Below are 115343 nucleotides of genomic sequence, written 5' to 3'. Positions count from 1 at the left end.
GTGTGGTACCCCGAGTCGGGCGGCGACAGGCTTTCGGCCGCAGAGGGTTTCACCAAGCACCTCGCCGAAACACTTGCGGTGCATGGGGCGCCGTTATTCATTCCGGCCGACAACACCACCGGATGGGCGTGGATTCCACTGCCATCTGCCGACGCCCCCGACGTGGTGGAGCAGATCCGCGCCTACGCCCAAGCCGCCAGCGACGAACCCTGGGTCGCGATCGGTGATCCGATGCCGGGCGTCCAGGGCTTCCGCCGGTCGCACCAGCAGGCGCTGGCCGCACACGGCCTGGCAGTCGCCTCCGGCTCGGCCCGGGTCAGCGCGGCGGGCGATCCGGGGCTGTCCGCCGCGGCACTGCTCGGCGGCGACAACCTGCCCGCCGCCCGGGCCTGGGTCGGCGAGGTGCTCGGCCCGTTGGCCTGCGCCACCGAGGCCGACGAGCGGCTGCGCGAAACCCTGCGGGTGTTCCTGCGGACCGGATCGAGCTTCAAGGCGGCCGGCGAGCAACTCCATTTCCACGTCAACACCGTGAAGTACCGGGTGCAGCGCGCGGTCGAGCGGCGCGGTCGCCCGATCGCCGACGATCGCCTGGACGTCGAGATCGCCCTGCTGCTGTGCCAGTGGTACGGCGCTGCGGTGTTGTCTTCGCAGGACGAATAGCCGGCCGAATTCCGGCCGCGCGGGACGAGCGGCGAGGCTGCGGCGCTACCTAACGTCAGGCACATCCGAAAACACGTGGTGTGACCAAGGCGAGGGATGAATGCGATGAGCACCGAGATGGCCAGCGAACCGAAGCTCTGGCAGGACAAGAAGCGTCACCTGTGGCTGTTGGGCCTGGTGGTGCCCACCATGCTGTTCTTGATGCTGCCGCTGGTCTGGGCGCTGAACCAAGCCGGCCTGCACACCGCGGCGCAACTGCCGTTGTACATCGGGCCGATCCTGCTCTACGTGCTGCTGCCGGCGCTGGACCTCTGGATCGGTGCCGACGGGCAGAACCCGCCGGACGAGGTGATGGCGGCGCTGGAGAACGACAAGTACTACCGCTACGCCACCTACGCCTACATCCCCTTCCAGTACGCCAGCGCCATCTTCGGCGCCTACCTGTTCACCGCCTCGGACCTGGGCTGGCTCGGCTTCGACGGGTCGCTGGGCGCCCTGGGCAAGATCGGGGTGGCGCTGACCACCGCGACCGTGGCCGGGGTCGGCATCAACACCGCCCACGAGCTGGGCCACAAGCGCGAGTCGCTGGAGCGGTGGCTGGCCAAGATCACCCTGGCCCAGGTCTGCTACGGCCACTTCTACGTCGAGCACAACCGCGGCCACCACGTCCGGGTGGCCACCCCCGAAGACCCGGCGTCGGCCCGCTTCGGTGAGACGTTCTGGGAGTTCCTGCCGCGCAGCACTTTCGGCGGCATCCGGTCTGCGTGGGAGCTGGAGGCCCAACGGGTGCGCCGGACCGGCAAGAGCCCGTGGAACCCGCGGACCTGGGCGGACAACGACGTGGTCAACGCGCTGGCGATGTCGGTGCTGTTCTGGGGCGTGCTGATCGCGGTGTTCGGCGTCGCGCTGCTGCCCTATGTGCTGATCAACGCCATCTACGGGTCGTCGCTGCTGGAGTCGGTGAACTACCTGGAGCACTACGGACTGGTGCGCCAGAAGCAGGCCAGCGGCCGCTACGAGCGCTGCACACCGCAGCACAGCTGGAACTCCGACCACATGGTCACCAACCTGTTCCTCTACCACCTGCAGCGGCACAGCGACCACCACGCCAACCCGACCCGGCGCTACCAGACGCTGCGCAGCTTCGACGACTCGCCGAACCTGCCGGCCGGCTACGGGGCGCTCATTGGGGTGACCTACTTCCCGACGGTGTGGCGCAAGCTGATGGACCACCGGGTGCTCGAGCACTACGCCGGTGACATCACCCGGGCCAACATCTCGCCGCGGCGCCGGGAGAAGATCCTGGCTCGCTACGGGGCGGTCGCCTGATGGCCGGGTACGGATGCCCGGGCTGCGGGTACGTATACGACGAGGCGGCCGGGGAACCCCGAGAGGGGTTTCCCGCCGGGACTCCCTGGCAGCAGATCCCCGACGACTGGACCTGCCCGGACTGTGCGGTACGCGAAAAGCTGGATTTCGAACCGATCGGAGTGAACTCATGAGCGACTACAAACTGTTCCGGTGCCTGCAGTGCGGCTTCGAGTACGACGAGGCGCTGGGTTGGCCGGAGGACGGCATCGAGCCCGGTACCCGCTGGGCCGACATCCCAGAAGACTGGAGCTGCCCGGACTGCGGTGCGGCCAAGGCCGACTTCGAGATGGTGGAAGTGGTCCGGCCATGAGCGGGGTGGTCATCGTCGGGGCCGGCCTGGCCGCGGTTCGCACCGCCGAACAGCTTCGACGCAACGGCTGTGGCGGCCCGATCACGATCGTCGGCGCCGAAGAGCACCCGCCGTATGACCGACCACCGCTGTCCAAGCAGATGCTGCGCGGCGAAGTCGACGACGTGGCTTTGAAGCCGGCCGAGTTCTACGAGGACAACGGGATCAGGTTGCGTCTCGGCTGCCCGGCAGTTGCCGTCGACGCCGCGGCGCACACCGTGACGCTGGCCGACGGTCAGGTGCTCGGCTACGACCACCTGGTGCTCGCCACCGGCCTGGTGCCCAACCGCATCGCGGCGTTCGGCGACCTGGACGGCATCTGTGTGCTGCGCTCGCTCGACGACTGCGTCGCGCTGCAGCACCGGGCTGCTGATGCGCGGCGCGCCGTGGTGATCGGCGCCGGCTTCATCGGCTGCGAGGTCGCGGCCAGCCTGCGCGGTCTGGGAGTGCAGGTGACGCTGGTGGAGCCGCAGCCCGCGCCGCTGGCCGGCGTGCTGGGTGAGCAGGCCGGGGCACTGATCGCCCGGCTGCACCACGATGAGGGCGTCGACGTGCGCACCGGTGTGACGGTGGAGGCCGTCTTGGGCATCGACGACGTCGAGTCGGTGACGCTGTCCGACGGGTCGGTCATCGAGGCCGACCTCGTGGTGGTCGGCGTCGGGTCGCGCCCGGCCATCGACTGGCTGACCGGCAGCGATGTCGAGGTGGCCGACGGCGTGGTCTGCGACGCGGTCGGGCGTACCAGCGCCCCGGATGTCTGGGCGATCGGCGATGTGGCGTCCTGGCGGGACGCCACCGGCGCGCAGATCCGCGTCGAGCACTGGAGCAATGTCGCCGATCAGGCCAAGATCCTGGTGGCGGCGATGCTGAACTCCGAAGCGGTGGTGAGTCCTGGCGTGCCCTACTTCTGGAGCGACCAGTACGACGTCAAGATCCAGTGCCTGGGCCGGCCCCGAGCCGGCGACACCGTGCACCTGGTCTCCGATGACGGCCGCCGGTTCCTGGCCTACTACGAGCGCGACGGGGTGCTGGTCGCCGTGGTGGGCGCGGGCGTCCCGGAGAAGGTGCGGACCGCCCGTGCCGGGATCGCCGCCGGTGTGGCGATCTGCGAGGTGCTGCAGCCGGTCTAGGGGCTTTAGGGTCGCCAGCCGCGAGACTGCAGGGCCGCGCGCACCCGGGTTGTCACGTCACGGGGATGGTCTTCATTGATCACCCGGATATTGATCCAGCCCACGGCTTCCAGCCGGCGCTGACGCTGGTGGTCCTTGACGTACTGCGGACGGTCGGTGCGGTGCTGATCCCCGTCGTACTCGGCGGCCACCCGGTACTTCTCCCAGCCCAGGTCGAGGTAGGCGAACGGCGCATAGCTGCGGTCGCACACCGGGATCTGGGTGGTCGGAGTCGGCAGCCCCGCATCGACGAGGAGTAGCCGCAGCCAGGTCTCCTTGGGTGAGGCGGCGCCGGCGTCGACGAGCGGCAGCACCGTGCGCAGCCGGCGTAGACCCCGTGCGCCTTTGTGATGCTTGGCGATCAACAGCACGTCCTCGGTACTGAACGGGGTGGCCCGGGCCAGGGCATCGAGCCGGGCGAGCGCCCTGCCGCGGGGCAGGTGGCGGGCCAGGTCGTAGGCGGTGCGGGCCGAGGTGGTGACCCGCAATCCCCCGGCGTGGGTGATCTCGTCGTCACGCAGCGTCTCGTCGCGCACGATCAGGCCGGTTTGCGGGCGGATATCGGTCGCGATGAGCTCGACAGCGATGTTGTGGTCGACCCATTGGGCGCCATGCAGGGCAGACGCCGCGACCCCGGCGATCACTCCTTTGCGCCCGGCACTTAACCAAGCCGCCATCGTGCGGTCACGCAGCGTAGGAGTCGCGTCTTTGCTCAGGTAGGTCCCGCGGTAGAGGCGGCGATACCAACGCTGCAATTCGTGGCGGGTCAGGCGGCCGTCGGCGATCGCCTCGCTGGCGACAAAGACCTCTCCCATGGCGAGATGGTGCCAGCCCTCACCGACACGTCACCGAGACCGACGTTTTGCAGGGAAAGTGCGAGTAGAGATCTGCAAAACGTCGATTTCGCGGCATTAGGGGCTAGGCCATGGCGCGGCGGCCGGTGAAGGCCCGGCCCAAGGTCAGCTCGTCGGCGAACTCCAGGTCACCGCCCATCGGCAAACCGGACGCCAAACGCGTCACGCTGAGTCCGGGAATGTCGCGCAGCACCCGCACGAGGTAGGTGGCGGTGGCCTCGCCCTCGGTGTTGGGGTCGGTGGCGATGATCACCTCGCTGACGTCAACCCCGTCAATCCGTTCCCCGACCCGATTCAGCAGCTCACGCACCCGCAGTTGCTCGGGGCCGATCCCCGACAAGGGATCCAGCGCCCCGCCGAGCACGTGGTAGCGGCCCCGGAACTCCCGGGTGCGTTCGATGGCCGCGACGTCCTTGGGCTCCTCGACGACGCAGATCTGGGCGAAGTCGCGGCGCGGATCCCCGCAGATCCGGCAGCGTTGCGCGTCGGCGACGTTTCCGCACACCTCACAGAACTGCACCCCGTCGCGGACCTTGGTGAGCACCGCGGTGAGCCGGTCGATCTCCGGCGGCTCCACCGACAGCAGGTGAAACGCGATCCGCTGGGCGCTCTTGGGGCCGATGCCCGGCAGCTTGCCCAGCTCGTCGATCAGGTCCTGAACCGGACCCTCGAACACCTAGGCTCCCGGCATGCCGAGCGCACCGCCCATGCCGCCGGCCAGCGGCGAGAGCCGCTGCTGGGCCAGCGTGTGCGCCTTCTTCGAGGCGTCGGCGAGCGCTCCCACGAGCAGGTCCTGCAGGGTCTCGATGTCCTCGGGGTCGACGACCTTGGGGTCGATGTGCACCGCGAGCACCTCGCCGCTGCCGTTGGAGGTGACCTTGACCAGGCCTCCACCGGCCTCGCCGTGCACCTCGGTGACGGCCAGCTCCTGCTGCGCCTGCAGCAGTCGCTGCTGCATCTGCTGAGCCTGGGCCAGCAGCGCCGACATGTCGGGCGGGCCTCCTGGTTGCATGACACTCCCCTTGCGTTGTCGTGTGCGTGGTCTCGACTGGGTTGCGGCTTGGTTTCAGCTGCGAGACCCGGTGCGTGTGAGATTTCCAGCGTAGTCGGCCCCGGCCTACCTTGGCGGCGTGCGCGTACCAGTTCTTGTCCGTGTCGGTATCGCGATCACCACCGGCCTGGTGGTGGCCGCCGCGATACCGAGCGCCCCGCTGTCCTTCGCCGCCCCCACCAACATCGCCGGCATGATCGTGTTCCTCGACCCCGGACACAGCGGCGGGGGCGACCCCGCCGCGCTGTCACGCCAGGTGCCCAACGGCCGGGGCGGCACCAAGAACTGCCAGACCAGCGGCACCGCGACCAATTCCGGCTACCCCGAGCACAGCTTCACCTGGGACACCACACTGCGGATCCGCCAAGCCCTCAACTCCGCCGGGGTCCGCACCGCGATGTCGCGGGGTGACGACAACGGGCCGGCCCCGTGCATCGACGCACGCGCCGCGGCGGCCAATGCGCTGCACCCCAATGCCATCGTGTCCATCCACGCCGACGGCGGGCAGCCCGCCGGCCGCGGATTCCACGTCAACTACTCCGCACCGCCACTGAACCCGGCCCAAGAGGGCCCGGCAGTACGGTTCGCCCAGATCATGCGCAGCCAGTTGCAGGCCGCGGGCATTCCCCCGGCCAACTACATCGGCACCGACGGCTTGAAAGGGCGGGCCGACCTGGCCGGGCTGAACCTGGCCGAATACCCGTCGATCCTGGTCGAGCTGGGCAACATGAAAAACGCCACCGATGCGGGCCTGATGGAGAGTCCGGCGGGCCGCCAGCGCTACGCGGATGCGGTGGCGCGCGGCATCGCCAGTTTCCTGAGTAGTCAGACTCAGCTGCCCTGACCCGCTGCGCGGTGCGTGCAGATCCGCCGATCCGCCGTTAGCGTGGGAGGTGATGTCCGTTCGGCCGGCCGATACACCGACATCCCACGCGCGGGGGGTGCAGCTCCTGCTGGACAGCTACCGGAACATCCCCGCCGACGAATCGGTCCGGTTGGCCAAGCCCACCTCCAACCTGTTTCGGGCGCGCGCGAAGCGCCAGGCACCCGGTCTGGACACCTCGGGCCTGGTCAGCGTCATCGCCGTCGACCCGGAGAACCGCACCGCCGACGTCGACGGCATGTGCACTTACGAGGATCTGGTCGCCGCCACCCTCCCGTACGGCCTGGCGCCGTTGGTGGTCCCGCAGCTCAAGACGATCACGGTGGGCGGCGCGGTCAGTGGCCTGGGAATCGAGTCGGCATCGTTCCGCAATGGGCTTCCGCACGAGTCGGTGCTGGAGATGGACGTGCTCACCGGCAGCGGCGAACTGCTGACGGTATCGCGCGACCGGCATGAAGACCTGTTTCATGCGTTTCCGAATTCCTATGGCACGCTGGGATATTCGACGCGACTGCGGATCGAGCTGGAAGCCGTCAAGCCGTTCGTCGCGTTGCGGCACATCCGATTCGATTCCCTCGACGAGCTGGTGTCGGCGATGGATCGCATCATCGACACCGGCGGGCTCGAGGGCGTTCCGGTGGATTACCTCGACGGGGTGGTGTTCAGCCCCCGGGAGAGCTACCTGTGTGTCGGTATCGCGACCGATTCTCCCGGTGCCGTCAGCGACTACACCGGCCAGCAGATCTACTACCGCTCGATCCGGCATGCGCACGGGATCAAAGACGACCGGCTGACCATCCACGATTACCTGTGGCGCTGGGACACCGACTGGTTCTGGTGCTCGCGCGCGTTCGGGGCACAGCGCCCCCTGGTGCGACGGTGGTGGCCGCGGCGCTACCGGCGCAGCAGTGTCTATTCGAAGCTGATCGCCTACGACCAGCGCTTCGCGATCGCCGACCGGATCGAGAAACGGAATCACCGCCCGCCACGTGAGCGCGTGGTGCAAGACATCGAAGTCCCGCTGGAGCACTGCCGGCAGTTCCTGGACTGGTTCTTCGCCCACGTGCCGATCGAGCCGGTGTGGTTATGCCCGCTGCGGCTGCGCGGTGACGAGGAGTGGCCGCTGTACCCGATCCGGTCCAACCGCACCTACGTCAACGTCGGGTTCTGGTCGTCGGTCCCGGCCGGAGCCACCGAGGGGGCCACCAATCGCCTGATCGAGGCCAAGGCGAGCGAGCTGAATGGCCACAAGTCGCTGTACTCCGACTCTTACTACACCGCCGCGGAGTTTGACGAGCTCTACGGCGGTGAAACCTATCGGCGGATCAAGAAGATTTACGACCCCGACTCGCGGCTACTGGACCTCTACGCCAAGGCGGTGCGACGACGATGACGATCGACAGCGCGCAGGTACGCACTCCGACCGGCAGGATGAGCCTGGCCCAGGTGCTGGAGACCCTGTCCACCGACGGACACCTGCCGCTGCGCTTCACCGCCTACGACGGCAGCAGCACCGGACCCGACGACGCGCCCCTGGGCCTGGACCTGCTGACCCCGCGCGGCACCACCTATCTGGCCACCGCTCCGGGCGACTTGGGGATGGCCCGCGCCTACATCGCCGGCGACCTGGGGCTGCACGGCGTGCACCCCGGGGATCCCTATCTGCTGCTCAAGGCCCTCGCCGACGAGCTGCACTTCAAGCGGCCCTCGCCGAGAGTGCTGGCCAACATCGTGCGCTCGATCGGGATCGAACATCTGGTGCCGATCGCCCCGCCACCCCAAGAGGCACTGCCCCGGTGGCGGCGGATCGCGGAAGGCTTACGGCACAGCAAGTCTCGGGATGCCGAGGCGATTCACCACCACTACGACGTGTCCAACGACTTCTACGAATGGGTGCTGGGGCCGTCGATGACCTACACCTGCGCGGTCTACCCGTCGCCGGATGCGACGCTGGAGCAGGCCCAGGAGAACAAGTACCGGCTGATCTTCGACAAGCTGCGGCTGCGCCCCGGCGACCTGCTGCTCGACGTGGGCTGCGGCTGGGGTGGCATGGTGCGCTACGCGGCGCGGCACGGGGTGCGCGCCATCGGTGCGACACTGTCGGCCGAGCAGGCCCAGTGGGCACAGCGCGCGATCGCCGACGCCGGCCTGGCCGACCGGGCCGAGGTGCGGCACTGCGATTACCGCGACGTCGGCGAATCCGGATTCGACGCGGTCTCCTCGATCGGGATGACCGAACACATCGGCGTGGCCAACTACCCCGCCTATTTCGAGTTCCTCAAGTCCAAGCTGCGGCCCGGCGGCCTCCTGCTCAACCACTGCATCACCCGGGCGGACAACAAATCCAGTGCGACCGCCGGCGATTTCATCGACCGCTACGTGTTCCCCGACGGGGAGCTGGCCGGATCAGGCCGCATCATCAGCGAGATCCAGGACGCCGGCCTGGAGGTGCTGCACACCGAGAACTTGCGCAACCACTACGAGCTGACGCTGCGCGATTGGTGTGCCAATCTGGTAGCGCGCTGGGACGACGCCGTCGCCGAAGTCGGGCTGGCCACCGCCAAGGTGTGGGGTCTGTACATGGCAGGTTCCCGGCTGGGCTTCGAGCACAACGTGATTCAGCTTCATCACGCGCTGGCGACCAACGGCGGCGACGGTGCCGGTCTGCCGCTGCGGCCGTGGTGGCGGGCCTAACGGCGGGCGAAGGCCGGGGCACGCTCGGGGCGCACCCCCACACCGACCAGGTAGGCCGGAATCGCCGAGAGCCAGGGCAACCTGGCGAACAACGTGCCCGCACTCGCCGGCGGGCTCAGGTTCTCGCCGCGCAGGATCGGGTTGAGCGCCCGGTGCGCCGCCCGCTGCACCGATTGGGTGACGACGGTGGGCAGCTCCCGACGTCGCTGTACGGCGGCCAGATCCCGGCGGGTCACCCGCCCTTGCCGTAGCGGCTCGGCCAGGATGGTCGCGGCGGCCACCGCATCCTGCACCGCCAGATTGATGCCCACACCACCCACCGGCGACATGGCATGCGCTGCGTCGCCGATGCACAGCAGCCCGTCAATACTCCAGTGCCGCAACCGATTCACCCGCACGTCAAGATGTTTGACGTCGTCCAGCGTCCGGAGCGCCTCCACCGAATCCGCGGCCTCGGGAATGAGCTCGACCACGTCGCGGCGGAACGCCTCGATACCGCGCGCCCGCTTGTCCGCGTCGGTGCCTTTGCGCCCCAGGTAGGCGACCTGGAAGTAACTGTCGCGCGGAATCATGATCGCGGCCCGGCCCGGCCCGAGCCGGGGCAACAGGGTGGGCTGGGCGGCGCGGTCGTTCGGCAGCCGGAACCACCACACATCGAAGTTCACCGGAAACTCGCGCGAGTGCAAGCCGGCCTCGTGCCGTGCGACAGACCAGCGCCCGTCACAGGCGACCGTGAGGTCGGCGCGCAGTTCACCGGTGCCGTCGGCGTCGCGGTAGCGCACTCCGGCCACCCGACCGTCTTCGTGCAGCAGCCCGGTGACCTCGGTCTGCATCCGCAAGCTGAACGTCGGCTCGGTCTGCGCGGACTCGGCGAGCAGGTTGAGCAGGTCCCACTGCGGCACCATCGCGACGTAGGGGTGCGGCTGGCGGCGCAACCGGCCGAAGTCGACCACCGTGACGTCGTGCCCGGCCACGTCCAGGCTGACCTGGTGGATCTCGCTGTGCGCCAGCGTCGTAAAGCGCTCCCAGAGCCCGAGCTCGTCGAGGAGTCGCAAGGTGGTGGGATGCACAGTGTCGCCACGGAAGTCACGCAGGAAGTCGGCGTGCTTCTCCAGCAGCGTCACCTGCACACCGGCCCGGGCCAGCAATAACCCGAGAACCATGCCTGCCGGTCCACCACCGACGATCGCGCAGGTGGTTGTTTCGGTCATCTCGCCCATTGCGGTGCAACGTTACGCGTGTTTGAGGTGGCGCCCGGGCGGTTATCCGCATCTCGACAAGGGGGGTTTCATCATGACGGCCAAAACACTCATCAGAAGCACGAACACCACCGCGAACGGCAAGCTGGGGCTGGCCGAGATTCTGGTGCTACTGGCCGGCGGGGGGCAGCCGCCGCTGAAGATCTCCGCCTACGACGGCAGCACTGCCGGCCCCGATGACGCAGAACTGGGAGTCGATCTGCTGAATCCGCGCGCCACCGCGTATCTGGCCACCTCACTGGGCCAACTCGGCATAGCCCGGGCCTACGTGTCGGGTGACCTGGAACTGCGTGGTGTCCATCCGGGAAATCCCTACGAGGTGCTCAACGCCATGGCGGACCTCGAGTTCAAGCACCCGTCGCCGCGCGATATGGCCAACATCGTCCGCTCCATCGGACTGAGGAATCTCAAGCCGATCGCGCCGCCTCCGGAGGAGGCGCCACCCAAATGGCGACGCACCGCCAGCGGGCTGCGGCACAGCAAGTCTCGGGACGCGGACGCGATTCATCACCACTACGACGTGTCGAACACCTTCTACGAGTGGGTGCTGGGCCCGTCGATGACCTACACCTGTGCGATCTACCCGACCGCCGACGCGACGCTGGAAGAAGCCCAGGAGAACAAATACCGGCTGATCTTCGACAAGCTGCGCCTCAAGCCCGGAGATCGCCTGCTTGACGTCGGCTGCGGCTGGGGCGGCATGGTGCGCTACGCCGCGCGCCGCGGGGTGCACGCGCTCGGAGCCACCCTGGCGGCCGAGCAGGTCGCCTGGGCGCAGCAGGCGATCGCCGATGAAGGGCTCTCCGAGTTCGCCGAAGTCCGGCACTGCGACTACCGGGACGTGCGGGAGACCGAGTTCGACGCCGTCTCGTCGATCGGAATGACTGAGCACATCGGGGTGAAGAACTACCCGTCCTACTTCCGTTTCCTCAAATCGAAACTGCGCACCGGTGGTCTGCTGCTCAACCACTGCATCACAACGGCGGACAATTCGATCTACAAGGGCGATCCATTCACCGACCGATACGTCTTCCCCGACGGGGAGATCACCGGCGTGGGAACCATCACCGCCGAGATCCAGCAGACCGGTCTCGAGGTCCTGCACGAGGAGGACTTCCGGCTCCACTACGCCAAGACGCTGCGCGGCTGGTGCCAGAACCTGGTGGACCACTGGGACGAGGCCGTCGCCGAAGTCGGCCTGGGCCGCGCCAAGGTGTGGGGTCTGTACATGGCGGCGGCGGTAATCGGCTTCGAGCGCAACCAATGTCAGTTACACCACGTGCTGGCCGGCAACGTCGACAAGCAGGGTGGCGATGGGGGCCTGCCGCTGCGGCCCTGGTGGACCCCCTAGAAAAACCAGCCTTCAGTCGCCTCTGATCGGGCGGGCGCCCAGCTCGTTCTGCAACAACTCCAGGGCCACTTCTTCGGGGTCGCGGCGGGGTGGGGCGTCAGAACCGGCGTCCACAGCAGCCTCGGCCAGCATGGCCTCCTCGTCGGCACGCCGCGCCGATTCCACATCGACGGCAGCGGGCGCAGCCGAGGGGCCCGCTTCCGGGGCGGGTCCGCCGGCCTCGCAGCGCACCCGCCAGTTCACCCCGAGGGCATCCTTGAGCGCCTCGACGATGACGTCGGCGTTGCGTTGCTCCGAAAGCCGCCGGGCCAGCGGGGCCGACTCGTGACTGAGCACCAGGGTGTTGCCGTCCACGGTGCGCACCGTGGCGCCGGCCAGCATCACCTCGGTGGTGCGGCTGCGCTGACGAACCTTGTCGCGCACCGTGGTCCACATCGCGCGCACGGCGGCGGCATCGGGCTCGCCCGGGGTCACCGCCGCAGCGGGTGCGGGCGGCGCCGGCGGCACGGGTTCAGGCTCGGGTTGCGGCGTCGGCGCCGGCACGGGTGGCGCAGCGAGCTCGGGTTCGGGCACTGCCACCGCGGGTGCCGGCACCGGCTCGGGAGTGGGGGCCGCGGCGGGCACCGGCGCAGGCTCGGGCGCGGGCGCGGGCTCAGCTGCCCGGGCAGAGCGGCGGGTGAACTGCTTGCCGGCTGACGCGGCGGGTGCCGCTGGGGCGGCTGCTGGGACGGCAGCGGCCGGAGCCGGCGAGCTCGCGGTGGGAGCGGCGCCGGTTCGCGCGGGCGCCGACGGGATCGACATGTCGAGCCGGCCCTCAATGCGCTCAATCCGTTGCAGCAGTGCGGCTTCGGTGTCGGCGGCCGAGGGCAACAGCAGCCGGGCGCACACCACCTCCAGCAGCAGCCGCGGCGCGGTAGCACCACGCATCTCACCGAGGCCGGCATGCACCACCTCGGCATAGCGGGCCAGGGTGGCCGGACCCAGCCGGGCGGCCTGGTCATGCATCCGCTCCAGCATGTCCTCCGGCGCGTCGACCACACCCTTGGCGACCGCGTCCGGGACCGCCTGCAGCACGATCAGGTCCCGGAACCGCTCCAGCAGGTCGATGGCGAACCGGCGCGGGTCATGGCCGGCGTCGACGACTGCCTCGACCGCACCGAACAGCGATGCGGCGTCCCCAGCTGCCAGGGCGTCGACCGCCTCATCGATCAGGGCAACATCGGTGGCCCCCAACAGGCCCAGCGCCCGCTGATAGTGGACGTGGTCAATGCCGGTGTCGTCCTTCTCCGAGCCGGCCAGCAACTGGTCGAGCACCGAGAGGGTGTCGCGCGGCGAGCCGCCACCTGCCCGGATCACCAGCGGATAGACCGCGTCGTCGACGGCGACATGCTCCTGCTCGCAGATCCGGCCGATCAACTCCCGCATGGTCCGCGGGGCAAGCAGGCGGAACGGATAGTGGTGGGTGCGCGACCGGATGGTCGGCAGCACCTTCTCCGGCTCGGTGGTGGCGAACACGAAGATCAGGTGGTCGGGCGGCTCCTCGACGATCTTGAGCAGCGCGTTGAAGCCCGCGGTGGTCACCATGTGCGCCTCGTCGATGATGAAGATCCGGTAGCGCGACTGGGCGGGGGCGTAGAAGGCGCGATCGCGCAGATCGCGGGTGTCGTCGACGCCGCCGTGACTGGCCGCGTCGAGTTCGACGACGTCGATGCTGCCCGGACCGTTGGGGGCCAATGCCACGCACGAGTCGCACGTTCCGCACGGCGTCGGGGTGGGCCCCTGCGCACAGTTCAGCGACCTGGCCAGGATGCGCGCCGACGACGTCTTGCCGCAGCCGCGTGGCCCGGAGAACAGGTAGGCGTGGTTGATCCGGTTCGCCGACAAGGCGGTGCACAGGGGTTCGGTGACGTGCTCCTGCCCCACCACTTCGGCGAAGGTTGCCGGTCGGTATTTGCGGTAGAGCGCCACGCAAGGGAGGTTACTTGCTCGGCCCGACGACGGTGCAGGCCCGCCAGGACAAGCGCTACGGCTTCGGGCGCAGATACCCCAGCGTGTTCCACATCGGGCTGAAGTCACGCTGGTTGAGCGTGACGAACAACCGGCCGCCGGCGTTCTGGTCGGCGGTCTGATAGCTCAGCAGCGGGCCGTGGCCGCGGACGTCGGTGACGACCGCGGCGTGCCCGTGCTCACTGACGTAACCGCCGGGGTCGTAGACCACGATGTCGCCGACCCGCGGCTCGTTCAGGCCGCCGTCGAACGGCACCTGGTCGAAGTACCGGCTCAGGCCGTTGGTGGGGAAATGGTGGTAGAGGTCGGAGACGTTGCCGCTGGGATCGGTGTTGCGCCACCAGCCCAGCGACTGAATGTAGTGCTCGACGAGCGGGTAGCACTGGCCGTCGCCGTAGACCACCGGATTGCCCAGTGCGGCCTCGGCGGCGTCGTGCCGGAAGAGGTCGAGCTCCTCAGCCGCCCTGGGCGGCAAGGCCTCGACTTGCTCGGGCGCGGCAGCTGGAGCCGGCACCGGCTTCGGGTCGACGGGCGGACCCGGCAGTGCGAACGCTGCCGGTACCGGGCCCAGCACCACGAAAGCTGCCGCCACCACCGCGCAGCCCCAGACTCTGGACATCTCAGCCCAGCAGCTGCTCGGCAGCGGCCAGCAGCGCACAGGTGGCCAGTCCGTCGACGGCGTCGCGCAGGTCCTCGGTGGACGGGAACGACGGGGCGATCCGGATGTTCTTGTCCTCGGGGTCCTTGCGGTACGGGAACGACGCACCGGCCTCGGTGACCGCGATGCCGGCGTCCTTGGCCAGCGCGACGGTGCGACGCGCGGTACCCGGCCAGACATCCAGGCTGATGAAGTAGCCGCCCTTGGGGTCGGTCCACGACGCGATCTTGGAGTCCCCGAGGCGACGCTCCAGGATTTCGGCGGCCAGCTCGAACTTGGGCGCCAAGATCTCCTGATGACGGCGCATGTGCAGCCGCACCCCGTCGGCGTCGCCGAAGAACCGCAGGTGACGCAGCTGGTTGACCTTGTCCGGGCCGATCGAGCGCTTCCCGGCGTACTGCAGGTACCAGGCGATGTTGCCCAGCGAGCCGCCGAAGAAGCTGACACCCGCACCGGCGAAGGTGATCTTCGAGGTCGAGGCGAACACGTACGGCCGGTTCGGATTGCCCGCGGCCGCGGCCAGCCCCAGCACGTCGATCTGGTGGGGGAACTCGGTGGTCAGGGTGTGCACCGCGTAGGCGTTGTCCCAGAACAGCCGGAAGTCGGGAGCGGCGGTCTTCATCTGCACCAGCCGGCGCACGGTCTCCCAGGAGTAGGTGATGCCGGTCGGGTTGCCGAACACCGGCACGGTCCACATGCCCTTGATGGCCGGGTCGGCGGCGACGAGCTCTTCGATCAGGTCGACGTCCGGACCGTCCTCGCGCATCGGGACACCGATCATCTCGATGCCCAGGGTCTCGGTGATCGCGAAGTGCCGGTCATAGCCGGGCACCGGGCACAGGAACTTGACGGCCGGCTCCTGGCTCCAGGGCCGCGGTGAGTCCACGCCGCCGTGCAGCATCGAGTAGACGACGACGTCGTGCATGAACTCGAGGCTGGCGTTGTTGCCGGCGATCAGGTTGGGCACCGCGATGCCGAGGAGCTCCCCGAAGATGGACCGCAGCTCGGGCAGACCGTGCAGGCCGCCGTAGTTGCGGGTGTCGGTGCCGTCGTCGGCGCGGTAGTCGTCGGGGCCGGGCAGGGCCAGCAGGCCGTTGGCCAGGTCGAGCTGCTCGGGCGCCGGCTTGCCGCGGGTCAGGTCCAGTGACAGTTTCTTGGCCTGCAGCTCGGCGTAGTCCCGCTGGTAGCGCTCATATTGCGCGGTCAGGTCGGCACGGTTGAGGGTATGCAGCGACACGACGACCCTTTCAAGTCCCTTATCAAGCGCGATCCGCCGGCGAAGGCCCGACATATAAGGGGACCCCGCGCACCCGCCAGAGCCCATTGACCCTTGCTGCCTTCCGGCCCTGGGGGAGTTCACAGGATGGACGCCGCGCGGGGTCCAGGGGCAAGTCTAGCGGTCCAGCAGAGCGCGGCGACGCGGGGCGGGAACCCGACTGGAAGAGCAGTGCGCAGGCCCGCCGAGGGACTCAGTTACCATTGCCGACGGAGGATTCGCCTAGTGGCCTATGGCGCTCGCCTGGAACGCGGGTTGGGTTAATAGCCCTCAGGGGTTCAAATCCCCTATCCTCCGCACCCGATTCAGGTGCGGCCGGACCGAAAGATCGAGGTCCGGTCGCACCTGAATCACTAGCTGACGAGCATGGGAGGTGGCGTGAGTCGTACCGTCGCCACGATTTGGCACGCGTCGCTCTCGACCCTCGCCGCCATTCTGTATTTCCTCTTTGTCCTGCCGCGATGGTGGGAGCTGACCGGCTTCAGTCCGCATGTGCTGGGCACCGTGATGCGAGTCATCCTCGGACTGCTGGTCGGGGCAACGGCCCTGCCGGTGGCGGCGGTCTTGAAGCAGGCCCGCAAGCCCGAGTACGGCACCCCGCAGCTGGCGCTGTCGCTGTTGACCGGCTCGATCGTGGCGCACCTGGTGGCCGGAGCGTTGATCGCGGGCACCGCGGTCAGCGAGATCTGGTTGTCGCTGGACAGCTTCGGAATGTGGCTGTTCGGGATTTACGGGGCCGCGGCCGCGATCGCCCTGTTGGGAATCGGCGCGTTCTACCTGGCGTTCGTCGCCGAGATGCCGCCACCGCCGCCCAAACCGATCAAGCCCAAGGCCGAAAAGCAGCCCAAGAAAGAGCGCCGGCGGGGCAAGAAGTCCGGCGACGCGAAGGCCGAAGACTCCGAGGCCGACGACGACGAGGACACTGACGAGGCCGACGACGACGTGGCCGACGAGGACGCTGACGAGGCGCCGGACGCTGACGACGCCGAGACCGAAGCCGACGACGAAGCCGAGTCGGCGGGCGAGGACGCGGACGAGCCGGCATCGACCGACGAGAACAAGCTGCGCCCCACCGGCAAGCGCCGGGCGAAAAAGAGCCAGTAGCCCAACCCGGCCCGACTACCCTGTGCGCTATGGCCGAGAACCTCGGTGCTTTCGCGGATGCGGCGCGCGCGCGTGAAGACCTGCTGGCGAACCGGCTGGCGGCATCGGTAGCGGCCGACAAAGAGCTCCAGTCGGTCCTGCAGCAGGCCGTGCGGCACAGCGTGAGTTCGCGGCAACGCCTCGACGCCATCGAGGCCGAGATCCGCGAATCGGCAGCCAGCTGGCCGGGCCTGGACACCCCCACCGGTTCCCGCCAATTCCAGCGATTCCTGACCGCCAAGACTCGCGAGATCCACCGGGTGGTCTCCGAGGCCGCCGCCGACAGTCGGCAGCGGGCTCAGCTGGTGCAGACCCTGACCAACCACTACAAGCTGGGCGGCGGCGAGGACGGGCAGGACCCACATATCCGGCTGGTGGACAACACGATTCCCGCCGACGGCCAGCAGCCGCACGACCCCACCATCGCCGGCGTGGGCAGCCCGCCCATGCCGGAGAAGCAGGACGGTGCACCGTATGACCTGGGGGCGACCATCCCGGGCACCGGCATCGTCATCACCGGCGATCCGGAGAGCGGCCACCCCCGCATACACATCCCCGGCAAGCCCGACATCGACAACCCGTTCCCTGTCGACGACGGTTTCCGGGCACTGCCGACCGGCACCGCCGTCGGCCCCGACGGTCAGCAATACGCGTTCTACAGTGTGCGGCCCTACGGACTCGGCACCTCACCGGACAACTACATCGCGCCGGAGTCGCGGGTACAGAATCTGGCCGACCCGGCAACGGATTTGGGACCGCTGCTGGGCACCCCGCTCGGTTCGGACACCAAGGTGGGCATCTCCCAGGCCAGCGGCGTCTACGACCCGGCATCCGGAACCATGGTCATCGTCGGGAACGTCGGCCAGGACGGTCAGCGCGCCCTGTGGCAGTCGGCCCCGGTCGTCGCCGGTGATCCGCCGAACGCCTGGATGAACAGCCTGCACGAGGTCGGTACCTTCAACAACCTCGGTCCCGGCAACCGGGAGAACCAGATCGTGTCTCTGCCCCAGGGCGGGTATCTGTTGACCAGCGCAAGCGACGACCATCAGGTCATGGGCGTGGCCGCGGGTACCCCCCAGGGCCTGCTCCAGGCTCCCGCACAGGACCTCACCGGCCCCGGATTCATACCGAGCCCCGGCAACCAGCCGGCCGTGCCGTATGGGCCGAGCATCGTCAACGTCGAGACGCTTCCCAACGGGCAAGAGCAGGTGACCATGCGGGTCAGCACGTGGCCGACACCGGAGGGCTGGCCGGTCGGGCCAGATGCCCCACCACCGCCCTATCACCCGCGGACCTACACGACCACCTTCAACATCGACCCGTAGCGCAGCCGGGGCCTTGGCAGCGTCAGAACGCCGAACTGCCCGACGGGCTCAGCACGAACCCGTGATGCCCCAGCGAGGTGTCCAGGCAGGCGACGAGCTGGTCGGTGCCCACTGCGCAGGTGACATTGCCGTAGGTCAGCTTCTGCCCTACGCCCAGGAAGGCCCCGTTGGAGAATTGGCGGCCGCACCCGGTCGATTCGCGGTTCAGCCGCAGGCCCGCCGCGCCCTGGGAGCGCACCGTCCCGATCACACAACCGCCCGCCACCGGGGCGCCCGAGCCGAGCGGCGCGTTGGCCAGGCCCGGCATGTCGCCGTCGCACATGATGGCCTGCGATGATCCCGCCGGCGGATCGATGGCGTCGAATTGGCAGGCGACGTTGTAGGGCGTGGAAAAATTCACCCAGCGCCCCGGCCCCTTCGGGCCCGTCGAGATGTAGTTGTCCACCGGGGCGGCGGTGAAGTCGTCAAAGTTGGGGAACCCCGCAGGTTGAGCACCCGCAGGAGATCCCGGAGCCCCGAGGAGCAAGCCGCCCGCCGCGCCGGCGACGAGCAGAACCCGCATGACTCGACGGATGGAACCGCTCATCGCCTCTCCTGTTACGGCTTGGGGGCCCAGTCCCACACCGACATGTCGTCGCGCGGGTACTGGCTGCAGGCCTCGGTCGACTTGGCGACGACGCCCTTGTTGTTGAAGAAGATCTTGGCGTGGTTGGGCCACGACACCGTCACCGGGTCGGCGAAGTTGGTCGCCAGTTCCTCGGAGTAGGCCCGGCGCTGCTCGGGGTTCAGCGAGAAGAACCAGTGCATCTTGTCGATGGCAGCCTGCTGCACCTGCACCGGCTTGTTGTGCATGTCGATCATGTAGCGCTCGTAGTAGATCGGCGACAGGTCACGACTGGCGGCCAGCATCTGCTCGGCGCTGCATTCGGTGCGGATCACCCGGCGTGGGATCGGGAAGTCGTCGGTCGCGTCGGCGGAGGCGGTGGCGGGCAACAGCACCGCGGCCGCTGCTGCACTTACCGCGGCAGCAGTCACGACGATGCCCCGCAGAAACGGGCGGTGCGTACGCATGGAGTCCACTGTAGCCATTCCCCCGGTCCTTTCACTCTGTCAGTTTTCGGACGCCGAACCCGACGGTGAGACCACTGAGTCGGGTGAAGCAGGTGAGGCGAATGCGCCAGCAAATGGCCGCTCAGCCATTCGAACTCAGTAAGCAATGCTACATAACTTTAGTCATGCTACCTAATTGGTTTTCTGGCCCCTGAGCATGCAATCGCTCACATCCGGCTACCGGTTGTGGGCCAGCTCCTGGGTGTCATCCCCCCGCGCGAGCGCGGCGGCTTCTCGGTGCCGGGCGGCTTTCCCGCCGACGTGCGGCAACACGTTGATCGGCCACCAGAACCAGCGCCCCAGCAGCGCCGCGATCGAGGGCGTCATGAACGATCGCACGATCAACGTGTCGAACATCAGGCCCAGCCCGATCGTGGTGCCGATCTGCCCGATGATGCGCAGGTCACTGACCGCCATCGACGTCATGGTGAAGGCAAACACCAGTCCGGCCGACGTCACCACCTTCCCGGTGCCGCCCATCGCCCGGATGATGCCGGTATGCAGCCCGGCGTGGATCTCCTCCTTGAACCGGGCTACCAGTAGCAGGTTGTAGTCGGAGCCCACCGCCAGCAGGATGATCACGCTCATCACCAGCACCAGCCAGTGCAGCTGCATGCCGATGAGGTACTGCCAGAACAGCACCGACAGCCCGAACGACGCGCCCAAGGACAGCGCCACGGTGCCGACGATCACCAGCGCGGCGATCAGGGCACGGGTGATCAGCAGCATGATGATGAAAATCAGGCACAACGAGGCGATTCCGGCGATCAACAGGTCATAGTTGGAGCCGTCGTGCATGTCCTTGAACAGCGACGCCGTGCCGCCGAGATAGATCTTGGCGTCTTCGAGCGGTGTGCCCTTGAGCGCCTCTTCGGCCGCGGTGCGGATCTTGTCGATGTGCGAAATACCTTCGGCCGTAGCCGGATTGCCGCGGTGCGAAATCATCATCCGGACGGCCTTGCCATCCGGAGAGATGAACATGTTCATCGCCCGCTTGAAGTCCGGGTTCTCGAACACCTCGGGCGGCAGGTAGAACGAATCGTCGTTCTTGGACTCGTCGAACGCCTTGCCCATCGCGGTGGCGTTGTCGCTCATCTCGTCCATCTGGGCGAAGATGCCGGACATGGTGCTGTGCATCGTCAGCATCATGGTCCGCATGGTCTCCATGGTGTCGATCATCGGCGGGAACGTGGTCAGCATCTGCGGCATGAGGGCGTCCATGTCAGCCATGTGCGCGATCATCTTGTCCATGCTCTCGCTCATCGGATCAACGCTGTCGACCATGTCGAACGCCGAGCGCAGCGAGAAGCAGATCGGGATGTCGTAGCAGTGCGGTTCCCAGTAGAAGTAATTGCGGATCGGCCGCCAGAAGTCTTCGAAATCGGCGATGTGGTCCCGGATCTCGTAGATCTGGGCCTGTAGGTCGTCCATGTCGACGACCATCGCGTGAGTGGTGGCGGCGAGTTGGCCCATGTAGCCCAGCATCTGGCGCATGGTGGCGATGGTCTGCTCCATGGCCTCGGCCTGGGTCAGCATGTCGTCCATGCGCTTCTTCTGGAACTGCATGGTCTGCAGCTGGCCGGCGTTCTGCATGCTGATCTGGAACGGGATCGAGGTGTGCTCCAGCGGGGTGCCCTGCGGGCGGGTGATCGCCTGCACCCGGGAGATCCCGACGACCTTGAACACCGACTTGGCCAGCTTGTCGATGATCAGGAAGTCCGACGGGTTACGCATGTCGTGATCGGACTCGATCAGCAGCACCTCGGGCATCATCCGGGACTGCGAGAAGTGCCGGTCCGCCGCGTTGAAGCCCTCATTGGCGGGGATGTCGGACGGAATGTATTTCCGGTCGTCATAGGCGGGTTGATATCCCGGCAGCGTCAGCAGGCCTACCGCCGCGACCGCCAGCGAGGCGACCAGAACCGGGCCGGGCCAGCGGACGATCACCGTGGCCACCCGCCGCCAGCCGCGGGTGCTGGTGGCGCGCTTGGGGTCGAACAGGCCGAACCGGCTACCGACGGTGATGAGCGCCGGGCCCAGCGTCAACGCCGCGGTGACCGAGATGAGCATGCCTACCGCGCACGGGATGCCCAGCGTGACGAAGTAGGGCATCCGAGTGAAGTGCAGGCAGAACACCGCCCCGGCGATGGTCAGGCCCGAGCCCAGGATGACGTGTGCGACGCCTTCAAAGGCCGTGTAGTACGCCGATTCCCGGTCTTCGCCGGCTTGACGGGCCTCGTGATAGCGGCCGATCAGGAAGATCGCGTAGTCGGTGCCGGCGGCGATCGCCAGCGAGACCAGCAGGTTGACGGCGAATGTCGTCAACCCGACCCAGTGGTGGTGGCCCATGAACGCCACCACGCCGCTGGCGGCGTTCAGTTCCATGTAGACCATGCCCAGCAGCAGCGCCACCGTGATGACCGACCGGTAGACGAGCAACAGCATGGTCAGGATCACCAAAATGGTGACCACCATCATCTTGAACATCGACTTGTCGCCGGCATGGTTCATGTCGGCGGCCAGTGCCGCGGTGCCGGTGACGTAGACGGTCAGCCCCGGCGGTGTCTGGACCGAGTCGACGATCTCGCGGACCGAGGCGATGGAGTCGTTCGCCGCCGCCTGGCCGATATTGCCCACCAGGTTCAACTGCACGTACGTGGCTCTGCCGTCGGCACTTTGGGCGCCGACGGCGGTCATCGGGTCGCCCCAGAAGTCCTGCACATGCTGGACGTGCGCGGTGTCGGCCTTGAGCTTCTCGACCACTTCGGCGTAGTACTCGTGCTCGGCGTCGCCCAGTTCGTGGTCGGCTTCGAGCACGATCATCGCGGTGCTGTCGGAGTCCGACTCCTTGAAGACCTTGCCCATCTCCGTCATGGCCTGCATGGAGGGGGCGTCTTTCGGACTCGCCGAAACGGCGTTCTGCTTGCCGACTTCTTCCAGCGGCGGAACGGTGGCGACCAGTACCGCGATCAGCGCCAACCACGCCAAGATGATCGGTATGGCGAACCGGCGGATGGTCCGTGCGATGAACGGTCGCTCCGGCTGTTCGCCGGCGCGAGGCGTGTTGGGCTGGCTCATGCCGCCTTCAGCAGGCAGAACGTGTAGGCGTTGACCTCGTTGGAGATCCGCTCGGCCTTCACTTCGCCGTCCACGATGATGCGGCAGCCGATGCTGTTGCTATTGCCTTGAGCCATGATGCTTCCCACCACCGCGGGGAGGGTGGTGACGATTTCGAGCTGCCACGGCAGGGTGACGTCCTGGACGCGTTGCGGTTCGGAGTTGACGTCGAAGTAGCTGATGTCGGCCACCGTCCCTGGCGGACCGAAGATTTCGTAGGTCAACCGCTTGGGGTTGAACGGTTTGGTCTCGTCGTTCTGGCCGTCTGAATAGGAGGGGCGCTTCTCAGAGCCGAACAGGCCGTGGATACGCGTCACGGTGAATGCGGCAACACAGACCACTGCCACTATGACGAGGGGTATCCACACCCGGCTCAATACCTTGAAAATCGAAGTCCCCTCACACCAGGAAGCTTTGGATACCCTAACCCACATCAACGTGCGTAAACGCACGCTACAGCACTCCCATGGAGGCCTGCAACGCACATCGTGTGCGTTATCCTCTCGCTGTGCGTCAGGTCTCCTTCAAACGCGCCCGCAGTGACGCGAACAAGCGTCAGCGGGCTGATGCGTTGATGGAGGCGGCGCGTTCGGTGGCCTCGGAGAACGGTGTCGCGTCGGTGACGCTGACGGCGGTGGCGAGCCGGGCCGGGGTGCACCACTCGGCGGTACGGCGTTACTTCAGCTCGCACAAAGAGGTGCTGCTGCGGCTAGCCGCCGAGAGCTGGGAAGGCTGGTCAGACACCGTTTGCACCGCACTGCGTCAGCCCGAAACGATGTCGCCGGACCGGGTGGCCGCCACCCTGGCCAGCGGATTAGCCGCGGACCCGTTGTTCTGCGACATGCTGGCCAACCTGCACTTGCACCTCGACCATGAAGTAGACGCCGAGCGGGTGATCGAGATCCGACGAAAGATCACCGCGGCGGGGCTGACCATGGCCGACGCTCTCCTGCAGGCGCTCCCCCGACTGGGCAAGCAGGGTGCCTTCGACCTGTTGTTGGCGTCCTATTCGCTGGCGGCGCCGCTGTGGCAGGTCGCGCACCCACCGACGAAGCTGGCCGACGCTTATGCCGCCGAGCGGCAGGTGCCACCGGAGTGGAACCTGGACTTCACCACCGCGTTGACCCGACTGCTCACCGCCACCTGCATCGGGCTGTTGGCGTCCCCCAACTGACTCAGTCGGATTTCTCCCGGCTGGGCTGTACCCGCTTGGGCTCACCCGGCATCTTCGGGTAGTTCGGCGGGTAGGGCATGTCCCCCAGTCCGCGGGCTTCGTCGGCGGCCACCATCTCGAGCAACGGCTCGAGGGATTGTTCGAGGTCGTCGATGGCGTTCCACGGGTCACCGCGCCGCGCGATCAACTCCGGCACCGTGCCGATGGTGTAGTCGTCCGGATCGGCACCGTCGGCCAGTTCGTCCCACGTCAGCGGGGTGGACACGGTGGCGATCGGCGTGGCCCGTACCGAATAGGCCGACGCCATGGTGCGGTCGCGGGCGTTCTGGTTGAAGTCGACGAAGATCCGCGCGCCGCGTTCTTCCTTCCACCACGAGGCGGTGACCGCCTCCGGTGCACGCCGCTCGATCTCGCGGGCCAGCGCGATACCGGCCCGGCGGACCTCGATGAAGTCCCAGTCGGTCTTGATCCGCAGATAAACGTGCAGGCCGCGGCCGCCGGAGGTCTTGACGTGGCCGACGAGCCCGAGCTCGTCGAGCAGCGGGCGCACCACCTCCAGAGCGACCGCACGGGCCTCGGCGAAGCCGGTGCCCGGCTGCGGGTCCAGGTCGACGCGCAGCTCGTCGGGGTGATCGGTGTCGGGGCAGCGCACCGGCCAGGGATGGAAGGTCACGGTGCTCATCTGCACGGCCCACAGGATGTCGGCGGGCCGGGTGACCTTGAGGGCGTCGGCAGTACGCCCGGACGGGAACGTCACCCGGCAGGACTCCACGTTTTCCGGGTGCGAACGTGGCAGCCGCTTCTGGTAGACCTCGTCACCGTCGATGCCGTCGGGGAACCGCTGCAGGTGACTGGGCCGGTCGGCCAGGGCGTGCAGCAGCGGTCCGCCCGCCACCGCGAGGTAGTAGTCGGCCAGTGCCCGCTTGGTGCCGCCGGCACCCAGCCGAGGGAAGTACACCTTGTCGCCGCTGGTGAAACGGACCGCGGTGCCATGGACGTCCAATTCCTCGGGGCCGCGCATCAGGTCTCCAGTACGTCGGCGAGGTCGTAGTTCAGCGGCACCTCGAGCTGGTCGAAGGTGCAGCTGGCCGGGTCTCGGTCGGGACGCCACCGCAGCAGCTTGACGGTGTGCCGGAAGCGATCCCCTTCCATCTGGTCGTAGGCGACCTCGGCGACGCGCTCGGGCTGGATCGGGACCCACTGCTTGTCGGCCGCCGAGTTCCACCGGCTGGCCTCGCCGTCGCGGACGTCACCGATGCGCAGCGGTTCCAGCTCGGTCAGGAGCTTGAGCCGATCGGCGTCGGTGAACGCCGACGAACCGCCGACCATCGCCAGCTCGCCGTCGGGGCGGTACAGGCCCAGCAGTAGCGAGCCGATGCCGACGCCGCTTTTATGGATGCGATAACCCATCACCACGCAGTCGGCATCGCGGTGGTGTTTGACCTTGACCATCTCGCGCTTGCCGGGCAGATACGGTCCGTCGGTGCGCTTGGCGACCACCCCGTCCAGCCCGGCCCCCTCGAACGTGGTGAGCCAGCGGGTGGCCAGTTCGGGGTCGGCGGTGGCGCGGGTGACGTGGCAGCTTCGGCCACCGGTGATCAACTCACCCAGTGCCTGCCGGCGCGCCCGGAACGGCTCGTCGAGCAGCGACGCCGACCCGGTGGCCAGCGCGTCGAAGGCGATGAACTGCGCCGGGGTCTGTTCGGCCAGCAACCGCACCCGGCTTTCGGCGGGGTGAATTCGCTGACTGAGCGAGTCCCAGTCCAGCCGGATCCGCCCGCCGATCTGGCGCGGCACCACCACTTCCCCGTCGAGCACACAGCGCGGGGCGGTCTCGGCGCGCAGCCCCTCCAGAAGTTCCGGGAAGTAGCGGCTCAGCGGTTTGCCGTTGCGGGACTGCAGCAGCACGTCGTCGCCGTCGCGAAACACAATGGCACGAAAGCCATCCCATTTGGGTTCGTAGGACCAGCGCCCCGGCTCTTCTCCGTCACTCGGAACCCTGGCGGCCGCCTTGGCGAGCATCGGGGCCACCGGCGGCGCCACGGGCAGATCCATGGAGTCCATCATGGATGCTGCGGCCCCATCTGTCATAGAAGCGCGCCAACGGTCAGCGGCGCAGGAACTCCACGACGTGGCGGGCCAGTTCTTCACCGGCATCCTCCTGCAGGAAGTGCCCGGCGTCGTGAATCACCGGGTGTGCCCGGCCGTGTGCCCCGACCATCTCGCGCTGAAAGATCGGTGCCATGGCTCCGGTGATCGGATCGCCGTCGCTGAACGCGACCAGCATCGGGGTCTGCGAGGCGCACAGCGCAGCCCACGCCGCCCGGTTGGCCGGGGCCGCGGGATCCTCCGGTGTGGTGGGGATCAGCGACGGCATCGTCCGGGGACCGACGCAGTAGCTGTCGTCGGGAAACGGGGCGTCGTAGCCGGTTCGGACGGCTTCGCTCATCGGGCGGCGGCACCCGGACTGCACGAACCATCCGACATCGATCGTCGGTGCGGTCTGGATCGCCTCCCGGAAGCGCCACCAGACCTCCGGCATCGGAATGTCCCCGGTGGGCAGACCGGTGTTGGCCACGACGACGCCACTGAACCGGTCCGGGTTCTCGGCGAGAACCCGCAGCCCGATCAGCCCGCCCCAGTCCTGGCACACCAGCGTGACGTTGCGCAGGTCGAGGACGTCGAACGCCAGCGCACGCATCCACTCGACATGTCGCGCGTAGGTGTGGTCTTCGGAACGGGTCGGCTTGTCGGAACGGCCGAATCCGACCAGGTCCGGACAGATGACCCGATATCCCGCCTCGGCCAGGATCGGCATCATCTTGCGGTACAGATACGACCACGACGGTTCACCGTGCAGCATCAGGATCGGTTCCCCATCTTCGGGACCGTCTTGTACCCACGCCACCCGAAGCGTGCCGCCGTCATCGTCGTCGAGGTCGCAGAACTGCGGCGGGTAGGCGAAATCCGGGAGGCCGGCGAACCTGTCGTCGGGCGTGCGCAGGGTCTGCATGAGGCGACGATACCGTGACGGTATATACCCCCGGGGGTGTCTGATAGAATGGGCTCACCGCAACCAAGGAGGCCTCATGTCCGTGGCGATGAGCACTGCAGTGACCGGCACCGATTTCGACGCAGTCACCGCGAAGACCCGGGAGATTTTGAAGGACAACGGTTTCGGCGTGCTGACCGAAATCGACATGCAGGCAACACTGAAAGCCAAGCTCGGCGAGGAGATGGAGCGCTACCTGATCCTGGGTGCCTGCAATCCGCCGCTGGCGCACCGGGCCGTGACCGCCGAGAAGCGCATCGGGGTGCTGCTGCCGTGCAACGTCGTGGTCCGCGAAGACACCGAGCATCCGGGCACGGTGCTGGTGGAGGCGATGAATCCGCAGCTGATGGCCCAAGTCATCGACAATCCGGCGTTGGCGGCGATCGCCGACGAGGTGAGCGAGAAAATCCGCACCGTCATCGATACGCTGGCAGTTGCCTTGCGCACCCCCTGAAAGGAACCGCCGATGTGCTACCCCGTGCCGTGCCAGGTCTGCGGCAAAATCACCTGGGACGGCTGCGGCGAACACGTCGCAGAGGTGAAGGCCCAGGTGCCACCGGAACAGTGGTGCGGCGGCCACTCGGAGACGCAACGCTCCTAGGGGCGCCCCTGGGTCCACGGATTATGGTGTGGGCATGCCTGAGCAGTTCATTCCAACAACGCCCACCCTGGTGGACTTGCTTCGGCTGCAGGCCGACCGATACAGGGACAAGGTCGCCTTCCGCTTCGCCCCCGACGGCAACAACGTCACGGCCAGCCTGACGTATCAGGAACTCGACGCCAAGGCTCGAGCCGTTGCGGCCGACCTGCAGCGCCAAGGCGCCACCGGGCAACGAGTGCTGGTGATCTGCCGACCGGGCCTGGACAGCATCGTCAGCATTTTCGGCTGCTTTTACGCCGGGGCGATCGCAGTGCCGGTCGACACTCCCCTGGCACGCCTGAAGCTGGTCGCGCCCGATGCACAGGCCACCTTTGCGGTAGCGACCTCGGCCACCCAGAACCAACTTCAGGCGGCGGCCGCGGATGTGCCGGGTATGTCGACGCTTCGGTGGTGCGCCATCGACCAAGCCGTCACCCCCGAAGCGTGGCAGGCGCCCGACATCGACCCGAGCACCACGGCGATGATCCAGTACACCTCGGGTTCGACCAAATCACCCAAGGGCGTTGTGGTGACGCACGGCAACCTCATGCACAACTTGGAATCCATTCGGCGGGCCTACCACGGCAACGAGAACGAGACGAGCGTCTACTTCCTGCCGCAGCAGCACGACATGGGACTGATCGGCGGAGTCCTGGAGATGATCTACGTCGGCTGCACCACCGTATTGATGTCGCCGATCGTCTTCTTCCAGCGGCCGATGGCGTGGCTGGAAGCCATGTCTCGGTTTCGCGCCAACACGACCGCAGCACCCAACAGCGCCTACCGGTTGTGCGTCAAACACAGCACCCCCGAGGAGCGTGCGGCACTGGATCTGTCGCACTGGACCACCGCCGCCAGCAGTTCCGAGCCGATCCACGCATCGACCATTCAGGAGTTCGCCGACGCGTTCGCTCCGGCGGGATTCCGTATCCAGGCGTTTCTACCGTGCTACGGCCTGGCCGAGGCCACCCTGCTGGTCGCCGCGGACCCCACTCCCGACGTCGCCGGCGTCCGCTACCTCGACAGCAGGGCGCTGAGCGAGAACCGCACCGTCGACGTCGACGCCACCACCGACGCCGTCGCGGTGGTCAGCTGCGGCCCACCGGTGTACGGCCAACGGGTAGTGATCGTTGATCCAGACACCCGCCAGCAGCGCGGACCCGACGAGGTCGGGGAGATCTGGGTATCGGGGCCCAGCGTTGCGCAGGGTTACTGGGCACGGCCGAAAGAGGACGCGCACACCTTCGCCGGATTCCTGTCCGACACCGGTGAGGGCCCCTTCCTGCGCTCCGGCGACATGGGATTTCTTTGCCAGGGCGAGGTATTCGTCACCGGGCGTTGGAAGGACCTCATCACCATCGGTGACAGCAACTACTTCCCGAACAACATCGAGCCGACTGTGCAGGAAAGCCATCCGGCGTTGCTGGCTGACCGCGGCGCGATCTTCGCGGTGCAACCGAAACCGAATGACGACAACCGACTAGTGATCGTGCAGGAACTGGACTACCGGCAACAGGTCGCCGAGAGCGAGTACCCCGCAATCATGGAGTCCATCCGCGCGGCGGTCAGCGAGCAGCACGGCCTTGACGCGCAGGACGTGCTGCTGGTGCCGGCGATGCGGGTGCCCACCACCTCGAGCGGCAAGATTCAGCGGGGCGAATGCCGGCGCCAGTTCCTCGCCGGCGAGCTGAATGCGCTGGCGCAGTGGCACGCTCCGGCGGCGCCGGCCGTGCGGTCCCCGCAGGGGGCCGCGGCAACCGGAGCGAGCACGCTGGCGCGGATGATCGTTTCCAGCCTGGCGCAGCGGCGTCAGCAGCAACAAGGAACACCGCCGAACCAGACCGGCGGTTAGGGCTCGATCCCCAGGTAGTGCACCAACCGGTCGAGGACGGGCCGCTGCCCGGCCAGCAGCTTGATTCGCGCCTGGGCCACCGAGAACCAGCCGGCCCGGTCGACCTCGGGAAACTCCCGTAGTTGTCCCGACCGCGGCGGCCACTCCAATTCGAAGGTGTTGCTGCGGGAGTCGGTCACGTCGAGGTCGCCGCGCACGGCGAACACCGTGACCACCTTTCCGCCGGCCTGGCGCACCTCGCCGAGGTCGGCTCGTTCGCCATCCGGCGGCTGAAGGCCGAGTTCCTCGGCGAATTCACGTCGCGCGGTGTGCCATGGGTCCTCACCCTCGGGTTGCTCACCCTTGGGAATCGACCAGGCCCCGTCGTCCTTGCGCGCCCAGAACGGGCCGCCGGGATGCGCGATCAACACCTCAACACCGCCGTCGGCGCCCGACCGGTACAACAGCAACCCGGCGCTGCGCTTGGCCACGCCTCACACCCCCACGGCGTGTTCCAGCTCTTCCAGCGCGGTGTTCAGATGCCCGAGCAGGCGCTGCAGGTGCGGAACCGAACGACGGCAGCCGACCAGCCCGAAATCGAGATTGCCGGCGTTGCTGACGACGGTCATGTTCAGTGCCTGCCCGTCCAGCGCGATCGACATCGGATAGTTGCCGTCCAGGCGGGCGCCGCGCCAGTACAGCGGCTCGGCCGGACCGGGCACGTTGGAGATGACGATGTTGAACGGCGGCTTGGCCGCCGAGACGAAACCGGGAATGGCCGCCAAGGCCAACGGCGCCATGTTGGCCGCCGACAAGGCCAGCGCCTGGGTGCGTGGCAGTTCGCTGAACACCTTCTTGTTGCGGCGCATCGACTCGCTGATGGTCGCCAGTCGCTGCGCCGGGTCCTCGAGGTCGGTGGCCAGGTTGCACAAGATGGTGCCGACCATGTTGCCGCCGGAGTCGGCTTCGGCTTCGGTGCGCAGGCTCACCGGGACCATCGCCACCAGGGGGTGGTCCGGCAGGGCGTGCTGCTCGTCGAGGTAGCCGCGCAGCGCGCCGGCGCACATCGCCAGCACCACGTCGTTGAGGGTGACCCCGGCAGCTCGTTTGACCGCGATCACCCGCTCCACCGGCCAGGACTGCGCCGCACACCGGCGGGCACCGCCGATCTTGACGTTGAGCATGGTGCGCGGCGCTTCGAACGGCAGGGTCAGCTGCTGCTCCAACAGCGCGGCACGCGCCAACTTCACCGTCGACGGCCCCAGGGCGGCAACGCCTTTGACCATCGACGTCAATTCGCTCAGCGGCGACGGGGCGTCGGGGCGCGGCCGCGACGGGGGCCGGACCGACCACGGAGTGCGCAATTCCGACTCGCGCGGGTCGGTCGACAGGGTGTGGCGCATCAGCCGCAGCAGCGAGACGCCGTCGATCAGTGAATGGTGGATCTTGACGTAGACGGCGAACCGGCCGTCGGCCAGGCCCTCCACCACGTGGGCTTCCCACAGCGGGCGGTGCCGATCGAGCAGGCTGCCGTGCAGCAGCGAGGTCAACTCCAACAGATCACGCACCCGGCCCGGCACCGGCAGCGCCGAGCGCCGCACGTGGTACTCGAGATCGACGTCGTCGTCGAAGGCCCAGCGCGCGCTCGGTATGCCACCGAACAGCGACGCCGGACGCTTCCGGAAGGCGGGCTGCAGGTCACGGGCGCCCAACAGGCTCCGGTAGATCTCGCCGACGAATTCCGGTCCGGACCCCTCCGGCGGCTCCAACAGCATCAGCCCGCCGACGTGCATGGGGTGCTCGCGTGTTTCGGTCAGCAGAAAGACCGAGTCGAGCGGTGACATCAACTGCATCGATCCATTCAACCCCGGAGGGGCCCCTGGCCGCTTGCTAGTCTTGCCCCGTGCGTCGCCGGGCCATTGTCTGTGTCGCCTCGGCCGGGTGCTTGCTCACGGCCGGCATTGTTGCGCCCGCCGCCCCGGCAGATCCCGCAACTCCCGCCGTTGCCGGCAAAACGGTGTTCCTGGACCCCGGGCACAGCGGCGCCAACGACGCCTCGATCGCCCGGCAGGTGCCCAATGGGCGCGGCGGCACCAAGCCCTGTCAGACCAGCGGGACCGCCGCCGACGACGGCTACCCCGAGCACAGCCTGAACTGGGACGTGACCAACCGGATCCGGACCGAACTCGAGCGGCTGGGCGTGCACACCGAACTCTCGCGCGCCGACGACACCTCGGTAGGCCCGTGCATCGACGCGCGAGCCGCCGCGGCCAACGCCGCGCACCCGGACGCGATCGTGTCCATCCACGCCGACGGCGGACCGGCCTCCGGCCGCGGTTTCCACGTCAACTACTCCAGCCCGGCGCTCAACGACGCCCAGTCCGGCCCGGCCGTGGCGCTGGCCGGTGACATCCGGGATTCCCTGTCCGCCGCGGGGATCCCCCAATCCAGCTACTTGGGCGCCGACGGCCTCTACGGGAGAGCGGATCTGGCCGGACTGAATCTGGCCGAGTATCCGGCGGTGCTGGTCGAGCTGGGCAACATGCGTAACGCCCAGGACGCGGCGCTGTTGGAGAGCGCCGACGGCCGAGCGCAGTACGCCTCGGCGGTCACCAGCGGGATCGTGGCCTACCTGAGCAGGTGACGATGGCTCAACGCGGATTCGGCCGTACCGCCATAACACTTTTCGGGGTGGCCGCCCTGACCCTGACGCTGGCGGGCTGCTCGCAGGACAGCACCCCGACGGTGGTCGCCGGGCATGCGATATCGATGCTGTACGACCCCGGGCGGGTCGGCGGACTGCCCACCGCGGAGGGGCCCAGCGGCCCGCGCGGCGACGTTCCGCCGGTGACCGCCCGGGTCCAGGGCAGCGACGGCGGCGACATCGACCGGTTGTCACTGCTGGCGATCGACGACATCGAGGACTTCTGGACGCAGCACTACACCGAGTCGCTGCGCGGACGATTCCAGCCGGTCTCCACACTGATGTCGTATGACTCCACCGACCCAGACGGCCCGTCGGTGTGCGGCGGCGAGGTCTACCACCTGCCGAACGCGATGTATTGCCGCCGGATGGACACGATGGCCTGGGACCGGGCCAAGTTCCTGCCCACGGCCCGAAAGTACTTCGGCGACATGGCGATCAACGGGACACTGGCGCACGAATACGGGCATGCCCTGCAGAACATGGCCGGGATCGTCAACCCGCTGACCCGCACGCTGGTCCGCGAACAGCAGGCCGACTGCTTTGCCGGGGTGTATCTGCAGTGGGTGGCCGCGGGCAGTTCGTCGCGGGTGCAGTTGAGCACCGGCGACGGCCTCAACCATGTGCTGGCCGGGCTGATCGTGATCCGCGACCCGGTGTCGACGCCGGACAATCCGGTGTCGATCTCCGATGAGCACGGCACCGCCCTGGACCGGGTCGGCGCGTTCCAGACCGGCTTCGACGGCGGCGCGGCGATGTGCGCCGGGATCGACATGGACGAGATCCGCAAGCGCCGTGGCGATCTGCCGAATTCCCTGTTCGATTCGGAGAACCCGCAAAGCGACCTCACGATCGACGCGTCCGTGCTGTCCACCCTGATGGAGCAGCTGGGCCAGATCTTCGGCCTGTCCCGCCCGCCGGAGCTGTCCACGTCGGGCAAATGCCCCAGTGGCCACCAACCCGATCCGGTGGCCTACTGCCCGGAGTCCAACCTCATCGTCGTCGATCTGGCCGGACTGCAGGAGATGAGTGCGCCGACCGATCAATCGACCCTGGGTATGCCGCAGGGCGACAACACCGGGCTGTCGGCCGTCACGTCGCGGTACGCCCTTGCGGTGCAACGCGAACGCGAAGTCGGATTGGAATCGGCGGCGGCGGCGTTGCGAACCGCGTGCCTGACCGGGGTGGCCCAGCGCCGGATGGCCGAGCCCATGACGTTGTCGTCCGGCCCGGGCTTGACGCTGGCCGGCGGTGATCTGGACGAGGCGGTCACCGGTCTGCTGATGAACGGCATTGTCGCCAGCGACGCCAACGACGACACCGTGCCGGCGGGTTTCACCCGGATCCTGGCGTTCCGCTCCGGGCTGCACGGCGACATCGACGGATGCTTCGAGCGGTTCCCGTGATGGGCACGATGTCATGAACCGTCCAGAGGATCCGCGCGAACCGCCGGAGCGGCGGACCACGCCGCTCCCCCGGCCGCCACAACAGCCGCGTGGGCCGCGCGGGCCGCAGGGGCCGCCACCGCAGCGCCCACGGCCGCCCTCGGGACGGCCTGAGCAGCCTTGGTATCTGGAGGTCCGCCGGCCCCCGGCGCCCCCACCGCGTCGGGTGCCCCCGCAGACGCATCGGCCGCCGCCGTCGGGCCCGCGGCCTCCGGTACCGCAGGACCGTCGCCAGCCGCGGACCAACCCCGCGGCCGCTCCTGGCAAGCCGGCGGATCCGAAGCCGCTGTCGAATCGTGTTCTGCTGATCGCCTCGGGCATCACCGGCCTGCTCGCGCTGGCCATGCTCCTGACTCTGGTGCTGCGGGGCGTAGTCGGCGGCTCCGGGCCGGTCGAACTCGATGTGCGCATGGCCCAAGACGGCGTCCTGCAGGTCCTCACCGATCCGATCAACGGTTATGGACGCGACAACGTGACCGATGTCCGCTGCAACAACGGGGTCAATCCGACCGTGCGCAAGGGCGGCAGTTTCAGCTGTGTGGTCACTGTCGACGGCGCCCAGCGCCGGGTGCTTGCGGAATTCACCGACGACGCCGGCACGTACGCGGTCGACCGGCCTCGGTGATGTTTTAGCTGGTAAAACGCCACAAAGGTGCGGCGAAGACGTTGTTGGGCAACGTCTGTGGGCTGACTAGGAGTTGGCTGGCGAGCAAGGTCCGAGCGGGCCGCCGCGAAATAGGGTCACACGCGCCGTTGCAACCAACCACTTCGCCCTGCGGTCCCTGAGGAGTTCGATGACCTACGTCAAGCCGCCCGAGTTGATCAATGTGATGATCGACGCCGGCCAGTCCAAGATCTTCATGTCCACCCGCGACACCCTGATCCGCGCATTCATGGCCGGTGCGACGCTGGCGTTGGGTGCCGCGTTCGCGGTGGCTATGACGGTGCAAACCGGTCACGCGATCATCGGGGCAATGCTGTTTCCGGCCGGCTTTTGCATCCTCTACCTGCTCGGATACGACCTGCTGACCGGAGTGTTCGTGTTGGCGCCGCTGGCCTGGCTGGACAAGCGCCCCGGTGTCACCATCGGCGGGGTACTGCGGAACTGGGGACTGGTTTTCCTGGGCAACTTCGCCGGTGCCTTCACCGTCGCGGTGCTGATGGCGATCGTGTTCACCTACGGCTTCTCCAGCCCGCCCAACGAGATCGGTGAGGCGATCGGACACATCGGCGAGGCTCGCACGCTCGGCTATGCCGCACACGGCTTTCCGGGCATGCTGACCTTGTTCGTGCGCGGCATGCTGTGCAACTGGATGGTGTCCACCGGGGTAGTCGGGGCCATGCTGGCCACCGACGTCACCGGAAAGGTGATCGCCATGTGGCTGCCGGTGATGCTGTTCTTCGCAATGGGATTCGAGCACTCGGTGGTCAACATGTACCTGTTCCCCTCCGGCCTGATGCTCGGCGGGAACTTCACCATCGGCGACTACATCGAGTGGAACGAGATTCCCACCGTGCTGGGCAACCTGGTGGGCGGATTGGCGTTCACCGGACTGGCGATGTACGCGACTCATTCGCGGACCGCGCCCAAACGCGGTACTTCGGCGCTGCAGAAGGAAGTGATCGCGGGAGTCTGACGGCCGCATCCGGTAGAGCCTGACGTCCAGTGTGCGGTTTCGTACGCCGACCCTGTCGGATCGGGTACGAAACCGCACACTCGGCACGTGTTTCGCTTGGCGGTGGCGGAGGGATTTGAACCCTCGGTGGGGGGTTACCCCACACACGCTTTCGAGGCGTGCTCCTTAGGCCGCTCGGACACGCCACCGCGGGACAGCGTACCTAACAAGGTGCCCGTCAGCCCAATCGCTGCCGGGCGAAGAACGCTTCCAGTGGTGCAGCGCACTCGGCGGCCAGCACTCCGCCACGCACTTCGGGCCGGTGATTGAGCCGGCGATCCCGGACTACGTCCCACAGCGAGCCCACCGCCCCGGTCTTGGGCTCGAAGGCCCCGAACACCAGCCGGGCCACCCGCGCGGCCACCAGCGCGCCCGCGCACATGGTGCAGGGTTCCAGGGTGACGGCCAGCGTCGCGCCGGTCAGCCGCCAGCCGTCGCCCAGGACGGCGGCAGCGGCGCGGATGGCCAGCAGTTCGGCGTGCGCGGTGGGGTCGCCGAGAGCTTCGCGCGCATTGGCCGCCTGGGCCAGTACGGTGCCGTCGGGACCGACCACCACCGCACCCACCGGCACGTCGCGCGGCCCGGCCTGGCCGGCGGCCAGCAGGGCCGCGCGGATCAGGTCCTCGTCGGTGGGCGGGCCGCTCACCGAGCGCGTCGCGGCAGGGCCGCGGTGAGCTGCTCGTCGAATCCCATCTCGTTGGCGATGCGGTGCAGCTGCTCTTCGACGGCCAGGTCGGACTCGTCGAGGATGACGCCGAGCACCGCGGCGGGCAGGCCGATATCGGACAGCACCCCCAGGTCGCCCTCTTCGAACGGGTCGGCATCCTCCAGGTCGTCGGCGTCGATATCGGCGTCGATCTCTTCGAGCACCTCGTCGGCCAGGTCGTAGTCCAGCGCTGCCGTGGCATCCGAGAGCAGCAAGCGGGTGCCGGCCGGGCCGGGGCGGATGATCACAAAGAACTCGTGGTCGACATTGATCAGACCGAAAACAGCTCCGGCACTGCGCAGTTCACGTAGCTCTGTCTCTGCTGTGGACAGACTGGTAAGGGCTGCGGCACGCATGGACGTGCAACGCCACTTGCCGTCTTCACGCACAACAGCCACTCCGAAACCGTCCAGCGTCTCCGCGGGCCGGCCCGGTGCGGACGAGCTCTGTGCTCCCATGGGCGCCTACGGTAGTCGCCGCTTACGCCCTTGACCAGCGTGTGCCAACCTGGACAGGTGGCGGTAAGCACAGTGAAGACTCCGGTGTGCGTCTTGGGGCTCGGTCTGATCGGCGGTTCGGTGCTGCGTGCGGCCGCGGCGGCGGGCCGGACGGCGTTCGGGTACAACAGGTCGGCCGACGGGGTGAACGCCGCGGTCGCCGACGGCTTCGATGCCACCACCGAGCTGGAAACGGCCCTGAAGCGCGCCGCACAGACCGGTGCGCTGATCGTGATCGCCGTCCCGGTGCCGGCGCTGCCGATGCTGCTCGAACCCATCAGTCGGCTCGCACGCGACTGCCCGCTGACCGACGTCACCAGCGTCAAGAGCCCGGTGCTCGACGAGATCACCGCCGCCGGGCTGCAGGCCCGCTTCGTCGGCGGGCACCCGATGGCCGGGACCGCCCATTCCGGTTGGCCCGCCGGACACGCCGATCTGTTCCAGGGCGCACCGTGGGTGATCAGCGTCGACGACCACGTGGACCCGGCGGTGTTCGCGCAGGTGCTGGATCTGATTCTGGACTGCGGATCACTGGCGGTACCGGCCCGCTCCGAGGAGCACGATGCGGCCGCGGCCGCCATCTCTCATCTGCCGCATCTGATGGCCGAGGCGCTGGCCGTGACGGCGGCCGACGTACCGCTGGCGTTCGCGCTGGCCGCCGGATCCTTCCGCGACGGCACCCGGGTCGCCGGGACGGCACCGGACCTGGTCCGGGCCATGTGCGAGGCCAACTGGCAACGGCTGCTGCCGGCGTTGGATCGCGCGATCGCGCTGCTGGCCGATGCGCGCGATTCGCTGTCGGCGTCGGACTCGGTGGCCGAACTGGTCAATCATGGGCACGCCGCGCGCACGCGCTACGACAATTTCCCGCGCAGCGAGATCGTCACCGTCGTCGTCGGCGCCAACGACTGGCGCCGGGAACTGGCCGCCGCGGGCCGGGCCGGCGGGGTGATCAGATCCGCGTTGCCAACCCGGGATAGTCGATGACGAAGCCGTCGTCATCGACGGTGATGGTGGTGCCGCGGGCATCGGTTCCCGGGGTGATCACCTTGATGCAGGGCCGCGTCCCGACACTGCTGTAGCTGGCGGTCGCCGCCACCACCGACATGTCCGGCAGGTTCAGGTAGAGCGTGGGCAGGGTGATCGCCGCCTCCCGCTCGTGCAGCCGGGCCCGCCGGATCGGCAGCGTGTTGAAGAACGGGCTGAACAGCATGTCGATGTCCAGCGCACCGTCATAGCCGGCGCGGGACTGCCCCCGGGCATCGGTGACCAGCCACATGTTCTCTTCGTCACGGGCGATCACCAGCTGACGTTCCCGTTCGGCGAGCGTGACGGTCAGGCCCAACCGTTTGGTGGCGCCGGACTCGTCGGTGTGCAGGTCGTAGTAGACGCCGAACGCCGGATGCTCCGCGGTGGCCCCGGCCACGATGCGGCCGTTGGCCCTGATCCGATTTCCGGACAGCTGCACACGCACCGACTCCATCCGGGGGACGTCGGGCGCCCGCCAGGTCAGAATCGCCGGCCACGGACCGGACGGGGCTGCGCTCACCAATCCACCGTAAGCGACCGGCCAACGATCCGCAGTCAGGCCCCCCGGCGCGCAAACTGACGAGAACCGGTTCATTTCTGGGCCCCAGGCGGCAAGATATCCCCATGAGCAGCGACCCGCGCGTGCCCGTCGACCCACCTCAAGGTGAACCCAGCCCCCCGCCGCCGCCTCCGGCGGCGATGCCATTTACCCGCGCCGGCGCGCTGTGGAGCGCGCTGATCGCCGGTTTTCTGGTCCTGATCGTGTTGCTGGTGTTCGTCACCCAGAACACCGGCCCGGTCGACCTGGCGTTCTTGACCTGGACGTGGAGCCTGCCCAAGGGGGTGGCGATCCTGCTGGCGGCGATCTGCGGCGGGCTGCTGACCGCCCTGGTCGGGACCGCGCGAATCTTCCAACTGCGTCGCGCCGCCAAGAAGTCCCTCGCGGCGCACCGGTAGCCGGCCGGATCAGCCCGCGGCTTCGCCGCTTCCCTCGCCACCGGAGAACCGGGCCTGATTGCGCGGCAGCAGGTCCCAGACATGCTCGGTGCCGTTCGTCGATGCCACCGCGGCCTGCCCGGACCGCGAGTACAGCAGGCGGGTGACCGACACATAGTCGATGGGAAACGACAACAGGCGCTGCGTGCCCAGGACCTGGTGCAGGATCACGTTGATCACGCCGCCGTGGCTGAACACCGCGACCGTGTCGTCGGGTTCGGCGCCGGCCACCACGTCGGCGACGGCGTCAGCGACTCGGGCACAGAACGCGGCCTCGTCGACGTCGGCGGGCAGATGCCCCTGCGCCATCCGGGCCCAATCCTGCGGTCGCTCGGTGGCCAGCTGTTCGACGGGCAGGTAGCCGGCCAGGTCGCGGTCGTATTCGGCGAACCGCTCATCGATGTCGACGCCGTAACCCAGCTGCGCGGCCAGCGGCTCAGCGGTCTGGATCGCCCGGCGCTGCGGGCTGCTGACCAGCCGGGTGATCGGGAATCGAGTCAACGCATCCGGCAGGCGCTGCGCCTGGGCGAAGCCGGTCTCGGACAGCTCGGGATCGGAGCCCTGGCCGTACTCGCTGCGTAGCGGGAGGGCATGGCGGATCAGCAGCAACTGCACGCATGTCACCCTAAGGGGCCGGTTCGGCCCCGCCTCACGGGGTGACGATGTTGAAGTTCGGGTCGGCCTTGTCGAGTACGCCCAGCAGGTTCGCCCAGGCGGCCTGGTCGCCGGTGACCTCCAGTCCCCCGTCGCCCAGCAGCGCTGCCAGCAGCGCCAGCTTGGTGGCCGCCGTGACCGTGACGTCCGCGCTGGCCGGATCCGCCGGCATCTTGCGATGGACCAGTACCCCGTTGCGCAGAGTGAGGCGATAGTTGACCCCGGTGTCGGCGAACGTGACGTCCAGGGCCAGCGCCAGATCCCAGGCTCGCGGCCCGTTGATCCGGATCGCCAGGCTCTCGAAGAGTTGCTCGGGGCTCAGTTGCGAGATCAGCGCCACCGAGGTGACCTGGCCGACGGTGCCGAAGTTGCCGGTACGCAATTCGGTGGCACCGGAGAGGAAGAAATTGCGCCAGGTCGCGTTCTCGGAGCCGTAGGCCAGCTGCTCCAGTGTGTCGGCGTAAAGTCTGCGCGCCCCGGTGTGCTCGGCGTCGGTGAACATCGCGTGGTCGAGCAGGGTTGCCGCCCAACGGAAATCACCGTCTTTGAAAGCCGCGTCGGCGAGTTCGACAACGCGGTCCACGCCGCCCAGCGCTGCCGTGTAGCGGGGTCCCAGCGCCTCCGGGGGGTGTGGCCACAACCGGGCCGGGTTGCCGTCGAACCAGCCCAGATACCGTTGGTAGACGGCTTTGACGTTGTGGCTCACCGATCCGTAGTAGCCGCGGGCGTGCCAGGCGTTTTCCAGGGCCGGTGGTAGCTGGAACTGTTCGGCGATCTCGATCCCGGTGTAGCCGCAGTTGAGCAGCCGCAACGTCTGGTCATGCAGGTAGGCGTACAGATCACGCTGCAGCCCGAGGTATTCGGCGATCCGTTCGGTGCCCCACGTCGGCCAGTGGTGCGAGGCGAACACGACGTCGGCCCGCCCGGCGAAGGTGTCGATGGCCTCGGTGAGGTAGCCGGCCCAGGCCCGCGGGTCGCGCACCAGCGCGCCCCGCAAGGTCAGCAGGTTGTGCTGGTTGTGGGTGGCGTTCTCGGCCATGCACAGCGCCCGGAATTGCGGGAAGTAGAAGTGCATTTCGGCCGGCGCCTCGGTGCCCGGCGCCATCTGGAACTCGATCTGTACGCCGTCGATGACGTGAGTCTCACCGGTCTGGGAGATGGTGACGGTGGGGACGATGACGGACACTTCCCCGGTCGAGGTGTTCTGCCCCAGGCCGCAGCCGACCTGCCCGCGGGGGCCGCGCGCCAGCACGGTGCCGTACATGTAGCCGGCCCGGCGCAGCATCGCGGTGCCGGCGTAGACGTTCTCGGCCACCACATGCTCGATGAAGCCCTCCGGGGCGAGCACGGCCACCCGGCCGGCGTCGACGTCGGCCTGCGAGGTCACACCCAGCACACCGCCGAAATGGTCGGCGTGACTGTGCGTGTAGATGACCGCGATGACGGGGCGGTCCTGGCCGCGATGCTCTCGGTAGAGCTGCAGCGCCGCGGCGGCGACCTCGGTGGAGATCAGCGGATCAATGACGATGATTCCGGAGTCGCCCTCGACGAAGGTGATGTTGGAGATGTCGAAGCCGCGCACCTGGTAGATGCCCTCGACGACTTCGTAGAGCCCCTGTTTGGCGGCCAGCTGGCACTGGCGCCACAGCGACGGATGCACCGAGGTGGGCGGATCACCGGCGAGGAAGTCATAGCTGTCGTTGTCCCACACCACCCGGCCATCGGCGGAGGTGATGACACACGGTGTCAATGCGGCGATGAAGCCGCGGTCGGCGTCGGCGAAATCTGTTGTGTCGCCGAAGGGCAGCGTGCTGCGGTGCTCGGCGTGGGCGGCCTCGATCGTTGCACTCACCGGCTGGTTCTCCATGGCGCCCAGCTTGCCACCAACGCCGTGTCGCGGCGTGGGTTGACGCCTCAACGGCGCCGGCGCAACGAAGTCAGTGCGTGACGCAGCCGCGTCGGCCACGACGGGCGGGCGACCCGGTCGCGGGTCTCGCGCGCCTCGTGGGCGTAATCGCGGATCGATTCGTCGCCTTCTTCAGCACGCATGGGATCACTTCTCCGGTGAGTCGTCGGGCGGGGCCGGCGGGTCGTCGGGAACCAGCCGTTCGGGCACCTCGGCGGGCGCCAGTCGTTCCGGCGGTTCCGCGGGCACCAGTCGTTCCGGCGGCTCGTCGGGAGTACGCCGGTGCGGCGGCTCTTCCGGCCGGCCCGGTTCGGGTGGCAGTTCGGGATTCATCTGGGTCGCCTACCCCACGGGCGGCGGGTGCAAACCCGGGGCGAGCGTGCGCAGTTGTCCGTCAAACCCGGCGTGTTGCCGTGCAAACACGCACGCTCGCGGAAAAAGAGGGCTACCGGGGCAGGCGGACGGTGAACGCGGTGCGGCCGGGTTCGCTGGCGACGCCGATGCTGCCCCGATGCGCGCGGACCACCGCCGAGGCGATCGCCAGCCCGAGGCCGGTGCTGCCGCCCTTGCGGGACCGGGAGGTGTCCCCGCGGGCGAACCGCTGGAAGATCTCCGGCAGGAACGCCGCCGGGATGCCCGGCCCGTCATCGGTGACGCTGAGCACCGCGTCGTCGCCATCGACGGCCAGCCGTAGCGTCACCACGGTTCCCGGGCCGGTGTGCACACGGGCGTTGGTGAGCAGGTTGGCCACCACCTGGTGCAACCGGGCGGCATCACCGGGCACCGTCACCGGCTCATCGGGCAGATCGAGTTGCCACTGGTGGTCCGGGGCTCCGACATGGGCGTCGCTGACGGCGTCGACCGCCATCCGGGACAGGTCCACCGGCTCGTGCTCCAGCGGACGACCGGAATCCAGGCGGGCCAGCAGCAGCAGGTCTTCGACCAGTTGGGTCATCCGTTCGGTTTCGGACTGCACCCGGCTCAGCGCGTGCGCCAGGCCTTGCGAGTCCGCGTTGTCGGATACCGGGATCCGTTGCGCCAGTTCGGTGTAACCACGGATTGCGGTCAGCGGCGTGCGCAGCTCATGGCTGGCGTCGGCGACGAACTGGCGCACCCGGGTCTCACTGTCTTGGCGGGTCGACAGCGCGGCAGCGATGTGCTCGAGCATCCGGTTGACCGCGGCGCCCAGTTGGCCGACCTCGGTGCGGGGGTTGGCGTCGGACTCGGCGACCCGCACCGGCAGCGTCGCCTCACCGCGATCCAACGGCAGGCCGGCCACTTCGCCGGCGGTCTGCGCGACGCGGCGCAGCGGGGCCAACGCTCGCCGGATGACCGCACTGCCGGCGGTGGCCACCGCGGCCACCGCAACCAGCGTGACCAGCCCGAAGATCAGCAGCACCCGGACCATGGTGGCGTCCACCGCGGCCAGCGGCAGTCCGGTGACGATCACGTCGTCACTGCGCCGGGCGGTGGTCGCGACCACCCGGTAGCGGCCCACGCCGTCGAGGCGCCGGGTCACCGGCGGCGACCCCGCCGACACGTCGGTCAAACGTGTTGTGGCGGAAGGACTCAGCTCCTCCCGCTGACCCGAGGTGCTCAGGTACCCCGCCTCGATGTCCTGGCCGTCCGCGGCAGCGCCCCCGCTCTCCACCACCGCACCGACCATGCCGGCCGGCTGACCGGGGGCGTCCAGGAAGTCCGGGCCGGGCCCCGGCCGCGGCCGGTGGTGCCGATGCCCGGGCGGCGGCGGTGGCTGGCCGTGCAGCCGCGCCGAGCGATGCGAGGCGTCGGAGAGCTGGTGGTCGAGTTGGCTGACCAGGTACTGATACAGCGCAAGCTCCGTCACCGCGCCGATACCCAGGCAGGCCACGGTCAGCAGCACGATCTGACCGGCCAGCAGGCGCGCCCGCAGCGACCAGTTGCGCCAGGTGCCGCCTTGCGGCGATCTACCCAGCCGGCTTGAGCACATAGCCCGCACCGCGCAGCGTGTGGATCATCGGCTCTCGGCCGTTGTCGATCTTCTTCCGCAGGTAGGAGATGTAAAGCTCGACGATGTTGGCCCGGCCACCGAAGTCGTAGTCCCACACCCGGTCCAGGATCTGCGCCTTGGACAGCACCCGCTTGGCGTTGTGCATCAGGTAGCGCAGCAGCTCGAATTCGGTGGACGTCAACGTGATCGGGTCACCGCCGCGGGTCACTTCGTGGGAGTCCTCGTCGAGTACCAGGTCGCCGACCACGATCTGGGCGCCGGCCTCGGCGGTGCTCACCCCGGTACGGCGCAACAGCGCGCGTAGCCGCAACACCACTTCCTCGATGCTGAACGGCTTGGTGACGTAGTCATCGCCGCCGGCGGCCAACCCCGCGATGCGGTCCTCCAGGCCGTCCTTGGCGGTCAAGAACAGCACAGGCAGCCGCGGGTTGATATCCCGCAGCTTTCCCAGCACGTCGAGTCCGCTCATGTCGGGCAGCATCACGTCGAGCACCACGACGTCGGGACGTTCCGCCTTGGCGGCCGCGATCGCCGAAGCGCCATCACCTGCGGTCGCGGTGGTCCAGCCCTCGTAGCGCAGCGCCATCGACACCATTTCGGCCAGCACCGCCTCGTCGTCAACCACCAGCACGGTGATGGGCTTGCCGTCGGCGCGCGACATCACGACACGTTCGACCGATCCCCGTGGCGTAGACATCACGTTCCAGTATGTCGGGCGCGCCGATATCTTCATCGCATGGCACGCTCACCGCAGGAAATCTTCGACCACCACCTCCAGGCTCTGCTCGCTCGCGACGTCGACGAGCTGCTCGTCGACTACACCGACGAATCCGAGCTGATCACCGCCGCCGGCGTGGCGCGGGGCAGCAGCGGCATCCGGGCCGCGTTCAGCCAGCTGTCCGCCGCACTGGCCGACGCGAACTTCGAGATCAAGTCGCAGACCTACAGCGGCACGGTGCTGCTGCTGGAATGGACCCTGGACGCACCGGGTTTCGGCGTCGACGGGGTAGACACGTTCCTGTTCGGCGACGACTCGATCCGGGTGCAGACGATCTCCCAGCAGGTCCGGCCCAAGAGCTGACACCGCGGAGACGGGGCCCGCGAAACCGGTGAACCGCTGCGGGCCGACGGGTTAGGTTCGCCCCGTGAACCTCGAAGCGGTCGCGGAATGGATGTCCACCCAGGGCCTGGGCGAGGGCCCGCTGGATAACGTCACGGAGCTGTCCGGCGGCACCCAGAACGTCATGCTGGCGTTCACCCGATCCGGTCGCCGCTATGTGCTGCGGCGCGGCCCGCGGCACCTGCGACCGCGCAGCAATGCGGTGATGCTGCGCGAGACCCGGCTGCTGGCCGCGTTGGCCGGCAGCGACGTGCCCCATCCGGGATTGATCGCCGTCTGCGACGACCCGGCGGTGCTCGGTGATGCGGTGTTCTACCTGATGGAGCCGGTCGACGGGTTCAACGCGAGCGGGGAACTGCCCGCCCTGCACGCCGGCGACCCGACGGTCCGCTACGGGATGGGGCTGTCGATGGCCGATGCGCTGGCGAAACTCGGCGCCATCGACCATGTCGCCGTGGGGCTGGCGGACTATGGAAAGCCCGACGGGTTCCTGGAACGCCAAGTGCCGCGGTGGCTTTCCGAACTGGACTCCTACCGACAGTTCGAGAACTATCCGGGGCCCGACCTGCCGGGCCTCGAGGACGTCGCCGCCTGGCTGCAGCGCAATGTGCCGACATCCTGGCGACCGGGGATCCTGCACGGCGACTACCACGCGGCCAATGTGATGTTCTCCCCCACCGGACCGGAGGTGGTGGCGATTGTGGACTGGGAGATGTCGACCATCGGGGACCCGCTGTTGGATCTGGGCTGGCTGTTGGCCACCTGGCGCCAAGACGACGGATCCAGCGTGTTCAGCCACACCCTGACCGGCATGGACGGACTGGCCTCCCCCGATGACCTGGTGCAGCGCTATGCCGCGGGCAGTTCGCGCGATCTGTCGCACCTCGGGTGGTACACGGTGATGGCAGCTTTCAAGCTGGCCATCGTGATCGAGGGCACGCTGGCCCGCGCGTCGGCGGGCATGGCGCAACAGGAGGTCGGCGACCAGTTGCACGAGGCCGCCGTCTGGCTCTTCGAGCGGGCCCAGACCTGGATGGCGGACGCGAAATGACAGACCTCATCGACGACATCGACAGGATCGTCTCTGCCGACACCCGGCGCCTGGTCGACATCTTCAAAGACCTGCACCGCAATCCCGAGTTGGGGTTCAACGAAGTGCGCACCGCGCGCACGGCCGCGCAGGCGCTGAGCAACCTCGGCTTCACGGTGACCACCGGGATCGGCCGCACCGGCGTGGTGGCGGTGCTGGCCAACGGCCCCGGACCGGTGGTGATGTACCGGGCCGACATGGACGCGCTGGCAGTGCCCGAGGCCACCGGCCTGGACTACGCCAGCAGTTATCCGGCGCTCGGGCACATGTGCGGGCATGACGCACACGTGACGTGGATGTTGGGCCTGGCCAAGGTGCTCGCCGAGACCACCGACACCTGGTCGGGTACGGCGGTGCTGATCGGACAGCCCGCCGAGGAACTGATCGCCGGCGCCCAAGCCATGATCGATGGCGGCCTCTACGACGTCGCACCCCGACCGGACGCCTTCCTGGCGATGCACACCGCGCCGGTACCGGTCGGCATGGTTGCCGCGGTCGGCGGGGAGCGGATGGCCGGCACCGACCAGCTCGACATCGTGTTCCACGGCGTGGGCGGACACGGGTCCATGCCCCAGTTGGCCCGCGACCCGGTACTCATGGCGGCGCAGGCGGTCGTGCAGTTCCAGAGCATTGTCAGTCGCGCCGTCGCGCCCAGCGAGACGGCGGTGCTGACGGTCGGCTCGGTACAGGCCGGCAGTGCCTACAACGTCATTCCGGACCGGGCGCTGCTCAAGGTCAACCTGCGGTGGTTCAACCCCGACGTGCGCGAGACGCTGCTGACCGGCATTCGGTCGATCTGCCTGGGCATCGCCCGCAGCTACGGGATGGGCGAGGACCGGCTGCCGGAGATCTCGCTGGCCGGCGGCGCCACTCCGCTGGTCAACGACACCGCACTCACCGACCGGGTGGCCACCGCGCTCGGCGACCTGCTCGGTGAGGCCAACGTCGTGCGCCAGCTACCGGCGCTGACCGGCTCGGAGGACTGCCACCTGCTCAAAGGGCCGCACCTGGAGGTACCGCTGGCATATCTGCTGGTCGGCGTCGCCGATCCGCAGGTGTACGCGAAGTCCGCGGAAAAGGGTCAATTGTTCCCCTTCACACCGCACTCGCCGGACTATATGGTCGACCTTTCCGCTATCCCGCTCGGAACCAGGATTGCGGCCCGTGCAATGCTTGAATTGCTTACGCCCAGTCGGTTTTAGCAGTGTTTATGCTCCGCCGAGTTTCCGAAATACTTGTGCGGTCCACGAAGAAGAGCTAAGGTGTATTGCTGTGGACGATCGTCACAAAGATCCAACCGTCGTGTTGCCCTATCTCGTAGGCAGGCCGCTTGGAGCGACCGAGGTCTACGAGGCATTCGGCTACCGCAAGTCCGCCTACTACAAGGCGGCACATGAGGGCCGGCTGATCAGCGCGGACAATCTGATCCGAGTTGCCAGGTACTTCGGGCTGAACCCCGTCGACCTGCAGGTACGGTTCGGATTGATCGAGCACGACGCCGTCGCCGAGTACCTGGAGTCCTCATCGCGGCCGCTGCGCCTGGGTGATCTGAAGGCGGATCTGGACAAACCCCCCGTCTAAGAGGACCGCCAGGAAGTACCGTCGACGCATGACGTCGGCGTTAATTGGTGCCACCGTGTTGGTGGCGCTGTACACCCTGTGGGTGCGCCGCGATACGTGGTGGTCGCGTTGGGAAATCGGCATCACCCTGGCGATCGCCCTGGAGACCGTCGCGCTCGTACTGATGTCGCCCTGGGCAGCCGAAACCCTGGGTCCGGGTTTGCACCACGCCACGCGGATATGGAACATCCAGCAGCTGGCCGGTCACATCTGCTTCGTCGTCGCCATCGCGGCCAACATCTATCACGTGCTGGCCCGGCTGGCCGACTTCGACCAGATCCGACCGTTGTTCCGCCTGCATGTGCAGTTGCCCGTACAAGCCGGCGTGGTGGCGATGACCGCGCTGTTCCTCATCGCCGACGCGGGCTATCGCCCGGACGGTTTCTCATCGCTCGGGGGCGGCGGCGCCTGGGCGAGGGCCTACTGGGCGCTGTTGTCGCTGGTGCTGATCTACCTGTCCGGCTACGCGACGCGAGTGTTGTCCATGCTGCGATCCGATCCCCGCGCCAAAGAGACCGTCGAGCTCTACACCGCCTCCACGGCCTTCGCCGTGGCGGCCATCATGGCGCTTTTGAGCAATGCCTGGTCCAAAGCCGATGTCAGCCCGCTGATTTGGCTGTGCGCATGTATTTCCGTGGCGATCTTCGCCTACGGTTCAGCCCGTTCCTGGCAGGCCAAAGCCGCGTGGTTCGCCAGCAGCGAGCCTCCGGTTGCGCAGCCCAATCCCCCACAAGCCCTGTCGTGAGGGCACTCGATGACGTCGGGAATCATTGCCACCACATTGGCGATCATCACCTATAGCCTCTGGGTGCGCCGCGACACCTGGTGGACACGCTGGGAGAACGCCGCCACCTTCGCGTTGGCGTTGGAAGCCTGTGCGCTGCTACTGATGTCGCCGTGGGCCGGAGCCAAGATCGGCCCGGTGCTCCATCAGGGTCTCGGGGTGTGGAACGTTCAACAGCTGATCGGCCACCTGTGCCTGATCGTGGCCGTCACGGCGAACATCTATCACATGCTGGTGCGTCTCGCCGACCCCGATCAAGTGCGGTTCATCATGCGCCGCCAGCTCATGATCCCGATCTGGCTGGGCATCGCCGTGATGGTGCCGGCCTACCTGCGCTCCGACCAGGACTACCAGCCCGATGTATTCGCCGCGCCCAGGACCGATACCTGGATGGAGCTGTACCAAGTGGTCGGCTGTGCGCTGGTGATCTATCTCAGCGCCTATGTCAGCCGGCTGATGCTGACCCTGCGGCACGATCCGCGCGCCAAGCCCACCATTGACCTCTACCTGGTCTCGATGGCATTCGCCACCGCCGCATGTCTGATCGTGGTCGGTTCGACGTGGATCGACGGCGACAACGCCAGCCGCTGGATCTGGCTCTGCATCTGTTTGGCGGTGGGCACCTTCGCCTACGGGTCCGCGCGGTCCTGGAAAGCCAAGAGCGCCTGGTTCACCGCCAACGGCGACGAATCGGTGATCGGCGCTCAATGACTCCTGCGTTCGTGGTGGCCACCGTAGCGATGGTCGTCTATTGCCTGTGGGTCCGCCGCGACACCTGGTCGTCACGCTGGGAGGCCGGCGCCACCTTCGCCATCGCGATGGAAGGCAGCGCACTGCTACTGCTGACGCCGTGGGCGGCCACCGAGCTGGGCCCGCCCCTGCACACCCTGTTGGGGCTGTGGAACGTCCAGCAGCTGGCCGGTTGGCTCTGCCTACTCGCGGGGGTGATCGGCAACATCTACCACATGCTGGTGCGCCTCGCCGACCCCGCGCATGTGTGGCCGATCATGCGCAAACACCTTTTGGCGCCAGTGGGTTTGGGCGTTGTGGTGTTGCTGGTTGCGTTCGTCAATTCCACCCGGGGCTTCGAGCCCGACATGTTCGCGCACCTGGCCGGTGACCGCTGGTTGACCGTCTTCGAGGTGACGGCCGGCATGCTGGTGCTGTACCTGAGCGGCTACGTCGCTCGGCTGATGTTGTCGCTGCGGCACGACCACCGGGCCAGGACAACGCTCGTGCTGTACGTGGCGGCGATGGCGTTCGCGCTGGCCGCCTGTCTGGTCGGGATCATCTCGGCCGGTGTCGACGGCTATGCCGGCCCAGCGATCTGGGCCTGCGTCTGCCTGTCGGTGGCGATCTTCGCCTACGGGCTGGCGCGCTCCTGGCAGGCCAAGCGGGCGTGGTTCTCCCCGAAGACCTCCGCCCCGCGAGAAGACCGAAAAAGCGGTCGCTCGTAGCCGCGACGCCAACCCGCCCGGTGGCGCGTCTCGTCAGGCGTCGTCGAGTTCAGCCAGCGCTCGCCGTAGCGCGGTGGCTTCGTCGGCGCCGACGCGGTCGACGAAGTGAACCAACGCGGCCTCGCGCCCGCGGGAGTCGGCGACCTGGTCGAGCGCGTACGACATCAGTTCGGCGACCAGCTCGGCACGGCCCTGCGTCGGCACATAGCGATGGGCACGATTGTCCCGCCGCTGGACCACCAGATTCTTCTTCGCAAGCCGTTGCAGCACAGTCATGATCGTGGTGTAGGCAAGGTTGCGCTTGACGGCCACCGACGCGTGAACTTCGCGGACCGTCAACGCCCCGGACGCCGACCACAGGCACTCCATGACCGTGCGTTCGAGATCACCCAACCCAATTCGCGCAGCCATAACCCTTCACCTCCCGCGGCGATCCGCAGCCGCCTTCGCCATTCGCGAGCGGAACACGAAGAACTCCGCCACATTAGAGGTAAGGCTAACCTAATTTGGCGTCATGCGGGGTTCGGCGGCTGACCACAACGATCCGGTGCACCAAACAGAAAAGCCCCGGCCGTAGCCGGGGCGATCTGTCACTGATGAAAATGTGCGCCCGAAGGGATTCGAACCCCCAACCTTCTGATCCGTAGTCAGATGCTCTATCCGTTGAGCTACGGGCGCCTGTCTTCAGTTGTCGGTCGAGCAAGCCCGGCCGTTGCGGAGGCGAGAGGATTTGAACCTCCGGTCCCCCGTAAAGGGGACAACTCATTAGCAGTGAGTCCCATTCGGCCGCTCTGGCACGCCTCCCGAACTCGTTGAGGGTACCGGATCACTCCCCCAGTTCTGAAACCGCGGGGTGAGTGCGGGGAAGTAGGCCGCCAACGGCACACATATGCTGTGGTCCGTGACCGCCCGACTGCGACCGGAGATCGCCGCGCTGCCGGCTTACGTCGAGGGCAAGACGGTCCCGGGATCGATCAAACTCGCCAGCAACGAGACGGTGTTCCCCCCGCTGCCCAGCGTGGCCAAAGCCGTCGAAGCCGCCCTGGCCACCACCAACCGTTACCCGGACAACGGCTACGCCGCGCTGCGCGCCCGACTGGCCGAGCATGTCGGGTTCGGCCCCGAGCACGTGGCGGCGGGTTGTGGGTCGGTGAGTCTGTGCCAGCAGCTCATCCAGATCAGCACCGGCGCAGGCGATGAGGTGGTGTTCGGCTGGCGCAGCTTCGAGATCTATCCGCTGCAGGTCCGTACGGCCGGAGCCGTACCGGTGCAGGTGCCGCTGCGCGAGCACACCTACGACCTGGACGCGATGCTGGACGCCATCACCGAGCGCACCCGGCTGATCTTCGTCTGCAATCCGAACAATCCGACTTCCACCGTCGTCGACCCCGATGCGCTGGCCCGGTTCGTCGCCGCGGTGCCACCACACATCCTGATCGCCATCGACGAGGCGTATGTGGAGTACATCCGCGACGGCCTGCTCCCCGACAGCCTGGGCCTGGCCCGACGCCACCGGAATGTGGTTGTGCTGCGGACCTTTTCGAAGGCCTACGGGCTGGCCGGTCTGCGCCTGGGTTACGCGGTCGGCGACCCGGAGATCATCACCGCGCTGGGCAAGGTCTATGTGCCCTTCACGGTCTCCAGCGTGGCGCAGGTCGCCGGGATCGCCTCACTGGATGCCGCCGAGGAGCTGCTGGCCCGCACCGACGCGGTGGTCGCCGAGCGGGCCCGGGTAGCGGCGGCACTGCGTGATGCCGGGTTCGAGCTGCCGGATTCGCAGGCCAACTTCGTGTGGCTGCCGCTGGCCGAGCGCACCGCCGACTTCGTGGCCGCCGCCGCGGCGGCCCGCATCGTGGTCCGCCCCTACGGGCAAGACGGAGTGCGAGTGACCATCGGCGCGCCGGAGGAGAACGACGCGCTGTTACGGTTCGCACAGACGTACCGCTGAGGAGGAACTGACATGCACGCGACCGCGACTGCCACCGTCGCCGCACCCGCATCTCGAGTGTGGGCGGTGCTCTCCGACTACGAGGCCATGTCCGACTGGGCCCCCGGTCTGAAGATCACCGTGATCCGGCCGGGAACCCCCGAGCCCAACGGCGTCGGCGCCCAGCGTCGCATCCAGGCGGTGCCGGGGATGGCGCCGCTGGTGGAGGAGATCATCGCGTTCGAGCCGGATCAGCGGCTGAGCTACCGGGGCGTCTCGGGCATCCCCTTCCGCAACTACATCGGCAACGTGGCCCTGCGCTCGACGGGATCCGGCACGGAGATCAGCTACACCGTCAGCGCCGACAACCGCCTGCCCGGGGTCGCCGCGGTGCTGGCACACGGCCTGCTGTTCGGCCTCAAGCGGGCCGTGAACAAGGCCGGCTGAGTCCATACCAGCGCCGAGCGTGAAGGTGGCTTCACGTTCGGCAGAGAAAGGTAGCCCCATGAATGACGAGCTGGCCCGCACCACGTTCGACGCGCTCAAGGCGCGCACCGACCAGATCCCCGACGCCGAGATCGATGCTTTCTGGGCGACGCTGCCGCCGGCCACCGTCGAGCAGATGATCGGCGAGTGGCGCGGCGGAGAGTTCGTCACCGGCCACAAGATGAACGGCCTGTTGGACAAGGCCCGCTGGTTCGGCAAGACGTTCAACTCGCCCACCGACGTGCAGCCGCTGGTGTGCCTGGACGAGGACGGCAACAAGTTCTCCAACGTCAAGCTCGGCAAGGGCGAGGCGAGCCTGTGGGCCGAGGAGTTCCGCGGCGAGGTGGTGGCGACCATGGTCTACGACGGTCAGCCCACCCACGACCACTTCAAGCGGGTGGACGACAACACCGTGCTGGGCATCATGAACGGCAAGGCAGGAGTCCTGGATAACGGCCGGTACTTCTACTTCTACCTGGAACGGGTCTAGCCCGTTCCCGAAAATCCGAGTCATGTAGACCGTTGCCCACCTTTGAGTGACAAACCGCTCAGGGCACTGCCACGCGCCGGTAGTTGTCGCTCGGAGACGGGCAACTGCCGCATTCCCCTGGGCCGGATCTGATTCAGCGCCGCAGCACCAGCTCCCGATCGCGCGCGGTCTGGCTCTGGGCCGCGTGCCGGCGGTGCCGCAGTGAGGCGATGACGGTGACCGTGAGCACGCCGACGATCACCAGCAGCGACGGCCCGGTGCCGATCTCGATGCCGCCGGCGCCGCCTTCGTGCATCGCGTGCATGATCAGCTTCACGCCGATGAATCCGAGGATCAGCGCCAGTCCGTAGGACAGGTACACCAGCCGGTCGAGCAGGCCGTCGATCAAAAAGTAGAGCTGCCGCAGGCCCAGCAGGGAGAAGGCCGTCGCGGTGAACACGAGATAGCTGTTCTGGGTCAGGCCGAAGATCGCCGGGATCGAGTCGAGCGCGAAGAGCACATCGGTGCCGGCGATCGCCAGCATCACCAACACCATCGGGGTGATCGCCCAGCGCCCATCAACGCGGGTGAACAGCCGGTCGCCGTCATAACGCTCGCTGGTGGGCACCACCTTCTTCACCAACCCGACGATGACATCGGGGGCTCGGTGGGCCTCCTCTGCGCTACCCGACCTGAGCATGTTGCCCGCCGCCAGCAGCAGGAGCAGGCCAAAGAAGTAGAAAACCCAGGCGAAACGGTTGATCAGCGCGGCACCGAGCAAGATGAAGCCGGTCCGCGCGGCCAGCGCCATGACGATCCCGAACAGCAGCACCTTCTGCTGGTCGGCGCGCGGCACCCGAAAGGTGGCCATGATGACCAGGAACACGAACAGGTTGTCGACCGAAAGAGCCTTCTCGGTGAGGTAACCGGCGAAATACTCCGAGCCCGCATCGGCGCCACCGAAGGCCAATACGCCGAACCCGAAGAGGACGGCGACGCCGATGTAGCCGGCGGACCAGATCGCGGATTCCTTCAACGTCGGAACATGCGCCTTGCGAACATGCACGAAGAAGTCGAACGCCAGGAGCCCTAGTAGGCCGACGATCGTCAATGCCCATAACCATCCTGCGATGTCCATGTCCTACCCACGCTAGGCAGCTTGAACGACGCTGGATTGGACAGCAGGTTGCCAGGCTATGACCGTCCGGTGAAGGCGATCAGCCTGTGCAGGCTCGATGCCGAATCCGGGACGTCGACAGGGTCGTCGAACCCTGCTCGCACCCGGCCCTCCGGCGTGATGATCGTGTGCGCCAGGTCCAGCACGTATCCGACCAGCGGTTCGGCCGCATTCAGCGTGCGCCCCGTCGCCGTCGCGTAGTCCCACGCGTGCACCAGAAACTCCAGCGCCAGAATGCCCGCAGCCATCTTGGCCGGCAGCTCAGTGGGGCCGAACGCGACGGTGCCGTCCAGACCGCGACCGCGCCAGGCGTCCAGGGCGGGCCGAGCGGCGGACCTGACCTGGCCTGCCACCGAATCGGCGGCATCGCGGGCCGGAAACTCCGCGCCCGCCGCGCCGCCGAGGATGGTGATGGAGTGCAGCAGGTGCTCGGTCAGCTGCGCGACGTCGAACTCTGAGCAGGGCGTCGGATTGGACCATTCGTCGCCGCCGATACCGCTCAGCACCTGCTCCAGCACCGCCCACGCGGCTTCGGCGCCGGCAAGCTCGTCGGCGGGAGGCTGATCAGGGCCGGGTCGCAGATCGGTGGTCATGCGACCACGCTACGGTCTGGAGTATGGCCGAGACCTACGAATCCGTCACCGTCGAGATCAAAGACCACGTCGCCCAGGTCACGCTCATCGGACCCGGCAAGGGCAATGCGATGGGCCCGGCGTTCTGGGCGGAGCTGCCGGAGGTCTTCGCCGAGCTGGACGCCGACCGCGACGTGCGGGCGATCGTGCTGACCGGCTCCGGCAAGAACTTCAGCTACGGGCTGGATCTGGCCGCGATGGGCGGCACCATGACGCCGATGCTGGCCGAAGGCGCGCTGGCCCGCCCGCGGGCGGACTTCCACCGCGAGCTGCAGCGTATGCAGGGTGCGATCACTGCGGTGGCCGACTGCCGGACGCCGACGATCGCGGCGATCCAGGGCTGGTGCATCGGCGGCGGAGTGGACCTGATCTCTGCGGTCGACATCCGCTACGCGTCCGCCGACGCCAAGTTCAGCGTGCGCGAGGTCAAGCTGGCGATCGTCGCCGATGTGGGCAGCCTGGCCCGGCTTCCGCTCATCCTGTCCGACGGTCACCTGCGTGAGCTGGCGCTGACCGGCAAGGACATCGACGCGGCCCGGGCGGAGAAGATCGGCCTGGTCAACGACGTCTACGCCGATGCCGAGGCCTGCCTGGCCGCCGCGCACGCGACCGCGGCCGAGATCGCCGCCAACCCGCCGCTGACCGTCGCGGGTGTCAAGGACGTACTCGACGAGCAGCGCACTGACCGGGTGTCGGCCAGCCTGCGCTACGTGGCGGCATGGAACTCGGCCTTCTTGGCGTCGAAGGACCTGATGGAGGGCATCGGCGCCATCATGGGCAAACGCAAGCCCGAGTTCACCGGCGAGTGATGGCCTGGCTCTTCCTGTTCGGGGCGATCGGTTTCGAGGTCGCCGGAACGCTGTCGATGCGCGCCTCCGACGGCTTCGCTCGATGGCAGTGGGTGATCCCGGTGGCCGTCGGCTATGTGTTGTCCTTCGTGTTGCTGGCGATGGTGCTCAAGCGCGGCATTCCGGTCGGGGTGGCCTACGGCGTCTGGTCCGGTGTCGGAGTCGCGTTGACCGCGGTGCTGGCCCGGTTCTTGTTCGACGATCCGTTCACGCCCATGATGGCCGGTGGCGTGGTGCTGATCGGCGCGGGCGTGTACCTGATGGAGATGGGCGCGCACGCGTGAGCCACGACGTGCCGCACCGCCAGCCGGCCCTGGCCGACATCATCGCCACCCTCGACGTCGACCGCGTCGATGACGAGCACTTCGTGGCCACCCAGCTAGACAACCGGATCCACCACATCGTCGGTGGACATATCGCCGGTCAGGCACTGATCGCGGCCAGCCGCACCGCGCCGGGCCGGGTGCCGCACAGCGTGCACGTCTATTACCTGCGGGCCGGGGACGCCCGCCGTCCCGTCGATCTGCATGTCGAGGTGGCCCGCGACGGCGGCACGCTGTCGACGCGACAGGTCACCGCCCGCCAGGACGGCCAGATCCTGCTCGAGGTGCTGTCGTCGTTCACCACCGCCGTCGACGCACCCGAATACCAGCAGCCGATACCGGATGTCCCCGACCCGGCTTCGCTGCCGTCGTCGCAGGAACAACTGGCGGCCTACGCCGACGAACTGGGCGGCTACTGGGTCCAGCCGCACCCCTTCGACCTGCGCTACGTGGACCCGCCGCCGCGGATCGCCATGGAGCGTGCCGAGCCGTCGCCGCGGTTGCGGTTGTGGTGGAAACCCGCCGCGCCGGTGCCGGCGGATCCCGCGATGCACAGTGCCCTGTTGACCTACCTGTCCGGCACCACGATGGTGGAGGCCGCGCTGGCCATGCGGCGGACCAACCAGGCCAGCACCTTCAACGCGCTGATCGACCATGCGCTGTGGTTCCAGCGGCCCGTCGACCTCTCGGACTGGGTGCTCTCGGATCAGTTCACGCCCAGCGGCATCGCCGGGCGCGGCCTGACAACCTCGACGATGTACAACCGGGCGGGCCAGCTGGTCTGCGTGGCGACCCAGGAACTCTATTTCGGCCGGGGGCCGCGTAGCTGAGGTCTTCCGGGCCACCAACGTAACCTGGCGGGCATGACACCCGACGGCACCGTCCGTATCCCCGCCGACCTCGATGCCGTCACCGCAATCGGCGATGAGGACCACTCCGGTATCGACCCGGCGGCCGTGGACCGGATCTGGCGGGCCGCCCGGCACTGGTATTCCGCCGGCCTGCACCCCGCCATCCAGTTGTGCCTGCGCCACAACGGCCGGGTGGTGCTCAACCGCGCGATCGGGCATGGCTGGGGTAACGGCCCTGAAGACCCGGACGACGCGGAGCTGATTCCGGTGAGCGTGGACACGCCGTTCTGTGTGTACTCCACCGCCAAGGCCATCACCAGCACCGTGATGCACATGTTGGCCGAACGCGGCGCCTTCTCGCTGGACGATCGCGTCAGCGACTATCTGCCCGACTACGGCCGGCACGGCAAGCACCGCACCACGATTCGGCACGTGATGACGCACAGCGCCGGGGTGCCGTTTGCCACCGGCCCCAAGCCCGACCTCAATCGCGCCGACGACCCCGAGTACGCGCAGGCGCAGCTGGCCAACCTGCGGCTGGTGTACCCGCCCGGACTGATGCACATGTATCACGCACTGACCTGGGGGCCGCTGACCCGCGAGATCGTGCGGGCGGCCACCGGCAAGGACATCCGCGACGTGCTGGCAACGGAGATCCTGGACCCGCTGGGCTTCCGATGGACCAATTACGGCGTTGCCCCACAAGATATTCCGCTGGTGGCGCCCAGCCATGCCACCGGTGTCCAGCCGACCGGTGCCGCGGTCGCGGTGTTCCGCAAAGCGATCGGCGGGTCGGTGCACGAGATCATTCCGGTGACTAACAGCCCGTTCTTCCTGAGCACGGTGGTGCCGTCGTCGAACACCATCTCCACCGCGTTCGAGCTGTCGCGGTTCGCCGAGATCTGGCGCCGCGGAGGCGAACTCGACGGGGTGCGGGTGCTGTCGCCATCGACGTTGCAGGACGCTGTGCGTCAGTGCCGCCGGTTGCGGCCCGATGTCGCGACCGGGCTGGCGCCGCTGCGCTGGGGCACCGGCTACATGCTGGGGTCGAAGCGATTCGGGCCGTTCGGACGGGGCGCGCCGGCCGCGTTCGGGCATCTGGGCCTGGTCAACTGCGCCATCTGGACCGACCCGGAGCGGGGGCTGTCGGCCGGGCTGATCTCCAGCGGCAAGCCCGGCCAGGACCCGGAGGCCAAGCGCTACACCGCGCTGATGAATTGTATTGCGGCGGAGATGCCCATCTCTTTGCGTTGACTCTGCGCTCAGGGCGGGAAAGTGCGAGTAGGGCGCGCCGTGAGCGCAGAGTCAACGGAATAGACCGCAGACGCGACCGCGGCCGCCGAGTCCGGTGAGGGACTCGACGGCCGCGAGACGCGATCTGTCGGCGTTAGCCGGGGTTACCGGGCTGACCGTCTGCGCCGGTGTTGCCGTCTGCGCCGGGGTTCCCACCTGGGCCGCCCGGACCACCGGTGCCACCGCTACCGCCAGTGCCTGGGTCGCCGGCCGCGCCGCCCGTCCCGCTGCCGGTTGGGACACCGCCGTTGCCGGCATTTCCGCCCGTCCCGCCGTTCGCACCAGCGCCACCGTTGCCGCCGTTGCCGTCGTCGCCGCTGACGCTGGTCCCGCCGACACCACCCTTGCCACCGTTACCGCTGGCACCGCCCTTGCCACCGTCGCCGCCGGCCAGACCATTGCCTTGGGCGTCGGTGCCTCCGTTGCCACCGGCTCCGCCGACGCCGCCCGCGCCACCCGCACCGCCGACCCCACCGGCTCCGCCGGTGCCGCCTTGCGAGGTGCCGCCGGTGCCGCCTTCACCACCGTTGCCGGCCTTGCCGCCGGCGGTGCCATTGCCACCGGCCCCATTGGCGGGGCTGCTTCCGGCCGTTCCAGCCGTCCCGGCACCGCCCTTGCCGCCGGCACCACCGGCGCCACCGTTGCCGTCGGTTCCGGCATTACCCGCGGTGCCATTGGTTCCACTGGTGCTCACGCCACCGGCGCCCGCGGTGCCACTGGCGAGGCCGCCGGCCCCACCGGTGCCGCCCTTACCGCCGTCATAGCCGTTGCCGTTCTCGTCGACACCGCCGAGCCCGCCGGCACCACCGGCACCGCCGGCGCCACCATTGCCGGCATTGCCGCCCTTGCCGCCGTTGCCAGTGACCGCGGTCCCGCCAGAACCACCGCTTCCGCCGTTACCACCGGTCCCGCCGCTCCACGCGTCGCCGCCTTCACCGCCCGGATGCTTGATCCCGGCGTGCCCAACGGCACCGGCACCGCCGGTACCGGCGTTACCACCGGTCCCGCCGTTCCCCGTGCCCGTCGCCGCGCCGCCAGTTCCGCCGTTACCCGCGTTGCCGCCGGTGAGGCCGACGCCACCGTTACCGCCGACACCCGCGTTGCCGCCATTGACCGCACCGGCACCGTTGCCGCCGTTGCCGCCGTTGCCGCCGTTACCGCCGGGCCCCGGCTCACCAGAACCGTTGTTAGCGACAGCGCTGACACCGCCCGCACCACCGGCACCGCCGGTACCTGCGTGGCTGGCGCCGAACGGGTTTCCGACGGCCGACACGCCGCCGCTGTTACCGCCTGCCCCACCGTTACCGCCGTCACCACCGGACAGCAGGCCGGCTGCGCCGGCACCACCGGCACCACCGTTACCGCCGGACGCGGTGCCGTCACCACCGGCACCACCGTCACCAGAGTCACCGGCGTGCCCTCCACCTCCGGTCAGTGCGGCCGCAGCAGCTCCACCGGCTCCACCGTTACCGCCGTTACCGCCGGTGCTGGCCACATTGGCACCGGTCGCGCCGGCGGCGCCAGCACCGCCGTCACCACCGGCACCGCCGGTGCCCGAAGCGCCTGCACCGCCGGCACCGCCGTTGCCGCCGTTACCGCCCTTGCTGAAGATGGTCCCGCTGCCCGACGTCCACCCGGTGCTCTTCGCGCCATCGGCGCCATCGCCGCCGTTACCAGCAGTGCCCGCGTTACCGGCAGTCACGCCGCCGCCAGCGCCACCGATGCCGCCGTTGCCGCCGACGTAGGTTCCGGTGCCGGCCTTACCGCCGTCGGCGCCCTGACCACCCACGGCGGTGTCGGTCGCACCGCCGCGGCCGCCGAGTCCACCGTTGCCCCCGGTGGTTTGGACGGTGCCGTCATCGGTGGCTGCGTCACCAGCGTTACCGCCGGCGCCGCCGGCACCACCGTTGCCGTCGGTTGCGTTGCCGCCGGCACCACCGGCGCCGCCGTTGCCGCCCTTGCTGGTCCCGAAACCGCCTTCGCCACCGGCGGTACCGGCGCCGCCGGTATTGGTGCCCTGCGATGCGCCACCGGATCCACCGATGCCGCCGTTGCCGCCGGTCGTTCCGTCGCCGCCGTTGCCAGACGTGCCGCCGTCACCGCCGACGTTCCCGTTGCCGCCCATGCCGCCGGTGCCGCCGTTGCCGCCCTTGCCGAGATAGTCGCCGCTGACCGGATCCTTGTAGCCCTCGCCACCGTTCCCGGCGTTGCCGCCGTCGAAGCCGTTCCCGGTCTCTCCGGCCTGTCCGCGGTCACCGTTGAACTTCACCCCGCCGGCCCCACCGCTGCCGCTTGTTCCACCGTTGCCACCCACGCCGCCGTTCAGGTGGGCTGCGGTGCCGTCACTGACGCCGTTTGCCCCGGCTCCGCCGTTACCGGCGACACCACCGTCACCGCCCTCGCCGCCGTTGCCGAAGTAGTAGCCGCTGCGGCCGCCGGCACCGCCGCCGCCGCCGTAGCCACCATTTTCGCCGTTGCCGGTGCCGGCGTTGGCGTAGGTGCCCGCACCACCGTCGGAACCCTTACCGCCGCTGCCGCCGTTGCCGCCGTTGCCGAAGAGCCAGCCCACCGCGTCGCCGCCGGCACCGCCGGCACCACCGAACGCACCGAGTCCGACGCCGTCACCGCCGTTGCCGCCGTTGCCGCCGATACCCATGAAGGAGCCGCCGAAGCCGCCGTCCCCGGCGGCGCTGCTCTCGAACCCGTCACCGCCTGCTCCGCCGTTGCCGAACCAGCCAGCCGCACCGCCGTCGCCGCCGGCTACACCGGCCGCGTCGCTGTCCCAACCGTCGCCGCCGTCGCCGAACCACAGCCCGGCGTCACCACCGTCGGGGTTGAGCGCGGTCCCATCGGCACCGTCGCCGATTAGGAACAGTCCGGAGGATTGGTTGATCCAGCCATTGACGAACTCGCCCAGGTCACTGTTGATCCAGGCCTCCACACCGAAGTGCAGTGGCTGGTAGAGCCACTGGTCGATGATCGTGGACATGTCGAAGAGGCCGCCGGCAGCGGGGTCTGCGGCGTCGATCGCTGACGCTGCGGGGTCGAACAGGTCCATCAGCCAGTCCAGGCCATCGTCGGCCTGCGCTGGGGGCAAGCCGGTCAGCGGCGTCATTCCGAACGCCAAGAACGCAGTGGCTGCACTACTGGCACCGATCACACGCTTGCGACGCGACTGGCCAGTCTGCTGCTGGCCGCGGCGCCGGTTGCTGCTGTGGCGACGACTCATTGAGGAACACCTTTCATCAGATGTAAATCTTTGGGGTAGTTGAGGTTTGCGATTGCGGATCAGCCGAAGATCCCGTCGAACAGGCTCTCGATTCCGGCGAAGAAGTCGGTGGACTCAGCACCCATGCCGCCGTCGTCGAACACTGCGTCGGGGAGGACTGGCAGTTCGACACCGACCATGGGCGGCGTCACGACGACAGCGCCCTTGCCACTCCAACCCGAGCCCAGCAGGGATCCGACGATCTGACCCCAGGCCTGCCACGCCGCGATCGGGCCGATCCCCTGGCCGTCCATGGCGATTTGGTTGAGCAGCGGGACGCCGACCATCTGTATCCCGATGCCGTTGAAGATCGAGCCGCCGACTGCCGGTACCTCTGCCTCCACTGCGCCGCCGGTACCCAGCACCTGGTACGGCCCGACCGACACCGAGCCGGGGGTGAGCAGACCACCGAAGGCGAACTCCAAGTGGTCCAGGCTCATACCGATCGGGAGGAATCCGGCGTCGTTGATCGCGGGCAGCAGGGAGTCGAGGTCCAGCGTGGCGCCGTTGAGGAAGCCACCCCACATGTTGGCGATGATCTCGTTCAGGCTGTCGCCGTCGTTGATGCTGTTCAGCATGGCGACCCACGGGCTGATGCCAGGCCCCAGTGAACCGATGATGATGGCACTCAGCGGTGAGGTCAGGAAGTCGACGATCGGTATCACCGCATCGGAGTCGACGTCGGGCGGCAAGAAGCTTGGCAACTGGTTGTACAGGAAGGCGTGCCCAGTCAGGCCCGCCCCGTCAAGGGTGTGCTGAGTGACGAGCCCCTTGTCGGTGGCCAACATGTCCTGTACCGCCCAGCCGCCCCGCACCGCCGCCAAATGTCCCTGGATCGCCGTGTTGATTTCGGCGAGCGTGGTGGCGCTCGGGTCATCCAGGAACTGCTGGATGTAGTCCATCGAGTTGGCGAACAGCTGCTGCCAGGCCACCCCGGGCGCCAGCATGTAGTTGTTCAGCAGCGTCGAGGCGTTGGAGGACGCTTCGTTGAGCACGTCCTGCCACGGGTCCGAGAGACCGGCGGTCAGCGCAACCTCGGTGGCCGAGGCGATCGCGGGCGCCGGCGCCACCACCGGCGTGGCGGCGATCAGGCCGGACCCGGCGATGACGACCCCGGCCGTTGCGTAGGGGCGAAGTATGGCGTGCAAGAGGAGCTCCTTCAGGTCATGTGACTCAGCACACGGAACGTAACTGAGGGCGACCTGAAAAACAGCAGTCAGTAAAGGGCCGGCCGCAAAGGGGGACGCCCCAGACGTCGTCGGCAATCTGATCGGTCGACAAAATCCCAGGTACACGCGTTAACATGTACCTTCAGCAAACTTTTGACGGCGGTTAAATGGTTCAACTGGAAATTACCGACCGGTAAGAATTGAAACACGTTCATTCGCACCAATTCCACGCCTCGGCGGCGCGTAATAGCCGTTGACCTGCATAGTGACGATACGGCGGTAAAGTTCAAGAGCGCTTTGTAGAAACAGGTGTCAAGTATTTTCGCTACAGCACGGATCCCTATTAGGCGAACTTTAGCTAACATGTGGCATCTGGCTGTTGATGCTGGTAGCGAGCGTCTATCTGGCGTGAAGCGTCATGCTCGGGGCGTCCGAATCTCCTGCCAAGCGCCGCGTTACCTGAGAATTTTTGTAGGCCATATCCGGGCTGGTCCGACCCCGGTTATCGCGCTCCGACCTGCGCCCAGTTCTGCTACGGCAGCCCGGTCCGCCGACATACGTCACCCAGGGCGATCGCCTGTTGATGCGACAGCTGATCGAGGTAGAACGCGCGGATCCCGCGCGCGTAGGTCACCACCGCAGACGCGAACCGTTTTCTGCCCTCAGCGGTGATGTGGGCAAGCACCGCTCGGCGGTCGTCGGGATGCGGCCGCCTACCGACTAGAGCCTGAGCCTCCAGGTGATCGATCAGTGACGTCACCCGGCTGGGCGCCAGCGCGAAAGCCTTGGCCAGGTCCCGCATTCGGGCCGAACCGGTCTCCGAACTGGCCAGCCGGTCCAGCACCAGGACCTCGAAGAGGGTCAATCCGTGGGCGTGGACGAGGCTGTCGTTCAACGCGGCAAACAGGCGTTCGGAAGTGTCCACGAACTGGTGCACGCACGCGCTTTCGGCGGCGTCGAGCACCGGCAATTCCCACACTGGCCGCTCAAGAGCCCGCAGGTGCCCCATCGGGCGATGTTAGCTACGTGACGTGGCGACCGGTGCTTGATTCGGCAACTTGATGCCGACAGGCTGGGCGAGAGGCTAGCGATTCAATCGAGCGTCGACTTTTTCGGAAGGTCTGCAGCTTCCAGTGAGGCGCTGATCTGATGGCAACTGGCACCCAGAGCAAGCATCTGCTGGCGGGACATCTGGTTCACATAGAGGCGGCGGATCTGTTCGGCATAGGTCTTGCGGGCCTCCCCCAACCTCTTGCGCCCCTCCGGGGTGAGCTCGGCGCGCACGCCCCGCCCATCACCGGGGATCGGGATCCGGCGGACCAAGCCGCGGCTTTCCAGACGCCTAGTCAGCCAGGTGACTCGACTGCGGAGCAGCATGAGCGCTGCGGCCAGTTCGCTCATTCGGACAGAACCGGTCTCGGACTTGGCGAGCAGATCCAGCAGGCGAAGCTCGGACAGGTCAAGCCGGTGGCGGCCCAACAGGCTTCGGTTCAGCGCGGTCAACAGACCCGTCGATGACTCGACGAAAACCTGCCAGGAATTCTGTTCGATGTCCTCGAGCCCCGGCAGCCGCATCGCCGGCACCTGACCCCCTGTGTCCTCCACGGCGGGCGACGGTACCGAAACACTTCCCACAATGACCACGAAAAACGGGGCAGTTTGCATCCTGCTGCATACATCAGTGATGCTCGCCGCCAGCCCGCAACGCCCGCGGGTGACGCATCCAGGCTTCTCACAGGCCCTTTTAGGGCAGTGCCAGCAAATATGTAAATCCGGGCGATTGATTCAACCGGCAACTAACTCGCGGGTAGTAATCAGAACGTGTTCTAGCAGCGGTCTGAGGTAGCCGCCAAGTACCGCATCGCGCCGGTAACTGCTGTACACATGCGATGTCCGTGCCCAACGAGCATTGGCTGAGAACTGTGGCACCGAACGGCCGTAATGCATATCCCAGCGACTTCACAGCGAGCGAGAAACCGCGCATGAGCAAACCCTGGGGCGCTGCATCGTTGACGCCAGATCAGAGCGGTAGCTTGGTCGCAGACTCCCCGTGAGCTTCTCGGGAGACATAGAGCGCCGAGTCGACCTGCTTCAGTCCGGAGTTGATCCGTCGGCAATTCTCCTCGAGAGTGGCGAGTTGGCGCCGCGACAGGGTGCCTATGAGATGGGTCTTGACCCCTTGGGCGTAGTTGAGACTGGCATGACCGGCCACCCGCCGGCCGTCGTCGGTGATCCGAGCGACCACACCACGCCGGTCATCGGAATTCTGTTCGCGCCGAACGAAACCCCGCTCTTCGAGTCGCCGGATTCGCTTGGTCATGTGGTGCGGGTTCGCGCCCAGTGCGTCGGCCAGGTCGCCCATCCGCGCCGCACCGTCCTCGGACTTGTCCAGGATGTCTAGCACCCGCAAGTCGATGACCGAGAGTTGGTGCGCTTCGGTCAGCCAGCGATCCATCGTGGTGTGAAAGCGCAACGCAGCGTGCAGGAAGTTTTGCCACGACTTCTGCTCGGCGATGTCCAATCCGGGCAGATCACTGGGGGTACGTCGACGAGACGGACGTTGCATGCCGTCATGTTAGCCAGGCGTTGCCATAGCGCGTCAACATCATTGCGATAGCTAGTTCGCCCACCAGTGGACACACGCCCGCCGCAGGCGCGACAAACGCCACCGCTAATTGGATGCAAACCGGCGATATCCTCAGCATCGGCCCCGCACCACGGTGACATGACTGCAGTGTCGGCTCGGAAATCCGTTTTATTCTAGAGGCTTTTAGTTGCACTAGAGAAGCTCAGCGGGCGACGGCGGGTTTCTCATCTGAATGCATACTGACAACATAAGGTCGAGTGTTGCGGGCGGTTACCGGGCCCGCGGGGTTTCACGTCATGCTGAGTGATTGGGGCGGCGCATCGCCGCCAGCCCGCGCCCTGACCATCGCCCGTGGGGCGCCGCTCTTGCCGAAACCGATTCTCCGCGAGCGATTACCGCACCGGCATCCCAGGAGCTGTTCAACCGGTTGATCGGGAGCAACACGGCGCGCGACAGACGAATTCTTAACCGGCAGTTGAGACTCGGAGGCACCCGACGGAGGCGCAGCCGACCGGACGATGGACCGGTTCTTTGCTGAGTCGGTTGTCCGGGAGCTGAGGCCGGGGGAAACCCCTAGGAAGGGATGCGCCGGGCTTGGATGGCGGTGGCGGAGGGATTTGAACCCCCGGACGGTGTTAGCCGTCTCTCGCTTTCAAGGCGAGTGCATTAGGCCGCTCTGCCACGCCACCGCGGGAAATCGTACCTTGGCCGGATCAGTGCTCCCGAGCAGACGCAAACTCGCACGCGCACGGCGCCTTTAATGCGAGTCTGCGTCTGCTCGTGGCCGGGTCAGCCGGGTTGGCCGCTACCGCCGGTGGTGCCGGGCTGGCCGGGCGGGGTGCCGGTACCGGCCACGCCGCCGGCGCCACCGGAACCGGCCGCACCGCCTGCGCCGTGCGTCCCGCTGCTACCGCTGGCGCTGGTGCCGCCCGCGCCGCCGGCCGCGCCATTGCCGCCGATCCCCCCGTCGCCGCCGTTGCCGCCGGGCAAGGCGTTGCCGCTCGCGTCCGTGCCGCCGTTGCCGCCGCGGCTGCCCGCACCGCCGGTGCCACCGGCGCCGCCAGTACCCCCATTGCCACCGTTTCCGGAGGCGGCGGTACCACCGCTGCCGCCAACGCCGCCGTTGCCGGCGGCGCCACCGTCGTGGCCGTTACCGCCGGGTTCGTGCGCGGGATTGGTTGCCGGCGCGCCCGTGAATCCGGTTCCGCCGACGCCGCCGTTGCCGCCATTGCCGGCGTTCACGCTGCCTTGGGCATTGCCACCGATCCCGCCGGCCCCACCGTTGCCGCCGACGCCGATGGTGCCGGTGCCGCCCATACCGCCGTCGCCGCCGTTGCCGGCTTGGCTGGGCCCAGCACCGTAGGGGTTGTTGGCGGGCATGGAGACACCGCCGCCGGTGCCGCCAGAACCGCCGTCGCCCGCGGTGCCACCTATTCCACTGCCACCGAGAAGGACTGCGCCCGCGCCTCCGGTTCCTCCGGTGCCGCCGTTGCCACCCGAGGCGGTGCCGCTGCCACCGTTGCCACCTACCCCGCCCGCACCGGCATTGCCGCCGCCGTACGCGGTGCCCCCGGTGCCGCCGCTGCCGCCATTGCCACCAACGCTGATGACGCCCGGCCCGGAGGCGCCGTTGCCGCCGTTGCCGCCGTTGCCGGCAACGGCGCCGGCAGCGCCGTTGCCGGCGAAACTCCCTCCGCCGGGCGAGCCGTTGCCGCCGTTGCCGCCGTGGCTCCAGATGGTGCCGGTTCCGTCATTCCACCCGGTGCTGTTGCCGCCGTTGCCGCCGTCGCCGCCGGCGCCGCCGGTGGCACCGGATCCGCCAGCGGAGAAAATGTCACCGTCACCACCGTTGCCGCCGGCATAGGTACCTGTGCCGCCGTCCCCGCCGCTTCCGCTGGCCCCGCCGACCCCGGTTTGGGTGCTTCCGCCCGAGCCGCCGCCGCCACCGTCACCGCCGATGGTCTTTACGGTGTTGTCGCCGGTAGCCCCATTGCCTCCGGCGCCGCCGTTACCGCCCGCACCACCGACACCGCCTTGGGACGGAGCGCCCGAGCCGCCCCAACCGCCGCTGCCGCCGGTGCCCGCGGCGGCATCTCCGCCGTTGCCGGCGTTTCCGCCGGCGCCGCCGGTGTTGTTGCCGGCGGACTGGCCGCCGTTGCCGCCCCAGCCGCCGGCGCCACCGTTGAGGCCGTTGCCGCCGTGACCGCCAACACCGCCAGCGCCGCCGATGTTGCCGTTGCCGGCGTATCCGCCGTCGCTGCCGGAACCACCGTTGCCCAGGTAGTGGCCGTTGACGTCTTGGTAGGCGTCGCCGCCGTTACCGCCGTCGCTGCCGTCGCCGCCGTTTCCGAGCTGCCCGGCGTGCCCAAACATGGGGCTGGTGTAGATGGAGGATCCGCGTGCACCGGCCGCACCACCGGCGCCGCCGCCCCAGGACCAGGCCCCGTTTCCGCCGTCAACGTGTTCGGCGGTGCCCGTGGCGCCGTCGCCCCCTTTGCCGCCGGCTCCGGCGTTGCCACCATTGCCACCATTGCCGAACATGAAGCCGCTGCGCCCGCCAGTGCCGCCATTGCCGCCGTAACCACCGGCTACGCCGTTGCCGTCGCCGCCGCCTGCGAAAGTGCCTGCGGCGCCGGCCAGCCCGGCTGCCCCATTGCCACCAACCCCGCCGTTGCCGAAGAGCCACCCCGAGGCGTCGCCGCCGGCACCGCCGTTGCCACCGGCGACAGCAGCATCCAGGGCGATCCCGCCGTTGCCGCCGGCACCGCCGTTACCCATCCAGAGGCCACCAGCCCCGCCGTCACCACCGTTGGCTCCCGCGCCACCATCACCGCCGACACCGCCGTCGCCAAGCCAGCCGGCCGCATTGCCGCCAGCGCCACCGGCCACACCGGCTTCGGTGCTGTCCCAGCCGTCGCCGCCGTCACCGAACCACAAGCCACCATGGCCGCCATCGGGATTGGCCTCGGTGCCATCGGCACCGTCACCGATCAGGAACTGCCCGGCCGAGGTGTTGATCCAGCCGTTGACCATTTCCCCGAAGTCACTGTTGATCCAGGCCTCCATCGAGGTGTGGATCGGGTCGTAGAACCACTGATCCAACATGCTGGTCCAGTCGAAGGTTCCCGCGTCGGCCGGTTCGGCAGCCAGCCACGCCGAGGAATCGAAAAGGTCAGCGATCCAGTCGAATTCATCGGCTTGAGCTGCCGGGGCTGAGCTCAGCGGCGCCATTCCAAAGGCCAGGAACGCGCCAACGGTACTGGCGGCACCGACCGCCCGGGAGTGGCGGCGTGCATTGGTGTGATGACTCATGTGCAGGGATACCTCTCTCAAAGAATGGGGGGGTGAAGGGTTTAGGAGTCAGAGTCCGAGCAGGTCGCCCAGCCAACCGAATGCATCAGTCGCTGCAGCACTGCCGTCATCGAGTAGGGGCAGTTCCGCGCCGGCCAACGGTGGGGTCACCACCACCGAACCCTTGCCATCCCAGCCCGAACCCAACAGGGCACCGACGGTCTGACCCCAGGCCTGCCAAGCGGCGATCGGACCGATCCCCGCACTGTTGAGATCGAGGGTCCCCAGCACCGGCAGGCCGCTGAATTCGATACCCACACTTTGGAAGATCGACCCGCCGACCGCGGGCACCGAGGCGGCGACCTCGCCGCCGGGGCCCAGCACCTGGTACGGACCCACCGCGACAGCACCCGGCGACAGCAGGCCGCCGAAGGCGAAATCCAGGTGATCCATGTTCATCCCAGCCGGGAAATAGCCCGACGAGTTGATCATCGGCAGCAGAGCATCCAGGTTCAAAGTGGCGCCGTTGAAGAACGCACCACCCATGTTGACCAGGATGTCGAACGGATTGTCACCGTCGGTGATGCCGTTCAGCAGCGCGATCCAGGGGCTGATGCCCGGGCCGATCATGCCCATCAACACCGCACTGGCCGGCGAGCCCAAGTAGTCGATGATCGGCATGATCGAGTCTTTGTCCACATCCGCGGGGATGTAGCCGGCGACCTGGCCGAACATCAACGCATGCGTACCGTCCATGGTGTGGTTGAGCACGGTGGAGTGCGTCGCGTCGGTTTCGTTCTGCAGCGCCCAGCCGGAGATCACCGCGTTCAGATGCAGCTGAATCTGCTCATTGATCTCGTTGGTCGAACCTGCTGGGTCGTTGGCCAACTGGTCCCAGTAGCTCATCTGGTTGGCCCAGAACTGCTGCATACCCACCCCGGGAGCCAGGTACCAGTTGTTCAACATCGCCGTCACATTCGCCGACGCGGCATTGAGCACGTCATCCCACGCGCTGGTCAGCGCCACCACCGGGGACTGGACATCACGCAGCGCGGGCAACGGCGCAGACACCGGGGTGATAGCGACGAGACTGGCCCCGACCAGTGCCACACCAGCGGTGGCATAGGGGCGAATGGTGGCGTACAAGGGAACTCCTTTGGTCATGTGACGCTCAGCAATCGGAAACCTAGCTGGACAACGCCTTAACGTCACTGACTAAGAGTCGTTATAGCCAAACCTTTACGCGGAGACCGCTTTACGGCGACCCTTTGCTAACGGACTATCGGCAGGTAGAGACTGCCATCCATTGCCGAACAGCGAACCTCCAAGCGGGCGAAAGTATTTGAATTTGACACTACTGGCGAGTAAGCGCTGGAACAGGTTCCTTAGACGACAAGATAGGATTCGCTCAGAAGCGACCGAGGAATCTGCTGCCTTTCGGCAAGGGCCGAGTTGGTTCGCTTGAGGCGCGCCAAGCGATGTATGCCGCACGGTCGACTCCGGGCGTCAGCTGCCGAGAGACCTACTCACGCCGGCCGTTGGAGCCTTCCAGCGGCGCACTAATCCGGCGGCAGCCATCACCCAGGGCGATCAACTGCTGGCGGGTCATCTGATCCAAGTAGTGCTTCCGAATCCCGTTGGCATAGGTCGTGGTCGCCGCCTCGGCTCGCGTGCGACCCTCGCGGGTAATGCTGGCCCGCACGCCCCGTCGGTCGATCGGGCTGGGGTCTCGACGCACCAACCCCTGGGATTCGAGCCGCCGAATCTGCCAGGTCACTCGACTAGGTATCAGCATGAACGCCTCAGCCAAGTCGCTCATCCGAGCCGACCCCTTGTCGGATTTGGCGAGCAGATCCAACACCAGAAAGTCGAAGAGGGCGAGCCCATGCCACTCCTTGAGCAGATCGCTCAACTTATCCAGAAGTCGTGAGGCCTGGAAGAACGCGTGCCAGCAGCCCTTTTCGGCGTCATTGAGTCCCGTCACCTGGCACATCTGCGAATCGGGCACCATCTCCTCGGGCACGGCTGGCGCTCCTAACAGACCCGGCCGTCGGGCGATTTCAGGGCAGCGCTGATTCGTCGGCAGTTCTCCTCGATGGTGACAGCTTGCCGACATGACAACTGGCTCAAGAAATGACGCCGCAAGCCGTATACGTAACTCGCCGTGGCGCCCTCGACCAAGCTGCGGCCATCGTCAGTGATGTGCAGCGTGACCGCGCGCTTACCCGCTGGGCTCACCGAGCGATGGACCAACCCGCGTTCCTCGAGATTCCGAATTCGCTTCGCCAGCTGACTAGCCGTCGGATCGAGGAGGTCGGTAAGTTCGCGCATCCGCGCGTAGCCGGAAGGCGAACTGATCAAGACATCCAGTATCTGTATGTCGACCAGAGTGAGTCGGTGAGTGTCGGTCAAGTGCCGGTCCAGCGTCGGCCACAACCGAATGGCGGCGTCCAGGAAGTTCTGCCACGACTGTCGTTCTGCTATGTCCAGCCCCGGCAAATCACTGGCGGTCCGAGGACGCAGAGGGCGAGGCATTTGCGTGATAGTAGGCGACACGGCCAATGCGGGGATGGCTTTGGTCGGTGCGTCGCAGGGTCCTGCCGACTTCTCCGAACCTGGCGGGGGCCACGCCAGTGATCAAGCAATGAATTCCCAGGTCACCAGCACGGTCATGGCGGTCGCTCTGACGATGTCGCGGTCTCAAATATTTCAAGCGGTAACTACCCGTGGGTAACCAGTTCGCTTCTCTCCCATGCAGAACCACGCCGTCCGAATCCAGTAAACTGTGGAAACCCTGTGAACCACAATGTGACTGGGTGGCACCGGCGCTAGATCGGTCAGCTGGTCACTGGTGAACGACGTCGCCTTCGACGACCGCGACTGCCGCTGAACTCCGGCGTACCGCGCGCACCGGCCGGGCGCCTGCGGACTTGAGAGGCAAGCTGATCCGACGGCACGCATCACCGAGAGCGATCGCCTGCTGGCGCGACATCGGGTTCAAGTAATACCGGCGAATCTCCCTGGCGTAGAACGCAAGTGCTGGCCCCAGCCGGACCCGTCCGTGCAGCGTGATGGTGACGACGACGCGTCGCCGATCGCCCTCACCGGGCGCACGGCGCACCAGACCCTCGGACTCCAGACGGCCGATCTGCTGAGATATCCGGCTGGGCTGCAGTGCAACCGCCTGACCCAACACGCTCAGGGGCGCGGATCCGCCCGGGGATTTGGCGATCAGATCCAGCAGCAGAATGTCGATGAGGCCGAGCTGGATCGCCTCGATCAAACGCTCGTTCAATACCGGGAACAGCGTCGCCGACGACGCCATGAACTGGTGCCAGCAACGCTTCCCAGCGTCGTCGACCCCGGGCAGATAACAGGTGGGCGCCTCCGGAAAGGCTTGGGCATCAAGGCGAACCGGAACGGGCGGACCAGGTCCGACTAGTGCACGCCGCAGTTCGGAAAGCCGAAGGCCCTCGCCGATGCGCCAGCAGTTCTCCGCAACGGTGCTGACCTGGCGAGTCGACAGCGATCCGAGTAGGTGGGTCGAGACAGCCTTCGCGTAACTGATGATCGCCTGGTCGACTCTCGCGCGGCCGGCGTCGGTGAGCAGCGCGACCACCCCGCGTTTGTCCTGCGGATCAGGCTCGCGGCGTACCAGCCCGCGCTCCCCCAGACGGTCGATCCGGTTCGTCATCTGACGCCGCGTCGCGCCCAGCAGGCCGGCCAGATCACCCATCCGAGCAGATCCGTCGGAGGACTTGACCAGCATGTCGAGCACCCGCAAGTCGATCACCGACAGTTGATGCTCAGCGTTGAGCGCCCGGTTCAGGGCTGCGTCGAATCGCAGCACGGCTTCCAAATAGTGTTGCCATGCTTGACGTTCGGCGAGATCCAAGCCGGGTAAATCACTCCCCGTCCGGCGGCGATCGTGGCGCTGCACAGCGTCATGCTAAGCGACACACTTAGGGTTCCTCAGCGTTTTCGGCCGCGTCGGGCCGGTAGTAGCGTGTCCGGCATGCGTGCCATCGTCGTTGAATCCCCCGAAGTCCTCGCATGGCGAGAGGTCCCCGATCTTCAACCCGCCCCGGGCGAGGTGCTGATTCGGGTGGCCGCGGCCGGGGTGAACCGGGCCGATCTGCTGCAGGCCGCGGGCTTGTATCCGCCCCCACCCGGGGCGAGCGACACCCTCGGCCTCGAGGTCTCCGGCGTCATCGCCGCGGTGGGTGACGAAGTGTCGGGTTGGACAACCGGGCAACAGGTTTGCGCGTTGTTGGCCGGGGGGGGCTACGCCGAGTACGTCGCGGTTCCCGCACCCCAGGTGCTGCCGATTCCGGCCGGGGTGGACCTGGCCGATGCCGCCGGCCTACCGGAGGTGGCGTGCACCGTCTGGTCGAACCTGGTGCTGACGGCGGGGTTGTCCGAGGGCCAGCTGCTGCTGGTGCACGGCGGAGCGAGCGGCGTGGGCAGCCATGCCATTCAGGTGGCGCGCCAACTGGGCGCCTGGGTGGCCGTAACCGCCGGATCAGCCGCCAAATTGGAGTTCTGCCGTGAACTGGGTGCCGAGATCACCGTCAACTATCGCGACGAGGACTTCGTGGAGCGGGTCCGCGAGGCCGGCGGCGCCGACGTGATCCTGGACATCATGGGGGCGGCCTACCTGGACCGCAACGTCGATGCGCTGGCCAACGACGGACGGCTGGTGGTCATCGGGATGCAGGGCGGAGTCAAGGGCGAGCTGAACCTGGGCAAGCTGATCTCCAAACGCGCCCGGGTGATCGGGACCGCCTTGCGCGGTCGGCCGGTGGAGGGGCCGCACAGCAAGGGCGCGGTTGTTGCCGCGGTGACCACCGAGCTCTGGCCCATGCTCGGCGACGGCCGGGTCAAGCCGGTGATCGGCGCGCGGTTGCCTATCGAACAGGCCGCCGAAGCGCATCGGCTGCTGTCCTCGGGTGAGGTGACGGGAAAGGTTGTGCTGACCGTCTAGGTGCCTGCCGAGGGTGCACAGATTGCCGGTTTTTGCGGTGTGTCGGCGTGCAAACACGCACGCTCGCCCCGGGGGGCTCGACGTAGCATCATTGTCGATACCGATTGTCTACGGATTCCCAGGAGGCACTTGTAATGATTACTCAAGCCAGCTCGGCCACAACGGATTCGGGTGCGCTATGAGTATGCCGCGGGAACGGGTCGGCCTGAGTGACTACCTCCTGAGTGTTCCGGCGCCGCCGCTACCGATCCTCGCCGATCCGTACAGTGTCCGTTTCGCTGACCAGCCCGGCGACGCCGAGATGATCTCGGAATGGATGAACCGGCCGCATCTGGCCGAAACCTGGGGCTACGCCTATCCACCCGACGAATGGCGTCGTCACCTGCAAACCCAGTTCGACGGTGCCTACTCACGCCCGTACATCTGGCTCCTCCACGGCGAGCCCCTCGGATATATGGAGCTGTTCCGGGTGGCAAAAGACGACCTGGCAACGGTGTATGACGCCCTTCCCTACGATGTGGGCTTGCACGGAGCCATGGCCGACGCCGCCGCGGTCGAGAAGGGCCACGGCAAGAACATCTTTGGCCCCTTGGTGTCCAGCATCTTCGCGGCCGAACCGGAATGCCGACGGATCATCGGAGACACCAATGCCGGTGCGGGCTCGTACGGTCGCCGGTTCTGGGAGCGCCGCGGCGGGGTCTTCCTCGGCGAGCACTACATGGCCAAGTGGGATCAGAACATTGCCCTGTACGCCTGGCTGCGGACCCCGGAAGATATGCCGGGCTATCGCAAAGCGTAGGCGGAGCGGCGCAGAGGGGCGGTGACAGAACAGCTGTCGCCGCCCTTTTTGTTGGCGTGAGTTCGCTTGGCCCGCAACGTACGAATCCCCGGACCCGACACCGAAGTGTCGGACCGGGGATTCGTACGTCTACGCCCTGCCCAGGCTTCTGGCTACGGTGCGCCCGTGCCGCCGGCGCCACCGGCACCGCCCTGACCGATGGTGCCGCCGTTGGCCTTGCCGCCGTTGACACCGGCAGAACCCGACGAACCAGCGACACCGTCGCCGTTGGTACCGCCCGCACCACCCTTGCCACCGCTACCGCCGCTGCCGGCCCAGTTGGACTTGCTGGGCTTGGAGGCGCCGTTGACGCCGTTACCGCCCTTACCGCCCATCCCACCGGCACCGCCGTCAGCATTGGTGCCGTCGGTGTTGGCCCCGCCTTGGCCGCCGGTGCCACCCTGGCCACCGGTACCGCCGCTGCCTCCGGTACCGCCACCACCGGTGCCCTGACCGACGATGCCGTTGTAGCCGGCACCACCGGCGCCACCATTGCCGCCGACGCCTGCCTTACCGCCGACACCGCCCTGACCGCCCTGGCCGCCGCCGCCGTGTGCACCGGCCTGTCCGTCGCCCAGCGCAACACCACCGGCGCCGCCCTGACCGGCCGCGCCGCCGATACCGCCGTCGCCGCCCTGACCGCCGACGCCACCGGTACCACCGGTACGCCCGGGCAGACCCAGGGCGCCGGCACCGCCGGCACCACCGGTGCCGCCGTTACCACCGGTACCGCCGCCGCCGCCAACCCCGCCGTTGCCACCGAGGCCGCCCGCACCACCGTCACCGGTGACGGTGCCGCCGGCACCACCGACTCCACCGACGCCGCCCTTGCCACCGGCAAACCCGGTGGCACCCTTGGCGCCGTCGCCGCCGGAGCCGCCGGCCATCGAGTTACCGTTCGGGTCCTTGGGCTGGTTACCCGTGCCGCCGTTTGCGCCAACCGAGGTGTTGTTGCCGGCGATCCCACCGTTACCGGCGTTACCACCGGCGCCACCGGTGCCGTGCTGGCCGGCCGCACCACCGTTACCGCCATTACCGCCTGCGGCACCGGCGCCGTTGGCGGCGTTGGTACCGGAGGTTCCAGCGGCACCGTTGCCGCCGACACCGCCGGCACCGCCGTTGCCGTACTCGGCGGTGGAGTTACCGCCGGTACCGCCGTTGCCACCGACCTGCGCCAGGCCGCTGCCCAGCGTCGTGCCATTGCCGCCGTTACCGCCGGTGCCACCGGCGCCGACCGCGCCGTGGTTACCCGCGGCGCCGCTGTCGGCTTGGGTCACCCCGTCGCCACCGAGACCGCCGGCACCGGCCGCGCCGCCGGCTCCGTAGGTGCTGCTGCTGTTGCCGCCCTTACCGCCATTGCCGGCTGCGGCATTCGTTCCGCCACCCGCGCCGTCGCCACCGCGGCCGCCGACACCGGCGTTGCCGCCCTTGCCGCCGTTACCGCCATGGCCGCCCGAGCCGTCCGCACCGCTGTTGCCATCGGTCGCCGCACCGCCGGCACCACCTTGGCCACCGGCACCGCCGGCACCGCCCGCCCCGGCCGCGCCGGTGGCGTCACCACCGACCCCACCGTTGCCTCCGGTTCCGGCCGTGGCGTTGGTTCCCGCGGTGCCGTTGGCGGCGTTGCCGCCGACACCACCGTCACCACCGATACCACCGTGGCCACCGGCGCCGCCGTCACCGGAGATGGAGCCACCGGCACCGCCGACACCACCGTTGCCACCGGCCGTACCGGCCGTGCCGTCGGTGCCGTTGATGCCGCTGGTGCCTCCGGCCACACCGTTGGATCCAGCGCCGCCGTCACCGCCCTCGCCGCCGTGTCCAATCGTGCCTGCCGCACCGCCGGTACCGCCGTTACCGCCGGCCTGGCCGAGCGCGGCGTTACCGCCGTGGCCACCGTCACCGCCGTTGCCACCGAGCACCAGGCCGTCCTGGCCGTCGGCAGCAGCCGTGCCGTTGCCGCCGATGCCGCCGGTGCCACCTTGGCCCGCCGTTCCAGCGGTGCCGCCCTGGCCACCGTTGCCACCGGATCCAGCAATCGTGTCGCTGCCACCGCCGGCACCAGCGCCACCGTTACCACCGTTGGCTCCGTCGCCGGTGTTACCTCCGGCGCCGCCCTTGCCGCCGGCACCGGCAGCGCCGGTGTTGCCGTTGGTGGCCGAACCACCGGCTCCACCACTACCGCCGTTACCACCGGCTCCACCGTCACCGTTGGTGCTGGTGGCGTCGCCACCGTTGCCGCCGTTGGCGCCGCTGCCGGCCGTCGCATTGGTTCCGGTCGCACCGTTGTCGCCGGCACCGCCGTGGCCACCGACACCACCGGCGCCACCGGTACCACCGACACCACCGTTGCCGGCCTCAGCACCACCGGCACCACCCTCGCCGCCGCTACCGCCGTGGCCACCGGCCGAGCCGGCCGTGCCGTCGCCGTTCGAGTCGGTGAGGCCGTCGACACCGGCCGAGCCGACGCCGCCGTTACCGCCGGCGCCACCGGTGCCGATCACACCGGCACTACCGCCCTTACCGCCGGATCCACCGTCCTGAGCCGAACCGTCGCCCAGGGTCTGGCCGGCACCACCGTTACCGCCGGCGCCACCGTCACCGCCGGAGCCGTTGGTGCCGTCCTGGCCGTCGCCAGCCTGAGCGCCACCCTTACCGACGCCGCCGGCGCCACCCGCGCCGCCGAGGCCACGGTTACCGCCGTCACCGCCGACGCCACCGTTGCCGGCTGCGGCTTCGATACCGCCGCTGCCACCGTTGCCGCCCGCACCACCGTTACCGGCGTTGCCGGCGTTGCCGCCCGCGCCACCCACGCCGCCGGCGCCATTGGCGGTCTCGCCGCCCTGGCCACCGGCACCGCCGGAGCCCGCGTTACCGCCCAGGCCGCCGTTACCGCCAGTGTCGCCGGCCAAGCCGATGACACCGTCGCCACCGTTGCCGCCACTACCGCCGGTGCCGCCCGCGCCGCCTGCACCTGCAGCACCCGAGGTGGTGCCTCCGGCGCCACCGTTACCGCCGTGGCCACCGGTGCCACCATCGCCACCGAGAGTGCCGTTGCCGTCGATGTCGGTGCCGCCAGCCAAGCCGCTACCGCCATGGCCACCAGCACCGCCGGCGCCACCGGTACCGATCGCACCCGCCGCACCACCGTTGCCGCCGTAGCCACCGGCCTGGCCGGTCACACCGTCGGCGAGCATTGCGCCGTTGCCGCCGGCGCCACCGACACCACCGTTGCCGCCGCCGGCGACCACGCCGCCCGCACCGTCGGACCGGTAGGTGACACCGTCACCGTTCAGGCCGCCCTTACCGGCCGAACCACCCGTACCGCGGTCACCACCGGCGCCGCCGTTACCACCGTGCCCAGCAGTGTCGTCGGCGCCACCGCCGGCACCGTTACCACCGCGGCCACCGTCACCGGCCTGGCCGGAGGCGCCGCCGTTACCGCCGATACCACCGCTGCCGTTGAGCCCGGCGGTGCCGTTGGTGGCGCTACCGCCCTGACCGCCGCTGCCGCCCTGACCGCCGTTACCGCCCTGGCCGCCGTTACCGCCATCGGTGCCATCGCCGCCGTTGCCGCCGCTGCCCGCGGCGGCGTCGGCGCCCGCGAGACCTTGCACGCCCGCGCCGCCGGCACCACCGTTGCCGCCGGCACCGCCGACACCACCCTGGCCGCCGTTGCCGGAGATCGAGCCGCCCTTACCGCCGTTGCCCGCGCTACCACCGGCCGCACCGTTACCACCGGTTCCGCCGTTGGCCAGAGCAGTCGAGCCGGTCGCGCCCGCGGCGCCGGCACCGCCGTTACCGCCGGCACCGCCGTTACCCACGGGTCCGGCATTGCCACCGTCACCGCCCGCCCCACCAAGCTGCGCGGTGCCATCAGCGAGCAGCACGCCGGTACCGCCCTTGCCGCCTGCCCCGCCGTTGCCGCCGATAGCCGAGGCACCCGCATTGCCACTGGCCGCCTGGGTGGTGTGCCCGGCATTCCAGCCGCCCGTACCCGCCGTGCCCGCCGTGCCGCGGACGCCGCCGTTGCCACCGTCACCGCCGGAGCCGGCCACCGCACCACTGCCGCCACCGGCACCGTCGGCACCGCGACCACCGTTACCGGCGTTACCGGCATTACCGGCGTTCCCACCGGCGCCACCGGATCCGTCCGCACCGGCACTGCCGTGGCTGGAAGTACCGCCGGCGCCCCCGGTACCACCGGCGCCACCGTTACCACCGACACCACCGTTGCCGCCGTCGGTTCCGTCCGCGCCGGAGCCACCGCTGCCCGGGGTTATCACGGTGCCACTGACGCCGTTGGCGCCGTGGCCGGCGTTACCGCCGCCGCCACCTACGCCACCTTGGCCGCCGGCACCGCCGTTGCCGTCATTCGTTCCGCCGGCACCACCGACACCGCCCGCACCGCCGACGCCGCCGTGGGTGCCGTTGGTGCCGTTGCCGTCGCTCAGCGTGACGCCGTCTTCACCAGCCGCACCAGCACCACCGTTGCCGCCGGCACCACCGGTGCCCACCGAAGCCGCGTTACCGCCGTGCCCACCGGCACCGCCGCCCTGGCCCGTGTCACTGCCACTGATCAGACCCGAGCCGATGCCACCGTTGCCGCCGGCACCACCGTCGCTGCCGATACCGGACACGCCACCGCTGCCGTCCGCACCGTCGCCATTCGTGCCGGTGCCGCCGGCACCGGCCGTGCCCGCAGCGGCGCCGTCGGCGCCATCGCCACCCGCGCCGCCCGCGCCCGCGTTGGCCGCGCCGCCGCCACCGAGGCCCTTACCACCGGACCCGGCCGTGCCGGCGTTGCCACCGTCGCCGGCGTTACCGCCGACACCACCGGTGCCGGCGACAGCGTCACCGCCCTGGCCGCCGACACCACCCTGGCCACCAGCACCGGCGTTCCCACCGTTACCGCCCGCGGTGTCGGCCACTGTTGCGTCCGCGCCCGCGCCGCCGGCGCCACCGTTGCCGCCCTTACCGGCGTTGCCACCGGCGCCACCGTTGCCTGACGTGGCGCCACCGCTACCACCGGTGCCGCCGTTGCCACCGATGCCACCGACCGCACCCGCAGTGCCGTTGCCGTCGCCGCCGGTGATGCCGTCCACGGTCGCACCCACACCACCGGCACCGCCGGCACCGCCGTTGCCGGTCGTGGCCGCGTTACCGCCGGCGCCACCATGACCGCCGCCCTGGCCGACACCGCCGCTCAGACCCACGCCGGCGCCGCCCTGGCCACCGACGCCGCCGTCGCTGGCAATGCCGTCGGGGCGAGTGGAGCCATCCGCGCCGTTGGTGGTGCCGGTGCCGCCCAGGCCCACCTGGCCTGCTAGACCACCGTCGGCGCCGTTACCGCCGTGACCGCCGTTCCCGGCGTTCGCCGCACCGCCGCCGCCCAGGCCGGCGCCGCCGTTGCCCGCGACGCCGCCATTGCCGCCGATGCCGGCATTGCCGCCGGCGCCACCAGTGCCGTTGGTGGCCGTGCCGCCCAGGCCGCCATTACCGCCGCCGCCACCGGCCCCAGCGTTGCCGCCGTTGCCACCGTCCGTGTCGGCCACGGTGGCGTCCGCGCCCGCACCGCCGGCACCACCCTGGCCACCGACGCCGCCGAAGCCACCCGCACCGCCGTTACCCGAGGTGCTGCCGCCGGCACCACCCTGGCCACCGTCACCGCCGACTCCACCGACTGCACCGTCGGTGCCGTTCCCGTCGTTGCCGGTGCTGCCGTCTACCGTCGCGCCGGCTCCGCCGGTGCCACCCATTCCGCCGTTGCCGACTGCGGCGGCGTTACCACCCTGGCCGCCGTTGCCGCCGCCCTGACCGGTGTTGGTCCCGCTGATCAGGCCGTATCCGTCGCCTCCGCGACCGCCATCTGCACCGTCGGCCGCTACGCCGTCAGCGCCCACGGCGCCGTCCGCGCCCGCGTCGACCCCGGCGCCACCCACGCCGGCCTGACCGCCTGCGCCGCCGAGCGCGCCGTCACCGCCGTTGCCGCCGGCACCGGCGTTCGCACCGCCACCGCCGCCGCTGCCCTGACCACCGACGGCCGCGGTTCCCGCGTTGCCGCCGGTACCACCGGCGCCACCCTGGCCACCGGTGCCTTCGGCCGAGGTACCACCGGCACCACCGGTGCCGCCCGCGGCACCGGCACCGGCGCTACCACCGTTGCCGCCCGCCAGGTCCAACAGGTAGCCGTCGTCGGCTGCGCCACCGTTTCCACCGTTACCACCGGTGCCGCCGTTACCACCGGCACCACCGTTTCCGGAGCCCACGCCCGCGGCGCCGCCCGCACCACCGTTGCCACCTACGGCACCGGTACCACCCGTGGTCCCGTCGATGACCACCGTCGTTCCGTTGATGCCCGACGCGCCGTTTCCGCCGTCGCCGCCGACACCACCGTCGCCGCCGATACCGGCCGTACCACCGGTACCGCCGTTGCCGCCGGCCTGCGGCACATTTCCACCGAGCAGTTCACCGTCGCCACCGCGGCCGCCGGTACCACCGTGGCCGCCGCCGCCTTCGGCACCATTGGCACCCTGGTCCGCCTGGACACTGTTGTCCGCGTTCCAGCCGCCGGCACCACCGGCGCCGGCCTCGCCGCGGTTGCCTCCGGTACCGCCTTGTGCACCGGAGCCGGCCGTGGCGTTGTTGCCGCCACCCGCGCCGTCACCGCCGCGACCGCCGTTGCCGGCATTACCGGCCGCGCCACCGACACCACCCTGGCCGCCGTCGCCGTCCGTACCGGCGTTGCCCGCTGTCGCAGTGCCGCCGGCACCGCCCTGACCGCCGACACCACCGGCGCCACCATTGCCGCTGTCGCCGCCGCCGATACCAACCGTGCCGTCGCCGCCGCTGCCGGCCGTCGCATCGACACCGTCCTGGCCGTCGAGGCCGTGGCCACCGGCACCGCCGGTGCCACCGACGCCGCCCGCACCACCGGCGCCACCGTTGCCCGCGGTGCTACCGCCGGCACCACCGATGCCGCCCGCACCACCGGCGCCACCGACGACGCCGTCCGTGCCGTCACCGCTGATGTTCGTGTGTCCGGCCGTGCCGGTCGCGCCCTTACCGCCGACGCCGCCGTTACCGCCGTCACCGACCGCCCCGGCGTCGCCACCGTTGCCGCCCTGTCCACCGGTCTGCACGGTGCCGTCGCCCAGCAGCTCGCCGGCACCACCGTTACCGCCGTTGCCGCCGTTGCCGCCGGTGCCGTCTGCGCCCGTCGCGCCGGAGGCCGCGTGGTTAGCGCCACCGCTTGAGCCACCGGCACCACCGGCGCCACCGCTACCGATGGCACCACCGGCGCCACCCTTACCGCCGTTACCGGCCGCTGCCCCGGTACCGCCGCCGGCACCGTCACCGCCGTTACCACCGACACCGGTCGCGCCCGCGGCGCCGCCGTCACCGCCGATACCACCGACACCGTGCGCACCCGCGGTGCCGTGTGTGGAAGTACCGCCCGCGCCGCCGTCACCGCCGACGCCACCGACGCCACCGTTGCCGGCGGTGCTGTTCGCGTCGCCACCGTCGCCACCGTTGTCACCGCTACCGGCGGCCGCATTCAGACCCGCGGTGCCGTCATTGCCGGCGCCACCGACACCACCGGTGCCGCCGCGGCCACCGGCGCCACCGGCGCCACCGTTGCCGGCGTCGGAACCAGCGGCACCACCGGCGCCACCGACACCACCGGCGCCACCGGCCAGACCCGTGGTGCCATCACCGTTGGCATCGGTGTGCCCGGCCACGCCGACCGCACCGTCACCACCGGCGCCACCGGCGCCACCGTTGCCCAGCGAGCCAGCGTCACCACCACGACCACCGGCACCACCGGCACCACCGGCGATGACGGCGTCGGCGCCGTCACCACCCTGGCCACCGTTACCACCACCGGTCGCCGCCGCACCCGCAGCACCCGCCGTGCCACCAGGTGCCGCCGCACCACCGGCACCGGCCACACCCGCGTCACCACCACGGCCACCGGCACCACCATCGATGTGAGCGCCATCGCCGTCGGCGCCGGCGCCACCGTTACCACCGACACCGGCGTTACCACCGTCACCAGCAGTGCCACCAACACCGGCGACACCCGCCGACCCCAGCAGACCACCGGAACCAGCAGCACCACCACGACCGGCCGCACCACCGTTACCACCGTTGCCACCGTCACCGGCAGCGCCGCCGTCGGCGCCCGGAGCAGTGGCGTTGATGCCGTCGCCGCCATCGCCACCATTACCACCGTCGGCACCAGCACCGCCGGCACCACCCTTACCGCCGGAACCGATCAGCCACGAACCACGACCACCAGCACCACCATTACCGCCCGCGCCACCATTAGCACCGGCAAGGCCATTCAGCCCAGCACCAACAGTCGCCCCCGCAGCACCCACCGCGCCATCGCCACCAAGACCACCGTTACCGCCCGAACCGAACGCCAAACCAAGGCCATCACCACCGACACCACCAACACCACCAGCACCACCAGCGATACCAGCACCACCAGCGCCGCCATCACCACCAAGACCCATCCACCAGCCGCCAGCACCACCGGCGCCACCATCGCCACCATCAATACCCGCACCACCGGCGCCACCATCGCCGAACATCCCCGCCGAACCACCCACACCACCGGTGCCATCAGCAGCGGTACCACCGGCACCACCATCACCGAACCACAAACCACCAGCACCACCAGCAGCCTGCGCCAGCGTCCCACCATCAATACCGTCAGCACCATTGCCGATCAGAATCTGACCGAAACCAAAAATATTGACGAAATCATTGACCGCAGAACCAAACGAACTGTTGATCCACGCCTGACCCAAGTCATGCCACGGGTCATAGAACAACGACCCAAACCAATCATCAGCAGCCGCCGACCCCGGCACACCCGCCAACGACGCATCAAACGACAAACCAACATTGCTCAGCAACGGCTCCCACGAAGCCTGATCAAACAACGTCTCCCACGACGACGCCTGACTCAAATCACCAAGAGCCCCAGCCAGATCCGCACCAACCAGATCAACAACCCAATCCAGCTCATCAGCATGCGCAACAGGCGCCGAAGACAACGGCGACAACCCAAACGCCAAAAACGCCCCAACCGCACTACCGGCAGCTGCCACTCGGCCACTCCGGCGGCGAACGGCGCCAGTGAAACCACGACGCTCTGCGCGGTGCTGCTTTCCAGTCATGTGGGACTCCCTATTCTGCTGCGAACCCATGTCGGTGATGTCTTCTCGGATCAAGTTTTTGAGTGTTTTACGGTGCTGATGTCTCAGCACCGCTGGGGGAACTTCGGGTGCTTGTTCTGGCGGTGCCGTTCGGCATTTCGGCCCCGCCGCCGGTCGGTTGTCGTGGCATCATGGGCGAACCCATTGGCGACGGCGTTGCCGTCAAAGGACTTCCAGGAGGAACCTGTAGTGATTACCGAAACCGACTCAACAACAACGGGTTCCGGTGCGCCATGAGCTCGCTGATGGCACGACAACTGGCTAACGTGACCGACGAGGTCCGTGCGGTTCCGGCCCCGCCGTTGCCGATATTCCCCGCCCCGTACAGCGTTCGCTTCGCAGACCCGGACGGCGACGCCGAGATGATCTCCGAGTGGATGAACCGGCCGCACCTGGTCGAGACGTGGCACTACGACTACCCGGCCGATCAGTGGCGTCAACACTTGGGCATCCAATTCGAGGGCAACTACTCCCGGCCGTACGTGTTCAGCATTGACGGCCGTCCGATGGGCTACATGGAGCTGTTCCGGGCCGCCCAAGACGACATCGCGACCATCTACGACGCCGATCCCTACGACATCGGATTGCACGCAGCCATCGCCGAACTCGACATGGTCGAGCACGGGCACGGGGCCATCATGTTCCGCGGATTCGTGGAAAGCGTGTTCGAGATCGAACCGCAGTGCCGACGAGTCCTCGGGGACACCTTCGCCGGCGAAAGCTCGTACGGGCGCCGATTCTGGGAGCGACGTGGTGGGGCGTTCCTTGGCGAACACTACGTGGAGAAGTGGAACCAGCGCGTCGCGCTGTTCGCCTGGCCGCGAACGCCCGAGGACATTCCGGCCTACAGCGAAGACGCCTAGCGCCGGTCGCCAGGGGCGGCGGATCATCACGATCCGCCGCCCTTGCCTCCGGTACCGCCGGCACCGCCTTGGCCGGGTGTGGCGCTGTCGGTGCCGCTGGCACCACCACCCGCAGTCCCAGCACCCCCGGTAAGACCGGCCTGACCGGAACCGCTCAGGCCGCCGGTACCACCGGTGCCGCCCTTACCGCCGGCACCGGCAGTCCAGCCGTTCTTACCGGTGCTGCCGTTACCGCCGATGCCGCCCTTGCCGCCGTTACCACCGTTGCCGCCCTTGCCGTCCGCGCCGTCGGCGCCGTTGGCGCCGGCGATGCCGCCGCCGTTGCGGAGGGTGCCTCCGGAGCCGCCCTGGCCGGACGCTCCACCGGTGCCGCCGGTGCCACCGTTGCCACCGAGCCCGCCGGCCCCGGCGGTGTTGCCCTTGGAGCCGGAACCACCCGTACCACCCGTGCCGCCGGCACCGCCGTTGCCGCCCGTACCGCCTGCGCCACCCTTGCCGCCGACGCCGCTGTTGCCGGACTCGGTACCACTGGCACCGCCAGCGCCGCCGGCACCGCCGGCGGCCGCGGCCGTTCCGTCGCCACCGACACCGCCGGTTCCGCCGGGAGCCTTCGAGCCACCCGTCGTTCCGGTTGTTCCGGTAGTGCCGTTGGCCCCGAGTCCGCCCGCGCCACCCGTACCGCCCGCACCACCGTTGCCGTTGAGTGCCGCGTCGCCACCGGCGCCACCGGCGCCACCCTGCTGGGCGGCCGCGCCGCCCAGCACGGCATTGGTGCCGGTACCGCCGTTACCGCCGACGCCACCGTTTCCGGTGCTACCGGCAGCCCCGGCCTTACCACCGGCCGCCTGCGCGGTGTGATCGGCGTTCCAGCCGCCGGCCCCGGCTGTGCCAGCGGTTCCTGCCGTGCTCGAGCTGTCACCGCCGTTACCGCCGGATCCGGCCACCGCACCACCGCCGCCACCGGCACCGTTACCGCCGCGACCACCGTCACCGGCGTTACCGGCGCTACCGGCGTTGCCGCCCTTGCCGCCCACGCCGTCAGCGCCCGCGGTGCCGTGGGCAGAGCTGCCGCCGAAGCCGCCGTTGCCGCCGACACCGCCATCCGCACCGTTGCCCGCCGTGCCGGTGGCGTCGCCACCGTCGGTGCCGTTGCCGCCGGTGCCCGCTGCCGCATCGACACCCGCAGTGCCGTCGGCGGCGTCGCCGCCGTTACCGCCCGAACCCGCCGCGCCACCGACGCCGCCGGCGCCACCGTTACCGGCCTGGCTGCCGCCCGCGCCACCGCTACCGCCGTGGCCACCGTCACCGCCGGCCACACCGTTGGTGCCGTCGCCGGATGCCTCGGTGCTGCCGTTGGTGCCGGTAGCGCCGGCACCGCCGGCCCCACCGTTGCCGCCGTTACCGACAGCGCCGCCGGCACCACCGTCACCGCCGCTACCGCCGGACTGGGCGACGCCGTCACCGAGCATGACACCCGTGCCGCCGGCGCCGCCGTTACCGCCGTTGCCGGTGCTGACGTTGCCGTCCGCGCCGGCCTTGCCGTTGGCCGCGATGGTGTTGTCACCGCCGACGCCGCCATTTCCGGCGCTACCGCCGTACCCGGCGTAACCGCCGGCGCCACCGTCGCCGCCGTCGCCGGCAACGTGGTCGGCACCGCCGCCGGCACCGTTACCGCCGTTGCCGCCGCGCCCGGCCGCACCGCCCGCGCCGCCGTTGCCGCCGACCCCGCCGGCACCGGTGCTGCCCTGGGTTCCGTTGGTCGCGGTGCCACCGAGGGCACCCGCACCACCGTGGCCACCGGCGCCGCCGTTACCGCTGAGACCGGCGTCGCCACCGTCGCCACCGTCGGCGCCGCTGCCGGCCACCGCGTTCTGCCCGTCGGTTCCTTGCGCAACGCCACCGATGCCGCCGGTACCACCGACACCGCCGCGGCCGCCGGCGCCACCGTTACCGGAGATGCTGCCGCCGGCGCCACCCACGCCACCGTTGCCGCCCATGCCGCCGTCGGCACCGTTGGTGCCGTCGCCATTGCCATCGATGATTCCGTTGGCACCCAGAGCGCCGGCGCCGCCGTTACCACCGGCACCACCGTTGCCGATCGTGCCGGCCGCGCCACCTATGCCGCCGTTACCGCCGGCCTGGGAAGACCCATCGGCGAGCACCTGACCGGTACCGCCGTGGCCGGCGTTGCCGCCATTGCCGCCGACTCCGAGAGCGCCGTCGATGCCGGCCTTACCCGGGCCGCCCGTACCGGTACCGCCGGCACCGCCCAGACCTGCCGCAGCGCGGTCACCACCGTCGCCGCCGTTGCCGCCTGCGCCGGCCACTGCGTTGTTGCCACCGCCCGAGCCGTTGGCACCGGTACCACCGTTACCCGCGTTCCCGGCGTTACCGCCGTTACCACCGTTACCCGCGGTGCCGTTGACGGCGCTGCCGCCCTTGCCGCCGGCCGCACCGGATGCGGCGTTGCCGCCGTCACCGCCGCTGCCGCCTGCCGAGCCGCCCGTGCCCAGGGCTCCGTTGCCACCCGCACCGCCGCTGCCGCCGTTACCGCCATTGCCGCCGTTACCCGCGTTACCGGAGATGGAGCCGCCGTTACCGCCGCTACCGCCGACCGCACCGGCAGTGCCCGACGCGCCGTCGGTTCCGTTGCCGTCGCCACCGGTGATCCCAGCGGCGCCGGTGGTACCGGAACCACCGTTACCGCCGTTACCGCCGTTGCCGATGTTGCCGCCGTCGCCGCCGTTACCGGCCTTACCGCCGGCCTGACTGGTGCCCTGAGCGTTACCGCCGTTACCGCCGTTACCGCCGTTACCGCCGTGTGCGCCCGCCAATCCGTCGGTGCCGTCGGCCCGCTGAGTTACACCATCGCCGTTGTAGCCGCCGGTGCCTCCGATACCGGCAGTGCCGACGTTGCCACCGGCACCGCCGTTACCACCGGATCCAGCGAGGCTGTTGACACCACCGCCGGCACCGTTGCCACCGCGACCGCCGTCCGCGCCGGTTCCGGCGTTACCGGCGTTGCCACCGATTGTGCCCAGACCATTGGTGCCGGCTGTGCCGTTGGTGGCGGTACCACCGGCACCGCCGTTGCCGCCGTTACCACCGTTACCACCGCTGCCGCCGTTACCGCCGTTGCCGCCGTTGCTGCCGGCTCCACCGGTTCCTGCGACCGCGTCAAGACCTGCCTTGCCCTGGAAGCCGTTGCCACCGTTGCCACCGTTGCCCGCAGCTCCGGCGCCGCCGCCCGCGCCACCGTTGCCGGCGATCGAGCCGCCCTTGCCGCCGGCGCCGCCATCGCCGCCCGAACCACCGGACTGGCCACTGATGCCATTGACCGAACTGGCTGAGCCGCTGGCGCCATTGCCGCCGACACTGCCGGCGCCACCGGCGCCACCGACGCCACCGTTGCCGTAGGTGCCGGCGTCACCGCCGAGTCCGCCTGCGCCACCGCTCTGCGGGTTGCCGTTGGCCAACACGGCACCGTTGCCACCGCGACCGCCGGCGCCGCCGTTACCGCCGGTCGCCGCACCGCCGTTGCCACCGTTGACGGCCTGGTGGCCGTCGCCGCTCAGGCCGCCCTTACCGCCGAGGCCGATCGCGCCACGGTCACCGCCGTCACCGCCGTTACCGCCGTTACCGGCAATCGCGTTCGAGCCGCCGCCGGCGCCGTTGGCACCGGTACCGCCGTTACCCGCGTTGCCCGCGGCGCCACCCTGACCGCCGACGCCACCGGCACCGGCCGCACCGTTGTTGCCGAGCGTTGCCGTGCCGCCGACACCACCGGCGCCACCGTTGCCACCGAGACCACCCGAGCCACCGTCGCCGCCGTAGCCGCCGTTGCCGCCGGATAGCCCGCTGCCGAATGTCACCGATGGGGCATTGGCACCGTTGGCGCCGGAGCCACCGCGGCCACCCGCGCCACCGGCCCCACCAGCGCCACCGGCGCCGGCGTCACCGGAGATGCTGCCGCCTTCGCCGCCGTCACCACCAGCGCCACCGGCACCACCGAGACCGCCGCTGGTTCCGCTGCCGCCGTTGCCCGCACCGTCGACGGTCCCGTCGACACCTGCGGTGCCGGCCGAACCGATTCCACCGTTACCGCCGGCGCCGCCGACGCCGACCGGTCCGGCCGCGCCGCCGCGGCCACCATCGCCACCGGCCTGAGGCGATGCATCGGCGTGCACCACGCCGGCACCACCGTTGCCGCCCGCACCGCCGTTACCGCCGGTCGCCGCGGCACCGGCCGCACCGTTGGCGGCCTGGTCGGTGTTGTCGCCGTTCCAACCGCCTTCACCAGCGGTCGCGCCGGCCTCGCCACGGACACCGCCCTGGCCGCCGGCACCACCGTTGCCAGCCTTGGCCCCGGCGCCGCCGCCGGCACCGTGGCCGCCCTGGCCGCCGTTACCGGCGTTGCCCGCGTCACCGGCGTTGCCGCCGACGCCGCCGACCCCGGTGGCGCCAGCCGAACCGTTGGTGGCACTGCCGCCCGCACCGCCGTTGCCGCCCTGGCCGCCGTTGCCGCCCTTGCCGCCGTCGCCGGCGTCGCCACCGTTGGTTCCGTCACCGCCGGTGCCTGCACCGGCGTTGATACCGGCAGTTCCGTCGGCGCCGTTGCCACCGTTGCCGCCGTGGCCTGCGGCGCCGCCGCTACCGCCGGCACCACCATTGCCGGAGACCGAGCCGCCGGCACCACCGACGCCACCGACGCCACCGGCACCACCGTCGGCACCATCGGTGCCGTTGCCGTTGATGTCGGTAATTCCGTCGACCGTCGCACCGGTGCCACCGTTACCGCCGGCACCACCGTTGCGCACCGACGAACCGTCACCGCCGGCACCGCCGGCGCCACCGCCCTGGCCAGTGTTGGTTGCGCTGATCAGGCCGATACCAGCACCGCCCTGGCCGCCGGCACCACCGTCGCTGCCCTGGCCACCGTTGCCGGCTCCACCCTGGGCTCCGGCCGCAGTGCCGGTGCCGCCGACGCCTTCGGTTCCCGCACTTCCGCCGTCCGCACCCGCGCCGCCGGCACCACCGGCGCCCGCGTTGGCAGCGCCGCCACCACCGAGGCCGGTACCACCGTTGCCCGCGATGCCGGCGTTGCCACCGTCACCGGCGTTACCGCCGGCACCACCGGTGCCGTTGTTGGCCACACCGCCACTACCACCGGTACCGCCCTGGCCGCCGGCTCCGGCATTACCGCCGTAGCCACCATCGGTGTCGACGACGGTCGCGTCCGCACCCGCGCCACCGGCGCCACCATTGCCACCGTTACCGGCGTTACCGCCAGCACCACCATTGCCTGAGGTGGTACCGCCGGTACCACCGGTACCACCGTTACCGCCCACGCCGCCGAGGAAGCCGTCGGTGCCGTTGCCGTTGGGGTCGGTGATGCCGGCGACAGTCGCGCCGACACCGCCGTTACCACCGGTACCACCGTTTCCGACCGCTGCCGCGTTACCACCGGCACCGCCGTGACCACCGCCCTGACCGGTCAGCCCGTCGCTGGCCAGACCACTGCCGTCACCACCGTTACCACCGGTCGCACCGCCACTGCTCAGACCCGCCTCACCCGCACCACCGTCGGCACCGGCCTGCACACCCGCGCCACCGGCGCCCAGGTTGCCCGCCGCACCACCGTCGGCGCCGTTACCACCGGCACCACCGTTACCGGCGTTGTCGGCGCCACCGCCACCAAGGCCCTTACCGCCGGCCGCAGCGGTACCTGCCGCACCACCATCGCCGGCGTCACCGCCCGCACCACCGGTGCCATTGGCCGACGTGCCGCCCGCACCACCGGCGCCGCCCGCACCACCGGTGCCGGCGCTACCGCCGTTGCCACCGGCCGCACCGGCCACCGTCGCGTCAGCTGCCGCGCCGCCCTTGCCACCGGAAGCACCGGTACCACCGGCGCCACCGGCACCACCGGTACCCGAGTTGCTACCGGCCGCACCACCAACGCCACCGGCGCCACCGGCGCCGCCGACACCACCGGTCGTGCCGTTGCCTCCGCCGTCGGTGAACCCGTCAGCTCCAGCGAAGCCCGAACCGCCGGCGCCGCCGGCACCACCATTGCCGTTCGTGGCCGCGTTACCACCGGCGCCACCCTGGCCGCCGGCCTGACCGGTGATGCCGTCGCTGGCCAGACCACTGCCGTCGCCACCGTTACCACCGGCCGCACCGCCACTGCTCAGACCGGCCTCACCCGCACCACCGTCGGCACCGGCCTGCACGCCCGCGCCACCGGCGCCCAGGTTGCCCGCCGCGCCACCGTCGGCGCCGTTACCACCGGCACCACCGTTACCGGCGTTGTCGGCGCCACCGCCACCAAGGCCCTTACCGCCGGCCGCAGCGGTGCCTGCCGCACCACCATCGCCGGCGTCACCGCCCGCACCACCGGTTCCGTTCGCCGAGGCGCCACCCGCACCACCGGCACCGCCCGCACCACCGGCGCCGGCGCTACCGCCGTTACCACCGGCCGCACCGGCCACCGTCGCATCGTCTGCCGCGCCACCGTTACCACCGGAGGCGCCGGTACCACCGGCACCACCGGCACCACCGGTGCCCGAGTTGCTGCCGGCCGCACCGCCTGCACCGCCGGCGCCGCCGGCACCACCGACACCACCTGTGGTGCCGTCGCCGTTGCCGTCGGTCGTTCCGTTCGCGCCATCGGCTCCCGCACCGCCGGTGCCGCCGGCACCACCGTTGCCGTTCGCGGCGGCGTCACCACCGGCACCACCGGCACCGCCGGCCTGACCGGTGAGGCCGTCGCTGGCCAGGCCGCTGCCGGCACCGCCGTTACCGCCGGCCGCGCCATCACTGCTCAGACCGTCAAGGCCCGCGTCGCCAGAGGCACCGCCCGCGACACCACTTCCGCCGGCGCCGCCAGCTCCCGCCGCGCCACCGTCGGCGCCGTTACCGCCCGCGCCGCCAGCGCCGGCTGCGTCACCTCCTCCGCCGCCGAGGCCCTTGCCACCGGCAGCTGCGGTACCGGCCGCGCCACCGTTACCGGCGTCACCGCCCGCGCCGCCGGTGCCGTTGGCCGACGAGCCACCGGCACCGCCCTTGCCGCCCGCACCACCGGTACCGGCACTGCCGCCGTTTCCGCCGGCCGCACCGGCGACCGTCGCGTCGTCGGCGGCCCCGCCGTTACCACCAGCGCCACCCTGGCCGCCGATACCGCCGGCACCACCGGTGCCGGAGTTGGATCCGGCCGAACCACCGGCGCCACCCTGGCCACCGGCACCGGCGTTGCCGCCCGCGGTACCGCTGCCGCTGTTGTCTGTCGTGCCTTGCGTGCCGTTGGCACCCGCGCCGCCGGCGCCGCCCGCACCGCCGTCGCCATCGGTGGCGGCATTGCCACCCTGACCACCGACGCCTCCGGCCTGCCCGGTTACGCCATCACTGGCCAGGCCGACACCCTTGCCACCTGCACCGCCAGCACCACCGTCGCTGCCCGCACCGACATTGCCCGCGCTACCGGCCGCGCCGCCATCGGTCCCGGTTCCCGCGGTCCCGGCCGCACCGCCGACCGCACCATCGCCACCTTGGCCACCGGCGCCCGCTTCGTCGAAGTCCCCGCCGCCGAGGCCCGCGCCGCCAGCCGCGGCCTGCCCGGCCGCGCCACCGTTACCCGCGGCACCGCCGGCACCACCGGCGCCGACCGCGGAGACGCCACCCGCACCACCGTCGCCACCGAGGCCACCGGCGCCGGCGTTACCGCCGGTACCACCGGCGTTGCCGGCCACCGTCGCGTCGTCGGCCGCGCCACCGTTACCACCGATGCCGCCGGTTCCGCCCGCGCCGCCTACGCCGCCCGTGCCGGAGTTGGTACCGCCGGCGCCACCGGTGCCACCCGCGCCGCCGGCACCACCGGTTGCGCCCGCGGTGCCGTTGCCATTGCCGTCGGTGACGCCGTGCTCACCGGTCGCACCCCGGCCACCGGCGCCACCCGCGCCACCGTCGCCATCGGTGCCGGCGTCGCCACCGTTACCGCCCTGGCCACCGGCCTGCGCGGTGCCGTCGCCAAGGAGCTCGCCTGCGCCACCGACACCACCGGCACCACCATTGCCCTCGGCACCGTCGACACCCGTCGCACCGGTCGCGGCGTAAGCAGACCCGCCACTGGAGCCGCCCTTACCACCGGTACCGCCCTGGCCCGCAGTGGAGGCGGCCGCACTACCACCGTTACCGCCGGAACCGGCCGCTGCGGCGTTACCGCCACCGGCACCGGCACCACCGGCACCACCATTACCTGCCTGACCACCGGCGCCACCGTCGCCACCGATACCACCGACACCGTGCGCACCCGCGGTGCCGTGCGCGGAAGTCCCGCCCGCACCACCCGCACCGCCGACGCCGCCGACGCCGCCGTTGCCGGCCGTGTTCGTCGCGTCGCCACCGTTACCACCGGTGTCACCGCTACCGGCGGCCGCATCCGTACCCGCGGTGCCATCGGCACCGGCGCCACCGACACCACCGGTGCCACCGCGGCCACCGGCACCACCGGCGCCACCGTTGCCGGCGTCGGAACCAGCGGCACCACCGGCGCCACCGACACCACCGGCGCCACCGGCCAGACCCGTGGTGCCATCACCGTTGACATCGGTGTGCCCGGCAAGGCCGACCGCACCGTCACCGCCGGCGCCACCGGCGCCACCGTTGCCCAGCGAGCCAGCGTCACCACCACGACCACCGGCACCACCGGCGGTTCCTGCGATGACGGCGTCGGCGCCGTCACCACCCTGGCCACCGTTACCACCACCGGTCGCCGCCGCACCCGCAGCACCCGCCGTGCCACCAGGTGCCGCCGCACCACCGGCACCGGCCACACCCGCGTCACCACCACGACCGCCCGCGCCACCATCGACATACGTCGAGTCGCCGTCGGCGCCGGCGCCACCGTTACCACCGACACCGGCGTTACCACCGTCACCAGCAGTGCCACCAACACCGGCGACACCCGCCGACCCCAGCAGACCACCGGAACCAGCAGCACCACCACGACCGGCCGCACCACCGGCGCCACCGTTGCCACCGTCACCGGCATGGCCGCCTGCTCCACCGGGGGTTGTGGCGTTGATGCCGTCGCCGCCATCGCCACCATTACCACCGTCGGCACCAGCACCGCCGGCACCACCCTTACCGCCGGAACCGATCAGCCACGAACCACGACCACCAGCACCACCATTACCGCCCGCGCCACCATTAGCACCGGCAAGGCCATTCAGCCCAGCACCAACAGTCGCCCCCGCAGCACCCACCGCGCCATCGCCACCAAGACCACCGTTACCGCCCGAACCGAACGCCAAACCAAGGCCATCACCACCGACACCACCAACACCACCGGCACCACCAGCGATACCAGCACCACCAGCGCCGCCATCACCACCAAGACCCATCCACCAGCCGCCAGCACCACCGGCGCCACCATCGCCACCATCGATACCCGCACCACCGGCGCCACCATCGCCGAACATCCCCGCCGAACCACCCACACCACCGGTGCCATCAGCAGCGGTACCACCGGCACCACCATCACCGAACCACAAACCACCAGCACCACCAGCAGCCTGCGCCAGCGTCCCACCATCAATACCGTCAGCACCATTACCGATCAGAATCTGACCGAAACCAAAAATATTGACGAAATCATTGACCGCAGAACCAAACGAACTGTTGATCCACGCCTGACCCAAGTCATGCCACGGGTCATAGAACAACGACCCAAACCAATCATCAGCAGCCGCCGACCCCGGCACACCCGCCAACGACGCATCAAACGACAAACCAACATTGCTCAGCAACGGCTCCCACGAAGCCTGATCAAACAACGTCTCCCACGACGACGCCTGACTCAAATCACCAAGAGCCCCAGCCAAATCCGCACCAACCAGATCAACAACCCAATCCAGCTCATCAGCATGCGCAACAGGCGCCGAAGACAACGGCGACAACCCAAACGCCAAAAACGCCCCAACCGCACTACCGGCACCCAACAGACGGCGGCCACGCCGACGTGAACTGCCGTTGCCCGAAGCGTTACGTCCTACTGCCATTTGGGTTTTCCTATCTGTGTGGCCCACAGTTGTGCTCGCTTTGTCTGTCATGAAGTTTGGATTTGGCGGCTTGCTCAGCAGGCTCAGCCGTAGAAGCCCAACGCCGCGGCGATCTGGTTCGGAATGTCGTTGAGCCACTCCGACGCCACGCCGAAGAAGTTGCCGTTGATGCCCAGCAAGCCCACGTCGGACAGCCCCAGCCCGTCGATCAGGCCGTTGATGTCGAGGCTGCCGAAGCCGAGATCGGTGAGCAGCGAGTTGATCGTGATACCGCCGAGGCCGAGGTTGGCGACGATGGTGTCCAGGTCGAAGGTGTCCAGGCCGATCCAGCCGAGGAAGGTGCCCAGGGTGGGATCGCCGAGCACACTGGTCATCAGGTCGGTGATGAACGTGTCCAAGTGCACCTCGTCCAGCCCCAAGCCATTGAGGATGCTGTCGATCGAGACACCGCCCAACAGGCTGTTGATGAACTCGTCGAGGCTCTGGTCGTTCAGGCCCAAGCCGTTGAGAATGCCGGCGATCGAGATGCTGCTCAGCCCGAGGCGGTCGATGAACATGTCGATGTCGATGTTGTTCAGGCCGAGGTTGTTGAAAATCGCCTGGATGTACATGTCGTTCAGGCCGAGACTGTCGATCAGGCCGGACAGACTGACGCTACCCATGCCCCAGTCCTCGAACAGGGACAGCAGCGTGGTGTCGGTCAGCCCCAGTCCGGCGACGGCGCTCTCCATGAGCTCCGTCAGGCTCGGGTCGAAGCCCCAGGCCAGCAAGAACTGCTCCAGAGTGACATTGCCGGTCATGTTGCCCAGACCGTCGAACAACGTCTCCAGCGTGTAGTTCCCGAGGCCCATGGCGTCAAGGCCTTGGAAAATGGTGACGTCGTACAGGTGCATGTTCTCGAGAACCTGGCCGACGGTGTTGGTGCCCATCACCGCGCCGAGGGTCGGGTTGCCGGCCTTCTCGAGCAGGGCGGCCTGATCCGGGGCGAGCACGCCCAACGGCGTCTCGGCCAGGTTCGCGTAACCCGGCTCTGGGCTGGGGAGCGTGTACATCAAGTCCACGAGCACAACGTCGGTCACCGGAGTGGTGGGGTCGTACCCCATGGTGTTCTCGCCGATCGGCATCATCTCCATCAGATCGCCGAGGGTCTGGCTGCCGAAGGGGCCCATCAGGTCGCCCAAGGTGGCGCCGGGCGGGAACATCGAGAGCATCATTTCCATCAGCGGGGTGCTGCCGCTGATGTCCGGTCCGAGGAAGCCCTCGTTGAGCAGGTCGACCAGCGTCTGGTCGCCGTACTCGCCCAACATTCCGGCGAGCGCGCCGATGGTGATGTTGCCGAGGCCCATCTGCTCGAAGAAATCGGTCAGTGGGGGGTCGCCCAGCGCATCGGTCAGCAATCCGCCGACGGTCCAGGTCGGGTCGATCAGACTGGCCAGGGATTCGTTGCCCGTAGCGCCGAGCAGATCCTTGATCAGGCCACCGACGGTGGCGTCGTCACCGCCGACGAAGCTCAGGATGAGCTCGGACAGGCTGGGGTTGCCGATGTCGGTCTGGTTGAGCAGTGCGATCAGCAGGCTGGCGACCGAGTCGCCGGGCTCGATTCCGCCCAGGCTCTCCAAGAGCTCAGCGATGGTGGGGTTGCCGATGCCGGCCTCGTTGAAGACGCCGATCAGCAGCTCGGAGAGCGACTGGGTGCCGATGCCCATGTCGTTGAGCAGGTCCACCGGCGTCATGTGGCCAAAGCCGAGCCCGTCGAGCATGTCGATGATCAGCGTTTCCAGGGGAACATCGCCGATACCGGCCTGCGACAGCAGCTGGGTGATGGTGGTGTCACCCATGCCGGACAGATCGACCACATCACCGATATTGAAGTTGGCGTCGATCGGCTGTCCGGGGGTCAAGAGGCCGTTGAACAACGGGAAGTAGGCGCCCCCGAAGGAGGCCCCGGTGCTGCCGTTGAGGAAGGCGTCCAACAGCGTCGCCGGCGCACCGATCAGCGCCGAGAACGCCTTCATCGGGTCGGTGAACAGGTTGCCGAAGATTTCGTCCATAACCTGCTGGAACGCGTTGCCCATAGTCACCCATGGGCCAATTCCTGCGAGCAGGGAAGCCGCCCACGTCGGTAGCTGCAGGTCGAGCTCCGCGGGGAACGGGAACATCTGGAAGCCGACGGTGGGCATCGCGTTGGTGAAGATGTTGATGACATCCGGGATGCCGTTGATGGCCTCTTGCGGGTTCGTGATGATGTGCTGCAGCAGACCCCACATGTCCACTGAGTTCTGGTTCAGCGCCTGCAGGCTCGCGATGGTGTGCTCGAACAGGTCGGTGTAGGGCGAGAAGAAGCCCGACGTGAGCGCAACGCCACGCTGCTCGACCATCGCGAGCTGATGGGAAAGCTGCGGCAGGTTCGAGGCCACGGGGGGGACCGCGACCAGGCCCACCCCGACAACAGCCAGGCCGGTGGTGACGTACGGACGAAGTGTTTGCTGCATGACGCCCTCCCGGACGGAAGTTCCGAAGTTTTCCTGTCGCTTAGCCACCGAGCACCGCCGTGATTTGGTCCCCTAGGCCGTCAAGCCAGTAGGACATCGAGCCCCAGAACTCGCTGATCTGCGCGTTGATCACGGTCATATCGCCGAGGCCCATGGAGGTCAGGAGTTCGTCGACGGTCTGGGTGCCGAAGTCGCCGAGCAGTGCACTGACCGTCGAGGTCCCGAACAGCGAATCGATCAGCTCGTTGAGCGTCTGATCGCCCAAGCCCAGGGCGAGCATCTGGTCGGCGATGGTGGTGATGCCGAAGAACTGGTCGAACAGGTCGCTGAGCGACTGGCCGCCGAGGCCGAAGTCGTTGAGCATGTCGTTGAGGGTCTGCGGTCCCAGCGCCTGACGAATGATGTCGTCGAGGTGCATGCTGCCCAGTCCGCCGTCATCCAGTGCGTTGGCGACGGTTTGGTCACCGAAGGTCTGGGTGAGCAGTTCACTCATGGTCTGGTCGCCCAGACCGGACGCGCTGAGCATGTCGATGATGGTCTGGTCGGCGGGCACCAGCTGGTTGATCAGGTCCGCCAGGGTGGTGCTGCCCATGACGCCGAGCAGCTCCGAGAGCGGCTGGTCAGGCATACCGGCCAGTACCAGGTCGGTCAGGGTCTGATCGGCCATGCCCGACTGTTCGAGCATCTGACCCAGGGTCATCGCGAAGTTCGTCTGGATCATCTCGGCGAGGGTCATCTCGCCGGTGGGGCCGAGCATCGAAATGAGCGGGTCGTTCAGCTGGTCGCCCAGGAAGGTGGCGATGGTCGTACCGGCCAGGGAGTCGGACAGCAGGGCGTCACCGCCCTTGTCCAGCGGGGTCATGCCGGTGGCGACGAGCATGTCGTTGATCGTCAGGTTGCCGGTGATGTAGGACAGGTTGCCGAGAATCGTGCCCAGCGACAGGTTGGTGATGCCCAACAGGTCGGTGATGTCCCCGACCGTCACAGTGCCGAAGCCCGCGTAACCCATGATGTCGGCCACCGTGGCGTCGCCGGAGGGACCGAGGATGCTGACGATCAGCTGGGACATGTCCGCGTCGGCAAGGCCGGCCTGGCTGAGCAGGTCCATCATCGTCTGGTTGCCCAGGCCCAACCCGCCGAGCAGCGAGGTGATGAACTCGTGGGTGGTCTGGGCACCGAGGCCGGTGGCGTCGAGCAGGTCCGCCGGGGTTTGACCGCCCAGACCCAGCGCTTCCACCGCCGTCTGGAGCAGGCCGTTGAGCGTCAGGTCGCCGGCGCCGATGTCACCGAGGAGCTCGTTGACCGTCGGGTCTCCGATACCCAGCGCGTTGAGCACGTCCATGCCCAGGTCGGCCAGCTTGAGGTCGGCCAAGCCGACGTCGCCCGCGATGTCGACGACCGTCGGGTTGTCGAAGCCCAGGGCATGGGTGAAGTCGATCGCAAGGTCGGCGACCTGAACGTTGCCGATACCCAGCTGGTCCATGAGCTCAGCGATGGTGGGGTTGCCGATGCCCACCGCGTCGAAGACGGTGCTCAGCACGCTGGAGACCTCGAGGCTGCCCAGGCCGAGGGCGTTGATGACGTCGACCGGGGTGTCGTCGCCCATGCCGAGGCTGTCCAGCAGGCCGGTCAACATCCCGGCCACCTGCATCGTGCCGATGCCGGTCTGGTCGAGCAGGCTGGCGATGGTCTGGTTGCCGATGTTGAGGTTGTTGGCCAGCTCCTCGGCCGTCTGGTCGATGATCAGGTTCTGACCCGGGACCAGGAGGCCGTTGAAGACGGGGATGCTGATGCCGGCCACATCGATGGTGCTGGTGCCGTTCAACCACGCGTCGAGGAGGCGCGGGACCGCGGTGAAGATGGCCGCGAACGGGTCCAGCGGGTCGTTGGGGTTGAAGATCTCGTTGAGGATGTCCTGCATCGCGTCGTTGACCGTGACCAGCGGGCCGATGATCCCCATGCCGATGGTCAGGATCGGCGAGAGCAGAACCATGAGCGGGTCGGAGCCGCTGATCGAAGGCATGATGCTGGTCAGGAAGTCGAAGACCTCCGGCAGCCGCGACAGCGAACTCGGGTCGCTGAAGATCTGCTCGAGCAGGTTGATCCACCCGTTGTCAGATCCCATCGCCACCAGGTTGGTGGCGGTGTTGTTGAACAGGTCCTGCCACGGTCCGAAGAAATCGGCCGTGAGCTTCACAGGATGGTGCTGGACCAACTCATAGGACTGGCGAGGCTCAACCTGAGGCCGCAGCACCGCCGCGGGAACGGCCCCGTTGACCGCGATCAACGCGGCACCCGCGATCGCGACACCGGGGGTGACGTACGGGCGAAGCGCGAGCTGCATCATGCTCTCCTACGGACACTGACTACGGACGTTGCTTAAACTTACATGAGTTTTCCGCTTTGTCGAACCGTAATTTTTATAAGGAAAACAGTCGTAAAAACCCTGGTTGATTGCACGTGAGGCGATAGATGTCCATCAGGCAGGAAAGACGTATCCCCATGTCACCGAGGTGTGCACCCTGAACCCAAGCGCAACTCTTGGGTTTTGTTAATGATTATTCTGCGGGTGTGGCGACGCTGAGGTAGGGACGTTTTGACGGCGGATGGCGCCGCCGACAGAGCCCGAGCGGCTACCGGGAAACTCGACACCCGGGTGCGGACTCCGCCCCACCGTCAGGACAAGCAGCCGGCGCCGGGAAGTCGAACCTGGGCCTGCGGGGCCAGCGCCTTAAAGTCAGCCGGGCAGCAGCGGCGGTCCCAGCGGGCCTTGAAGTCAGGCCCGGTCCGGCCCGTCCTGCGGTCTCTGGTCGTGCGCCAACGCCGACGCGACCATCCGGCCCAGTCCGGCCAACAGCGCACCCTTGAGCCCCGGGGCGGCTTTGCCCGGCCGCGGCTGCGCCCACTCCGCCAGCACGGTCAGTTCACCGGCGACATACTGGTCGCGGCACGCACCGCGCTGAATCTTGCCGCTGGTGGTGGTCGGTATCCGCATCGGCTTGAGCAGTACGACGGCCTGCGCCTCGATGCCGTGGTGGGCGCGGACCGCCCCCCGGATCGCTTCGATCAGGTCGTGGGGATCGATGCCGGCGGCCTCGTGGTGATGTACCTCCTGCACCACCACCAGGTATTCCGGGGCGTAGCGTTCGGTCGGCAACTGGAACACCGCACCCCGGCTGGGCATCAGCGCCGGGTGGCATGCCTGCACGGTCAGCTCGATGTCATTGGGGTAGTGGCTGTACCCGCCGATCGTCATCAAGTCCTTGCACCGGCCGGTGACGAACAGCTCGCCGCCAGAGAAGAACCCCAGGTCGCCACTGCGCAGGTAGGGCCCCTCGCCCGTGTCGGCCAGGTGTGCCGCAAACGCGTGCTCGGTCTCCTCGGGACGGCCCCAGTAGCCCACACCAACGCTCGGCCCCGATACCCAGATCTCGCCCACTTCGTCAGGGGCGCGGCGTAGCCGGGTCTCGGGATCGACGATCAGGACTTCCTGCGTCTCCGGCTTGACGCCACAGCCCACCAGGGGCACCGCCCCGGCGGCGTCGGCTTTCACCTCGACGACCCGTTCCTCACTGAGCGCGGACCGATCAATGTGCCGGACCACGGGCACCGGCGACTCAGACATGCCCGTCACGCCCAGCGTTGCCTCGGCCAGCCCGTAAGCGGGAATGAAGGCCTCGGGACGGAAGCCGGCCGGCGCGAACACCTCGGTGAAGGACCGCAGCGTCTCAGCGCTGATCGGCCCAGCGCCGATCACGGCGATCGACAGGCTCGACAGATCAAGCGCGGCAATCTGTTCTGGGGTGCTGCGTTTGACGCAGGCCTCGTAGGCGAAGTTCGGCGCGGCGGTGATGGTCGCCTGGTAGCGCGAAATCGCCTGCAACCAGCGGATCGGGCGCATCAGGAAGGCGCTCGGCGACATCAGCACCGTGGTGCGGCCACCGTAGATGGTGCCCAAGATGCCCCCGACGAAGCCCATGTCGTGGTACTGCGGCAGCCAGGACACCCCGCTGATCGGGCTGTTCATCACTGGTGCGTCGTCGGCTGGGTTCAGGGCCCACCGCATGACCTCGAGGTTGCTCAGATAATTCCGGTGGGTCAGCACGCAACCCTTCGGCACCCCGGTGGACCCCGACGTGTACTGGATCATGGCGAGGCTGTCCGCGCCGATGTCCTGCCGCTCCCAGGCCGACCCGTCGTCGGAGACCTCATCCATGGCCAGCCAGGTCAGCTTCGGCCCAGCACTGAGACCATCGACCGCAGACTTCATCTTGGCCTGGGTTTTGGCCGTCGCCAGCGCGAAGCGCGCATCCGCTTCGGGGACGACGGTTTCGATCCGCCGGATCGGCCAGTGTTCGTCGACCGGGACGGCGACGGCGCCGGCGTAAAAACAGCCGAACAGTCCGACGATGCTGTCTACCCCGGGGCGGCAGAGCACCAGTACGCGCTCACCGGCGGCGCCCTGGCGCTGCAGGGTCGTCGCGATCGAGCGGGCGCGCCGGTCCAGTTCGCGGTAGGTGATTCGGTCCTCTTCGATGTCGCCTTCGGGGCAGAAGATGAAGGCGGGCGTATCTCCCAGACGCGCGGCCTGCTGCTGCATCAGGTCAATGAGGGTTTCCAAAGCCAGGGGGGCCAGGGAAGTCGTCGGCTCTGCCATCTTCTGATCAACCTTCAGGGGTGCTTCGCGGTAACGGCCCACAGCGTAGCTTGCGTGCCAACGGCCGGCCACGAATGAGGAAACGCGTGATACCAGCTGCGGCGTACGTCAGCCCAGCGACGCCAGCGCCCGAACCAGCTGGTCCACTTCGGCCATCGTCGAGTAGTGGCCCAGCCCGATGGTGACCGCTCCCCCGATGTCATTGACCCCGATCGCATCCAGCACCCGGGATCCGGCATTGGCGATCGCCAGTACGCCGTTGTCGGCCAGTCGCTGCACCACTCGCTCGGCCGGCACCTTCTGTACTGCGAAGCTGACCACCGGGATGCGCGCCTCGGGCTGGCCGATCAGCATCACCAGCGGCAGCGACCGCAACGAGCTCAACAGGTACTCGAACAGCCGGTTCAGATACGCCGCGGCGGACTGCATCGATACCGCCAGCCGCTCGCGCCGGCTGCCCCGGGCCGACTCGTCCAGCGAAGCCAGGTACTCGACACTGGCCACCAGCCCGGCCAGCAGACCGAACTGGTGCAGACCGACTTCCAGTCGGGCCGGGCCCACGGCGTGCGGGTCCAACGACACCGACCCGAAGGTGTCGATCAGCGCCGGGTCGCGAAAGACCAACGCACCCACCGGCGGCCCGCCCCAGGAGGCCGCGTTGACGGCCACCACGTCTGCGTCGACTTCGTTGATGTCGAGCAGTTGGTACGGCGCCGTGGCCGAGTGGTCGACGACCGCCACGCCGCCCGCATCGTGGACCAGCTTGGTGACCGGCCGAAGATCGGTGACGGTGCCCAGCACCCCCGACCCCGAGGTCAGTGCCACCAGCCGGGTGGACGGGGTGATCAGGTTCTCCCACTGCCAGCTGGGCAGCTCCCCGGTCTCGATGTCGACCTCGGCCCATTTGAGCTTGGCGCCATAGCGGTTGGCGGCTCGCACCCAGGGGGCGATGTTGGCCTCGTCGTCGAGACGGGTGACCACTGTCTCGTAGCCCAGGCTCACCCGCGACGACGCGGCATCGGCCAACGCGCTCAACAACACGGCGCGATCCGGACCCAGCACCACCGCGGCGGGATCGGCGCCCACCAGATCGGCCACCGCCTGGCGGGCCGCGACCAACACCGCGGCACTGCGCCGGGCCGCCGGGTGCGGGCCGGCCGCCTTCGCCAACGACCCCCGGAAGGCGGTCGACACGGTGGTGGCCACCGAGTCCGGAATCAACATGCCCGAGGGCGAATCGAAATGAACCCATCCGTCACCGAGCGTCGGGTGCAATCCACGCACGCGAGCGACGTCATAGGCCATGCCAGCCACCTTAAAACTTCTCAAGATCGATCGGTGAACGTCTCGGATAACGAGATAGCTCCCCCGCAATACGGAGCCAGGCCACCTTGGCAGACATACTAGTGCAGTGCTTCTTGGCTTCGGAATGGTCGCCGCGCTTTTGCTACTGGTAGGACCGGGCGCGCTCGTAGCGGCCGGCGCCGGGCTGAACTGGCCATTAGCCGTAGCGCTAGGCCCGGCACTTACCTACGGAGTCGTAGGCCTGGCCATCGTCCCTTTCGGCGCCGTCGGAATCCCTTGGAACGCAACCACTGCAGCGGCCGCACTGGTGGTAGTCGGCGCCGCGGTGGCCGGCCTGTCGCGGGGAATGCGAACTTTGCTGGAGCGCCGTCCCGGCATCCATGTGGCGGCTCCCTCGCCGGCGTTGTGGCCAATAGTCACGGTGGCCGCCGGAACGCTGCTGGGCGTATTGCTGATCGGCTGGGCAGCGGTGCGGGGAATACCGGACTGGCAGAGCATTCCCAGCACCTGGGACGCGGTGTGGCACGCCAACACCGTCCGCTTCATCCTCGACACCGGCCAGGCCTCACCGACCCACATGGGCGAGCTGCGCAACGTCGAAACCCACGCCTCGCTGTATTACCCGTCGGCATTCCACGCGCTGACCGCGGTGCTGTGCCAACTGACCGGCGCCGCACCCACCACCGGCTACACCCTGGCCGGCCTGGCCGCCTCGGTGTGGCTGTTCCCGGTCAGCGCCGCGCTGCTCACCTGGAATCTGCTGCAGCGAGTGACGAGCACGGCCGTGACGGCGGTGTCCGCGGGCACCGCTGCCGCGCTGTCGGCGTCCTTCACCGCGCTGCCCTACGTCGAGTTCGGCACCGCCGCCATGCCCAATCTGGTGGCCTACGGACTGGTGGCGCCGGCGTTCGCACTGATCACCGCGGTGCGCACCCTGCGGGACCGGATGTGCGTGGCGGTGCTGGCGCTGTTGGGCGCGTTCTCGGTACACCTGACCGGGGGCGTGGTCACGGTCTTGCTGGTGGCGGCCTGGTGGCTCAGTCCCTGCGATGGCACGCTGTGGAATCCGCTGCGCGGGAAGCGGCGTGACACCCTGGCCCTGGCCGGGGTCCTGATCCCGACCGGGCTGCTGCTGTTGCCGCAACTGCTCAGTGTGCGCAAGCAGGCCGAGATCATCGCCGGGCACGCGTTCCTGACCCACGAGGGCCGCAAATCGGGTTTGCGGGACGCACTGCTGATGCACACCCGCCACCTCAACGACTTTCCGATCCAATACGCGCTGGTGGCTCTGGCCGCGGCGGGTGCAGCGGTGTTGGTGGCCCGCAAGGTGTGGTGGCCGTTGGCGCTATGGGCGGTGCTGGTGGTGGGAGTGGTGCAGTCCTCGGCTCCGCTCGGCGGCCCGGTGGGCAAAGTGGTGGGCACCTTCACCGACCTGTTCTACAGCGACCCGCGCCGGATCATGGCGGCGATGACGCTGCTGTTGGTCCCGATGGCCGGAGTGGGCCTGGCGGCGCTGGCCGGGCTGATTTCCAAACCGGTGGGCGCGCGGGCGCGGCCGGTGCTGACCGGCCTGCTGCTGGTGGCGACGACGGTCGGGTTGGCCTGGCACTACCTGCCGCGGCACGCGTTCTTGTTCGGCGACAAGTACGACTCGGTGATGGTCGACTCCCGCGACCTGCAGGCGTACGCCTTCCTGGCCGACCTGCCCGGGGCCCACGACACCGTGATCGGTAACGCCAACGTCGACGGCAGCGCCTGGATGTACGCGGTCGCCGACCTGCACCCGCTGTGGACGCACTATGACTATCCTCAGCAGCAGGGCCCGGGCCCGGAACGGTTCGTCTTCTGGGCCTACGCCGACGACGCAGACACCGATCCGCGGGTAGCGGCCGCCGTGCACGACCTCAATATCCGCTACGTGCTGATCAGCAGCCCGACGGTCCGCGGGTTCACCCTGCCCGACGGGCTAGTGTCACTGGAGAAATCGCGGTCGTGGGCCAAGATCTACGACAATGGCGGGGCCAGCATCTACGAATGGCAGGGAGGCGGAGCACGGTGAGCACCAGCGGCAGCAGCGGCGCAGACGACATGGACAGCGCAGATGGCGTCGAGATCATCAGCGGTGCCGACCCGCGGCTGCTGGCGGCCGGACTCAACAGCTCCACTGACACCGCCAATGATGACGAGGCGTCGCTGACCGACCTGATCGAGCAGCCCGCCAAGGTGATGCGCATCGGCACCATGATCAAGCAACTGCTCGAGGAGGTGCGCGCCGCACCGCTCGATGACGCGAGCCGGGCACGGCTGCGCGAGATCCACTCCGCCAGCATTCGCGAACTCGAGGACGGCCTGGCCCCGGAGCTGCGCGAGGAGCTGGACCGGCTGACCCTGCCGCTGCGCGAGGACGTCACACCGTCAGATGCCGAGCTGCGAATCGCCCAAGCCCAGCTGGTGGGCTGGCTCGAGGGCCTGTTCCACGGCATCCAGACCGCACTGTTCGCCCAGCAGATGGCTGCTCGCGCGCAGCTGGAGCAGATGCGCCACGGTGCGCTGCCCCTCGGCGCCGCCGGCGGCGGTCACGCCCAGGGCCACACCGGCTCCGGCCAGTATCTGTAAGCCTGCAAGCGGAATTGCCATGGCTGCCAACGATCCTCGTATCGAAACCCGCGACGCCTGGGTCGAGTTCCCCATTTTCGACGCCAAGGCACGGTCGCTGAAGAAAGCGTTCCTCGGCAAGGCCGGCGGGGCGATCGGGCGCAACAACTCCAACGTGGTGGTGGTCGAGGCGCTGCGCGACATCACCATGTCGCTGTCGTTGGGCGACCGGGTCGGCTTGGTCGGGCACAACGGTGCGGGCAAATCCACACTGCTGCGGCTGCTTTCGGGGATCTACGAGCCGACGCGCGGGTCGGCAACGGTAGTCGGGCGGGTGGCGCCGGTGTTCGATCTGGGCGTGGGCATGGACCCGGAGATCTCCGGCTACGAGAACATCATCATCCGCGGACTGTTCCTCGGCCAGACCCGCAAGCAGATGGCCGCCAAGGTCGACGAGATCGCCGAATTCACCGAGCTGGGCGACTATCTGGCGATGCCGCTGCGCACCTACTCCACCGGTATGCGGGTGCGGTTGGCGATGGGCGTGGTCACCAGCATCGACCCGGAGATCCTGTTGCTCGACGAGGGTATCGGCGCCGTGGACGCCGAGTTCTTGAAGAAGGCCCAGACCCGGCTCCAGAAGCTGGTGGAGCGATCCGGAATCCTGGTGTTCGCCAGCCACTCCAACGAATTCTTGGCCCGACTGTGCAAGACCGCGATGTGGATAGACCACGGCACCATCCGGATGACCGGAGGGATCGAGGAGGTGGTGGGCGCCTACGAAGGCCCGGATGCGGCCCGGCACGTGCGCGAGGTGCTTGCCGAGACGCAGGCCAGGGATCAGGCGTGACCGACACTGTCTACGCTGTCGTCGTCACCCACCGGCGCCCGCAGCAGCTGGCCGAATCGCTGAAGGCGCTGACCGGCCAGACCCGGACACCCGACCACGTGATCGTGGTCGACAACGACTTCTCTTCTGGAGACGCCACGGTGCGCGAGCTGGTAGCGGGGCAACCGGTGACCTCTACCTACCTTGGTTCGCGGCGAAACCTCGGCGGCGCAGGCGGTTTCGCACTGGGGATCCTGCACGCCCTGGCCGCCGGCGCGGACTGGGTGTGGCTGGCCGACGACGACGGTCGTCCGGCGGATGCCGGCGTGCTGGCGGCACTGCTGGACTGCGCCGCCAAGCATCAGCTGGCCGAGGTATCACCGATGGTGTGCAACATCGACGACCCGTCCCGGCTCGCCTTCCCGCTGCGGCGCGGGCTGGTGTGGCGTCGCGAGGTGCGCGAATTGCGCAGTGGCGCAGTGGGTGAGGATCTGCTTCCGGGGATCGCGTCGCTGTTCAACGGGGCGCTGTTCACCGCCGACGCGCTCGACGCGGTGGGGGTGCCGGATCTGCGGCTGTTCATCCGCGGCGACGAGGTAGAGGTACACCGGCGGCTGGTGCGCTCCGGCCTGCCATTCGGGACGTGCCTGACCGCGGCGTACCTGCACCCGTGCGGGTCGGAGGAGTTCAAGCCGATCCTGCGCGGCCGGATGCACACCCAGTACCCGGACAACGCGACGAAGCGGTATTTCACCTACCGCAACCGCGGCTACCTGATGGCCCAGCCCGGGCTGCGGCGGCTGCTGGTTCAGGAGTGGCTGCGGTTCGGCTGGTTCTTCCTGGTGTCACGCCGCGACCCGGCCGGCCTGATCGAATGGGTCCGGCTGCGCCGGCTGGGACGTCGAGAGCAGTTCGCCAAACCCGAGGGGCAGCAATGAGTTTCACCGATGTGGCCGCGGAGTCCAAGAGTTTCGCGCGGGCGCGGGCCGATCTGGTGGACGGATTCGGCCGCCGCGAGCTGTGGCTGCACCTGGGATGGCAGGACATCAAGCAGCGTTACCGGCGCAGTGTGCTGGGTCCGTTCTGGATCACCATCGGCACCGCCACCACCGCGGTGGCGATGGGCGGGCTGTACTCCAAGCTGTTTCACCTGGACCTGTCGGTGCACCTGCCGTACGTGACGCTCGGGCTGATCGTGTGGAACCTGTTGAACGCGGCCATCCTCGAGGGCGCCGATGTGTTCGTCGCCAACGAGGGGCTGATCAAGCAGTTGCCGACACCGTTGAGTGTGCACGTATACCGGCTGGTGTGGCGACAGATGATCCTGTTCGCGCACAACATCGTCATCTACATACCTATCGCGCTGATCTTCCCGAAACCCTGGTCATGGGCAGACCTTTCGGTGATCCCGGCACTGCTGCTGATCGCACTGAACTGCGTGTGGGTATCGCTGTGCTTCGGAATTCTGGCCACCCGCTACCGCGACATCGCCCCGCTGTTGTTCTCGGTGGTGCAGCTGCTGTTCTTGATGACGCCGATCATCTGGAACTACGACACCCTGCGCGCTCAGGGGGCGTCTAGGTGGACGGCGGTGGTGGAGTTCAACCCGCTGATGCATTACCTGGACCTGGTACGACTGCCGCTGCTGGGGGCGCATCAGCCGCTGCGGCACTGGGCGGTGGTGTTGGTGCTGACCGTCGTCGGCTGGTCGGTGGCCGCACTGGTGCTGCGCCAGTACCGGGCACGGGTCGCGTACTGGGTGTAGCGCATCATCGCGCCACACTCGCCACTTGTGCACCTAGTGATGAGCATGCGGGTGTTGCCGGATGTTGCGTAGGTGATCGCGGCGGCGCGGCGCCGCATCGTGGGACTCGAAGTAAGCCGGGTCAACAGATTCCACCGCGGTAAACGGAAAGGCCCCGACCCTGGGCCGCCAGAGGCGGCCAGAGCCGGGGCCTTTTCGTCTGCAGCTACGGAGTGGCCGGGTCGTTCGCCCCGTTGTTGCCGGTTGCGGTCTGTCCGTCGGTCTGCATTCCGCCCTGGTTGACGATGTTGCCGTCGGTCCCGTTGCCGCCGGTAGCGCCGGACCCGGTACCGCTACCGCCGTTGCCGCCGGTGGCGGTGCCGTTGGTGGCCATGGATGGCAGGTTCCCGACGCCGGTGCCAAACGCGTCGAGCCGGCTCGACCCGGCCTTGCCGCCGGTACCGCCGTCAAGGCCGTCGCCGCCCTTGCCGCCGGACGAGGTTCCGTTCGCGACGTTGTCCGGGTTACCGCCCGTGGCGATGCTGGCCTTTCCGCCGTCACCGCCGGTGCCACCGTTGCCAGCCTCGTCGGTGGTGGCGTCCCCGCCGTTACCGCCGGTCGCGGTGCCGCTGGCCGTTCCGCCCGGACCGCCCAGCGTGCCGCCATCGGTGGTCTTGGAGCTCTGAATGTCCGAGCTGCCGCCGTTACCGCCAACGCTGCCCGCGCCGGTTGCGTTACCGCCGTCACCGCCGGTTGAGGTGCCGAAGGAGTTTCCGCCGGTGGCGGCGTAGCCGACCTCGCCGGACTCCAGCTCGCCCCAGGAGCCGTTGCCGCCGACGCCGCCGTCGGTTCCGGTTCCGCCGTTGCCGCCCTGAGCGATCGCGTCGTTGCCGCCACCGCCGATGCTGCCGCCGGCACCGTCGACCATCAGCTGACCGCTACCACCGTCACCACCGGTGCCGTTGACGCCGGCGCCGCCCGTACCGCCGGCAGCAGACCCGGTGATGGTGCTGCCAGCACCGGTGGCGTCGGCTTGACCGAATCCGCCGTTACCGCCCTGGCCTCCGTCGACGCCGCCGCCACCGGCACCACCGTTGACGTTGGTGTCGCTGATGGCCGCGCCGTCGGTGGCGTTGATGACGGCACTGCCGCCCACGCCGCCCGCGGCGCCGGCACTGCCGTCGGTCCCACCGCCGTTGCCGCCGGTCGCGTGGCTGCCGGTGATCGAGCTGCCCGCCCCGTCAGCGTTCAGCCCGGCTTCGCCGCCGTTGGCGGTCGCGCTGGCGGCGCCACCGGTCACCGTGCTGTCGGTGATGCTGCCACCGTTGGTCGCCGACACTGTGGCAGAGCCGCCGAGGAAGCCATCGGAGTCCTGCCCGTTGGTCACCGTGACGTTGCTGATCGTGCCGCCGCCGAGGGCCTCCAGGGTGTTGTCGGCACCGTTCTCGCCGTTGACACCGTTCGCGCCGCCGTCGCCGCCGTTTCCGCCGGCGATGTGGCCGTCATCGATGGTGCTGCCCGCCCCGCTGGCGATGACCGCTCCGAGCCCACCGGCACCACCATTGCCGCCGACGCCGGTGGTGCTGCCCGCCCCGCCGTTGCCGCCATTGCCGCCGGTTGCGGTGCTGTTGGTGACGGTGCCGCCGTCGACTCCTGCGACGACGGCGCCACCGCCGCCACCGCCGCCGCCACCGCCCTGGCCCGCGGTCTGGCCGTCGGCGACCCCGCCGCTACCGCCGTTACCACCGTTGCCGCCGGTCGCGCCGTCGCCGATGCCGGCGCCGTTGGCGCCCGCGCCACCGGCGCCACCGTTACCGGCTGTGCCGGTGCCGGAGGTGCCGCCGTTGCCGCCGGCACCACCGTGACCACCGGTGAAGCCGCCGGTGTTGCCGTTGCCACCGTTGCCACCGTTACCGCCGTTGCCGGCCCCGCTGGCGGCGCCACCGGCACCACCGGTTCCGCCGGAGCCGCCCGTGCTCAATCCCACATTGGGCAGGTCGCCGACCACGGGTGCGCCGGTGCCGCCGTCACCGCCGATACCGCCGTTGCCGGCTTGGCCGTCCTCGGAGGTGCCACCGGCGCCGCCGTTGCCGCCGTGCCCGCCGGCCAGCGTCCCGTTCTCCCCGGTGTTGCCCTCGCCGGTGGTGTTGCCGCCGTTACCGCCGGTGCCGCCATTGCCGGCGGTCTGGTCACCGGTCGCGTTGGCACCCGCGCCGCCGTCGCCGCCGTAGCCGCCGTGACCGGAACCGTCGCCACCGGCACCACCGGCACCACCGTTGCCGCCGGTGTTGTTGCCGCCATCAGCGGTGCTCGTCACCGCGCCACCGGTGCCACCTTGGCCACCGGTGCCGCCGTAGACGCCCTGGCCACCGGTGCCACCGGAGCCACCGTTGCCGGCCTGGTAGCCGGTACCGCCGGTGCCACCCTTGCCGCCGGAGCCACCCACGCCCGTCGCATCCTCGTGGGCCGGGCTCAGCCCGTTGCCGAGGAAGCTGCCCTCGGCGTCGGTAGCGGCGTTGCCACCGATTCCACCGGCGCCACCATCGCCACCGTTACCGAGTTGGCCGAGGTTGCCATCGGTGCCGTCGGTGTGGCCGTCACCGCCGCCTTGGCCACCGGTTCCGGCCGTGGCGCCCGCAGCTCCGCCGTTGCCGCCGTTGCCACCGGCACCCGCGGCGCCCTCGTTGGGGGCGCTGGGGACAGCCGAGGGGCTCACGCTCGCACCGTTGGCGCCATTGCCGCCTTCACCGCCGACGCCGCCGTTACCGCCCTTGCCGCTGTTGCCGCCGTTACCGCCGTTGCCGTTGGTCGCCGAGCCACCGTTGCCGCCGACGCCCCCGTTGCCACCGTTACCCGCGTTGCCACCGGCACCTGCTGCCACAGTCGGGTCATTCGAATCCGCGCCGCGTCCGCCGCCGCCACCCGTGCCGCCGATACCACCGGCGCCACCGTTACCGCCATTGCCCGAGACCGAGCCGCCGTTACCGCCGACGCCGCCAGCGCCGCCGTTACCGCCGACGGAGCCGTCGCCGCCGGCGGTGCCCACATCTTGGCTGTCGAAACCGGCCGCGCCCTGGTCGCCGTTACCGCCGACCCCGCCGTTACCGCCATTGCCATGGCTGCCACCGTTGCCACCCGCGCCACCGGCACCGCCGGATACGCCCGTGCCACCGATACCGGCGCCACCGGCACCGCCGTCACCGCCGTTGCCCGACACCGTGTCCGGCAGTGCGCCGTCGGCGCCGTCCGCACCTGCGGTGCCCGGCGTGCCGCCGAAGCCTCCTGTGCTGGTGCCGGCCGCGCCGCCCGCACCGCCGGCGCCGACCGCACCGAGGTTGCCGCCGGCACCGCCAGCGCCACCGGCACCGCCGCCGACAAGTTCATCGCCGGCAGCCTCGGTGACAATTTCCGGCGCGGTCCCACCACCGGCGCCACCGTTTCCACCTGCGCCACCATTGCCGGCCAGCCCGGAACCACCGCCGACGCCACCGGCGCCGCCGTTGCCCGCGGCACCCGCGGGGTGCACACCGAAGAAGCCACCGCCGCCACCATTACCGCCGGCGCCACCGGCACCCGCGGCGCCACCGGAGCCGGCGTTGCCGCCGGTACCGCCCGCGCCACCGTTGCCGCCCGGGTCACTGGCGGGAATGAGCGCCGCGGGAATGACCTCGGGCCCGTTGTTCACATCACCGTTGCCACCGGCGCCGCCGTTGCCACCGTTACCGCCGACACCGCCGTTGCCGCCGAGGCCACCGTTTCCGCCGGCTCCGGAGGTGCCGAACAGGCCGGCAGCGCCGCCGTTGCCGCCGATGGCACCGTTACCGCCGGCAAAGCCATCGGTGCCGTCGCCGCCGTTACCGCCGTCGGGCCCGTTGGCCCCGGTGCCGCCGACCGGGCTCAGACCGTCCGCGCCCACGTTGCCGTTGGTCCCGGCGGCGCCGTTACCGCCGTTCCCGCCGGTACCACCGTTGCCGCCGTTACCGAAGAAGAAGCCGCCGGCGCCGCCGAGCCCACCGACCAGGCCGTCGGTGCCGGCCGCGCCGATGCCGTCGATGCCGAACGCACCGGCGCCCCCGTCGCCGCCGTTGCCCATCAGCGAGCCGCCGGCTCCACCGCTGCCGCCGACCAGGCCCAGACCGATGCCGCTGCCACCGTCGCCGCCGTTGCCGAGCATGCCGGCATTGCCGCCGTCGAGGTCGAACGTCGAACCGGCGGCGAAGTTGTAGGTGCCGTTCTCGATGTCGGCCAGCGTGACCTCGTTGCCCTCGGCGTCGAGCAGGACCGCGCCATTCGCGCTCAGCACGTCGCCGTCGGCGTCGACGAACCCACCGGCACCGCCGTCACCGAACAGGAATCCACCGGCGCTCGCTGCGTGATACACGAGGTCGCCATCGGCGTTGAAGTCCACATAGGCGTTGTCGCCGTTGCCGAATACACCGTCGAGGTGCAGGCCGCTGCCGATCAAGAGCTGACCGATGTCATACAGCGGCTGATAGATGATCATGTTGATCGAGTTGGCCACCAGCTCGTTGAGGGCCTGCAGCGGGTCGGTGCCCGCCGCCGCGCCGGCCCAGTCGCCGCTTAACGCGTCGAATCCAAGCCATTCAAGCCCGGACGTGTCCGCCGCCGGCGGCTCGATCCAGCTGAACAAGTCGTCGAATAGACCGTCGAGTCCATCGGCACTGGCCGGCGCCGCCGTCAGCGGCGTCATGCCGAAAGCCAGGAACGCTCCCACTGCGCTGGTGGCCCCCACAGCGCGGCTGACTCGGCTTTTTGCGGTCTTGGTAGCAGAGCGGTGTGACATGAGATTCTCCCCAGGCAGTTGAGCTCTTGGCGGTTGACACGGACGTAAATTGCTTAGCTCGCGTTAAGGTAACAGACCCGTTTCGAATTCGGCAACCAATTTCGTCGAATGACAGCTTTGTGGAACTCCTAAGACTGTCCTACCTGGCGATATACATAGAAAGCTGTCTTATCGAGAGGACTTTGGTGCAATTATAAGGAGAGTTATAACCAGAGTTTCCAGCCCACATCGAACCGAATACTGTGGTTTTGCATGGGTTGCTAGCAAAGTCTCAACAAGGATGCTTGTTTGCAAGCAGAACCCTTCCGACCATGGGCTAAGGCACGACTCGCGCGCCCGCGCACCAAGTTCGGGTAGTAGCTAGACCGGCAGAACCGGGTGATCCACGAGACTGAGAGCCCGGAACCACCGCGGCTATCGGCGGCTCAGATGTCCACCGGGGGCGACTCACACCGCGACGGGGGCCGGTTAGGAGACGTGTGGGTGCACCGTCGACTAGCACTGGTCCGCCTCAGCGTGCGGAACCCAGGAATTTCGTCGTTCTCACTGAGCGGTCTCAGGTCCGCACAGCAGCTCCGGTCGCGCCGTGGCAACACCGGGCGCGAAAAGACTTAGGGGGTGTATTGGCCCCGCGGGTCAGGCAAGCAGGTCGCCCAGGTCACCCAGACCGACGTCGGGAAGACCGACGTCGCCAAGGCCGGCGTCGGGGAGGCCGACGTCGGGAAGGCCGGCGTCGAAACCGTCCGCGCCGAGCACCGCGTCGAAGCTGACCGGCGTGAACACGTCAGCCCAACTGCCGCTGTGGAGCGCATCGCCCAAGCCGGTCAGAAGGCTTGCCGCACTGTTCCCGGGATCGAGCAACTCACCGGTGAACCAGTTGCGCGTCTCGTACCACTCCACCATGTTGTCGAACAGGCTCTTTACCGCGTCGCCGGCCGTGCCCAGCAACGTGATGGTGTCCTCGATACCCTGCCAGCCCTCGGTGAGCACCAGCAGCGGCGCACCGACCAGCAGCGTCAGCGGGATGACGAAGAACAACTCGCCGAGCGCCTCAAGGCCGATCACGACCGGGAACCACGGGGTATCCGGGTCATCCAGAATCGGGATAATCCAGTTCAATCCCGTCAGCGCACCGATGATGTCCATCAGGCTGGAATCGGAGGACAGCGCCGTCAGCTCGACCGGGGTCAAGACCGTCGCTGCCGGAAGGGCCACGGGGGACGCCGCGGCAGGAATGGGCGTGACGCCGCCGGCCGTAAACGCGACCACACCAGCGGTCGCAGCGCTGGCGAGAGCCCGAGAATATCCGTTCGACGCAGTCCACATGGCGACTGATTGTATTGCAATGCAACTGAATTTTCGAACCCAAAACTGAACACGAGATGAAATCGTTTGCGACTCCCGAGGAATGCTTTGTCACGTAGCGGGTTTCGGACGGCCGCCTTCATCCACTACTTCCCAAAGTGCAACTGCTACATAGCCTTTCGGCTATCCAGCGGTTGCCATTGCCGCGCGGAATCGCGGCCACACAACGCCTACGCGGTCACCGTTATCTTGAATCCGGTACCGCGGTCCGTATGCACCAAAAGAAACACCCCGCACGATTGTGCGGGGTGTTTCTTTTGCGTTGTCGAGATTAGCCCTCCGGAACCACGGGAGGCTGCACGACGCCAGGCTGACCGGGCTGGCCGGCCGTGCCGTCGCTCTCGGCGTCCGGACCGGCACCAGCGGCGCCACCGGCACCAGCGGCGCCACCCTCGCTGTCGGCACCCGGGGTGTTACCCGCGCCACCGTTGTCGTCACCAAACGCCGGGGTGAGGACGTCGCCGCCGTTACCGCCGTTGCCGCCGTTACCACCGGTGACCTCACCGGCACCACCGGCACCACCGTCGCCGCCGGCGCCACCCTGGATACCGTCGATCGGACCGGAGGAGGAGTCACCCGAGGTGGTGTTCCAGTCCGGGTCGCCGTAGCGGATGTTGCTGCCGGCGCCACCGTTACCACCGGCGCCACCGTCGCCACCGACACCACCGGTGCCATCGGAGTTGGCCAGGCCCTGGCCACCGGCGCCGCCGGCACCACCGGCACCGCCGTTGGTGCCACCCGCGTACAGGTCGCTACCGCCGTTACCGCCGTTACCGCCGTTACCGGCCGTCGCACCCGAACCGCCGGCGCCACCTTCACCGCCAGTGCCGGCCGCACCCTGCGGACCCGGGACACCCGAACCGACCGGGCCCTCGACGGACGAGTACTCAGTGATGTCGGCGACGTTACCGCCGACGCCACCGTTACCACCGTTACCACCGTTACCAATGATGCCGTCGTTGCCGTTGGCCGCACCCGCACCCGCCGCACCGGCGTTACCACCGGCACCACCGGCACCACCGTTACCGGGGGCGTTGTAGAGGCCGTGCACGGAGTCGGTGTCCTCGTGGATGCCGACGCTGCCGTTGCCGCCCTTACCGCCGTCGGACCCGACGCCGCCGTTACCGCCGTTACCGCCGTTACCGGTCTGGCCGCCACCGGCGCCACCGGCACCACCCTGGCCACCGGCCGCGCCGTTGCCACCGCTGGTGCCCGGGATCGCCGGGTCAAGGACGCCGCCGCCCGCCGCGGTCGAGCCGTTGACGCCTTCCACACCGTTGGTGCCGGCAGATGCGTTACCACCGTTACCACCGTTGCCGCCGTCGGCGTCGACACCGGCCGCACCGTTGTTGGCGCCCTCGCCACCGGCTGCACCACCGGCAGCAGCAGCGCCGCCGTTACCGGCGTTGCCGCCGTTGCCGCCCGCCATACCGTCAACGCCCGGGCCGTTTGCCTCGAGGCCGTTGGCACCGGTACCGCCGTCGCCGCCGACGCCGCCGTTACCGCCGACGCCACCGTCGGCGTTCGCGCCAGCCACACCCGCGACGGAGCCCTGGCCGGCTGCGCCACCGACGCCACCTGCGCCACCGAGGGCACCGTTGCCGCCGTTGCCGCCCGCAGCACCGTCGCCGGAGCCGTTGTCAGCGAAGCTGCCATCCGCGCCGGTCACACCAGCGCCACCGTTACCACCGGCGCCACCGACACCGGCGTCGCCACCGTTGCCCGCAGCACCCGGGGTGTGAACACCGAAGAAGCCACCGGCGCCACCGTTACCGCCGACACCACCGTTACCGCCGACACCACCGGCCGCAGCGTTGCCACCGTTGCCGTCCTCGGTGTCCGCACCCGCAGCGCCCGCGCCACCGGCGCCGCCGACACCACCGACACCACCGGTGCCACCGGCACCGGAGTTACCGAACAGGCCGGCCACACCACCGTTGCCGCCCGCGCCACCGTTACCGGCCGCGCCACCGATCTGACCGATGCCACCAGCGGCGCCGGTTCCACCGGTTCCACCGACACCACCGGCGCCACCGTTGCCGATCAGGAAGCCACCGTCGCCACCGACGCCACCGGCGAAGCCGACCGCACCGATGTCACCGATGCCACCGGTACCACCAGTGCCACCATTGCCCATCAGGAAACCACCGGCACCGCCGTCGCCACCGAGGCCGAAGAAGCTGCCGCCGTCACCACCGTTGCCGATCAGACCGGCGTTGCCGCCGTTGAGGTCAAAGTCGTTCGAGGCGAACGAGTAGGTGCCGTTCTCGATGCTCGCCAGCGTGACGACGTTGTCGTCGCCGTCCAGCAGCACCTCGCCATTGGCGCCGAGCACTTCACCGTCGGCGTTGAGGAACGCACCGCTGCCGCCGTCACCGAACAGGAAGCCACCCGCGGAGGCGGCGTTGTAGACCAGGTCACCGTCGGCGTTGATGCTGACGAAGGCGTTGTCGCCGTTGTCGAAGACACCGTCGATACGCAGACCCAGGTCGTTGATCAGGAACTGGTTGATGCCGTAGATCGGCTGGTAGATCAGCGTGTTGAGGGTGTTGGCCACCAGCGTGTTGAGACCATCGAGCGGGCTGGCAGCTGCCGAGCCGGCCAGGTCAC

Annotated in this window: 91 protein-coding genes, 5 tRNA genes and 1 other RNA gene (2 of these 97 only partly in view); 43 read left to right on the top strand and 54 right to left on the bottom strand. The window is 68.8% G+C overall.

Features of this window, described 5'->3' with window-relative positions; translation table 11 throughout:
• From ACJH71_RS04385 to ACJH71_RS04365, 5 genes are all read left to right on the top strand, one after another.
• Positions 1 to 660, top strand: the 3' portion of a protein-coding gene (locus ACJH71_RS04385) for a PucR family transcriptional regulator (protein WP_406756812.1). Its footprint begins 603 nt before the window's first position; the window shows 660 of its 1263 coding nt (coding positions 604-1263); its start codon lies beyond the left edge, outside the window; the stop codon is at positions 658 to 660.
• 105 nt (positions 661 to 765) lie between these two features.
• Positions 766 to 1989, top strand: a complete 1224-nt coding sequence (locus ACJH71_RS04380; RefSeq protein WP_406756811.1) for an alkane 1-monooxygenase — start codon at positions 766 to 768, stop codon at positions 1987 to 1989.
• Positions 1989 to 2162 carry a rubredoxin gene (locus ACJH71_RS04375; RefSeq protein WP_406756810.1) on the top strand — a complete coding sequence of 58 codons (174 nt, stop codon included), beginning with the start codon at positions 1989 to 1991 and terminating at the stop codon, positions 2160 to 2162. Before ACJH71_RS04380 ends, ACJH71_RS04375 begins: the two co-directional genes overlap by 1 nt.
• Positions 2159 to 2341 (top strand): rubredoxin, encoded by a 183-nt coding sequence (locus ACJH71_RS04370; protein ID WP_024443033.1) that lies wholly within the window; start codon positions 2159 to 2161, stop codon positions 2339 to 2341. Before ACJH71_RS04375 ends, ACJH71_RS04370 begins: the two co-directional genes overlap by 4 nt.
• Complete coding sequence (locus tag ACJH71_RS04365) at positions 2338 to 3510, top strand: NAD(P)/FAD-dependent oxidoreductase (RefSeq protein WP_406756809.1); 1173 nt, start codon at positions 2338 to 2340, stop codon at positions 3508 to 3510. Before ACJH71_RS04370 ends, ACJH71_RS04365 begins: the two co-directional genes overlap by 4 nt.
• A gap of 5 nt (positions 3511 to 3515) precedes the next feature.
• Here ACJH71_RS04365 and ACJH71_RS04360 read toward each other — a convergent pair whose 3' ends face one another.
• From ACJH71_RS04360 to ACJH71_RS04350, 3 genes are all read right to left on the bottom strand, one after another.
• Positions 3516 to 4364, bottom strand: coding sequence for a DUF559 domain-containing protein (locus tag ACJH71_RS04360; RefSeq protein ID WP_406756808.1), 849 nt, complete (start codon positions 4362 to 4364; stop codon positions 3516 to 3518).
• Positions 4365 to 4467: 103 nt separating this feature from the next.
• A complete protein-coding gene (recR, locus tag ACJH71_RS04355; RefSeq protein WP_047319776.1) occupies positions 4468 to 5079 on the bottom strand; it encodes a recombination mediator RecR in 612 nt (203 codons plus the stop codon).
• Positions 5080 to 5415 (bottom strand): YbaB/EbfC family nucleoid-associated protein, encoded by a 336-nt coding sequence (locus tag ACJH71_RS04350; RefSeq protein WP_406756807.1) that lies wholly within the window; start codon positions 5413 to 5415, stop codon positions 5080 to 5082. It abuts the gene before it with no gap.
• 118 nt (positions 5416 to 5533) lie between these two features.
• Between ACJH71_RS04350 and ACJH71_RS04345 the strand changes: the two genes are divergently transcribed.
• The 3 genes from ACJH71_RS04345 to ACJH71_RS04335 are packed head-to-tail and all read left to right on the top strand — an operon-like array spanning position 5534 to position 9031.
• Entirely contained in the window at positions 5534 to 6298 is a 765-nt protein-coding gene (locus tag ACJH71_RS04345) for an Rv3717 family N-acetylmuramoyl-L-alanine amidase (protein ID WP_406756806.1), read from the top strand.
• A 52-nt stretch (positions 6299 to 6350) separates the two neighbouring features.
• Complete coding sequence (locus ACJH71_RS04340) at positions 6351 to 7730, top strand: FAD-binding oxidoreductase (RefSeq protein WP_406756805.1); 1380 nt, start codon at positions 6351 to 6353, stop codon at positions 7728 to 7730.
• Between the two features lie 38 nt (positions 7731 to 7768).
• Positions 7769 to 9031 (top strand): class I SAM-dependent methyltransferase, encoded by a 1263-nt coding sequence (locus ACJH71_RS04335; protein ID WP_406756919.1) that lies wholly within the window; start codon positions 7769 to 7771, stop codon positions 9029 to 9031.
• Here the strand turns inward: ACJH71_RS04335 and ACJH71_RS04330 are convergent.
• Positions 9028 to 10242: an FAD-dependent oxidoreductase gene (locus ACJH71_RS04330; RefSeq protein ID WP_406756804.1), complete on the bottom strand. Its 1215-nt coding sequence runs from the start codon at positions 10240 to 10242 to the stop codon at positions 9028 to 9030. The genes ACJH71_RS04335 and ACJH71_RS04330 overlap by 4 nt on opposite strands.
• A gap of 82 nt (positions 10243 to 10324) precedes the next feature.
• On the opposite strand from ACJH71_RS04330, the gene ACJH71_RS04325 reads away from it, so the two are divergent.
• Positions 10325 to 11641, top strand: a complete 1317-nt coding sequence (locus ACJH71_RS04325; RefSeq protein ID WP_406756803.1) for a class I SAM-dependent methyltransferase — start codon at positions 10325 to 10327, stop codon at positions 11639 to 11641.
• A 12-nt stretch (positions 11642 to 11653) separates the two neighbouring features.
• On the opposite strand, the gene ACJH71_RS04320 is transcribed toward ACJH71_RS04325, so the two are convergent.
• From ACJH71_RS04320 to ffs, 4 genes are all read right to left on the bottom strand, one after another.
• The gene (locus tag ACJH71_RS04320; protein WP_406756802.1) at positions 11654 to 13609 is read right to left on the bottom strand and encodes a DNA polymerase III subunits gamma/tau; all 1956 of its coding nucleotides are present in this window, start codon (positions 13607 to 13609) and stop codon (positions 11654 to 11656) included.
• A gap of 55 nt (positions 13610 to 13664) precedes the next feature.
• Entirely contained in the window at positions 13665 to 14267 is a 603-nt protein-coding gene (locus tag ACJH71_RS04315; RefSeq protein ID WP_406756801.1) for a CHAP domain-containing protein, read from the bottom strand.
• Between the two features lies 1 nt (position 14268).
• Positions 14269 to 15597, bottom strand: coding sequence for an aminotransferase class I/II-fold pyridoxal phosphate-dependent enzyme (locus ACJH71_RS04310; RefSeq protein ID WP_406756800.1), 1329 nt, complete (start codon positions 15595 to 15597; stop codon positions 14269 to 14271).
• Positions 15597 to 15693, bottom strand: an RNA gene (gene ffs, locus ACJH71_RS04305) — signal recognition particle sRNA small type. The genes ACJH71_RS04310 and ffs overlap by 1 nt, the downstream gene beginning before the upstream one ends.
• A gap of 100 nt (positions 15694 to 15793) precedes the next feature.
• Between ffs and ACJH71_RS04300 the strand changes: the two genes are divergently transcribed.
• The 3 genes from ACJH71_RS04300 to ACJH71_RS04290 all read left to right on the top strand — a co-directional run bounded on the left by ACJH71_RS04300 (position 15794) and on the right by ACJH71_RS04290 (position 18050).
• Positions 15794 to 15879: transfer RNA gene (locus ACJH71_RS04300), tRNA-Ser, on the top strand.
• A gap of 81 nt (positions 15880 to 15960) precedes the next feature.
• Entirely contained in the window at positions 15961 to 16686 is a 726-nt protein-coding gene (locus ACJH71_RS04295) for a hypothetical protein (RefSeq protein ID WP_406756799.1), read from the top strand.
• Between the two features lie 29 nt (positions 16687 to 16715).
• A complete protein-coding gene (locus ACJH71_RS04290) occupies positions 16716 to 18050 on the top strand; it encodes a DUF4226 domain-containing protein (protein ID WP_406756798.1) in 1335 nt (444 codons plus the stop codon).
• 22 nt (positions 18051 to 18072) lie between these two features.
• Here ACJH71_RS04290 and ACJH71_RS04285 read toward each other — a convergent pair whose 3' ends face one another.
• The 4 genes from ACJH71_RS04285 to ACJH71_RS04270 form a co-directional block, all read right to left on the bottom strand.
• A complete protein-coding gene (locus ACJH71_RS04285; RefSeq protein ID WP_406756797.1) occupies positions 18073 to 18636 on the bottom strand; it encodes a hypothetical protein in 564 nt (187 codons plus the stop codon).
• A gap of 11 nt (positions 18637 to 18647) precedes the next feature.
• Positions 18648 to 19121 carry a DUF5078 domain-containing protein gene (locus ACJH71_RS04280; protein WP_406756796.1) on the bottom strand — a complete coding sequence of 158 codons (474 nt, stop codon included), beginning with the start codon at positions 19119 to 19121 and terminating at the stop codon, positions 18648 to 18650.
• A 216-nt stretch (positions 19122 to 19337) separates the two neighbouring features.
• The gene (locus tag ACJH71_RS04275) at positions 19338 to 22238 is read right to left on the bottom strand and encodes an RND family transporter (RefSeq protein ID WP_406756795.1); all 2901 of its coding nucleotides are present in this window, start codon (positions 22236 to 22238) and stop codon (positions 19338 to 19340) included.
• Complete coding sequence (locus ACJH71_RS04270; protein WP_406756918.1) at positions 22235 to 22711, bottom strand: MmpS family protein; 477 nt, start codon at positions 22709 to 22711, stop codon at positions 22235 to 22237. The genes ACJH71_RS04275 and ACJH71_RS04270 overlap by 4 nt, the downstream gene beginning before the upstream one ends.
• Positions 22712 to 22767: 56 nt before the next feature.
• On the opposite strand from ACJH71_RS04270, the gene ACJH71_RS04265 reads away from it, so the two are divergent.
• Complete coding sequence (locus ACJH71_RS04265) at positions 22768 to 23451, top strand: TetR family transcriptional regulator (RefSeq protein ID WP_406756794.1); 684 nt, start codon at positions 22768 to 22770, stop codon at positions 23449 to 23451.
• 1 nt (position 23452) lies between these two features.
• Here the strand turns inward: ACJH71_RS04265 and ACJH71_RS04260 are convergent, their stop codons facing one another.
• The 3 genes from ACJH71_RS04260 to ACJH71_RS04250 are packed head-to-tail and all read right to left on the bottom strand — an operon-like array spanning position 23453 to position 26464.
• Entirely contained in the window at positions 23453 to 24472 is a 1020-nt protein-coding gene (locus ACJH71_RS04260) for a DNA polymerase domain-containing protein (protein ID WP_406756793.1), read from the bottom strand.
• Positions 24472 to 25515 carry an ATP-dependent DNA ligase gene (locus tag ACJH71_RS04255; RefSeq protein WP_406756792.1) on the bottom strand — a complete coding sequence of 348 codons (1044 nt, stop codon included), beginning with the start codon at positions 25513 to 25515 and terminating at the stop codon, positions 24472 to 24474. The genes ACJH71_RS04260 and ACJH71_RS04255 overlap by 1 nt, the downstream gene beginning before the upstream one ends.
• Positions 25516 to 25558: 43 nt before the next feature.
• On the bottom strand, positions 25559 to 26464 hold the full coding sequence (locus ACJH71_RS04250) for a haloalkane dehalogenase (protein ID WP_406756791.1): 906 nt from the start codon (positions 26462 to 26464) through the stop codon (positions 25559 to 25561).
• A gap of 76 nt (positions 26465 to 26540) precedes the next feature.
• Between ACJH71_RS04250 and ACJH71_RS04245 the strand changes: the two genes are divergently transcribed.
• On the top strand, positions 26541 to 26957 hold the full coding sequence (locus ACJH71_RS04245) for a DUF302 domain-containing protein (protein WP_406756790.1): 417 nt from the start codon (positions 26541 to 26543) through the stop codon (positions 26955 to 26957).
• A 181-nt stretch (positions 26958 to 27138) separates the two neighbouring features.
• Complete coding sequence (locus ACJH71_RS04240) at positions 27139 to 28995, top strand: fatty acyl-AMP ligase (RefSeq protein ID WP_406756789.1); 1857 nt, start codon at positions 27139 to 27141, stop codon at positions 28993 to 28995.
• Here the strand turns inward: ACJH71_RS04240 and ACJH71_RS04235 are convergent.
• On the bottom strand, positions 28992 to 29465 hold the full coding sequence (locus ACJH71_RS04235) for an NUDIX domain-containing protein (protein WP_406756788.1): 474 nt from the start codon (positions 29463 to 29465) through the stop codon (positions 28992 to 28994). The genes ACJH71_RS04240 and ACJH71_RS04235 overlap by 4 nt on opposite strands.
• Positions 29466 to 29468: 3 nt before the next feature.
• Positions 29469 to 30827: a WS/DGAT/MGAT family O-acyltransferase gene (locus ACJH71_RS04230; protein ID WP_406756787.1), complete on the bottom strand. Its 1359-nt coding sequence runs from the start codon at positions 30825 to 30827 to the stop codon at positions 29469 to 29471.
• A 50-nt stretch (positions 30828 to 30877) separates the two neighbouring features.
• Between ACJH71_RS04230 and ACJH71_RS04225 the strand changes: the two genes are divergently transcribed.
• From ACJH71_RS04225 to ACJH71_RS04210, 4 genes are all read left to right on the top strand, one after another.
• Positions 30878 to 31618: an Rv3717 family N-acetylmuramoyl-L-alanine amidase gene (locus ACJH71_RS04225; RefSeq protein ID WP_406756786.1), complete on the top strand. Its 741-nt coding sequence runs from the start codon at positions 30878 to 30880 to the stop codon at positions 31616 to 31618.
• Between the two features lie 2 nt (positions 31619 to 31620).
• On the top strand, positions 31621 to 33084 hold the full coding sequence (locus tag ACJH71_RS04220; protein WP_406756785.1) for a neutral zinc metallopeptidase: 1464 nt from the start codon (positions 31621 to 31623) through the stop codon (positions 33082 to 33084).
• Positions 33085 to 33097: 13 nt separating this feature from the next.
• Complete coding sequence (locus tag ACJH71_RS04215; RefSeq protein WP_406756784.1) at positions 33098 to 33748, top strand: DUF4333 domain-containing protein; 651 nt, start codon at positions 33098 to 33100, stop codon at positions 33746 to 33748.
• Between the two features lie 169 nt (positions 33749 to 33917).
• Positions 33918 to 34760 (top strand): formate/nitrite transporter family protein, encoded by an 843-nt coding sequence (locus ACJH71_RS04210; RefSeq protein WP_406756783.1) that lies wholly within the window; start codon positions 33918 to 33920, stop codon positions 34758 to 34760.
• 97 nt (positions 34761 to 34857) lie between these two features.
• Here the strand turns inward: ACJH71_RS04210 and ACJH71_RS04205 are convergent.
• From ACJH71_RS04205 to ACJH71_RS04195, 3 genes are all read right to left on the bottom strand, one after another.
• A tRNA-Ser gene (locus tag ACJH71_RS04205) sits at positions 34858 to 34948 on the bottom strand.
• A gap of 29 nt (positions 34949 to 34977) precedes the next feature.
• Complete coding sequence (locus ACJH71_RS04200; protein ID WP_406756782.1) at positions 34978 to 35445, bottom strand: nucleoside deaminase; 468 nt, start codon at positions 35443 to 35445, stop codon at positions 34978 to 34980.
• Entirely contained in the window at positions 35442 to 35963 is a 522-nt protein-coding gene (locus ACJH71_RS04195) for a tRNA adenosine deaminase-associated protein (RefSeq protein WP_406756781.1), read from the bottom strand. The genes ACJH71_RS04200 and ACJH71_RS04195 overlap by 4 nt, the downstream gene beginning before the upstream one ends.
• A gap of 84 nt (positions 35964 to 36047) precedes the next feature.
• Here ACJH71_RS04195 and ACJH71_RS04190 point away from each other — a divergent pair, with 84 nt between their 5' ends.
• A complete protein-coding gene (locus tag ACJH71_RS04190; protein ID WP_406756917.1) occupies positions 36048 to 36989 on the top strand; it encodes a prephenate dehydrogenase in 942 nt (313 codons plus the stop codon).
• On the opposite strand, the gene ACJH71_RS04185 is transcribed toward ACJH71_RS04190, so the two are convergent.
• Complete coding sequence (locus tag ACJH71_RS04185) at positions 36955 to 37551, bottom strand: putative glycolipid-binding domain-containing protein (protein ID WP_406756780.1); 597 nt, start codon at positions 37549 to 37551, stop codon at positions 36955 to 36957. The two genes, ACJH71_RS04190 and ACJH71_RS04185, sit on opposite strands and share 35 nt — an antisense overlap.
• 104 nt (positions 37552 to 37655) lie before the next feature.
• Here ACJH71_RS04185 and ACJH71_RS04180 point away from each other — a divergent pair, with 104 nt between their 5' ends.
• Complete coding sequence (locus ACJH71_RS04180; RefSeq protein WP_406756779.1) at positions 37656 to 37988, top strand: lipopolysaccharide assembly LapA domain-containing protein; 333 nt, start codon at positions 37656 to 37658, stop codon at positions 37986 to 37988.
• A gap of 9 nt (positions 37989 to 37997) precedes the next feature.
• Here ACJH71_RS04180 and ACJH71_RS04175 read toward each other — a convergent pair whose 3' ends face one another.
• The 6 genes from ACJH71_RS04175 to ACJH71_RS04150 all read right to left on the bottom strand — a co-directional run bounded on the left by ACJH71_RS04175 (position 37998) and on the right by ACJH71_RS04150 (position 43238).
• The gene (locus tag ACJH71_RS04175) at positions 37998 to 38642 is read right to left on the bottom strand and encodes a histidine phosphatase family protein (RefSeq protein ID WP_406756778.1); all 645 of its coding nucleotides are present in this window, start codon (positions 38640 to 38642) and stop codon (positions 37998 to 38000) included.
• A 34-nt stretch (positions 38643 to 38676) separates the two neighbouring features.
• Positions 38677 to 40548 (bottom strand): alkyl/aryl-sulfatase, encoded by a 1872-nt coding sequence (locus ACJH71_RS04170; RefSeq protein ID WP_406756777.1) that lies wholly within the window; start codon positions 40546 to 40548, stop codon positions 38677 to 38679.
• A 47-nt stretch (positions 40549 to 40595) separates the two neighbouring features.
• Positions 40596 to 40730: a hypothetical protein gene (locus ACJH71_RS04165; RefSeq protein ID WP_406756776.1), complete on the bottom strand. Its 135-nt coding sequence runs from the start codon at positions 40728 to 40730 to the stop codon at positions 40596 to 40598.
• 4 nt (positions 40731 to 40734) lie between these two features.
• On the bottom strand, positions 40735 to 40920 hold the full coding sequence (locus ACJH71_RS04160; RefSeq protein ID WP_406756775.1) for a hypothetical protein: 186 nt from the start codon (positions 40918 to 40920) through the stop codon (positions 40735 to 40737).
• A gap of 112 nt (positions 40921 to 41032) precedes the next feature.
• Positions 41033 to 42556 (bottom strand): sensor histidine kinase, encoded by a 1524-nt coding sequence (locus ACJH71_RS04155; RefSeq protein WP_406756774.1) that lies wholly within the window; start codon positions 42554 to 42556, stop codon positions 41033 to 41035.
• Positions 42534 to 43238: a response regulator transcription factor gene (locus ACJH71_RS04150; protein ID WP_406756916.1), complete on the bottom strand. Its 705-nt coding sequence runs from the start codon at positions 43236 to 43238 to the stop codon at positions 42534 to 42536. Before ACJH71_RS04150 ends, ACJH71_RS04155 begins: the two co-directional genes overlap by 23 nt.
• 75 nt (positions 43239 to 43313) lie before the next feature.
• Between ACJH71_RS04150 and ACJH71_RS04145 the strand changes: the two genes are divergently transcribed.
• The 7 genes from ACJH71_RS04145 to ACJH71_RS04115 all read left to right on the top strand — a co-directional run bounded on the left by ACJH71_RS04145 (position 43314) and on the right by ACJH71_RS04115 (position 48648).
• On the top strand, positions 43314 to 43658 hold the full coding sequence (locus ACJH71_RS04145; protein WP_406756773.1) for a nuclear transport factor 2 family protein: 345 nt from the start codon (positions 43314 to 43316) through the stop codon (positions 43656 to 43658).
• A 91-nt stretch (positions 43659 to 43749) separates the two neighbouring features.
• Positions 43750 to 44748 (top strand): phosphotransferase family protein, encoded by a 999-nt coding sequence (locus ACJH71_RS04140; protein ID WP_406756915.1) that lies wholly within the window; start codon positions 43750 to 43752, stop codon positions 44746 to 44748.
• On the top strand, positions 44745 to 45989 hold the full coding sequence (locus ACJH71_RS04135; RefSeq protein ID WP_406756772.1) for an amidohydrolase: 1245 nt from the start codon (positions 44745 to 44747) through the stop codon (positions 45987 to 45989). Before ACJH71_RS04140 ends, ACJH71_RS04135 begins: the two co-directional genes overlap by 4 nt.
• 70 nt (positions 45990 to 46059) lie before the next feature.
• Positions 46060 to 46368 (top strand): hypothetical protein, encoded by a 309-nt coding sequence (locus tag ACJH71_RS04130; RefSeq protein WP_019737957.1) that lies wholly within the window; start codon positions 46060 to 46062, stop codon positions 46366 to 46368.
• A 28-nt stretch (positions 46369 to 46396) separates the two neighbouring features.
• Positions 46397 to 47152, top strand: coding sequence for a hypothetical protein (locus ACJH71_RS04125; RefSeq protein WP_406756771.1), 756 nt, complete (start codon positions 46397 to 46399; stop codon positions 47150 to 47152).
• 9 nt (positions 47153 to 47161) lie between these two features.
• Entirely contained in the window at positions 47162 to 47902 is a 741-nt protein-coding gene (locus ACJH71_RS04120) for a hypothetical protein (RefSeq protein WP_406756770.1), read from the top strand.
• Positions 47899 to 48648: a hypothetical protein gene (locus tag ACJH71_RS04115; RefSeq protein ID WP_406756769.1), complete on the top strand. Its 750-nt coding sequence runs from the start codon at positions 47899 to 47901 to the stop codon at positions 48646 to 48648. Before ACJH71_RS04120 ends, ACJH71_RS04115 begins: the two co-directional genes overlap by 4 nt.
• Positions 48649 to 48681: 33 nt before the next feature.
• On the opposite strand, the gene ACJH71_RS04110 is transcribed toward ACJH71_RS04115, so the two are convergent.
• The 3 genes from ACJH71_RS04110 to ACJH71_RS04100 all read right to left on the bottom strand — a co-directional run bounded on the left by ACJH71_RS04110 (position 48682) and on the right by ACJH71_RS04100 (position 49452).
• The gene (locus tag ACJH71_RS04110) at positions 48682 to 49059 is read right to left on the bottom strand and encodes a BlaI/MecI/CopY family transcriptional regulator (RefSeq protein ID WP_406756768.1); all 378 of its coding nucleotides are present in this window, start codon (positions 49057 to 49059) and stop codon (positions 48682 to 48684) included.
• Between the two features lie 194 nt (positions 49060 to 49253).
• A tRNA-Arg gene (locus ACJH71_RS04105) sits at positions 49254 to 49326 on the bottom strand.
• Positions 49327 to 49363: 37 nt separating this feature from the next.
• Positions 49364 to 49452 (bottom strand) — tRNA-Ser (locus tag ACJH71_RS04100).
• A gap of 97 nt (positions 49453 to 49549) precedes the next feature.
• Here ACJH71_RS04100 and hisC point away from each other — a divergent pair.
• The 3 genes from hisC to ACJH71_RS04085 are packed head-to-tail and all read left to right on the top strand — an operon-like array spanning position 49550 to position 51551.
• Entirely contained in the window at positions 49550 to 50596 is a 1047-nt protein-coding gene (gene hisC, locus ACJH71_RS04095; RefSeq protein ID WP_406756767.1) for a histidinol-phosphate transaminase, read from the top strand.
• Between the two features lie 12 nt (positions 50597 to 50608).
• Positions 50609 to 51022 carry an SRPBCC family protein gene (locus ACJH71_RS04090; protein ID WP_406756766.1) on the top strand — a complete coding sequence of 138 codons (414 nt, stop codon included), beginning with the start codon at positions 50609 to 50611 and terminating at the stop codon, positions 51020 to 51022.
• A gap of 58 nt (positions 51023 to 51080) precedes the next feature.
• Entirely contained in the window at positions 51081 to 51551 is a 471-nt protein-coding gene (locus ACJH71_RS04085) for a DUF4334 domain-containing protein (protein WP_406756765.1), read from the top strand.
• A 133-nt stretch (positions 51552 to 51684) separates the two neighbouring features.
• On the opposite strand, the gene ACJH71_RS04080 is transcribed toward ACJH71_RS04085, so the two are convergent.
• On the bottom strand, positions 51685 to 52668 hold the full coding sequence (locus ACJH71_RS04080) for a TerC/Alx family metal homeostasis membrane protein (RefSeq protein WP_406756764.1): 984 nt from the start codon (positions 52666 to 52668) through the stop codon (positions 51685 to 51687).
• Positions 52669 to 52724: 56 nt separating this feature from the next.
• A complete protein-coding gene (locus tag ACJH71_RS04075; protein WP_406756763.1) occupies positions 52725 to 53300 on the bottom strand; it encodes a TIGR03086 family metal-binding protein in 576 nt (191 codons plus the stop codon).
• 23 nt (positions 53301 to 53323) lie between these two features.
• Between ACJH71_RS04075 and ACJH71_RS04070 the strand changes: the two genes are divergently transcribed.
• From ACJH71_RS04070 to lipE, 4 genes are read left to right on the top strand one after another with little or no spacing between them, the layout of a single operon-like run.
• On the top strand, positions 53324 to 54148 hold the full coding sequence (locus ACJH71_RS04070; RefSeq protein ID WP_406756762.1) for a crotonase/enoyl-CoA hydratase family protein: 825 nt from the start codon (positions 53324 to 53326) through the stop codon (positions 54146 to 54148).
• Entirely contained in the window at positions 54148 to 54471 is a 324-nt protein-coding gene (locus tag ACJH71_RS04065; RefSeq protein WP_406756761.1) for a multidrug efflux SMR transporter, read from the top strand. The genes ACJH71_RS04070 and ACJH71_RS04065 overlap by 1 nt, the downstream gene beginning before the upstream one ends.
• Complete coding sequence (locus ACJH71_RS04060; RefSeq protein WP_406756760.1) at positions 54468 to 55340, top strand: acyl-CoA thioesterase; 873 nt, start codon at positions 54468 to 54470, stop codon at positions 55338 to 55340. Before ACJH71_RS04065 ends, ACJH71_RS04060 begins: the two co-directional genes overlap by 4 nt.
• Positions 55341 to 55373: 33 nt before the next feature.
• On the top strand, positions 55374 to 56615 hold the full coding sequence (lipE, locus tag ACJH71_RS04055) for a lipase LipE (protein WP_406756759.1): 1242 nt from the start codon (positions 55374 to 55376) through the stop codon (positions 56613 to 56615).
• A gap of 133 nt (positions 56616 to 56748) precedes the next feature.
• Here the strand turns inward: lipE and ACJH71_RS04050 are convergent, their stop codons facing one another.
• The 11 genes from ACJH71_RS04050 to ACJH71_RS04000 form a co-directional block, all read right to left on the bottom strand.
• The gene (locus ACJH71_RS04050; protein ID WP_406756758.1) at positions 56749 to 59883 is read right to left on the bottom strand and encodes a PGRS repeat-containing protein; all 3135 of its coding nucleotides are present in this window, start codon (positions 59881 to 59883) and stop codon (positions 56749 to 56751) included.
• A 59-nt stretch (positions 59884 to 59942) separates the two neighbouring features.
• Positions 59943 to 61070 (bottom strand): outer membrane porin GjpA, encoded by a 1128-nt coding sequence (gene gjpA, locus ACJH71_RS04045; protein ID WP_406756757.1) that lies wholly within the window; start codon positions 61068 to 61070, stop codon positions 59943 to 59945.
• 553 nt (positions 61071 to 61623) lie between these two features.
• A complete protein-coding gene (locus tag ACJH71_RS04040) occupies positions 61624 to 62100 on the bottom strand; it encodes a MarR family winged helix-turn-helix transcriptional regulator (protein ID WP_406756756.1) in 477 nt (158 codons plus the stop codon).
• A gap of 83 nt (positions 62101 to 62183) precedes the next feature.
• On the bottom strand, positions 62184 to 62666 hold the full coding sequence (locus ACJH71_RS04035; protein WP_406756914.1) for a MarR family winged helix-turn-helix transcriptional regulator: 483 nt from the start codon (positions 62664 to 62666) through the stop codon (positions 62184 to 62186).
• Between the two features lie 445 nt (positions 62667 to 63111).
• Positions 63112 to 63657 (bottom strand): MarR family winged helix-turn-helix transcriptional regulator, encoded by a 546-nt coding sequence (locus ACJH71_RS04030; RefSeq protein WP_406756755.1) that lies wholly within the window; start codon positions 63655 to 63657, stop codon positions 63112 to 63114.
• A 620-nt stretch (positions 63658 to 64277) separates the two neighbouring features.
• Positions 64278 to 64367 (bottom strand) — tRNA-Ser (locus tag ACJH71_RS04025).
• Between the two features lie 100 nt (positions 64368 to 64467).
• Positions 64468 to 66990 carry a PGRS repeat-containing protein gene (locus ACJH71_RS04020; protein ID WP_406756754.1) on the bottom strand — a complete coding sequence of 841 codons (2523 nt, stop codon included), beginning with the start codon at positions 66988 to 66990 and terminating at the stop codon, positions 64468 to 64470.
• Positions 66991 to 67038: 48 nt separating this feature from the next.
• Complete coding sequence (gjpA, locus tag ACJH71_RS04015) at positions 67039 to 68133, bottom strand: outer membrane porin GjpA (RefSeq protein ID WP_406756753.1); 1095 nt, start codon at positions 68131 to 68133, stop codon at positions 67039 to 67041.
• Between the two features lie 358 nt (positions 68134 to 68491).
• Positions 68492 to 68992 (bottom strand): MarR family winged helix-turn-helix transcriptional regulator, encoded by a 501-nt coding sequence (locus ACJH71_RS04010; RefSeq protein ID WP_406756752.1) that lies wholly within the window; start codon positions 68990 to 68992, stop codon positions 68492 to 68494.
• Positions 68993 to 69003: 11 nt separating this feature from the next.
• Positions 69004 to 69504, bottom strand: a complete 501-nt coding sequence (locus ACJH71_RS04005) for a MarR family winged helix-turn-helix transcriptional regulator (protein WP_406756751.1) — start codon at positions 69502 to 69504, stop codon at positions 69004 to 69006.
• A 310-nt stretch (positions 69505 to 69814) separates the two neighbouring features.
• Positions 69815 to 70819: a MarR family winged helix-turn-helix transcriptional regulator gene (locus ACJH71_RS04000; RefSeq protein WP_406756750.1), complete on the bottom strand. Its 1005-nt coding sequence runs from the start codon at positions 70817 to 70819 to the stop codon at positions 69815 to 69817.
• 165 nt (positions 70820 to 70984) lie between these two features.
• Between ACJH71_RS04000 and ACJH71_RS03995 the strand changes: the two genes are divergently transcribed.
• Together ACJH71_RS03995 and ACJH71_RS03990 are read left to right on the top strand one after the other, a co-directional pair.
• The gene (locus ACJH71_RS03995) at positions 70985 to 71953 is read left to right on the top strand and encodes an NAD(P)H-quinone oxidoreductase (RefSeq protein ID WP_406756749.1); all 969 of its coding nucleotides are present in this window, start codon (positions 70985 to 70987) and stop codon (positions 71951 to 71953) included.
• 184 nt (positions 71954 to 72137) lie between these two features.
• Entirely contained in the window at positions 72138 to 72752 is a 615-nt protein-coding gene (locus tag ACJH71_RS03990; protein WP_406756748.1) for a GNAT family N-acetyltransferase, read from the top strand.
• Positions 72753 to 72904: 152 nt separating this feature from the next.
• Here the strand turns inward: ACJH71_RS03990 and ACJH71_RS03985 are convergent, their stop codons facing one another.
• Both ACJH71_RS03985 and ACJH71_RS03980 read right to left on the bottom strand, forming a co-directional pair.
• A complete protein-coding gene (locus ACJH71_RS03985) occupies positions 72905 to 81223 on the bottom strand; it encodes a PE family protein (protein ID WP_406756930.1) in 8319 nt (2772 codons plus the stop codon).
• A complete protein-coding gene (locus tag ACJH71_RS03980) occupies positions 81139 to 81522 on the bottom strand; it encodes a hypothetical protein (protein ID WP_406756747.1) in 384 nt (127 codons plus the stop codon). The genes ACJH71_RS03985 and ACJH71_RS03980 overlap by 85 nt, the downstream gene beginning before the upstream one ends.
• A gap of 744 nt (positions 81523 to 82266) precedes the next feature.
• Between ACJH71_RS03980 and ACJH71_RS03975 the strand changes: the two genes are divergently transcribed.
• Positions 82267 to 82884, top strand: coding sequence for a GNAT family N-acetyltransferase (locus ACJH71_RS03975; RefSeq protein ID WP_406756746.1), 618 nt, complete (start codon positions 82267 to 82269; stop codon positions 82882 to 82884).
• Between the two features lie 26 nt (positions 82885 to 82910).
• On the opposite strand, the gene ACJH71_RS03970 is transcribed toward ACJH71_RS03975, so the two are convergent.
• The 6 genes from ACJH71_RS03970 to ACJH71_RS03945 form a co-directional block, all read right to left on the bottom strand.
• A complete protein-coding gene (locus ACJH71_RS03970) occupies positions 82911 to 92195 on the bottom strand; it encodes a hypothetical protein (protein WP_406756745.1) in 9285 nt (3094 codons plus the stop codon).
• Entirely contained in the window at positions 92111 to 92494 is a 384-nt protein-coding gene (locus ACJH71_RS03965; RefSeq protein WP_406756744.1) for a hypothetical protein, read from the bottom strand. The genes ACJH71_RS03970 and ACJH71_RS03965 overlap by 85 nt, the downstream gene beginning before the upstream one ends.
• Positions 92495 to 93025: 531 nt before the next feature.
• The gene (locus ACJH71_RS03960; protein WP_406756743.1) at positions 93026 to 95434 is read right to left on the bottom strand and encodes a hypothetical protein; all 2409 of its coding nucleotides are present in this window, start codon (positions 95432 to 95434) and stop codon (positions 93026 to 93028) included.
• A 40-nt stretch (positions 95435 to 95474) separates the two neighbouring features.
• Positions 95475 to 97778 (bottom strand): hypothetical protein, encoded by a 2304-nt coding sequence (locus tag ACJH71_RS03955; RefSeq protein ID WP_406756742.1) that lies wholly within the window; start codon positions 97776 to 97778, stop codon positions 95475 to 95477.
• A gap of 432 nt (positions 97779 to 98210) precedes the next feature.
• Positions 98211 to 100091, bottom strand: coding sequence for a fatty acyl-AMP ligase (locus ACJH71_RS03950; protein WP_406756741.1), 1881 nt, complete (start codon positions 100089 to 100091; stop codon positions 98211 to 98213).
• Between the two features lie 108 nt (positions 100092 to 100199).
• Positions 100200 to 101396, bottom strand: coding sequence for a cysteine desulfurase-like protein (locus tag ACJH71_RS03945; protein WP_406756740.1), 1197 nt, complete (start codon positions 101394 to 101396; stop codon positions 100200 to 100202).
• Positions 101397 to 101520: 124 nt separating this feature from the next.
• Between ACJH71_RS03945 and ACJH71_RS03940 the strand changes: the two genes are divergently transcribed.
• Genes ACJH71_RS03940 through ACJH71_RS03920 form a run of 5 tightly spaced genes read left to right on the top strand, consistent with a single transcriptional unit; the run spans position 101521 to position 106585 of the window.
• Complete coding sequence (locus tag ACJH71_RS03940) at positions 101521 to 103455, top strand: DUF6541 family protein (protein ID WP_406756913.1); 1935 nt, start codon at positions 101521 to 101523, stop codon at positions 103453 to 103455.
• Positions 103431 to 104012 carry a bacterial proteasome activator family protein gene (locus tag ACJH71_RS03935; RefSeq protein WP_406756739.1) on the top strand — a complete coding sequence of 194 codons (582 nt, stop codon included), beginning with the start codon at positions 103431 to 103433 and terminating at the stop codon, positions 104010 to 104012. Before ACJH71_RS03940 ends, ACJH71_RS03935 begins: the two co-directional genes overlap by 25 nt.
• Before the next feature lie 19 nt (positions 104013 to 104031).
• Complete coding sequence (locus ACJH71_RS03930; protein ID WP_406756738.1) at positions 104032 to 104841, top strand: ABC transporter ATP-binding protein; 810 nt, start codon at positions 104032 to 104034, stop codon at positions 104839 to 104841.
• Positions 104838 to 105758, top strand: a complete 921-nt coding sequence (locus ACJH71_RS03925; RefSeq protein WP_406756737.1) for a glycosyltransferase — start codon at positions 104838 to 104840, stop codon at positions 105756 to 105758. The genes ACJH71_RS03930 and ACJH71_RS03925 overlap by 4 nt, the downstream gene beginning before the upstream one ends.
• Entirely contained in the window at positions 105755 to 106585 is an 831-nt protein-coding gene (locus ACJH71_RS03920; RefSeq protein WP_024443606.1) for an ABC transporter permease, read from the top strand. The genes ACJH71_RS03925 and ACJH71_RS03920 overlap by 4 nt, the downstream gene beginning before the upstream one ends.
• A 205-nt stretch (positions 106586 to 106790) precedes the next feature.
• On the opposite strand, the gene ACJH71_RS03915 is transcribed toward ACJH71_RS03920, so the two are convergent.
• The 3 genes from ACJH71_RS03915 to ACJH71_RS03905 all read right to left on the bottom strand — a co-directional run.
• Positions 106791 to 111368: a PE family protein gene (locus tag ACJH71_RS03915; RefSeq protein ID WP_406756736.1), complete on the bottom strand. Its 4578-nt coding sequence runs from the start codon at positions 111366 to 111368 to the stop codon at positions 106791 to 106793.
• A 636-nt stretch (positions 111369 to 112004) separates the two neighbouring features.
• On the bottom strand, positions 112005 to 112694 hold the full coding sequence (locus ACJH71_RS03910) for a hypothetical protein (RefSeq protein WP_406756735.1): 690 nt from the start codon (positions 112692 to 112694) through the stop codon (positions 112005 to 112007).
• Between the two features lie 310 nt (positions 112695 to 113004).
• Positions 113005 to 115343: the 3' portion of a hypothetical protein gene (locus tag ACJH71_RS03905; protein ID WP_406756734.1), read on the bottom strand. The gene runs 223 nt beyond the window's last position; the window shows 2339 of its 2562 coding nt (coding positions 224-2562); its start codon lies off the right edge, out of view; the stop codon is at positions 113005 to 113007.

It is taken from the genome of Mycobacterium sp. SMC-15 (assembly GCF_045310925.1).
Taxonomy (GTDB): Bacteria; Actinomycetota; Actinomycetes; order Mycobacteriales; family Mycobacteriaceae; genus Mycobacterium.
This window is presented reverse-complemented; position numbering and strand designations above follow the sequence as displayed.

Bases quoted from the DNA above. Each gene is read 5' to 3' on its own strand.
- ACJH71_RS04310 (WP_406756800.1), bottom strand. From the start codon at position 15,597: ATGTCGGGCCTTCGCCGGCGGATCGCGCTTGATAAGGGACTTGAAAGG.
- ACJH71_RS03990 (WP_406756748.1), top strand. From the start codon at position 72,138: ATGCCGCGGGAACGGGTCGGCCTGAGTGACTACCTCCTGAGTGTTCCG.
- ACJH71_RS04240 (WP_406756789.1), top strand. From the start codon at position 27,139: ATGCCTGAGCAGTTCATTCCAACAACGCCCACCCTGGTGGACTTGCTT.
- ACJH71_RS04085 (WP_406756765.1), top strand. From the start codon at position 51,081: ATGAATGACGAGCTGGCCCGCACCACGTTCGACGCGCTCAAGGCGCGC.
- ACJH71_RS04270 (WP_406756918.1), bottom strand. From the start codon at position 22,711: ATGTGGGTTAGGGTATCCAAAGCTTCCTGGTGTGAGGGGACTTCGATT.
- ACJH71_RS04035 (WP_406756914.1), bottom strand. From the start codon at position 62,666: ATGCGGCTGCCGGGGCTCGAGGACATCGAACAGAATTCCTGGCAGGTT.
- ACJH71_RS04335 (WP_406756919.1), top strand. From the start codon at position 7,769: ATGAGCCTGGCCCAGGTGCTGGAGACCCTGTCCACCGACGGACACCTG.
- ACJH71_RS03935 (WP_406756739.1), top strand. From the start codon at position 103,431: ATGGCAGGGAGGCGGAGCACGGTGAGCACCAGCGGCAGCAGCGGCGCA.
- ACJH71_RS04145 (WP_406756773.1), top strand. From the start codon at position 43,314: ATGGCACGCTCACCGCAGGAAATCTTCGACCACCACCTCCAGGCTCTG.
- ACJH71_RS04120 (WP_406756770.1), top strand. From the start codon at position 47,162: ATGACGTCGGGAATCATTGCCACCACATTGGCGATCATCACCTATAGC.
- ACJH71_RS04155 (WP_406756774.1), bottom strand. From the start codon at position 42,556: ATGTGCTCAAGCCGGCTGGGTAGATCGCCGCAAGGCGGCACCTGGCGC.
- ACJH71_RS03975 (WP_406756746.1), top strand. From the start codon at position 82,267: ATGGCACGACAACTGGCTAACGTGACCGACGAGGTCCGTGCGGTTCCG.
- ACJH71_RS04365 (WP_406756809.1), top strand. From the start codon at position 2,338: ATGAGCGGGGTGGTCATCGTCGGGGCCGGCCTGGCCGCGGTTCGCACC.
- ACJH71_RS04380 (WP_406756811.1), top strand. From the start codon at position 766: ATGAGCACCGAGATGGCCAGCGAACCGAAGCTCTGGCAGGACAAGAAG.
- ACJH71_RS04090 (WP_406756766.1), top strand. From the start codon at position 50,609: ATGCACGCGACCGCGACTGCCACCGTCGCCGCACCCGCATCTCGAGTG.
- ACJH71_RS04005 (WP_406756751.1), bottom strand. From the start codon at position 69,504: ATGCCTCGCCCTCTGCGTCCTCGGACCGCCAGTGATTTGCCGGGGCTG.
- ACJH71_RS04050 (WP_406756758.1), bottom strand. From the start codon at position 59,883: ATGAGTCGTCGCCACAGCAGCAACCGGCGCCGCGGCCAGCAGCAGACT.
- ACJH71_RS04110 (WP_406756768.1), bottom strand. From the start codon at position 49,059: ATGGCTGCGCGAATTGGGTTGGGTGATCTCGAACGCACGGTCATGGAG.
- ACJH71_RS04340 (WP_406756805.1), top strand. From the start codon at position 6,351: ATGTCCGTTCGGCCGGCCGATACACCGACATCCCACGCGCGGGGGGTG.
- ACJH71_RS04150 (WP_406756916.1), bottom strand. From the start codon at position 43,238: ATGTCGCGCGCCGACGGCAAGCCCATCACCGTGCTGGTGGTTGACGAC.
- ACJH71_RS04080 (WP_406756764.1), bottom strand. From the start codon at position 52,668: ATGGACATCGCAGGATGGTTATGGGCATTGACGATCGTCGGCCTACTA.
- ACJH71_RS04325 (WP_406756803.1), top strand. From the start codon at position 10,325: ATGACGGCCAAAACACTCATCAGAAGCACGAACACCACCGCGAACGGC.
- ACJH71_RS04195 (WP_406756781.1), bottom strand. From the start codon at position 35,963: ATGGGAGCACAGAGCTCGTCCGCACCGGGCCGGCCCGCGGAGACGCTG.
- ACJH71_RS04280 (WP_406756796.1), bottom strand. From the start codon at position 19,121: ATGCGTACGCACCGCCCGTTTCTGCGGGGCATCGTCGTGACTGCTGCC.
- ACJH71_RS03995 (WP_406756749.1), top strand. From the start codon at position 70,985: ATGCGTGCCATCGTCGTTGAATCCCCCGAAGTCCTCGCATGGCGAGAG.
- ACJH71_RS04160 (WP_406756775.1), bottom strand. From the start codon at position 40,920: ATGAATCCCGAACTGCCACCCGAACCGGGCCGGCCGGAAGAGCCGCCG.
- ACJH71_RS04275 (WP_406756795.1), bottom strand. From the start codon at position 22,238: ATGAGCCAGCCCAACACGCCTCGCGCCGGCGAACAGCCGGAGCGACCG.
- ACJH71_RS03920 (WP_024443606.1), top strand. From the start codon at position 105,755: ATGAGTTTCACCGATGTGGCCGCGGAGTCCAAGAGTTTCGCGCGGGCG.
- ACJH71_RS04030 (WP_406756755.1), bottom strand. From the start codon at position 63,657: ATGCAACGTCCGTCTCGTCGACGTACCCCCAGTGATCTGCCCGGATTG.
- ACJH71_RS04370 (WP_024443033.1), top strand. From the start codon at position 2,159: ATGAGCGACTACAAACTGTTCCGGTGCCTGCAGTGCGGCTTCGAGTAC.
- ACJH71_RS03940 (WP_406756913.1), top strand. From the start codon at position 101,521: ATGGTCGCCGCGCTTTTGCTACTGGTAGGACCGGGCGCGCTCGTAGCG.
- ACJH71_RS04115 (WP_406756769.1), top strand. From the start codon at position 47,899: ATGACTCCTGCGTTCGTGGTGGCCACCGTAGCGATGGTCGTCTATTGC.
- ACJH71_RS04350 (WP_406756807.1), bottom strand. From the start codon at position 5,415: ATGCAACCAGGAGGCCCGCCCGACATGTCGGCGCTGCTGGCCCAGGCT.
- ACJH71_RS03960 (WP_406756743.1), bottom strand. From the start codon at position 95,434: ATGCAGCAAACACTTCGTCCGTACGTCACCACCGGCCTGGCTGTTGTC.
- ACJH71_RS04255 (WP_406756792.1), bottom strand. From the start codon at position 25,515: ATGGACTCCATGGATCTGCCCGTGGCGCCGCCGGTGGCCCCGATGCTC.
- ACJH71_RS04260 (WP_406756793.1), bottom strand. From the start codon at position 24,472: ATGCGCGGCCCCGAGGAATTGGACGTCCATGGCACCGCGGTCCGTTTC.
- ACJH71_RS04330 (WP_406756804.1), bottom strand. From the start codon at position 10,242: ATGACCGAAACAACCACCTGCGCGATCGTCGGTGGTGGACCGGCAGGC.
- ACJH71_RS04075 (WP_406756763.1), bottom strand. From the start codon at position 53,300: ATGACCACCGATCTGCGACCCGGCCCTGATCAGCCTCCCGCCGACGAG.
- ACJH71_RS03910 (WP_406756735.1), bottom strand. From the start codon at position 112,694: ATGTGGACTGCGTCGAACGGATATTCTCGGGCTCTCGCCAGCGCTGCG.
- ACJH71_RS03980 (WP_406756747.1), bottom strand. From the start codon at position 81,522: ATGGTGCTGACGGTATTGATGGTGGGACGCTGGCGCAGGCTGCTGGTG.
- ACJH71_RS04230 (WP_406756787.1), bottom strand. From the start codon at position 30,827: ATGCAGTTGATGTCACCGCTCGACTCGGTCTTTCTGCTGACCGAAACA.
- ACJH71_RS04290 (WP_406756798.1), top strand. From the start codon at position 16,716: ATGGCCGAGAACCTCGGTGCTTTCGCGGATGCGGCGCGCGCGCGTGAA.
- ACJH71_RS03965 (WP_406756744.1), bottom strand. From the start codon at position 92,494: ATGGTGCTGACGGTATTGATGGTGGGACGCTGGCGCAGGCTGCTGGTG.
- ACJH71_RS04210 (WP_406756783.1), top strand. From the start codon at position 33,918: ATGACCTACGTCAAGCCGCCCGAGTTGATCAATGTGATGATCGACGCC.
- ACJH71_RS03955 (WP_406756742.1), bottom strand. From the start codon at position 97,778: ATGCAGCTCGCGCTTCGCCCGTACGTCACCCCCGGTGTCGCGATCGCG.
- ACJH71_RS03915 (WP_406756736.1), bottom strand. From the start codon at position 111,368: ATGTCACACCGCTCTGCTACCAAGACCGCAAAAAGCCGAGTCAGCCGC.
- ACJH71_RS04020 (WP_406756754.1), bottom strand. From the start codon at position 66,990: ATGAGTCATCACACCAATGCACGCCGCCACTCCCGGGCGGTCGGTGCC.
- lipE (WP_406756759.1), top strand. From the start codon at position 55,374: ATGACACCCGACGGCACCGTCCGTATCCCCGCCGACCTCGATGCCGTC.
- ACJH71_RS04065 (WP_406756761.1), top strand. From the start codon at position 54,148: ATGGCCTGGCTCTTCCTGTTCGGGGCGATCGGTTTCGAGGTCGCCGGA.
- ACJH71_RS04165 (WP_406756776.1), bottom strand. From the start codon at position 40,730: ATGCGTGCTGAAGAAGGCGACGAATCGATCCGCGATTACGCCCACGAG.
- ACJH71_RS04250 (WP_406756791.1), bottom strand. From the start codon at position 26,464: ATGCAGACCCTGCGCACGCCCGACGACAGGTTCGCCGGCCTCCCGGAT.
- ACJH71_RS04215 (WP_406756784.1), top strand. From the start codon at position 33,098: ATGAACCGTCCAGAGGATCCGCGCGAACCGCCGGAGCGGCGGACCACG.
- ACJH71_RS04220 (WP_406756785.1), top strand. From the start codon at position 31,621: ATGGCTCAACGCGGATTCGGCCGTACCGCCATAACACTTTTCGGGGTG.
- ACJH71_RS04315 (WP_406756801.1), bottom strand. From the start codon at position 14,267: ATGTCCAGAGTCTGGGGCTGCGCGGTGGTGGCGGCAGCTTTCGTGGTG.
- ACJH71_RS04170 (WP_406756777.1), bottom strand. From the start codon at position 40,548: ATGGAGAACCAGCCGGTGAGTGCAACGATCGAGGCCGCCCACGCCGAG.
- ACJH71_RS04125 (WP_406756771.1), top strand. From the start codon at position 46,397: ATGACGTCGGCGTTAATTGGTGCCACCGTGTTGGTGGCGCTGTACACC.
- ACJH71_RS04140 (WP_406756915.1), top strand. From the start codon at position 43,750: ATGTCCACCCAGGGCCTGGGCGAGGGCCCGCTGGATAACGTCACGGAG.
- ACJH71_RS03930 (WP_406756738.1), top strand. From the start codon at position 104,032: ATGGCTGCCAACGATCCTCGTATCGAAACCCGCGACGCCTGGGTCGAG.
- ACJH71_RS04040 (WP_406756756.1), bottom strand. From the start codon at position 62,100: ATGGGGCACCTGCGGGCTCTTGAGCGGCCAGTGTGGGAATTGCCGGTG.
- ACJH71_RS04360 (WP_406756808.1), bottom strand. From the start codon at position 4,364: ATGGGAGAGGTCTTTGTCGCCAGCGAGGCGATCGCCGACGGCCGCCTG.
- ACJH71_RS04245 (WP_406756790.1), top strand. From the start codon at position 26,541: ATGTCCGTGGCGATGAGCACTGCAGTGACCGGCACCGATTTCGACGCA.
- ACJH71_RS04285 (WP_406756797.1), bottom strand. From the start codon at position 18,636: ATGAGCGGTTCCATCCGTCGAGTCATGCGGGTTCTGCTCGTCGCCGGC.
- ACJH71_RS03950 (WP_406756741.1), bottom strand. From the start codon at position 100,091: ATGGCAGAGCCGACGACTTCCCTGGCCCCCCTGGCTTTGGAAACCCTC.
- ACJH71_RS04135 (WP_406756772.1), top strand. From the start codon at position 44,745: ATGACAGACCTCATCGACGACATCGACAGGATCGTCTCTGCCGACACC.
- ACJH71_RS03945 (WP_406756740.1), bottom strand. From the start codon at position 101,396: ATGGCCTATGACGTCGCTCGCGTGCGTGGATTGCACCCGACGCTCGGT.
- ACJH71_RS04375 (WP_406756810.1), top strand. From the start codon at position 1,989: ATGGCCGGGTACGGATGCCCGGGCTGCGGGTACGTATACGACGAGGCG.
- ACJH71_RS04070 (WP_406756762.1), top strand. From the start codon at position 53,324: ATGGCCGAGACCTACGAATCCGTCACCGTCGAGATCAAAGACCACGTC.
- gjpA (WP_406756753.1), bottom strand. From the start codon at position 68,133: ATGACCAAAGGAGTTCCCTTGTACGCCACCATTCGCCCCTATGCCACC.
- ACJH71_RS04180 (WP_406756779.1), top strand. From the start codon at position 37,656: ATGAGCAGCGACCCGCGCGTGCCCGTCGACCCACCTCAAGGTGAACCC.